Raw genomic sequence first — 84,449 nt, 5'->3', positions numbered from 1 at the left:
AACCGCCGCTAAAAACAACGCGGAGTCCACCGTGATTCACATCAATCAGATTAGCAAGCAGTACGGCGCGTTCAAGGTGCTCGACGATTGCACGACCCACGTTGCCCGGGGCGAAGTCGTCGTGGTATGCGGGCCTTCGGGTTCGGGCAAGAGCACCTTGATCAAATGCGTGAACGGGCTCGAACCATTTCAATCCGGTGAGATCGTGGTGGACGGCGTATCGGTCGGCGCACCTTCCACGCGTCTTTCGGCGTTACGCGCTCGAGTTGGCATGGTGTTCCAGCACTTCGAACTGTTTCCCCATATGAGCGTGCTTGACAACGTGACGCTCGCGCAAGTGAAGGTGATCGGCCGGCGGCGCGATGAAGCAGAGGCCAAGGCGTTGGCGTTGCTCGATCGAGTCGGTCTGCGCGAGCAGGCGGGCAAGTTCCCGGCGAAGTTGTCAGGCGGGCAGCAGCAGCGCGTGGCGATAGTGCGGGCGCTATCCATGGAGCCGGCCGCCATGCTGTTCGACGAACCGACGTCGGCACTCGACCCCGAGATGGTCAACGAAGTACTCGACGTGATGGTCGATCTCGCGCGTGAGGGCATGACCATGATGGTCGTCACGCACGAGATGGGTTTCGCCCGGAAGGTGGCGGACCGCATCGTTTTCATGGAGCGTGGCGCGATCCTGGAAGACGCGAGCGCCGAGCAGTTTTTTGCAGGCGCCAAATCAGAACGCGCGCAGCAGTTTTTATCGCGCATCCTTACGCATTGAACTTATCCCAGACACCATTCATGGAACACACTCGCATTCGTCCGTTCAACACGAAAATAACCTATCCGGAACAATCACTCGATAACGACCTCGCGCAAGCGGTCGTTGCGGGCAACATGATCTTCCTCCGAGGCCAGATTGGCCAGGATATTGATACGTACGAATCAGTCGGTATCGGCGACGCCGCGGCTCAGGCCGAGAAGGCCATGGCCAACGTAAAGATGCTGCTGGAAGAAGCGGGCAGCAAGCTGGAAGACATCTGCAAGGTGACAATCTATCTGACTGATGTGCGTTACCGCGAGGCTGTGTATCGCGTCGTAGGGCGCTGGTTGAAGGGCGTGCACGCCGTGTCGACCGGGCTCACCGTGACGGCACTGGCCCGGCCGGAGTGGTTGGTAGAAATCGATGTGATCGCGGTGAAGTCTTAACGCAACCTTGTTATTGCGGCGACGCCAACGCGACCGCACCGAAACCGTAGCGCGGCAAGATGGCTTGCGCTTGCGGACTCATCAGGTACAGGGCGAATCGATAAGCGGCATCGTGCGTCAGCTTGTTCTGCGGGCCGTCGAGCACGGTCATGCCATAGTCGGCGGAGATCGCCAGATTCGGCGGCAATTCGACTTGAGTAACGCTTGCATCAGGCGTCGTTTCATGCGAACTGCAGTAGCCGATGAACACATCCACCCGGCGCGTTTCCATGAAGTACTTGACCGGGTTTTTCCCGGCGGGCACGTCCGGCGTCACGCGGCCACCGACCAGTTGTTGCGCCTTGTCCTCTAGGATTTTGGTGGCGCCCGGATGCACTGTGTCCGCCTTGGCAAACAACATCCACGCATAGTCGCCGCCTGGATCGGCCTTGGGGGTAGACGTGCCGATCTTCACGGCAGGGTCGAGCAACTTGTCCAGCAGGTTGGCGCTTGTCAAGCCAACGTCCGGGCGCGCGGCAACACACACACGGTTCCTCGCGAACACAACGGTCGGCGCTGCCTTGCCCTCCGCCGTCAGTCGTTGCGGATGCGCCATGTTCGCGGAGATGAAGATGTCGGCTCGGGCGTTGCCTTCAATTTTCTCAAGCAGCAGACCAGCCGGCCCGGTGACGATATTGATCTTCTGTCCTGAGTCCGCCGTGTACTGTTTTGCAATAGACGATAACGCACCGCCCATGCTGCCGGCAGCGTATACGGTGACCGGTTCCTGAGCGGACGCCTGATTCGCAAAGCCAGCCAATAAAACGGCGGCGGAAATGGCGCCTAGCGCGCCACGAACGGGAGGATGAGTGAGTGTCATAGATTGATCTGCAGTGAGACGCGAATGGTCCGCGGCGCGCCAATCGTGCCGGTCCCGTTGTCTGTGCTGTTAAAACCATTTTGGCCGCTCGGCGTGATGTTGGCCCAGTAGCTTTTGTCCGTTATGTTGTCGACGGCTAAACGCCACACCACATGTTTGCCTGCAATCTTCGTTTGATAGCGGACACCGAGGTCTGCGATCGTATAGCCATCGACAAAGTCCGTGTTCGAGAAGTTGCCCGGCCGGCGGCTTGCGTGGTTGATATTCAGATTGAACGCCAGGCCCGGAACTATCGGGACGTTATAGTCGAACAAGGCATTGAAGACGACTCGCGACAACCCGAGGATCTGTTTGTCACTCGTAGCGGCCGAGCCGGTATCGAAGAGGCGGGGGTCGAGCAGCGACACGCCCGCGAACACGTTCAGGTCTCTCGTCAGAGCGCCGTTGGCGGTGAGCTCTAGGCCGCGGTTGACCTGCTCGCCTTGTTCAGCGAAGACGTTATCTGTTCCTACATACGCATACGGCCGCTTTATTCTGTACAGCGCAGCGCCAAGATTAATGCTGCTAAGGTCCACCTTGTAGCCGAGTTCCCATTCCTTGCTTCTATACGGCGCAAGACTATTGCCCGCATTTGCGGAGCCGGCCGGTGCGCTATCGCCCTGTTGCAGACTATCCGCATAAGTCAGGTAAGCGGTCATGTTCGACCAGGGCTTGAACAACAGGCTTGCAGTTGGACTTATGCCGTTAGCGTCGTATTGGCTCGTTGTCGTTCCCTGCTTGTTGTAGTTATGCACCGTGATCCAGCTCTGGCTTGCCGCTAGCAGCGTTGACCAATGCTCATTGAAACCGATCGTGTCTCCCAGCGTGATCGATTGCTGGACTGTATTGACCGACCGGTAGCGGTTCGAGAAATCCGGCAGTGGTGGCTTGGCGAATCCGAGCGGATCGTCAATGCTCGCACTTCCCAGCGTGATTGCGCCGGTCTGGAACGGGGTGTAGCGGTTCCAGAAAAAGCCGGTGTTCGACACCACCAGATCGTGCGACATGCCCGCCAGCCATGTGCGCCCGTTGAGCGCGAGCGTGTTGCTGACGATCGTATCGAGACTGTACGTGGTGGTGGCCGTGGTCGTTGTATAAGCGCCGGACTTGTTGGTGATCGTGTTGGTTGGTACCGTCGACGCCCGGTCATTCGTCTCGCGCAGCACGCCTGCTGTCAAATGCCAGTCCTGGTTGAAGTCATGCTTTAGCGTGGCGCTGAACATGTTGGTGACGTTGTCGTCACCCGCCCATGACTGACCGTACCCGGTCTTGGTCGGGTCGGGCGCGCTCGGGAACGGGACATTCTTGGCCAAAGCAAATGTCCCAGGAAAACCAGTATCCAGGTAGTGATAGGTGCTCGCATTCGTCTCGAGTGTCGTATCCGGCGTGAAGCGGACATCGAAGGCGAGACTGCCTAATTCGCGCCGCAAGCGACTGCCTTCCGCATATCCCTCACCGTTCTGGTTAAGCAGATTAAGCCGATAACCAAAGCGATCGTCATTACCAAAATGGCCGCCAAGATCCATATGCTCGGTCAAGGACTCGCGCGAGGCATAACCGAACGTGAACTCGCGCAGGGGTTCCGCAGTCGGGCGCTTAAGCACGTAGTTGAACGTACCTGCCGGGTTGGCGGGACCATAGAGCGCACCCGCCAGACCATTCAAGACTTCAATGCGGTCGAACTGTTCGATCGGATAGTCGGTCGTCGCTGCGACGTTGAGACCGTCCACGCGGGTGTTTTGCACCACGCCCGCTTGTAGTCCGCGCGTTTGGGGGCGAATATTTTCGCCCTGAACCGATGGAATGAAGCGAAACGCTTCCCGCACACTTTGAAGTTGCTGGTTCTCGGCGAGTGACGAGGGGACGACGCTAATGGAGTAAGGCGTATCCAGAAGATCCTTGTAGCCAAGCGGTCCAACCCTTATGCGGTCAACCTGGTAAGCCGGATAAGCCACCGGCTCAAGGCCACTGACGACAACGGGGGTAAGCTGGACTTCCTCTTCTTGCGCGTACGTGGCAAACGAAGCGCTCATTCCTGCTGATGCAAGCGTAAGCGCCCCAAACACAGTAATAGGGCGAGGCATAGTTGTTGTAGTGATGTAATTGCGGGTAACGATTTTCGATATGTTCGGCAATATATAACGAAACAATCAGGCGCGTATTGGCTAGTTGCGGATTCGGCTCGAATACCCGGTATGCCTAGCCGGATATTCGAGCCACCGATGAAGCGCTTAGCGCTTAGCGTTTCCGTGCTGGCGCGGCGCGAAATACCAACATCAAGCCTGCCAGTATCAACACCATTCCGGCCACGCCAAAAGGCGCCAGGCGATTGCCGAGCACGAGATAATCCATGACCGCAGTGACCACGGGCACAAGATAAAAGAGGCTCGTGACGTTGACCAGATTTCCGGCCTGCATCAGCCGGTAGAAGAGCAACTGCGCGACAACTGATATCACGATGCCTAGCCACAGCAACGGTATAAGAAAATCCACGCTGGGTACAAACATGATGGGCTCGAACGGTACGAACAACAGGGCGAGCAGGAGGCCGACAACGTTCTGCAGTGGCAGGACATCGGTCGGTTGCTGATTCAGGCGTTTTTGCAGGATGGCGCCTATCGTCATGCACGCTAGCGCGGCCGAGCCAAGAAGTACTCCCGCTAGCGGGAAGCGCTCGGCGTCGCCGGCTGCGAATACAACGAGTGATAAACCGCCCAACGCAAGCAACAGGCCGCCCAAGCGTGCGGCGGTCAAGCGACGCTCCACCAGCACAAGCGTGAGGATGGGTTGTGCGCCCAGCAACGTTGCAAGAATGCCGGGTGTCAATCCGCGATCCAGCGCAAGCAGATAGCAAATAGGATAACCACCGGTCAGCAGCGCCCCGGTGATCGCCACTTGCAGACGCGTTCCGGGCGGCGGTAACCAGCGGCCGCGCCATAGACCCAGCATTGCCAGAACGCTTGATGCGAGAACAAAACGCAGGACGAGGAAAGCGAAGGCCGGGGCGTGATCGAGTCCAAGTTTCGAAACGATTGCACCACTGCTCCACAGCAGGACAAAGAGTGCCGTCGAGCCGTACGCGGCGACGGCGGTTTTTACAAAAGCCATGAGTATTCACCTGTCGAGGGAATAAAGGCCTTAGGCGAGCGCGGTCAGGCCGGAAGCCTAAGACTCGAAGGGCGGGAGATCAGCCAGGAACGCCCGTGCGCGGCGGCGCTACTGCGCCAGCCGAGACGGTGTTCGGAGGAGAAGCGACAGGTGGAGATACAGAGAAACCGCAACCCTTAGAACCGTTAAATCGCGCATGACCAGCCTTCGAGTCGGGCTCGATAGCGACAAGGCAAATGTGCGCAAGGTTCGTCATGGAAAGCGGATTGATTAGAGTCGCGTGCTATGGAAGCAAGATTACCGCTTAGTCGGCAGTTGCGCAACGCTTAGGCGGGCTAGATAGAGTCGTTCATTATCTTGCTTAGCCGGTCCAAGGCGATCCGGCGGAAAAACACGCTTGGCCTTTAGCCTGCAGCGCACGACACGCCTGCCGGATCGCCTCGTCTTTCAACACTCCACGGCCAGCTTTCGTTTCATCAGTGCGTGATATTTGACTACATCTTCCAATGCGACGTCATACGCGCTTAGCTTTAGTCTGCATCAAACATGATTTGCTAAGACGTCCGGTCCGAGCGCCGGTTGAATTTCTGCTCGATCACATGGGTGCCCCACTGCGAACCTTCCGCTTCCTCGGTCGATTGGAAACCTGACGATTCGTAGAGATGCCGTGCCGCATCAAGACTCTTAAAGGTCCAGAGATACGTCTCATCGAATTCCCGGTCGACAAACTCCAGTGCCTTTGAGAGCAGGCGGCGTCCGACACCTGAGCCGCGCAACGACTCGTCGACGATAAACCAGCGCAAATGAGCAAGCCGGGCATTGGCGTGGTCTGCGTCTATGGCGATTGAAGCAAGCGACCTGCCGTTTTCTACATAGAGCCAAAGCGCCTTGCCCGGAGACGGCAAGGCCATGGCGAACTCCGCCAACTCAGTGGCGACTTTCTTTTCGAAGAAGACGCCGAAGCTCGCAACCTGAGAATAAAAGCGAGCATGCAGGCTTGCTATGTCTCCAATACATCCTGGTTGATAGCCCTCCATGATTTTTTCATCAATCGATGCACCCGCTCGCGGTGTCTTCTTGACGTTGTCCTGCGCCAAAGCATCCGTGTAAAGTGCCAGCGAGCGAACCAGTGTTTGCTGATCGGCAGGCACCAGCCGCCGCAGCGCATTGGAGACTTGATCGGTCGCAAAGCGGTCGATCTTTTGCCGCAATTTCTTGCCGGTTGCCGTGAGGAAGAGCCGTGAGGACCGACCGTCGTCGCTAGCGGTTTCCCGCGTTACCAGTCCCAATGATTCGAGCTTTGCCAACTGCCGGCTGGTGTTCGACTTATCGAGCCGCAGCGTGTCGGCCAGGTCGCGCGCCTGAAGCCCGGGCGCGAGGCCAATTTCAATCACGGCGTGAACGGCTGACGGCGCGAGGTCGCTGTCGGCCAGCGTATTGCGCATGAAACCCAGCTCGCGAACCAGCTTTCGCGAAAAGTCGCGAAGCTCGAGGATGGTGTGATCCCGCGATTTCTCAGACAACTCGACGTAGTCCATGGCTGCTCCAATAAGTTGCGCCTCGCAACCAATATACTTGCGAGGCGCAACTTATTCAAGTCAGACAGAACTTTGCTGAAGCAACTACGCTTCCCCCAGCGGCTCTGCAGCAATGGGCGGCGTAACCGATCTCTCTGACGCCGCTTTCACGCGGCCGACCCAAATTGCCGCGAATGACACGAGCGCTGCGGCCAGCAAGCCGTTGACGCCATAACCCCGGATAGCCCCATGCGCATCGAACGACAGGAACAGTCCACCGAGCCAGGCACCGCAACCGGCACCAAGCGCTTGCAGCGCGCTGTTCGTGCTGAGAAAAGCGCCGCGGTTGGACGGTTCGGGAACGGTCGTCAGTAACGCTTGCATCGGCACCACGCGGCCGGACACGATCACCATGAACACCGGGAACAGCAGTACCATCGCGATAAACGGCAGGTTTGGCAGGTGCGTGATAAACAGCACCGGCGCGAGAGACAGCACCACCAGCAGGCGGAACATCCGGCGGCTGCCGTAACGATCAGAGAGCTTGCCGACAAGCCGCGCTGTGAAGAACGTCGCGGCGCCGCCCGCCATGTAGAGCCATGACAACTGTGCCGGGGCAACGCCATGGTTAGCCACGAGCATGGGCGAGATGAACGGGATCACCAGCATCTGCGAGACCATCACGATGAACGTAAGCGCGAACGCGGTGGCGTTACGCGGGTTCGACACCAGCCGCCACAGCGTAGGCAGCACGCTGCCTAACGGAGGTTGCTTGCGGCTTAGATGTTCGGTAAGCGAAGGCACGATCTGCATTCCGGCCAGCCAGATCAGGACCGACAAACCCACCAGCAAGATGAACGGCGTGAACCAGCCGAAGTGCGCACCCAGCAAAACACCGGCCGGGACGCCCGCCACTGCGGCGAGCGAAAAGGCCGTCATGATCGTGCCGGTCGCGGCGCCGCGGCGAGCGGCGGGAATCACGTCGCTAACGATCGCCATGATGACCGATCCCAGCACGCCGCCGGTGATGCCCGCAAAAGCGCGTGCGATCAGCAGCATCGGAAAACTGGTGGCGCAGGCGCATGCAAGGTTCGACAGCGCGAACAGCGCATAGACCGCTAACATGAGGCGGCGTCGATCGAAGCGATCAATGTAAGTGGCGGCAAGCAGCCCCGAGAGACCGGAACACCACGAATAAGCTGAAACAGCGGTGGCGAACGCGGCCGGTGAAATTTGAAAGCTCTGCATGATTTGCGGGCCGAGCGGCATCATCACCATGAAGTCCATGATGATGGTGAATTGCGTGAGTGCAAGCAGCCAGAGAAGGCGCCGCTCGCGACTCGCGTCGAGACTATACATATAGCCATCCTTATTAAATTTTTTTGAGCGGCTAAAGCAGAGAAATCACCAATCAGTCATCGATGTTTTCGTGAACCGCTTCGGCGCCGCGTTTCCAGTAGCTTGCTGCGCGAATCCGGGTCTTGTCGACACCTCGCTCCGTGCACAAGTGCTGGCGCACAGCACGCATGATCGTGGCTTCGCCCGCGGCCCAAACGTAGCCTTCACCGGTCGGCAGATACATCTCGCGCAAGGCCAGCAACAGGGCCCCGCCGGGGAAGTCCGATTCGTTGCGGTAGCGCCATTCGGCATACAGGTCGCTTTGCGTCGTAAAGTCGATGCGCGCCGACGGATCTTCCACTTCAATCAGCGCAGCCACGCGGGTTCCCGGCGGCAGCTCTTCCAGTCTACGTGCAATGGCAGGGAGCGCGGTTTCGTCGCCAATCAGCAGATGCCAGTCGAAACCCGTGGGAATCGTAAAGGAACCGCGCGGGCCGCCAATTCCCAGATACTGCCCTACCTTCGCTTGCGCCGCCCATGTCGCCGCGGGTCCTGCTTCATGCAGCGCGAACTCGATATCGAGCTCGCATGTTTCGCGATCGTATCGACGCGGGGTGAAGTCACGTGCGATTGGCCGCGGCTGGTCGTCGGGGAACACCGGGCCATTCGGGCCGGCCGAGGGCATGACCGGCTTGTCGGCTCCGGGCGGCGGAAAGAAGACCTTGATATGGTCGTCGAAGGACGCGGATTCAAAGTCGCGGAGATCGTCACCGCTTAACGTGATGCGCACGAGGTGGGGCGTAAGCGGTTGAACGCGCTTGACTTGAGCCAGGCGGAATTTGAGTTGATGGCGGACGCGGCCGACCGCCAGATCAGGTCTGCTGTTTTGCATTGTGTGTACTCTTAAGTATTGGTTCAAGCCGGATCGCCGGCGGTTTTCCCTTCGATCTCGGCAGTCGCACGCGCCAGGATGGCGGCAATGCGGCGCTGCTCACTAGCGGGTGCGTCGGTTCGCATTAGCAACGCGTGCTTGAGGGCGCGGCGTGCCTGGATGAATTCCGGCAGCCATGCGTTGCTGTCGCCGTTAGCGTCGCCGTTTTCATCGCCTGCTTCGCCTGCAAACGCGCGGCGCACTGAATCCATCTTGCGGGCGAAATGGCTTAGCTTGGCCAGCATCAGGTCAACGCGCTCGCGGTTGGTCGTCAGGTAATTGCGGCCGGGTTCGGCTAACGCATAACGCTTGCGATTGCCTTCCACTTCAACCGTTGCATAGCCCAGTTCTTCCAGGTAAGTCAGTGCCGGATAGACCATGCCCGGACTCGGGCTGTAAAAACCGTTCGAGCGAACTTCCAGGGCTTTGATTAGCTCGTAACCATGGCGCGGTGCTTCAGCCAGCAGCGCGAGCAGGAGCAACTGGAGGTCGTCGGAGGTGAATTTGCGGCCGCGCGGCATGCCGTCGTCACCGCGGCCGCCGAATCCTCCTGGGCCGCCTGGGAAGCGGCCGTCGTCGTCATGGCGGTGGTGGTGGCGACCGATTGCATGCCACAGGGCATGCATGGAGAAACGGTCTGAAGATTCAAATCCAGCTTGGGGGCGAGCGAACTCGCGATTTCGGTGATGTCGCATCGTAGAACTCCGTGATTATCGTAAAACAGATCTTAAGATATATATCTTAAGATACGTTGTCAATATTTTTCGGAGAGATGCGCAGGGGCGTGGAGCGCGGATACGGCGCCGTGTCCTAGCGGGTATCCCGAGGCTCGCATGCGTCGCCACCGGCCTCGATCGGCTGCGCTGGAACCTGCAATGCTTAAGTATCCCGCGCTCATAACCATATCGGAATTGAATCATTCTCAAGGGGGCGCGGCATCGCTACTCTGGGCGCTGATTTCGCCCGTGAGGATTGATGCAGATGGATGGTTCCAATATTTTCGCTGGACGGCGGCGCGCATTGCGCCTGCTTGGTGCCGCGCCGGCTGTCGTTGCGCTAGGTGGTTTCGGGTCGGAGGCGAGGGCAGCGGACGTTGCCCTGAGTTCCGTCACGCTTGTGCTGGGCGATCAGGCGGGCGGCACACGCGCGCTGGCCGAGGCGGCCAAGGTGCTCGACGGCACGCCCTATGCCTTCAAGTGGGCTAATTTTCAGGGTGCTGCGCCGCTCTTTGAAGCGCAGCGCGCGGGTGCTGTCGACTTGGCGCCCGCCGGAGATTTGCCTGTGCTGGCGGCGGCTGTTGGCGATCCGACACTCAAGATTGTTGCGACACGCGTTGGCTCGGGCTCGCAGTTGGGCATCCTCGTTCCAGCGAATTCGAAGCTGCGCAGCGTGGCGGAGCTCAAGGGACGCACGGTGTTCGTTTCGTCGGCACGTGGCAGCATTTCGCAGTTCCAGCTTTATGGCGCGCTGGCAGAAGCCGGCCTTTCACGCGAGGACGTTTCAGTGCGGTTCGTATTGCCGGTCGATGCGTTCACCGCGTTTGAATCGGGAAGTATCGATGTATGGGCGACCTTCGATCCGTACTTCGGGACCGCAGTTCAACGGGGTGCGCGGGTGTTGCGGGATGGTACGGGGATCAATAGCGGTCTGGGATTTGTAACGGCGTCCGGCACCGCGGCGGCGGATCCACTGAAGCGCCTCGCTATAGCAGATGTGCTGCAGCGTTTGCAGCGCGCGGGTGATTGGGCGCTCGCCAATCCCGATGCGTACGCGCGTGTCTACGCGTCGCTCACTCGCCTTCCTTTCGATGCCGCCAGGACCATTACTGCGCGATCTGCGTTGAAGCAACGCTTTGTCGCCGAGAACGATATTGTCGCGTTACAGCGGGTTGCGGATATCGCTTTCCGCGATGCGATCCTGCCAAGAAGGATCGATGTGCGCGCTATCTCCGATACGCAGATCGCCAAGGCTTGAACGTGGTTGAGTGCTTAAGGCGATGCGTGGTGCAGCGCCTTAAGCACTCAGCGCCCGGTTCCGTTTCAAATCAATCAAGCAGATCGGGTTCGGCCTCCACCAGGCCTTCATACAAACTCTCGAACGAAAACAGCGCGCCTCCGGGGCGGCCGACCCGCTCGTGCGTGAGCGCTGCCACGTCGTGCGGAATGCGCTGAGGCGTACCGGCGGCTTCGGCGAGCAGTTGCGTATGGCACGCGTTATCCAGCGCGAGATACCACCATGCAGCCGCTTCTACCGTCGGACCCGCGGTCAGGATGCCGTGATTCTTCAGGATCACCGCTTTGCTCGAACCCAGCGACTCGGCAATGCGCGCGCCTTCCTTGGTGTCGAGCACCACGCCCTGGAAATCATCGAATAGTTCGTGATCCTCATAGAATGAGCAAGAATCCTGAGTGAGCGGATCAAGCTTGCGTCCCAGGGTCGACCACGCTTTTCCGTATAGAGAATGCGTATGCGCAGCCGCGACAATGTCCGGACGCGCCTCGTGAATCGCCGCGTGAATCGCAAACGCGGCTTGATTGACCGGACCCTTGCCGACCACGATCTCGCCGGCGCTGTTCACCAGCAGCAGGTCGGAAACCCGCATGCGTGCGAAATGACGCCCAAGCGGATTGACCCAGAAATGATCGGGCCATTCAGGATCGCGCGCAGTGATATGGCCGGCCAGGCCTTGATCGAAACCGTATCGGGCGAACAGGCGAAACGCGCCCGCTAGCCGCTCCAGGCGATGCCGGCGTTCGGCTGCGGGCGTTGCCGGAGCCGGGACTTCATCGAACCAGAATTTGCGGACGGGGGTGCCGTGCAGGGTGAGGACGGGCGGGTCGGTGAGGGTGCTCATTGTTTGGATGTCCTTTGGCGGTCAAGCGGCGTTCTGACTCGTCCGGATGAGCTCTGGCCGCTAGCGGCCAAGGCGGGTCCCGGCAAGTGTCCCTGGTGCGAACTGGCTGAATTCAATCTGAAGGTTCAATCGGTCGGCGCCAGTGAACAGTCTCAAAGGCTAGCACCCGGGCCCGCAAAGGTTAAATATCAAATGCAGATAACCATATCGATCGTATCCGGGTGGCACTCGCAAGCGATGCGCATTATTTCTAAGAGCTTACCGAATCGAAGGTAAATGTCCCTAGCGCCTTGCGCACCTCATCCAGCGTTTGCTGCGTGATAGCCTTGGCGCGCTCGGTGCCCTCCCTAAGCACACTAAAGACGTATCCCGGGTCTTGGGCGAATCGTTCCCGCCGTTCCCGTATGGGCGCAATCAGTGCCTGAAGCTTATCCTCCAGCCTGTGCTTGAGCGCCATGTCGCCAAGGCCTCCTGCGCGATACGCTGCTTTCAGACGCTCCACCTCGGCGCGGTCGTCGTCGAATACGTCCAGGTACGTAAAGACCATGTTGCCTTCTACGGTCCCCGGATCAGCTGCGCGCAGATGGTTCGGATCGGTGTACATGCGTTTCACCGCTTCGCGTATAGCGTCGGGCGAGGAAGAGAGCGCTATCGAGTTGTTCTGCGATTTGCTCATCTTGGCTTTGCCGTCGACACCGGGAAGGCGGCCCATTGTCGGAATCAATGCCTCGGCTTCCGGCAGAACATCGACGCCTGCTTGCCGGTTGATGCGGCGAACGATTTCATTTGTCTGTTCGATCAGAGGCGCCTGGTCCTCTCCTACCGGAACAACATGAGCCTTGAACCCGGTGATATCGGCGGCCTGCGCCACGGGATAGCATAAAAAGCCCGCCGGAATGTCGCGGCCAAAGCCGCGTGCCTGAATCTCTTCCTTGATCGTCGGGTTACGTTCGAGACGCGCAACCGTGACAAAGTTCAGGTAGAGGAGGGTCAATTCGGCAAGCGCCGGCAGAGCAGACTGGACGGCGATGGTGCTCTTGTCCGGATCGATACCGACAGCCAGATAGTCCAGCGCCACTTCCAGTACATTGCGACGCACTTTGTCCGGATCATGAGCGTTGTCGGTCATGGCTTGGGTATCGGCCACGAGGAGGTATTGCGTGTGTGTTTCCTGAAGCGCCAACCGGGTTTTCAGCGAGCCGACATAATGGCCCAGATGCAGCGGCCCGGTCGGGCGGTCACCGGTCAGTACGGTGAGGCGAGGTGCGGATGACGGGGTGTCGTGAATATCGTGCATGAACGGATTCTCTTGGAGGACCATCGCAGCACGAGCGAACCGGGAGATACAACCATGTCGGCCGGACTGCGGCGGTCATGGTCATTGAAAAACACGTGACAGTGCCGCTCCTTCAGGAGCGACACCAGGTATGAGCAGTAGCCGGGTTGATTGCAGACATGGCGTAAGAATGCCATAGAGCAGGGCTTGCTGCCAATGCCCGGCGCTTGAGTAAGCTACTCTGCGACCGCGCAGTTCGTCGCGTCTGCGCTTGTTTTGCCACTGCGATTGCTTTTCGATGCGCATGCCGCGCGGTGAGCCCGTCATCACTGCGTCAATGCCGAGGGCGGTGGCTGCTGCATAGGCGTCAGCCGAGTCGACTCCGAACGCGACGTTCTTCACGTCTCCGCTGGCGCGGCGCATTATAGAGAGACGTTGACACGGGTAGCATGAAAAACATGCTCGATATTTCACTTTCTGGACGACACCCACCATGCCCGAACAAACTGACACCGCGGCACCCTGCCCCTCCTCGGTCGTTACGCTGCGAAGCAAATACAACTTCGAGGCGACCGTTACCCGGATCAAGGCAGCGCTGGCCGAGCGCGGCGTGACACTCTTCGCCGATATCGACCAGAGCGACGCCGCTGCGAAGAGTGGCATAAGCTTAAGACCCACACGGCTCCTTCTGTTCGGCAATCCAAAAGCAGGTACGCCAGTCATGGAAGCCAATCCGCACGCAGCGCTTGAGCTACCGCTGAAGGCGGTTGTGTGGGAAGACCCCGCGAGCGGCGTATGGGTGGACTATCAGGACGTGACAAAGACGCTTGAACTAGACTATAAAGTCGTCCCGAACCTGATCGCTCCGCTGAAGCCAATGCCGATGTTGCTAAGCGCGGCCCTGGCTTAGCCACATGCAATGACGCGCGAACAAGCATTCGAAAAATGGATGTCGCCTACTTTCGCGGAGACAGGATTTTGTATGGCGCGGTACCATCGTAGCCCGAAATCCTAAACTCTCAAACTCTCAAGACTCGACCCATGACGATGTCACTCGCCCTCGACCCCCACTTCTGCGACCTGCTGACGGACAGCCATCGCCGGATAGTGGGTACGCCGTTGCTCGATGCGGAAGTCTTGCAGGACGATGCCGCGCGATGGTTATACGAAGACGCGCCATTTTGTGTTGTCGCGCACAACACGGACGCCGACCCGCGGTTTGTCTACGCAAACCGGGCAGCGCAGCGATGTTTCGAATACTCGTGGGACGAAATGACGGCGCTGCGTTCCCGGTTGTCGGCGGAACATCCTAACCGCGAGGAGCGTGACGGTTTGCTGGAATCGGTGCGAACCAAAGGATATGCAAGCGGATACCGTGGGCTTCGCATAGCCAAGTCGGGAAGACGCTTCTGGATCGAGAACGTGACGGTCTGGAACCTGGTCAATCGCGAGGGGACCTATTGCGGTCAGGCCGCGACTTATCGCCAGTGGAAGGACGTTTAATCGGCACCGCCATTAGCCCTGTATTTTCCGCTTGGCCGATCTTTGACCGTTAGCGCGCACATGAGATTCAAACCATGCGATCCCTTTGCCGATAACCGCAATGACGGCCGATCGTCTCCCGGGCACGCTGACAAGCCCGTTGACCGCTGAAAATCCGACCGCTTCGATTTCCACGAACGTGTCGTAGGGGAGCACATGGCATCCCCCTTCCTCGATGTCGACTGCGATGGGAGACGTCACATTCAAAAGCCAGTCCAAAGCAGGATCACGGTAGGTCAATCGAAGCGCGCCATCGATGGCGACAACCTGCGTTCCGGCGCGCTGATGTTGGGCATGAAATTTCCCCGGGTAGAAACATTGCCTGATTGCTTGCATGAGGGCACCTTTTTCGGTTGTCTGGATTGATGTCAAACCCTCTACCAAGAGGGCTTAAGTACAGCTCAAGCTTAGTGACGTGCCTCGCTTGGCGACAGATTCAGCGCGGTACAATCTGCTGCGCAACAGATTCGCAATGGCCCATCTGTTTCCGTCCAATCTCCCGGCGTCTGTATCTGGCGCGAACGACGGATTACCCGCAGCATCTGCACAATGACCATGTCCCTTGAAACACCGCCGCGCGACCTGCCCATGGCGGGCGAGCCGCTGTACGAGCGGCTCGCCGAGCACTACCGCCGCGTGATCGCCTCAGGGACGCTCGTCCCGGGCGATCGCATGCCGTCGGTCCGGGTGTTGATGCAGCGGCACCAGGTCAGCCTCTCGACGGCGCTGCAGGTCTTCCGGCGACTCGAGGACGCAGGCTGGCTGCAAGCCAAACCACGCTCCGGATACTTCGTTCGCCGGCGGACGGCGCCGGCCTTACCGAGTGTCGATGAACCGGACAACCCATCTGTTCCCATGGAGGCGCAGTTCGTCGGTCTGCACGAATCCATTTCGAAAGTGATCGCGCAAGCCCAACGGTTTCCCGAAGCGCTAAACCTGGCTGGAGCAACGGCCGCGGCGTCGCTGTACCCGACTGCACGGCTGCAAGCGCTGACAATAAAAATCCTGCGACACCAGCCGACGCTGCTGACAGAAGCCGGAGGAGAAACAGCTGGTGCCGTGCTTCGGCAAGCGATTGCAAAACGGGCTCTTTCGGCGGGGATGACGCTTTCGCCCGATGAAGTGATTGCCACGACCGGCGGGGTGGAAGCGGTGAACCTGGCGCTGCGTGCAGTCACTCAGGCAGGCGATACGGTAGCGATAGAATCCCCGGCGTTTTTCGGCTTGTTGCAGATTATCGAGAGCCTGGGTTTGCGCGCGCTCGAGATTTCCACCAGCCCGACAACCGGGATGTCACTCGAAGCACTGGAAATGGCACTGCTTGCCTACGGGAACATCAAGGCCGTGGTTGTCGTGCCGCATCTGCAGAATCCGCTGGGTAGCGTGATGCCCAACGAACGAAAGGCTGAACTCGTCCGGCTTTGCGCGCGGCATAAGGTTGCGGTGATCGAGGATGAGCCGTATAGGGAGTTGCTTGATGACGCTGGGCAGAACAAGCCTGTAAAGGCATGGGATCGCGACGGCGGCGTGATTCATTGCGCGTCGTTGAATAAGGTCCTGGCACCGGGATTGAGGCTAGGGTGGATGTCGTCGGGACGATGGCACGCGCGCGTCAAGATGCTCAAGTATGCACAGAGCCGGAACAACGAAAGCCTGTCTCAGCTCGTTGCCGCGGAATTCATCGGGTCAGGCGCGTACGACCGGCATCTGTTTCAGTTGCGCGAGCGTTTGCGGACGCAGCGGGACGCTACTGCCAATGCTATCGCGCGTTATTTCCCTTCCGGTACGCGGCTTAGCGTGCCGGTTGGCGGCGTAGTACTTTGGGTAGAGCTGCCGGCCGGTACGGATTCGGGCCGGCTTTTCGAAGAGGCGCTGACGCAGGGCATTCGCATTGCGCCCGGGACCATATTTTCCAATTCACAGCGCTTCGCTTCGTTCATTCGTTTGAGCTGTCCCCAACCATTCGATCAAACCGTCGACGACGCATTGCAGCGGCTTGGACGGCTCGCCAGCGAAATTGGTTAGCGGCAACAACGCTTGATAAAAATAGCGGCTGCCTCGTTACGCTCGATATCGCCAAGGTCTTTCTTCAAACTTTCATATTTCCAACCGCCAGCTTATGCGCCGTGCGTTGCGTGTTTTACCGGAGAGTTCGAAGAGGCAGACAACAGCCAGTTGCTTATTTCTGCTCTGGCTAGCGAATACTGTTGACTTGTCATTTAGCGGCTGCCTAAAATTCGGCCATCGTCATCAATCGGGCTAATGCCTTGGACACTTGTAGTCGTCGACCCTTGGATTGTTTAGCTGCCTGACCGGCAGGACTCCGTGCTTGAATTCCTAGCCGCCGTCTTGCCAGCAGGCAAATGGTGCGCGTCGCAGTACTTTTCCGTGCATTCCTATTAGTGCTAATCGGCCGCAGCAGTTCTCTGCGCCTGAACGGTGGCTTGCCGCGAGCTCATAGTCGCGGCCGCTTTTGCTCGTAGCTGTCTTCTGATGAAGAACCGGTGCGGCATGCATCAACACGTGCATACCGGGCGTGTATCAATTGCGTCCTCAGCATTAAAAGGAGCCGTTATGACGGACAGTGACAGTTATCCCTTAAGCCCTATGACTATCACCTTGCTTAAGGAAAGCGAGTAGACCTGCTTCGACGCGCGCCCGCGCGCTCGATCTCTGTGCTGCTGGCATTTTTCTTTAGCGAACAAGCCATCCGCCTGGAGAATCACCCTGTACTTTGGACTGCTTGTTTCGTCACGTCCGCTTGTTCAGCAATCGCGCCACCCGCACGGTGCCACCTCGCCCGACTTCAGCCGCACGCGTAGCGTGGGTGCTCGCGCGCGCTATGGCAAATCCAATGAAATAGCGGTTGTTATACCGCCATACGCCTGTGCGATTAAAAGCGAACGCGTCACTTAGCATGCTTGTTATTGACGGGCCGATCGTGAGCACCGGTGTGTGATCTCCACAGCATGATTTACGTGTGGAATCCTGCCGCCAGCATTTGTTCAACAGAGCAGTTTGCCTGCTGTCATCGGACTGTCACACGCAGACAATACGGTGAGCCGCGCCGGCAGTGCGCTGGCGCGGCCATTGAGAGTGCTTGATCGGTCATCCTCAAGCAATGCATGCGAACACTACAATTCAAAGAACCGTTTTATGATCTATGAGTACATTCTTCCCCTGCTAGCTGCTTTGTCTTGCGGTATCGCCATCGGTCTGGAAAGACAGATGCGGCAGCGAACGGCTGGGCTGCGCACCATCACGCTGGTGACCAGCGGCGCCTGCCTGTTTGTGATCCTTGGCACCCTGACGGGAAACGGAACGTCAACCGTGGCTCAAATGGCGGCGTATGTGGTGTCCGGCGTGGGGTTCCTGGGTGGCGGCGTCATCATGCGCGATCAGGGGGCAATCCAGGGGATCAACACGGCAGCCACGTTGTGGTGCTCCGCAGCCGTCGGCGTTCTTTGCGGAGCGTCACACTATGGACCCGCCATCGCGGGAACCTTGGTGATCCTCTTCACCAATACCGTGCTGCGTGAGATCGGGCGCGCAATCAATACCGCGCCGGTGGCTTCCGCCGACCTCGTGCGCAAATACGTGCTGACGGTCGTCTGCCGCGCGGAAGACGAAGTGAATATCCGGGCATTGATCACCAACTCGATGGTGTCCGCGCCGCTGTCGTTCCAGGGACTGAGCAGCACGGATCTCGACGACGATTCGCAGCGAGTCGAAGTGATCGCAACGCTCGAAACACATCCGAAATATCAATCAAAGGTTGAAGCCGTCGCGAGCCGGCTCAGCATGGACAAGGGCGTATCGAGCGTTAGCTGGGCCGCGCTCGATACCGTGCCCGTGCCTGACTGACGTTGGGAAACGGCCCATCTGCGTGACGCGTGCGCATGCGCGTGGGGCATGGCATGGGTTTTGAAAGGATGCATCGGTACTATGCGGGACAGCGATGCCTGCGCGCACTCATGCTTACATGGCATGCCGGTTCGACCTGCTACGGGCGGGATGAGCGGATGGTCGCATCACCAGGCGTCGCTTCACCTATTAAGGTCGCAGATGAGTACTTATGTGTTGTTGGCTTGCGGGTTCGGGATTGGATTCGCGATTGCCATCTGGGGAATTTTCGACGCACGGAAGCACTCCCGGCGCGAATCGCAAGAGCACGATGACCACGCCCATTGAGCGGGCGATAAATCCAGACCGTGACCACTGCTTGCTACCGCCGCGCAGGCGTTCACCCGGACGTTTGCGCGGAGGCAAGCCCTTGCCAACCGCCGCCAAGCGCCTTCAATAACAACACGCTTGCATCAAGCCTGCGTGCATCGATCTGGTCGGCAGTGCGCTGGTTGGTCAACGCGATGGTCTGTGCTGTCACCACGTCGAGATAACTCACTGCGCCCGCCTGGAACCGGTTGGTCGTCAGTTTCAATGCAAGCCCGACCGCCGATGTCGCGCGTTGCTGGCTTGCCGCTTCGCTCTGAAGCGACTGGAGTGCCGACAAGTTGTCCTCGACCTGTTGAAACGCCACGAGCACGGTCTGCCGGTAATCGGCGACCGAGGCGTCGTATTGTGCGTCGGCGCTCTTCAGAGAGGCATCGCGCCGGCCGCCGTCGAACAATGTGCCCACCAGTTGCGGACCAATGGACCAGAAGAGGCTGGGGGCCGTCAACCACGGTGCAAAAAAAGTGCTTTCAAGTCCGGCGCTCGCCGACAGCGCGAGATCGGGAAAGAACGCGGCATGCGCTTCGCCGATCTGCGCATTGGCCGCGAATACGCGTCGTTCGGCGGCAGCGATATCGGGACGGCGCTCCAGAAGTTGTGAAGGCAAGTTGGGAGGAATAGATGGCATAACGAATGATTGCGGATTGGCTGCAATGGAAAACGTCGATGCCGGTTCGCCGATCAACGTAGCAATCGCATGCTGAAGCTGCGCGCGCTGGACGTCGATATCCGTGTCTTGGGTCCGCGTACTTTCCAGTTGCGTCGAGGCCAGCGCAACCGCCGAGGCGTCGATCGCGCCATTTTTCAGTTGCTGGTTCAGGATGCGCAGTGCGTCGGCATAGGCGTTCACGGTGTCGTCGAGGAGTTTTTTTTGGGTATCGAGTGAACGCAGGTCGAAGTAATCTACCGCCAGGTCGCTGGTCATCGAGAGGCGCACCGCTGCAAGATCGCCCTCGCTTGCAGCCGCATTCGCTTGTGCGTTGACGGTCGCGTCTTTCACGCGGCCAAACAGATCGGGCTCCCACGAAGCGCTCAAGCCGGTGGAAGAGTCGGGTATGGTCTTGCCCGCGAGCGAATGGCCCTGCACGTTCTGCGATGTACGGAACCGGCTCTCGGAAGCGCCAGCAGTCACGGTCGGGAAGAAGCCGGCACGCTGATAGTCGACTAATGCGCGTGCCTGCTGCAATTGGGCGACTGCTTTCTTCACCGTCTGGTTAGACACATCGATACGGCTTTCGAGCGCGTTCAACTGCGGGTCGCCGAAGACCGTCCACCACGGGCCGCGCGGCTGGGTATCGGCGGGCATGGCGAGCGCCCAACCTGCGGCGCCGGCATAGTGCGCGGGAACGGAAACGTCCGGCTTCTGGTAGGCCGGCAAGGTGGAGCAAGCGCTGAGTGCGATGCCCAGGCAGAGGACTAACGTCGTGCGGGCGAGGGCGAAGGGTGACCTGTAGGGTGACGTATGCATGAGCACGATCCTCAGGAGGCCGATGAAACGATCTGCACCGGCTCGCCCGGGCTGATGGCGTCGCCCGGATTGTCGATGACGCGATCGGTGGCCGTGAGCCCGGTCGTGACTTCTACGTGGGTGCCGAAATCCCGTCCGACGGTCACGGTCTTGAGGGCGGTTTTACCCGCACTGTCGACAACCGCAATGGTCACGCCATTGGGTCTGAACAGGAGCGCGCTCACGGGCAAGTCGAGTGCGGGGCTGGCGTTCTGCAGCGCCAGATGTACCTGTGCATAGGCCCCGGGCATCAGCGCTCCGTCGCGGTTGTCGACATCCACTTCCACGTGCAGCGTGCGGCTGACCGGATCGATCGCACCGGCATTGCGCGCGACGTTCGCGGCGAAACGCCTGCCTGCGTATTGCTGCACACTCAGATAAACCTCGGTGCCTGGCGTGACGTAAGGCGCATCGTTTTGCGGCACATCGACGAACACTCGCAACGTATCCGTCTGCTCCACATGAAAGAGTTCACCGGGCATGGCGGACAGACCCGGCGAACCGCCCGCCGTGACCAGCGCGCCTACGTCCACGTTGCGCGCTGTCACCACGCCGTCGAAGGGCGCGCTTACCTTTTCGTACGACACAAGCTCGGACAGGCGTTGCACATTGGCTTGGGCGGACTGCAGCATGGCCCGTTTCGCCTGCATGTCGCTGACCTTGGTGTCGGTGTCCTGTTGCGAGACCGACTGTGTCTTCAGCATGTCCTGCCAGCGTTGCGCGCTGACATTGGCATAGTTGAAATTGGCTTGTGCCGTTGCTTCGTCGGCGCGAGCCTGGCGAAGCTGTGCATCGAGCTCCGGTGTCTGGATGAGGGCCAGCGTTTGCCCTGTCTTCACCCTGGCGCCAATGTCGGCGTACCAGTGCTCGAGATAGCCGCTTGTGCGGGCGTAGATCGATGCATCGGCGTAGGGCATCACCGAGCCGGGCAGCAGGAGCTCCTGGACGGCGGGGGCACTGCGCGGCTTGATGACCGAAACACTGAGCGCGTGTTGCGCAGCGGCTTGCGAGGTCAGCGCGGTGCTGGCGTGCAGTCTCGGAACAATGCCGATCACGAGCAACGCGGCAGCAATAGCGCCGAATGCCAGAGGCATCATGAAGCGTCGCCGGGTGGCAGACTCAGCAGCAGGCTTGGCTGGCGTCTCACCGGCCGACGCCCGTGGTTTGTGCATGTCGTTGTGATGGTTCATGGTCTATGCTCGTTTAAAGGCAGTCACTGAACGGCCGGGGTGGCTTGCGCCGCCGCTTTCTTCAAGCGACGCTTTTCGATCCACGCGTGGACCATGCCGAATACGACCGGGACAAAAAGAAGCGTGGAGACCGTGCCGATCGCCAGGCCGCCGATCACGGCACGCCCAAGCGGTGCATTCTGTTCACCGCCGTCACCCAGGCCGAGCGCCATCGGCAACATGCCGATCAGCATCGCGAGCGCGGTCATCAGCACAGGCCGGAAGCGGTTGAAGCCGGCTTCAAGGGCAGCGGTCAGCGGCGCGGCGCCGCCTTGCAACATCTCTCGCGCCGTGTTGATAACAAGAATGCTGTTAGCCGTTGCAATGCCGATGCACAGGATGGTGCCCGTGAGCGCGGGAACGCTGAGCGTGGTGTGGGTGGCGAAGAGCATCCACGCGATACCCGCCAGCGACGCAGGCAAGCCGCTGATGATGATCAGCGGGTCGATCCACGACTGGAAGTTCACGACCATCAGCAGGTAGACGAGTGCGATGGCGAATACGAGTCCCAGCCCAAGGCCGCTAAACGATTCGTTCATCGACTGCACCTGGCCGCGGATGACGATCGACGAGCCGGCGGGTAACCGCGCCTGCGCTTGGTCCACGAGCCGGGTCACGCCCGAGGCCACCCCGCCGAGATCGCGTCCTTGTGCTGAAGCGAAGATATCGAGCACGGGCTGCACGTTGTAGTGCGAGACCACGGCTTGCTGCGTGCCACGTGACATCGTGCCTAATGAACCCAACAGGCTTTGCGGCGACGAAGAGGTCGCGTCCTTCGTCAGCGGTACGTTCGCCAGCGTCTGCAGCGAATGAATGTCATATTGCGGCACTTCGGTCATCAACGGATAACTCACGCCGTTCTTCGGATCGAGCCAGAAGTTCGGTGTGGTCTGCGAGCTGCCCGACAGTGCGATCAACAGGTTCTGCGCGACATCGCGTTGCGTAAGGCCGGCTTGCATCGCCTTGGTCCGGTCTACGTTGACGTTGATCGCAGGTTCGTCGCCGGGTTGCTGAATACGGGCATCGACCAGACCACGCACCGTTCTCAGCTTCGCCAGCAAGTTGTTCGCTACTACGCGGTTCTGATCGAGCTTGTTGCCGACGATCTGAATGTCGATCGGCGCAGGGAGGCCGAAGTTAAGGATCTGGCTGACGATATCCGCCGGGAGGAACGCGAACGTGGTGCCGGGGAACGACGCGGTCAGTACGTTGCGCAATTTCGCGACGTAGTCGGCCGTCGGTGCGTGCCCTTTCTTCAACGTGATCATGATGTCCGCGTCTCCCGATCCGACCGGCGCCGACGAGTCATAGGTCAGGTTGATACCGCTCACCGGTACACCGATGTTGTCGAGCAACGCGGCCTCGTCCGACTTCGGAATGACTGTGCGAATCTTCGCTTCAACTTCGTCCGCGAGACGCGCGGTTTGCTCAATCCGGGTGCCGGTGGGGGCACGCATGTGCAGGCGGATCTCGCCGGTATCGACAGCGGGAAAAAAGTCGCGACCCATGAAGGGCACGAGCGCGAATGACCCTACGCAGAGCAGCATGAACACCAGCAGAAATCGGCGGCGATTTTCAATGGCGCGGCTGAGTGTCGCCTTATAGCCGTGCCGAAATTTTTCGAAGCGATGTTCGAACCCGGCCTGGAATCGCTTCAGGAAAGCGAACGGACCGCGTGCCGGCTTACCGTCTTTCGACGGCATCTTCATGAGATACATCGCGAGGGTTGGAATCAGCGTGCGCGAGAAAAAGTAGGACGCGCACATTGCGAACACAACCGCTTCAGCCAGCGGCACAAACAGATAACGGGCTACCCCTGAGAGCAGGAACATCGGCACGAACACAATGCAGATAGCGAGCGTTGAAACGAAGGTCGGGACCGCGATTTCGCCCGATCCGTTGAGAATGGCGTCGTGTAGAAGCGCCCCTCGTTCCAGATGGTGCGTGATATTTTCGATAGCAACGGTTGCATCGTCGACCAGGATCCCGACCGCCAGCGCCAGTCCTCCGAGTGTCATGATGTTGATGGTTTGGCCGAGCGCGGACAGCGCGATCAGCGAGGTCAGTACCGAAAGCGGAATGGTGACGGCAATGATCAGCGTTGCGCGCCAACTGCCGAGAAACAGCAGGATCATCAACGCGGTCAGGCATGCCGCGATTACCGCCTCCCGCACGACGCCGGTCACGGCCGACTTGACGAATACCGACTGATCGGAAAGTGCCGTGATGTGCAGCGACTGCGGCAGTCCCGCCGCGATCTTTGGCAACATGGACTTGATCTGCCCGATGATCGTCAGCGTCGAGGTGCTGCCGGTCTTTTCCACCGTAAGCAGTGCAGCACGCTTGCCGTCGCTGCGCACGATATTGGTCTGCGGCGCATACCCGTCACGCACCTGCGCGACGTCCCGTACATACACCACGCCGCCTTTGACGGTTTTGATCGGCAGGTTGTTGAGCGCCGCGACGCTGTCCGTGCTGCCGTTCATCTGCACGTTGTATTCAAGTGCGCCGATCTTGGCCGTGCCACCCGGCAGGATCAAATTTTGCGCATTGACGGCATTGACCACGTCGCTGGGCGACAAGCCTTTGGCCTGCAGCGCACGCGGATCGATATCGATCATGATCTGGCGGATCTTGCCGCCGAAGGGCAACGGGACGGCGGCACCCTGTACCGTGGCAAGCTGTGTGCGAATAAAGCTGTTGCCAAGGTCGTAGAGCGTTTGCTCAGGCAGCGTATTGCTTGACAACCCCAGTTGCAGGATAGGGACCGTCGACGCGTTGTACGTAATGATGTTTGGCGGCAACGTGCCCGGCGGCAGCACGCGCAGGATGGATTCGGAATTCGAGCCGGCTTCGGCGATGGCGCGGTTGATGTCGGCGCCGGGATGAAAAAATATCTTGATGACCGAGACGCCATTGAGCGACTGCGATTCAATATGTTCGATATCTTCAACATCCGAAGTCAGCGCGCGTTCATAGTTCGACGTGATCCGGTGCGCCATGTCTTCCGCGGAGAATCCGTTATACGACCAGACAATGCTTACCACCGGGATATTAATATTCGGGAAAATATCCGTAGGTGTACGCATGATGGCGATCGGTCCGATCAGGAAGAGCAGGATCGCGAGCACGATGAAGGTGTAAGGCCTGCGCAGGGCCAGTCTGACAATCCACATTGGACATTCCCGGAAGATAAGCTGCGCTGTGAGAGCGGAGACTTCGTAACGTGAGGCCAGTGTGACCAACCGGTCTTTACCCGGTGCTGACCGCAAGGTTACAAAGTTGTTATCTTCGAATACCGGGGTGCGCAACATGACGATCTTGTCATCTGGGCGTCAGCTTCGAGTCAGCGCATGCCGCGCAGAATGAACCTGCTTACCATCGCTTACCGGACGATGAAGCATGGACTTCATTCATTGAGAGTGAAGCCACTTTATAAAGAGGCTACTCATCATGAAAGCACTGATCTGCACAACACTTGCTCTGGTCCTGGCTGCTCCCGCTGTTACGTTCGCCCAAACCACGGATCAGCCCGTCACGCGTGCCCAGGTGCGCGCCGATCTCATCCAGGTCGAGAATGCGGGATGGCGCCCGAACTCGCAGGACGCTTTCTATCCGAATGATATTCAGGCCGCTGAAGCACGCGTCCATTCAGGAGACACCGCTACTGGTTACGGTGGCGCTACGGACAATGGAACGTCAATGTCGCAGTCGCCGACGAGCGGACCTACTGTGGTCCCGGTGTACAAAGGGCAGTGATCTGGATGGTGGGTAGGAGGATTTTTTTGGGGCTTTAGCGGGATAGCGCTTGGCCAGCCGCGGATTTAATCTGTAGGGACGCACGCGGGCGGCCGAGTTCAGCGACAGGGTCAGAATAAACGCGGGCTCTGCTAAGGGCGTGAAAAATCGCGACTTCCTGACAATTATCTTTATTTGAGGTCATGGCCGACGTTGGGCAGTACCGCGTGTATGGGATCGCCCAATGCGCCTTTGAGCTTATTACGATCGAGTTCGCCATCCGTTCACGTCGCCGATGGCCGACTCGATCGCCCCCTTGTAGCCGCGATCCGCAATCGGCACTTCAGGGCGATACCACTTCAGATTGCCGTTTGCTCCAGAGCCTGAGTCGCAGCAAGTCCATGCGTACGGCATCCAAATCTTTCCTTTCGCCAGATATTCACATCGTGGTGCATGAAGGGCATACAGCTTGTTCTTGTCGCTGGGCTCTCCGCAGCAGGATTCGCTTCGTACGGAAAATCAAGTCAAGCGAATCAGAGGACGCTTTGAATTGATCTCTAAAAGCAGCGGCTGACAAAAATCTCGCTCACTTCCGCGAGGTTTCGGAGCCTTCCGCATCTCCTCGGAAGTTGCAGGGTATTAAGCAGTGGTATGCCCTTTATCCTGCAATTTCAGCAACGAGATTTCGCCTCCCTTAAACACACGTCGATAAGCTTTGATGAGCGTTCAGAATGGGCTCATCAGATGTAGGCCATGGGCGACGGATTCATACAGGTCCGATTCTATTCACACAACTTAACACTTACCACGCAATTTGAGATGCGAGCATTGATTCCGCCTTCGTGACCTCTATCTCAGAACAATAGAAAATTTATGAGATCGCTTGAGTTCAACGATCAGACGAAGAATAGAAATATTTGCATTTATTTTCTAAAAAACGAGACCCGTAACTATCCGCTAGTGGAAGGCTGGCGGGGCTATTCGGACATCTTCCGCTCAAGTTAAACTTATCTTGACAACTTGTCCATTTGACAAATTTCACGGGACATGGGATTTCAATAATTCCAATGCCCCATCTTCCCTTGCAGTCTCGCGAACGCTCGCGACAATTTATGACGGTTTGATTGTCGGAGACTCTTTGACTTAATGTAGGACTGCAATGTTTAATACGGGTCTGTAAAGATTTTGGATCAGGTTTCGGAGCCTTCATAACTGAGCCTCCAGTCGATGCGGACCGATAGGTCTGTCCCGTGAAATAAGAGCGAAACCGCATGCCGACGAGCGCGCGTCCGCACTCATTTCTGTTCACCCTGATCCGGATTTTACGGAATGCTAATTGAATAGCTTTTCGCGTGAAATTTCCCGGGACGCGTGCCTATGCGTTCCGACGTATGTCGTCTGTGTTAACGGGGGTATTCATGGGGTCAATGGTTATGCCGTCCCAGGCCTATGCGATCAAGTTGGCGCCGCATCCTGCGCCGCTCTCGGTGCTAAAGTTCAGCGGGTACGCCGCAGTAAGCGAGTTGTATCGCTATGAAGTTGAGCTGACAAGTCCAATCTGCGACATCGCGATGGACCAGGTGTTGGGTCGACCCGTGAAGTTTACGACCGATCCCTTCGATCCAAACGCTGAGTACTTGCGCAAGATGTTTGGGGAGAACGCGGAGAAGTTCAGCGAGATGCCGGCAGCGCTGACTATCCATGGCATTGTCACGGAGTTCGATCAGTTCGAGACGTCAGCCGACCAGACGCGCTACAAGCTCGTGATCAAACCGCGCGTGGCGGACCTTGGGCGCGGCGCCAAGAGCCGGCTGTTCCAGAAGCAGTCGGCGCAGGAGATCATTACCGCCACGCTGCGACACCACGGGCTTCGCGAGGGCGTCGACTTCGCATTCAAACTGCGCGCGCAATACAAGCGTCATGCCTACGTGACGCAATACCACGAGACCACAATCGCGTTCATCCAGCGCATCATGGCTGAAGAGGGCATGTGGTTTCGCTTCGAGCATACGAATGAGCGCGAGGTCATGATCTTCGGTGACGACCTCGACGCTTACGCACGCAATCAACGCATCGTGCCATTTCGGCGCGACGCCGGGCTCGAAAGCGCTGGCGCCGAGGCCATCAAGTCGCTTGAAAGGCACACGCGGCGCGTGCCCGAGGCGGTACAACTGAATGACTACAACCATCGCGAGGCAGGCGTGTCGCTGCTCGTCGAGGTAAACACCGCGCGTGACGACAAAACGACGAACGCGGTCGACTCACAATGGGGTGAGCACTACGAAACGCCGGAGGAGGGCCAGCGTCTCGCACGGCTGCGCCATGAGGCACATCTGGCGCAACAGATTACCTATACGGGCACGGGCAACGCGTTCGCGCTGGAAGCGGGCGAGGTGCTGCGGCTTGATCGGAACCCTGAAGACGCGCCGCATGGATTTTTCATTGTGTCGGTGGAGTCGAGCGGTGGGCGCGATCACGCTTACTCCAATACGTTCTCGGCGATACCGTCAGACCGTGTCTGGCGCACGCCTGTGGACTCGAGTGCGCAGCCGGTCATTAGCGGCATCCTGCCGGCGCGGGTTACCTCGCCCGGCAATTACAGGCGCGCGTATTTGACGCCGGAAGGCTTGTATGTGATCAAGCTGCCTTTCGACCTTGACGAGTGGAGTCCGGGGGGCACGAGCCGGCCGGTTCGGCTGGCTAAGCCGTACAGCGGCAATAGCTACGGGCACCACTTCCCGTTGATCGACGGGGCGGAAGTCGCAATTATTTTCACAGGAGGAAATCCCAATCGGCCGGTCATTATCGGCGCTATGCACGACAGCCTGCATCCGGATCTGGTCAACAACCTGAACCATACCCGGAACCTCATTATCACGGCCGCTGGAAACACAATGCGGATGGAGGATAGGGAAGGTAACGAGCACGTGCATCTGATGACGCCGTTCCAGGCGAGTCAGCTGAATCTTGGGCATATGGTCGATGGTGAGCGCAAGCAAAGGGGGTTAGGCGGAGAGTTTCGTAGTGACGAGCACGTGGCAGTGCGCGGCGCAAAGGGCGTGCTTGTCACTGCGGAAGCGCAGCCTGCAGCAAACGGCAAGCAACTCGACATGACCAGCGCGAAGGCACACCTTGAGGACGCACTCGCGTTGATGCAGGCATTGACGCAGACCGCCCAGGCTGCACAAGCACACATGGCGGAAGTCGATGAGCAACGTCAGTTTCTCGAGCAGCGCCTGGACCGGCTTCAGCAGGCTGTGATCCTGCTATCTGCTCCTCAGGGCATTGCGTTGACCAGCGGTCAGCATCTGCAACTCGCGACTCACGACAATTTAGCGGTCAATGCGGGTGGATCAGCGGATATCGGGGTACGGAAGAAATTCACGGTGGCGGCTGGTGATGCGATATCGTTGTTCGCGCAGAAACTCGGCATGAAGCTCTTCGCGGCCAAGGGCAAGGTGGAGATCCAGGCTCAAAGCGATGAGATTGCGCTGGCTGCGCTAAAGGACGTCACGATTACCAGCACTGACGGCAGGCTCGTCCTGTCGGCGGCGAAGGAGGTTTGGATCGGCGCGGGCGGCTCGTATATCCGCATCAATAGCGACCGGATCGAGAATGGCACTCCAGGCGTCATTCTGGAAAAGTGTGCCAAATGGGACAAGCCCGGCCCGGTCTCGATGCAACCGATATTGCCGCTGCTTCCGAAGTCAATTTGTGTCCCCTGTCTGCTTGCTGAATTCTCCCAGGGCGCTTTGCTAGGCACGAAATGACAAATACAAAACTCGAGCTTGAGTCGGAAGCGCTGGCGTTGGCAATTCACGAATTCCAGGTCGCCACTCCGGGTCTGCAAACATGTGCCTTGATCTATGGCGTTGCGTACCCGCAGTTATACCGCGAGTTGAGACAGTGGCTTGGACACGATACAGCGGATCAACGGCTGTCACTGATATTCGACGCGCATTCCGAAGACCGGCGTGATCAATACGGCCCCTATCTGGTTCGTATTGCTCCAGGGGCATCGAAGCCAGCGAGCTTGCTGACCAAGCTTGCACGTTGCTGTGTGGACGACTTTCGCGGTGTCTCTTTTCTGTTTTCACAATTTCCGCTCGGTGATCTTGTCACAGGACTTCGCGAGCGGCTCGACGTGACGTGCGCTGACCGCAGCGAATGGCAGATGAAGTTCTTCGACACTCGATCGCTTGCCGTGCTCGATCGTACGCTTTCGGTAGAACAGCGCTGTGCTTACTTGTGCTTGGTAAATGAGTGGTGGTATATCGATCGGTACGGGAGTCTGCAGAGAATCGTTGGCGATAACGCAACAGCCGATTCGTATCGTGCGCCGCTCGATCTCGATGAGCAACAAGCTGTGGCGTTTATCGACGCTGGGCTGGCCGACTCTGTTCTCTATTCGCTCGGCATGACCGACGACGACCTGCTTGCAGCTTTTGACGCGCGTACCCGCTACCGGATCTGCGAAGAGTCGCTCGCAGGGGCTTCAGGAGACGAACGTAACAGTGCCTTGTTGTTGGCCGATCGCGTGAGAGAGGCGCTGCTCAGTGCGCAAGAAAGATCGGAGACGGAATGAAAGTGATGATGGTTATCAGGTGGGTTTTGGCTGCCATAGCCGGTTTGCTCACACTCGTGAGCCTGTCGGGTTGTGCGAAAGATCCCTACATGCTTGGGATCATGGGCTACAACTACACCGATCGGGCGATCGCCGATTTTGCAGTGAACGGTGCAGCGGGTAGCAATGTTGAACTCAGCACGCCAACTGCAGGCGGCGGAAAAACGTCATGCTGCGTTGTCCTTGGCGGAGACATAAAGACACCCCTCTGGATTGATATCGAGTACAAAATGAGTGCGCTTGAATCATTTCCCCCCAGAAAGATCATCGAGCCTTCGGGAAAATATATGAAAGCACGGGTCGAGGTCAAAGGTCCTATTCCTCCTGATCCAAGCTATCTGGGGATCCACTTTTACCCTGACCACCACATTGAGGCCACCATTTCGGGGGCCAACGGCCCGTTGCCGCCAAGACTGAAACTTGAGCGGCGTCTTCCCTTTGTCCGCTAGAGACACCTCCAACTATGCTAGACACACTCAGACTCCCCCTTCGGCGGGGCTGCGTCCGCTGACAGCAGTTGAACGTCAGCAATGTGCGGAGGTGATGGCATGTATTGATCCCCGCAAGATGTCTGAGATCTTGAATTGTTCTCAATCACTTTGGCTTTCATTGTTTCTTGACGGTACGGGAAATAACCAGCACGAGAATATAACCGACGTCCCAACACATCAATGTAACGACTCTTTCGGATCCACAGACGAACGGGTGCGTTGTTGCTAGCTGACCGCGAGAGAGCGGTGTTGCGTAATGCACGGAAAGAACCTGGGAAATACAAAAATGAAAAAAAATGTCAAACGATATTCGGTCGTAACGTTTATTTTACTAACCCTTATGGGCTTGTTCGGATGTAATAAGGATCCCTACATGCTGGGTATTAAGAGGTACAACTACACGGATAGGGCAATCGCAGATTTCTCGGCCAATGAGCAGTCCGGGGGAAACCTTTTTCTCAGTAGTGAGACGTCTGGGGGGGGAGGGGTGTCATGTTGCGTCACTATGACTAGACGCACCAAGACACCCTTCTGGATCGATGTGCGATACAGAAGGGACGCGCTTGAAACCTATCGCCCACGAAAAGAAATCGAACCCGCAGGAAATTACACAACAACGAGGATTCAAGTCACGGGACCGATTCCTCCAGATCCCAGCTATCTGGAAATTCACTTTTATCCTGATCAGCACATTGAGGCGGCCATTTCGGGGGCGGACGGCCCATCGCCGCCAAGGCTCAAACTGCAAACACGTTCTACCTTCGCGAGATAGAGGAATAAGCTATGTTGGATGACACCAAAATTCCCGGTGAGGCGGGACTTCGGCCGCTTACGAAAACGGAGCGTGAGCAGCGTGCCGTGGCGATGGCTTGCCTTGATCCCGATCAAAGGCCCGGCATCCCGGATTGCTCTCAGTCGATCTGGATTTCACTTTTTTTCGACGGCACCGGTAACAATCGGGTCGTCGATACACCTCGGTCCAAGCACAGCAATGTGGCAAGGTTGGCCTCTACACATGTAGTCGATGATGAGAGTGGCGGGCGGTATGCAATTTATATCAACGGTTTAGGGACATCCTTCGACGCGATTGGTGAAAAGACTGAAAGCACGTTGGGCGGCGCTTTCGGGGCCGGCGGCGAAAAGCGTCTGCAGTACGCTCGCGATCAGTTCGACAAACGAATCGTGAAGGCAAAGGCGCGCGCGACGAATCCGAAACAGCCGATTAGGCTGATCAATGTGTCACTGTTCGGTTTTTCTCGGGGCGCAGCGCTCGCTCGCGCCTTCGCGGTTCGCCTCGCGTCGGCATGTCGTCAGCAAGACGGCGCAGACGGTGGCTGGCGCTATCAGGGTTACCCAATTCGGCTTTACTTCATGGGGTTGTTCGATACCGTCGCATCGGCAGGGTTGCCGGCAAGCGCAAAGGTGTTCGACCAAAGCCCGGTTGTGTATGCTTCCCTTGGTACCGCCGCTCTTTGGTTTGGGGCCGTGTTGCAGCTTGTGCCGAAAGACGGTCACTACGCCTGGGCAGGAAACCTAAAAATCCCCACGATGGTTGAGCAGTGCATTCACTATGTAGCCGCCCATGAAGTGCGTGACTCGTTTCCTTTGGATTCAGTGCGCGACGGAAAGCACTACCCGAATAACACATCTGAGGTTGTGTATCCGGGCGTTCATTCGGATGTTGGAGGGGGATACGCACCGGGAGAACAAACTAGAGCACTTCTGGATAGCGAGAAGCTAAGTCAGATACCTCTATTGCATATGTATCGCGCTGCCCGAGTGGCGGGCGTCCCATTGCAAGGAATTTCCGGGCTACCGAAAAGTGTGCAGGCATCTTTTGATCTTTCCCCTAAGACAGTGAGTCTTTTCGACAGCTATCAAAGAAAAGCTCAAGCCGGTGGGCCGATAGAAAAGGCGACGTCCGATCATCTTCGCCAGCTCTACGTCGCCCGAGGTTATCTCGCCAATTTCACCGGCGGGGACGCCGCAAAAGCACGTGTCCGGCAGGCGAGGGATGTGTTGACGCAGGCGGGCAACGGTCAACAGGCGTCTGACCTATTGCGTGAAGTTTTGCGGGTCAACGAAAACGGGCTTTCTGTTAATAAGTCGATGGGGAGGGAAAATGACCGCAAGCTGAACGGCAAGACGCTAACTCTGCGCGAAGCGACGCTTTCCATGGCATATGAAGATGTCTCGCTGCTTACCGGTTCAGACAGCGAACGGCAAACCGCGCTCAACTTCTTTGACTACCTGGTTCACGATTCGATAGCAGGTTTCGGCAAGGATCTTTCGCAACTCGAGAACTGGCGAATGATGTACTTCGGCGACGTCGGTTGCGAGCCGGAAAAAAACAGGAATTTTGCGGAGAGGTCAACGCCGACAGAAAAAGATGAAGCGCTTGCCTAGAGGACGTCATCAACTATTGCTTTTCATAGTCATTATGGTTGCGCGCACTTGCAGTAACCCCGGCCCTTTGGGTCAGTTAGAAAAATGAGATTGCAATGATAGATTTGAGCAGGTTTAGCGACGCAACCCATCACGATGGCAACGTCATCGGCGCTTCGACCACGATGCGCTTCCGTAACCGTTTTGTCGCCCGAAAAAGCGACGAAGCAATTCGCCCGCAACATGACGTCAAATCCAACGTCATCATCGAAGAAGACGAAACAATCGCAAATAGTGACGCACACGTAGCGCGTCGCGGAGACCGCACGGTGTGCGACTGTCGTTTGATTGCCGGTTTGCTCTGACTCCATCTCGATGCCAGTAACGCTTCCTCCCGCAGAGTCGCCCGAGCCACGTCCGTCACCGCCGAGGCTTGTCCTGTGGCTGTGCTTGCTTGTGGTATCCATGGTCATTGGGGTCGTCAGCACGCTGCTCACGTGGCCCGAAAATGAGCCTACCGGAACCGCTTGGTTCTGGGTGCGGCTGCTCATATTTCCCTTTCTCGCATGCACTAGCGCATTTGGACTTCGGTCCTGCTACTACGAGCAGGAAAACCAGCGCATTGATGCAGACAACGAAATCCTGCGGATGGACAGGGCGACCGCTTTGGAATTTGCGAGTGATCCACTTTCAGTAGTCCGCTATGCCTATCTGACGGGGGCGGGGAGTCGCGACGTAGCATCCACATTGGATCGGGCGGCAGCAGCGCTGGAACTTCAAACATCTCCGGATGGCAGTGATGCCTTCCCACTCTCCTCGCTGTCGCTAGCCGGCGACGACGATGATCCCGGACGCTATCGCGCTTGTTTCAGGGAACTCATTGGCTCGGTCTCGGACAGTGTTAAGGCTATTCCGCATGACGTACCGATTGAGGTTTGTCTGCAACTGCCGGCCGATGTCGATCAACAAGCGCTGGTCAACGCATGGCAGGCGTGTTGGGGCGATGCGGGACTACGAGCAGTAAAAGCGGAGTTGGTCTCGACGGATAAGGGTTTGATGGCGTTGGACCAATGGCTCGACAACAAGGGTGGTCCTGCTCTGGAGAAATTCGTCCTGTTCGTCGCAGTGCAACTGCACGAGGTGTCTGTTCAGAGCAGCGCGGAAGCCGCGGTTGCTCTCTTGCTTGGCTGGGCACCGCTCGTCGAGCGGCGCCACATAGAGCCAGTCGCTCTTTTGCACCGCCCTGTCGAAGCTGACTCGGACGCGACAGATGGTCCAATTTCCACCGCGCTGCAGTGGGGGCGCACGACGGGCGACAAGATCAATGATTTGTGGCAGACCGGGCTTGAGAGGTTGGATAAGGCCGGGTTGATCAAGAGCCTGTCGGACCTCTCGATAGGGGTTTCGCAAACGGACGGCCTCGCCGGGATACACGATCTCGACACCACACTCGGGTATTCCGGTAATGCGGCAGGATGGTTGGCCGTCGCGCTGGGGATCGAGCACGCGACGCAAAATAATACAGCGCAACTGGTCGCATGGCGGGAAGGCGCGCTTCGGTTCGTGGTCGTGCAGCCGGTGGCGCGAGCAGACGGGATGGGCTCTGAGGCATAAAGGTGAGAAGGACTATCTCTAGTCAAACTAACTGGATCGCCAATGCCGCTATCTGAACACCCAAGAGAACGAAAGAAGTTGCTGCCGCTGGCAGAAACAGCAGCAGAAACAGCAGCAGAAACAGCAGCAGAAACAGCAGCAGAAACAGCAGCAGAAACAGCAGCAGAAACAGCAGCAGAAATAACAGTATTGAACACCGCATTGAGCGGAGAAGCGCCGGACGAACCAACGTCCGGCGCTTCTCCGCTGCACAATCTTGGCGCCAAGTCAGCTTACCAACCTGTCAAACGCGCTGTCCTTGCTCGCAGTCCTCGCCATTGGTCTCGGCTTGCAATGCGCGCACGCGCGCCGGCAAGAAGGGGTGAATCAGCAACTGATAAGCACCGCCGCCAATCACGCCGCCTATCAACGGAGCGACGACCGGAATCCACCAGTAGTTGTCCGGCGAAGGCAGCGCGGAAGAACCCCAGCCTGCAAAATACGCAAACAAACGCGGGCCAAGATCGCGAGCCGGATTCATTGCCCAGGCTTCCAGATAGCCCATCGACGACCCAAGGATTGCAACCAGGAATCCGATCATGAGCGCACCCGCATTTGCCTGGGGCGCCATCTCGTTGAACTGCTCGGTGATGGCGAAAATCCCGAACAAAAGGAACGCTGTCAGGATGACTTCATCGGAGAACGCGTGCATGGGAGTGATGGCCAGGCCCGGGTGCGTAAAGAACACCCCCGCTGCGCCGCCGTCCGCCCGCGACAGATGATGAATCAAGTTGTAATGGTCGATCACCGGCCCAAACAGCGCATAAACAATGACGGCGCCCAACATGCCGCCAATGAGCTGCGCTACCCAGTAGGGCAACACTTTCTTCCACGAGAAACCGCGGAACAGTGCAAGAGCCAGCGTTACCGCAGGGTTGGCATGGGTGCCCGAAATGGAGCCCGTCACATAGATGGCGAGCGTCACGGCCAAGCCCCACGACATGCAGACACCCCAGTAAGCATTCACATACGGGCTGGGGTCGTATAGCACGTACATGCACGCCACCGAATCACCGAACGCGATGACGATAAGAACCGCGATCGCCTCGGATATGAGTTCGCCGACAAATTGCCTGCCGGTCGGCTTTGCAATAGTTGCTGCCATGAAGAGGATTCCTAAAAGAAGAGCTGCGTTACAGTAAAGAAGGCCAGAGTGATGTCAGGGTGACGTCAGCGAGACTCACGTTGAACGCAGGTTCAACGTGAGTTCAACCTGAAACTCAGGTGGCGTCGGCCCACGCCTTGGCGGCATTTACCGCGCGTTGCCAGCCGTGCATCTGGCGCTTGACCTCATCGGCCGCAACATCCGGCGAGAAACGACGGTCCAGCTTCCATTGGCTCTGCAGTTCATCCACGTCTTTCCAGTAATCGACTGCCAGCCCGGCCAGATAAGCGGCGCCCAGCGCAGTGGTTTCGCTGATCTGCGGACGGACTACGTCCACGCCCAGCATGTCGGCCTGGAATTGCATCAGCAGGTTATTGGCGACCGCGCCGCCATCCACGCGCAATTCGCCAATGCGGATGCCAGAGTCGGCTTCCATGGCCTTCAGTACATCGATTGATTGAAACGCGATGCTTTCCAGCGCTGCCCGAGCAATGTGGCCGGAGGTCGTGCCACGTGTCACGCCGAACAGCGTGCCGCGTGCGCGTGCATTCCAGTGTGGTGCACCCAGGCCGGCAAAGGCGGGCACCATATAGACGCCGTCGCTATGCGGAACACTGCGCGCAAGCGCTTCGATTTCATTCGCACTCTTGATAATGCCAAGACCATCACGGATCCATTGCACGACAGCGCCACCAATAAAGATGCTGCCTTCCAGCGCATAGTTGACCCGGTCGCCGATCTGCCATGCAATGGTGGTGACCAGGTTGTTGCGCGATTCGATCGGCTTGTCGCCCGTGTTCATGACGAGGAAACAACCGGTGCCGTAGGTGTTTTTCACCATGCCGGACTTTGTGCACATCTGGCCGAAGAGGGCGGCGTGCTGGTCGCCTGCAATGCCGGCAAGCGGAATCTTCGATGCAAACACCGTGGTCTTGGTCGGGCCATACACCTCCGAAGACGCACGCACTTCGGGCAACATGCTGCGCGGGATATCGAGCGCGTCGAGCAGTTCGTCATCCCACTTGAGCGTGTGGATATTGAAGAGCATGGTGCGCGACGCATTGGTGACGTCGGTGATATGCAAGCCGTGTTTCGTGAAATTCCATACGAGCCAGCTATCGACCGTACCGAAGGCAAGACGTCCTTGCTTCGCTTTCTCGCGCGCGCCTTCCACGTTGTCGAGGATCCAGCGGATCTTGGTCGCGGAGAAGTAGGAATCAATGGGCAAGCCCGTCTTGGCACGGACCTTTTCTTCCAGCCCCTGTGCCTTCAACTGGTCGCAGAAGTCGGCGGTGCGGCGGTCTTGCCAGACAATGGCGTTGTAGATCGGCTGGCCGGTTTCGCGATCCCAGACAATGGTGGTCTCGCGCTGGTTGGTAATGCCGATAGCGGCTATGGATGCGCCGTTCAGACCTGCGCGGGTGACGGCTTCGGCGGCGACGCCAGCCTGGGTCGACCAGATTTCCTGCGGGTCGTGTTCGACCCAGCCCGGTTGCGGATAGATCTGGCCAAATTCCTTCTGCGCCACGGACACTACATTGCCCTGGCGATCAAACACCATTGCACGTGAACTCGTTGTGCCCTGGTCGAGCGCGAGGATGTATTGCTCCTGCATTGTCTTCTCCACTGGTTTTTAAATGGATCGCCGCTTCTTGCATGATGCCTTGCGACGTTGCTGACTTCTTGTTTTGACTGCGGCTCCGGTAAGACAGGCGCCTCTACAAAAATTACGTTTTGCTTTCGACGTTAAATCCGGCTAGCCGCTTCATGCGGTTCGGCTAAGGGCAGCCAACGAGCGGATGAAGCAGTGGTTTCGTCCGCAAACCACCGCGCTATTTCATTAAATACCGGACGTTTTGCTAAAGCAGTGGGGTCCTCCGGGCAACGATCCCACATAGTCCTCAAAGCGCCCGCTCGAGTCGCCGCTCGTCAATCCGATGCACGATGCAGACAAGTGGGAACGAACCCGATTTGTTCGCAAAAGAACACCGTTGGATCAAGCTAGCGATATCGGACACGATACTGATCGCGTCAATATCTCATTTGACGGCTAACTGACAAGCTATTACGTCCTGATTCATGTCATCGGTTCATGTTAATTAAGAAAATCTATCGAACTAATAATGTTCGAATTCGAATGCTAGTGAACAAATTCGAAAATGTAAAGGCTCATTATGAGGAGCGTCGGAGGTGCGGGGCGTGCATCGGAGTTAGTAGAAAACCTCGAAAGGGTGCCGGTAAAGATTCTTGAAAGTTCGCAAGAGAACGGACACGTCATGCAATAGCGCCCGCAATGGGGGGACTCTGCGAGCGAAGGTTTGACCTGTTGATGGCCCCGTTTCACGGAATACAAGCCGGAGTGCCGGCTAGCGCGTCCGCAACCGGATCACGATTGTTTGTACGGGGCTGAAGCGCATCGGGGCAATCCGGCAATAATTTACCGGTGCAGGTAGAGTGAAACTCCGCGACTAAAAAGTTCGCCGCGGCTGATGCAATGTCGATAAAAACAGAGGCCAACCATGCGGGTCGCCAGACAGGTCACTAAGTTTATTCGGGTTGTCGCCGTGGTCGCGCTCGCGCCCCTCGGGTCGTTGTCGACACCTGCACATGCAAGCGCGGTAGAAGAACAGCTCGATTGCAAATCGACGGGCCATGTGTTTATCAGCGCGCTGATGAACAGCGGCGAAATACAGTCCAAGCCCATGCACGTCGAAAAGAATTCAATTAACGCGTTCCGGCCCACTCACGGCGTGAAGCTGACGGCGTTCGATTTCCCGGTCTTCGTGGTGCTCGGCTATGAGAAGGACGATCCGCTCTTCAAACCGGGCAAGGGAGACCCCGTCGCGGAGTGGGCCTACGGCGTAGTGGTGACTGGCGCGTCGGACGACGTCAGGGACCGCCTGCATCAAATAGGCAGCGACGCTATCGTTCATGAGGTCACGCCCGTGATGACGGCGATTCTTTGCAAGGCCCAGTGAACGGCGAAAATGTAAGGTGAGACCCTAGGCGCCGCTCTTCATGCGTGTCTTGCACGAGTGCATTGAGCGGCTTCGGGACTACTAGCGCCACTCAATGCCGCACAATTTTTATTCTGCCGCCGCTGGGAGTCTTACGTTCTCGGCGCGCAGCGTGAGGCGGGCGATGGCAAACGCCACCAACGCGGAGAGTGCGATTGCGACCACCATCGGCTTTGGCGCGCCATCGGCGAACAAGCCGGACACGGCCATTACCGCAGCGCCCACGACAAACTGCAATGCGCCCATCAGCGCCGAAGCCGTACCCGCAATTGCCCCATGGCTCTCAAGCGACAACACCGCGGAAGTCGGCAATACAAGCCCCAGGAAGCCATATCCGATAAACAGGAAAACCATCATCAGCGCGAGGCTGTCCGCGCCCGCCAAAAACAGCGCCGCTACGATGCTCATCGAAATTGCGAAGCCGGTAACGGCCACGCGAATAACGCGCGGCAGGCCGTACTTGGCGGTGAGGCGCGCAGTCAACTGGCTGAAGCCGAAAAACGCCGCCGCATTCAGCGCGAAGCACAAGCTGAACATAGTGGGCGACAAGCCATAGTGATTGATGATCACGAACGAGGCGCTTGCCAGGTAGATAAAAAACGACGAGACACCGAACGCGCCGACAAACGTGAGACCCAGGAACATCGGATCACTAAGTAACTTTCGATATCCCGCGAATGCGCTCGCCCACGAGCTATCGGCGCGATGATGAATTTCCCGCGTTTCCTTCAACTGCGTAGCCGCAAGCACGAGGGCAAGTCCACCCGCTACGGTCAGCGCCCAGAAGACACCGCGCCAGCCGAACGCAGCAATAATGAAGCTGCCGGTCAGCGGCGCCAATAGCGGGGACACGCTCACAACAAGCATAAGCAGCGACATGAGCCGGGTGGCATCGTGACCGGTGTAAAGGTCCCGCACGATCGCCCGCGGAACGACCATGCCGGCACACGCGCCCAACGCCTGGAGCACGCGAAAGCCGATCAGCACGTGGATGCCCGGCGCAAAGGCGCAGCCCACGCTGCCGATGGTAAAAATCGCGAGGCCGACATAGATCGGCATCTTGCGGCCGAAGATATCGGAGAGCGGCCCGTACACAAGCTGGCAGACGCCGAGCGTGATGAAAAACACCATCAGGCTCATCTGCACCTCGGCCGGAGTAGCGTGCAGCGCCCCTCCAATGGAAGGCAGGGCGGGCAGGTACATGTCGATGGCAAACGGGCCCACGGCGGTAATCAGGCCCAGGACAATGGCAAGTTGGAGAAAGCGTCGTGTCATTATTTATCGGTAGGAAAGAGTGGCGGCATGGTACTCGAAGTCATGCCGGGTCACGTGCACGAATCACGTGCGCGAGTCAGGTTGGAACAGCGGCGTATTCCAGTTTCGGATACCAGTCCGACCCGCGGCCGCCGGGTGTCAGGTCGAGCAGGGTCCACAGCGGCATGGGGTCGGGTGCACCACGCGGGTCCTGACCGGGGTCGGACGTTTGGGGTCCCATCTCGTCACCCCAGGCGTGGCGCAAAGTACTGCCTGAGCGCGTGAAAACGTTGAACGCAGGGTTGTCGCCGGCATCCGGATCTTCGTTGGCGTAGTCGCGATTGAAGCTGTTGCCGCCCGACGAATACAAGCGCAGGTGGCGCCAGCCACGCTCCTTCTTGAACGCCACCAGCCGCTCGATCGGCCCTCGGGCGATCACTGCAAAGGCCACGCGTTGCAAGAGGTCGGGCATCGCTCCGTCAAAGGCACTAAGCAATGACGTGCACATTGGGCAAGGCCGTTCGCGCGTGGGACCGAACATCCAGTTGTAGGTAATCAGGGTGTCATGATCGCCGAAGATTTGCGAGAGCGTGGCCGGTCCATGCTCGCCGTCAAAGCGGTAATCCTGCGGTACCTCGCCGCCGGGCGGAAGCGCTCGGCGCTGAGCGGCGACACGCTCAATGTGGCGGCGCAACTCGATCTCCTCTGCCAGCATCGCGTTGCGTGCGGTGCGGTATTGCGCACTTTCGCCCGGGAAGCGACGGGTGGACTGAGCCAGCGCCGCGGCCGGCTGTAACGTCTGTGCAGATCCATTTGCTGAAGTCATGAGTGCTCTCCTCGCGATTGAGGGGGAGTGAACGGGAACGAGCAGAAATGGGGGCACAATGCGGTGCGTCACTAGGCGCATTCCGGATCGTGGCCCTCAATGCATGACGAACGACGCCTTGAGAAATCGACATCGCCTGCTTTAACTATTTCGGTGTTCACCCGGACGCACGCCTCGACGTGAGGCTTTTAGATCAAGGATGCGCAGGCAGCTACAGCGGCTTAAAGCAAACGAAGCTGCATCAGGGCACGGGTTTGGAGTTACGGCGTCAAGCGGACGCGAACTCTGCATCTCCCCTTCATGATGTGCACTATAGTGAAATCCACGCTGGCGTGCTCAGATGACGAGAAGACTATGCGGCAGCGTAGGGGACGACAGGAAAGGTCCTTAATATGCATGACCTCGCCTTCGGTCCCGTTCAATAAACATGGCGGTAAGCGCCATCGTCAAGAACAACAAGGAGCGAGATTCAATGATCCAGGCACATCCACTATCCTGCCCATGCTGCGGCGATCCATCTGCCCGCGCGCTTACCCGCCGCCGTTTCCTCGCCCTCGCGGCCGAGGGCGCCGCGGCACTCGCCTTGCTGCCGCATTCCGCCTACGCCGACACCGACACCGGTACGACCCGGACCATCGCCTACGACTCGATCCCTAATCCACTGCACTTGCCGCGCGATACCTATTTCGGCGAATGCTCGGGCGTCGCGCTGAACTCCAAAGGCCATATCTTCGTGCTGTCGCGAGGCAATACGAACGGCCCGGCCTACGGCGCCGCAGCAGCTCAGTTGCTTGAGTTCGCACCCGACGGCCGGTTCGTCCGCGAGATCGGCCGCAACCTCTATGCCTGGTCTTTCGCGCATATGGTCAAGGTGGATCGCGAGGACAACGTCTGGGTAACGGACAAGGGCTCGGACATGGTGATCAAGTTCGCGCCCGACGGCCGTGTAGCGATGGTCTTCGGCCGCAAGCAGGAGGCGGCCGATGAGGAGACCGGTCCGCTCAAGCATCCAAATCCACCGCTTCCCGCCGAGCCGGGCCGCTTCCGTCAGGTGACCGACGTGGCCTGGGACGCTGCCGGCAACAGCTATATCAGCGACGGGTATATCAACTCGCGCGTGGCCAAGGTCGACAAGGACGGTAACTGGATTAAGTCTTGGGGCGAGCGCGGTACGGGTCCCGGTCAGTTCCACACGCCGCATAGCATTGCCCTTGATGCCAACGGAAGTGTCTATGTAGCCGACCGAAGCAATCGGCGCATCCAGGTGTTCGATGGCGAAGGCAATTTCCAGCGCCAGTTCACTATCGACGTGCCCGTGCCTCCCGGTGCGAGGCCGGCGATTGGTTATGCGCCGGATGAGGCAGCCATAGCCGCTGGTACGTTTGCACCCGGCTCGCCGTGGGCCATCTGCATCTCGCCGGGGCCGAACCCGGTGTTGTACAGCTCTGACGCCTTCCCCGGGCGCATCTATAAGCTGTCGCTCGAGGGCGAGGTGCTGGGTGTACTCGGTGAATCAGGCAAGCAACTGAAGCAGTTCGGATGGATCCACCAGATGGCTTGTCCGTCGGAGAATGTGCTGTTCGTCGCCGAGCTCCTGAACTGGCGCGTACAAAAGCTGGTGTTGCACGCGTGATGCTTGCTTTGAAGCGGTGTTGATTGAGTCACCGGAGTGGCGGGCTGACGCTCGCCACTTTAGCTTGTGATCAAGCGTCGTTAGCGGTTGCAAACAACTGCACGCTCTTTAGCAAACCTACCCCGCTCTTGGCGATATTCACTATGCAAATCCTGGATAGTGCTAGAGAAGCGTTATGCGAAGCGGATCAAATGCTAAGCGCCGGAGACGCGCGCCTGCAGCTAGGGGTTGCCCCGCATAGTCGACGCCGGTATCTCCCCACTAGTATCGCCGCCGCAGAAGCGCCGTGTGTATAAACTGAGGAAGGGGATAAAAGACAAGGGACAAGTCAGCGCATGCCTGACGGTTTTGTCGCTTACCGAATTTTCATCAGCCTAAGCTCTTTTGTGCACTTAGCGATCACGCAGTCATCAATCTCGTGTCGTTCAGCACGCCCGGTGACGACGTAACAAAAACATAAGGAAGAGACATGAGCAGGAGTCCGTCGGTCGACGTTCAGACCTTCATTAATGAGCACCCGTTCGGCGGGTTTCAATGGCTGATTTTTGCAATGTGCTTTGTCATCGTCCTGCTGGACGGATTCGACACAGCCGCTATAGGGTTCATCGCCCCGTCCCTGATCACTGAGTGGAATATCAGCAGGCCTGCGCTTGCTCCGGTGCTGAGCGCCGCGTTGTTCGGGCTGGCGTTCGGTGCGCTGCTCGCCGGTCCGCTTTCCGATCGCCTGGGACGGCGCGTGCTCCTGATTGCATCGGTCGTGATCTTCGGTGTCGCCTGCCTGGCTTCCGCTTTCTCCGGCGACCTGACGCACTTGACCATACTGCGCTTTATCACGGGACTCGGACTGGGCGCGGCCATGCCAAATGCGGTGACGATCATGAGCGAGTTCTGTCCGGATCGCCGACGTGCCACCCTGATCAATCTGATGTTCTGCGGTTTCCCGCTAGGAGCCGCGTTCGGCGGTTTTCTCGCGGCGTGGATGATTCCCGCTTTCGGATGGCGCAGCGTTCTGCTTCTAGGCGGCGCGACTCCGCTGTTGCTGGCGGTCTTGCTGCTCATCGCGCTTCCTGAGTCGGTGCGTTACCGGGTTGCGCATGCGCATCCCGTCGACAAGATTCGCGCAACGCTTAGCCGCATTGGTCGCAGCGCCGCCGACGCCGCTTCGTTCGTGATGACGGAACAGGCTCAGGCTGTGCCTGGAAAACGCGGCATCCGGTTGGTGCTGTCGCGGGAGTACATCGTTGGCTCGGTGATGCTTTGGCTGACCTATTTCATGGGGCTCGTCATCTTTTATGCATCGATCAACTGGATGCCGATCCTGCTAAAAGAGGCGGGTCTGAGCGCGCACCGCGCTACGTTGATCTCCGCGCTGTTCCCGCTTGGCGGCGTTGGCGCTGTACTGTGCGGAGTCTTGATGGACCGGTTCAATCCGAACCGGATTATCGCCGCATGCTATGCGTTAACCGCCGTCAGCGTGTATTGCATCGGCCACTCCGCCGGAAATATCAGCTTGCTGATCGTCGTGGTGTTCGCCGCGGGCGTGTTGATGAACACGGCACAGTCGTCCATGCCCGCGCTAGCGGCCGCGTTTTATCCCACTCAAGGGCGCGGAACCGGCGTTGCATGGATGCTCGGTATCGGCCGGTTCGGTGGCATTGCGGGCTCGTTCCTGGTGGCCGAGCTGACCCGGCAGCACTTCACCTTCGATGGCATCTTTGCCGTGGTGGCGGTACCGGGTGTGGTGGCATGCATCGCATTACTGATCAAACAAGCTGTCCAACCGCGATCCGCAAACGTCAAGGCGCGTGACATAGGAACGGTTTCGCACTAGTCGCGCGCACGGCATATGAAAAAAACCCGCGCCCCTCTCGAAGGCGCGGGTTAAAGCTTACGGAGCGCCGTCCGCCGGGACGAGGGGGACCCGGCGAGGACGTGACCCAAGCATAGGCGTTTTCGTTTGAAACAGGTGTTTCCCCATATATCTGTTCCTTACTAACTTGTTCCAGGCGCCTTGCCCGGAAACGTGCTTAACGATTGGTATTAATCGGGAACAATTTTAAATAACATCGCGTGCTTCGCGGACCACGGCGGACCACGGCGGACCACGGCGGACCATGGCAGACCGGGCGATTAGCGGATCAATGGCTTCAGTTGCCGTGAGCAGATCCGCTTCGGCACACGCCGCGAAGCGACGCATCTAGCGGAGTTGCTTGAGGCACCAGCCTGCCAAGCGTGAACCGCTTCAGCCTCGCGATACGGCCGCGCCTTTGAGCTCAGAACTTGCGTTTGAAAACCGCGCCTGCTGCGCTTGCATCCTGAGTTCAAGCAAGCGATTGGTCGCGATCGATCCAGCCACCGCGCACAACATGGGCACGATGAAATCGTGATCCACACGCGTGAACTCGACCATGAGAACGAGCGCTGTTATCGGCATTTTCATCGATGAAGCGAGAAAGGCCGTAGCGCCGACAATCGCGAACGCGCCCATGGGCGTACCCGGCCACATCAACGTCCAGACCCCGCCGAGCACGATAGCCAACAGCGCGCCGTTAGACATGCCCGGAGTGAGCAGGCCGCCTTGGGCACCCGCGCGCAGGCTGCCGGCGGTTATGGCTACCTTGATGACCAGCAGCGTTGCTGCAAGGCCGATGGTCAGCTCACTGCTGAAGCCCAGTTGCGCAGGCGTCTTGCCGTTGCCGAGGATCTGCGGGAACGACACCGCAAGCAAGCCGATGATCAGGAAGTTGACGAGCGAGAAAAGCGGCAACGTCCATCCCTTCGGCGCGGCCGCGCGGGCTTTCGTTGTCAATTGGACGAACGCGAACGCGGCGACGCCAAATAGGGGACCAGTGACAATGGACCATGTCACCAGGTTCGCGCTCAAGCCGAAGTGCGGCACGACGTATTGCGATTCGTCGCCGAGGCCGAGCCAAGCGACCACGGCCGCGATGACCGAGGTGACCAGCGCAGGAATCACGACACGCAGCTCGAACGATCGGAGCAATACTTCGAGAACAAAGATCGCTCCGCCAAACGGAACGTTGTACACCGCGGCGAGCCCGGCGCCTGCTCCGCAAGCCACCATCAAACGGGTTTGCTCGACGGTGAGGCCGGCGTAGTGCGACAGCCACCCCGCTAGCAAGGAGCCTATCTCGCGGGGTGCAACCTCGCGACCGAGCGGCGACCCCAGCGCAACGGTGATGATCTGCAGCAGCGCATGCGCGGTCGTCGTGACGGGCGGCATGCGCGGGTCGTCGGATGCAACGGCCTTCTTTATGCTGACCAGCGGCCGCCCATAGCGATAGATGACGAACCAGCCGCAGCCTGCAATGAGGCCGCAGAGCACGAGCACGGCGACCCGCCGGCCAGCCGATGCAGCTTCTACACCCTCATAAAAACTCTCGTGCCCCACCAGATGCGTGATGCTGTATCCGTAAGCGACGTGCTGAATAAAATGCAGGAGGAGCGCTAATGCCATGCCACCCAAGCCGGCGCCGATCCCGGTAAGCACGGTGACCACCGCGAATCTGATCAGTGGGTTGCCGGGAGTTCCGGGACGAGGTGGTTGAGCGAGCATCGAAAAATGTTAGCAGTATGAAAGGGGATCGAGTGAGCATCCTTGCGCCCATCGGTTAAGCGTAATCAAAAAACTTCAATTAGCGTGAACCCGAATCTACCGCTTGAGGAATCAGGCGTCAAATTCATTTATTTTTTTCATTAATGTCGTTTGCGCATGATTCCCATAAGGCCTCTCGCGTGTCCCTGTTGATCACGATCAGCTTTGCGTCGGCCCCTTGAGCCGTTCAAGAAGTGAACTGATCAGATCGATCGGCATCGGGAAAACAATGGTCGAATTTTTATCGCCGGCTATGGTGGTCAGTGTTTGCAGATAGCGCAGCTGCATGGCTTGCGGCGCTTTTGCGAGCATTTGCGCGGCCTGCAGCAGTTTTTCCGATGCCTGCAGTTCGCCCTCCGCATGGATGATCTTCGCGCGCCGCTCGCGCTCGGCTTCAGCTTGCCGGGCAATGGCGCGCACCATGGTCTCGTTCAAGTCGACGTCCTTGATCTCGACATTCGACACCTTGATGCCCCATGCATCGGTCTGCGCATCAAGCACCTTTTGAATGTCCATGTTGAGGCGCTCGCGCTCTGCCAGCAGCTCGTCGAGTTCATGCTTGCCGAGGATCGCGCGCAAGGTCGTCTGCGACAACTGGCTGGTTGCATCGAAGAAACGGGCGACCTGGATCACAGCCTTCTCCGGATCGACCACACGAAAGTAGACCACCGCGTTCACCTTCACCGACACGTTGTCGCGGGTGATCACGTCTTGCGGCGGCACGTCGAAGACGACGGTGCGCAGATCCATTCTCACGACTTGCTGCACCGCCGGAATGATGAGGACAAGGCCCGGGCCCTTGACCTTCCAGAAGCGGCCGAGCATGAAGACGACACCGCGCTCGTATTCGCGAAAAATGCGGATTGACGAGAACACGATAAGGATGACCAGCGCCAGCAAGACGCCGCTGAAGCCAAACGTGAATCCGACCATCATTTTTCCCCTTGTTTTACTTCGTCCAGTCGCGTCACGCTAAGCATCAGGCCATGACGCCCGAGAACCCGCACTCGCTCCCCGCGTGCGAGCAGTGCAGGCGCTTCGTGGCAAGACACACGCCATCGTTCGCCGTGTACGCGAGCCCAGCCGCTGTCGCTTGGCGCCACGTCTTCCAGCATCTCGCCGATGATGCCGAGCATCGCTTCCGCGCCGCTTACCACCGGCCGTCGGCGAGCCCGCAACGCGACGCTCGACACAACGAACACGAACAGCGCAGTGGCAATGGTCAGGCCGACCACGAGTGCCACGGGAATGCCATAGCCGGGGGTATCGGTACGGAACAGCATGAGCGCGCCCATTGCAAACGCGACAATGCCACCGAAGCCGAGCGTGCCGAACGTGGGCAGGAAAATCTCCGCAACGAGAAAGGCTATGCCGAGCAGGATCAGGCCGAGTCCGGCAAAGTCGACGGGCAGTAATTGCAATGCGAACAGACCCAGCATCAGGCTGATTGCGCCTGCAACACCGGGCAACGCAAGGCCAGGATTCGCGAACTCGAAGAAGAGGCCGTACATGCCGATCGTAATGAGAATGAGCGCTACGCTTGGGTCGGTAATGGTCGCGAGAAAGCGGCTGCGCCAGTCGGGCTGGATCGTCATGACAACCGCGCCGGATGTCGCGAGGACATGATCGCCTGTGATCGTGTGCACATGCCGGCCGTCAAGCTTCGCGAGCAGGTCGGGTACGTCAGACGCGTTCAGGTCGATCACGTTCTGCGCGAGTGCTTCGCTTGCTGACAGGCTGACCGCTTCGCGTACCGCGCGTTCGGCCCATTGCACATTGCGGCCGCGCAGTTGCGCGAGGCCACGTATATAGGCCGCTGCGTCCTGGACTTGCTTGGTGGTCTCGGTAGATGCTGAGTTCATACCGGAGGATGCCGATGCACCCGCGTCTGTCTTTGCCTGTCCCGGCTCAGGCTCCGCGGACCCGCCAGCGCCGATACGAATCGGCGTGGCGGCGCCGAGGTTGGTGCCCGGCGCCATGGCGGCTATGTGGCTCGCATAGACGATGTACGTGCCCGCGCTGGCCGCCCGCGCGCCGCCCGGCGCAATGAACGCAGCAACGGGAACGGGCGAAGCGAGGAGGGCCTTGATGATTGAGCGCATCGACTGGTCGAGTCCGCCGGGGGTATCGATCTCGAGCACGGCCAATTGAGCACGTTCTTCAGCCGCACGGGCAAGCGCGCGAACGACGAAGTCGGCGCTAGCCGGACCAACAGCGCCGTTAAGCGGAATGACCACGACAACCGGGCTTGCGGCTGCGGCGCTGCAGAGGAGCAGCCCTGCGAATAGGGCTACCGCTTTGCGCAACAGTAAGCCCGCTGCGCCGGAAAGCGCGCGCACGGTATCCGGGTGAAACAAGCGAGACGGATAGCGTTCCATCACGATAAGAGCCGCGTCCGCACACAGGGTGACGCCGGCTCAACCAAGGTTGCCTGTTATTAAGCTTATGCCAAATTAAGCACATACCAAACGTGTCCACCCTAAGGATTTCCACGATAAAGCCGCACCGGCCGCTTAGCGGTAACAGATGCAACCAAAGGCTTCGCTTACTGCCGCTCGATTGTTTCTTGCTGCGTGCGGTGCCGGAATATTTTCACGGTGTCGATCGTTTAATCCCTATGCCGCGCCTCACTCGGCGCGAGCACGGTGAAATGTCAACAGACCCCGATGCGTCCGGGTCCTTGCAGGAGACGATGATGCGCCAGATAGTCCGGTTGGGAATAATGCTTGCCGCGCTGGGTTTTGCTGCGCCCGCGCTTGCACAAACGTACGACGATGCAGGCGGTGCAGATGTTGAATCCGGGGCCAATTGCCGCGCCGTAGCGGGACAAGCGGATGTTGATGGATCGACGCAGCAAGTCGTGGGACGGGCGTGTCTGCAAAGCGATGGAACCTGGCAGATCGTGGAGAGCCCTGACGGCAGCATGCTTGTGTACCCGGTCGCGTACTACCCGTATCCCGATCCATGGTATTGGGGGCCGCCGCTTTTCATTGGTGCGGGCGTGAGCTTTATTTTCGTCGATCGCTTTCATCACCATTCGCATTTCGACCATTTTCATCAGATGGGTCACATGCACGTTGGCGCGCCGATGGGTTCCGGTTTTCATGGCGCACCATCGCGGTTTGGAGGTGGCATGCACTCGTTCTGGGGAACGGGTCGGCGCTAAGTCGAGGCTCGGCTTAAGTTGGCTTGAGCAGCCGGATTATTGAAATTTTTAAATAACATATTCGCTGATAACGCGGCCTTCGAATGACCCCGTCGCCTCTTGCCGGGTTGCAGCCCGACCCGCTTCGACCCTGTTGATCCGCTCGCTCACTGCAGGGCGACCGTAGGCAATTTCGATTCATCCAGCACGGCGACTCCGCAGAACCAGTCGCCTCCGTGCGGGTCGTATTTCCAATGCATATTGGATTTAATCAGCGACCTGCAGTTATCCAGTGAAATCATGCCGGGCTCGGCAACAGTGCATCGACCGATGGCAATCGTGGGCTCCGGCAACGCACGCTCAGAGGCCGTGCGAACAGGCGAGGCCTTCGAGATGGATTGCAGGTCGTCGACCATTTGCTGAAGTTCTTCGATACGCCCCGAATACCAGGTCGTGAGGCACGTTTCATCCGTGCAATGCGTTTCTCGCCAAGTCCATTTGGCATCGCTGTCCGCGCGGAATGAACGTTTATCCGCAACTGCGCGGCGCGCTTTCCAATACAACTTTCCGAGTTCGTCGTCGAGCTTCGATAAATCCTCGTTGTGGCAAATCAGCTTTTCAGTCGCTGAGTGCCCAAGGTTGCAATCGAAGCTGGTGGCGTGGGCCACGAGCGGGCTGCCTAATAGAATCATGGAGATCAGAGTGGTCTTGAAGAGGGGCATCGTTATCGCTGGAAGAAGGGGTCTTTCACCCATACTCGGCTGGATTCGATGCTTGGAATGCAGAGAAAAGAACTGGGGTTCGGTCTGTGCTTACTAAATATTTCCCATTGATCAGTCTGTTATTCAAAGAGCACGTAAACAGCTGACCAGCGGATTTTTTTCAAGCGGCGTGAGGTACGCTAGTGATAGTAGGCGGGCAGGTAAGGACGGGCACGACCGATGCGGTTTGAATACTTTACTTAAGGCTTACGGTATCGCCCGACTGCTAGCTTTGCGTCGGAATTCGGGGTCATCCCATTCAATGCACAGTAAGTTGGTGTAAGGAGTCTGGAAAATATTGCGGTCTTTCTCCAATGATCACGGACCATTACGCGAGATCATTCGATGTCGAAAGAAAAGCTTGGCGAATTATCCGGCGTTTGGGACGAGCCCTGGCGCTAATGATCACATCAAGGGCTTGCTAGCGTGGAGCGAGTCACGCAGATTGTCTTTATCATCGAGGGTACGGCGCTCAAGGCCAATGCCCCGGATTGAGTTTGACGGCCTAAGCCGCATGCCCGGGTAGGCAAGGTACCGGATGAAAGAAATGCAGGATCTGATCAGTGCATTGGTGGAGCGCGTAAGTGTAGGCCGAAGCTGACGGTGTGGCTTCTCCCCTCGCTAGTTCCAAAACATGGCTCATCGGAGTTGGTTTATGTTGAAAACGGTCGTAGCCTCTTCATTGCGTCCTGGCATGTTCCTGCACAGTCTGGATCGGCGCTGGCTTGATCACCCATTCTGGAAGAGCTCGTTTTTGCTCACCGCTGTCGATATCGAAAAGATCGTCGCGAGTGGAATTACGTCCATTGTGATCGATACGGATCGAGGTCTGTCCGGCTCTGACGACAACCTAGGCGAACCTGTCGACCCGTTTGACGCAGGCAGCTCCGCCGCGCAGGCGGGAGACAGTCAACTTCTCGCCGGGGAAGCGACGGCACGCACGCGGCTGCCGCGACGACCCGTAGGTGAGGAAATCGAACACGCAAAGCGCCTGTTCGAATCGGCCTCCAATGAGATGAAGGGGGTGTTCCAGCAAGCCCGCATGGGACGTGCCGTATCGGGCGCCAGCATGATGCCTCTGGTGCAGAGCATTGCCGCGTCCGTTATGCGCAACCCGTACGCATTGACCAGCGTGGCGCGCCTGAAACACCACGACGGCTACACGTATATGCATTCCGTTGCCGTGTGTGCGCTGATGACCGCGCTGGCACGCGAACTCGAACTTGACGAGCAAGGTGTGCTGGAGGCTGGCGTGGCCGGTTTGCTGCATGACCTCGGCAAGGCGCTCATGCCGCTCGCCGTGCTGAACAAGCCCGGAAAGCTGAGTGTGGAAGAGTTCGAGGTCGCCAAGAAACACTCTTTCGATGGCTGGAACATGCTCCAGTCAGCCGATGTCAGCATCGGGGTGCTGGAGGTCGCGCTGCACCATCACGAGAAGGTCAACGGCCATGGGTATCCGCATGGGCTCAAGGACAAAGATATTCCCCTGCTTGCCCGGATGGGTGCGGTCTGCGACGTGTACGACGCCGTCACCTCCGAGCGGCCGTACAAATCGTCCTGGCATCCGACTCAGGCGCTTCGCAGCATGACGTCTTGGGACGGGCAGTTCGACAAGACCATTCTCGCGGCCTTCATCAGCACGGTGGGGATCTACCCGGTGGGCTCGCTGGTCCGCCTGGAATCTGGTTTTCTTGCTGTTGTGCTCGATCAGGGCAGCGGGTCTATGCTCGCGCCGACCGTCAAGACATTCTTCTCATGCAAGTCGAATCAACCGGTCTTCCCTCAGATAGTAGACCTGAAGAAATCAAAGGGCGCCGACCGGATCGTGGCGATTGAAGACCCCAAACAGTGGAACCTTCCACAACTAAACGACCTTTGGTTAAATCAGATCGCACCCTTTGCGTAGGCCGGGCGCGGTGAAAAGTCGTTTCTGTTCGATTGCGTTCCGCCGAAATTTCTTCCCATCAGGCGCTGAATCACGCACTACAGATTGACCGGGCGTGGCGCGAGACGAGCGCCAGCGGCCGTGCTGCACTCGCACTTCCCCTCCAGGTAATGCCCGGTAAGCAGATGGCATCTACCGCCCGTAATTGCCGAAATGCCTCTCTTCAAAGCGCTCTAATCTCTCTATGCGTTCATGGAGTCTTCTCTCGTTGACTTCTTCACACGCACGTCAGGTCCATGACGCGAAGCTGCGTGAGGGGCCTTGGGGTTCTGGCCGGTCCAAATAGCGGCAACGACTGTTGAGGGAGAAAAATCTTGCGGCGCTGCATTTTCATCGCGATGCTCTTTTGCATCCTCAATCTCCAAGCTTGCGCCAGTTCGATAGAAACATTTGCCCTTGGCGGAATCGTTGGTGCCGTGGCGGGCGTATCGGCCATCGTCTGTGCGGTCGGATGTAAATGACTCGCGCCACGAAGCGCATGAGTGTTGGTGACGTTCTTCGCCAGAACGCACCAACCGCGCGGCATAACGCCCTGCACGCGAATCAATCGCTAGGGAAGGTGACTGGCTTACTTCCTCCACCTGAACCGGTTGGCTCGCTGGAGGAACACGGCGGTAGGCCGGTCATGCAGCGAACAATGACAGCCGAACTTTCGCCGGGGTTGAGCGAAGCAATGATCGAGCGGCTTCTTAAGCGTAACGACGTTGTATTGCTCATGGAATGCGATCAAAGGGTGTGTCGAGTCCCTTATCGCGGCAAGCAACGTAGGGGCGACGTACTGCGCTTCCTAAGAATAGCGGGACCGCAGGTACGGGCGCTTGTCTATAGCCACCAAGCTGAAGAGGGCCCTGTCTGGATCGACGTCATGTCGGGCGAAGTCTCCGCCCGGTAACAGAGCGCCAGCATCGGCCTGCATTTCTCGAGTCTCGTTCCACTTGCGGGGCCGATGGAAAGTAGTGTCGATCAGCGCCGCTTTAATTGCGGTAAGGACACGTTGTTAATGATTCTGTATTTTATGAACCAACGAGACGCCATCAGGTATCTCGTGGAAGTCCGGCTTGACGCATTAGCCAAGCCAAGCTCGAACGTCATTGTTAAAACACATTTGCATGAAAGTCCCGGGATTGAGGGCGTCGAACGTGTTCTCCTCGACGTAAGGGCCGCCCGTACTTCGTATTTCGTGGAATGCGGTTCGACGGTGGGAGACCGGATTGTGTTTATTACCTGAATGCCATGCCCGCTGATCACGGCGAAGCCGTCAAGAGGAAACCTCTTGATGTATCGATCACGCCGCTTCGAATCGCCACTCCTCAAAGCTTCTAGACTCCCCGGTCTGGATGTCGACCCATAACATTTCTCCGTCGGAGGTGTGGCTGAAGACCAGTGCGCGAACCTCGCGCTGACTATCCAGAAATCCCAACACGGCACGCAGCGTGTGTTTGCCGCGATACCGAATTGCACGGCTTGCTACCCCTTGACCGCTAACAAGCATGATGGGGTTGATGCGCACTTTGCAAGCAATCTCGCCGATAGTCGAAAAATTCATTTCATCCTCCAAGTACGTTCAATACTTAGTGATAACGTCAGCGGTGCGAACAACCTTAGGTTACGAAAGACCCGGTAAGAGAATCGGCTAGACGACGCGACTTGCTTTAGAAGACAAGCCATTCATTCGCGGATCGTCTGGTCGAATTGTTTGCATTCAACGCTAGCAATAAAGTATAAAAATTACACTGGTTGCAAGCCCGTGTCTAAGCGGAGGGTGACGACTGCATTACCGGATCTTTCATTGTTGGACCGGTATCGCTTAGTCCGTAAGACCGCTGGAAAGCTAGTCAGCCTCGGCTTCTTACCCCGCCTTCCCAACACTACAGATTCCTGCTTGCCGGGTCGATATGACGTCTGGGCGAATGAACCCGTGCACTCGCCGCTCAATCATACGCAGCACTGCGAATCTGTTCCAGGAAACCGATTCGGCATCACGGAACAATTAACCGAGAGACACCATGGCACTCGATCCCAGCATGTCAATTTCATCTTCGGATTTTCCCAACAGCACGCCCAAACCATCGTCCAGCGTGCCCAGCAGCGCGCTTCCTGAGCGGCCGTCGGCGACATCGTCGGGAAGCGGAGATGCCTTGATGGAGGCGCTCAAGCTTACGTTGCAACGCATGGGGCTCGACCCAGGCGGGTTATCGTCGGTCAGCAACGGCTCCCCGGACGCTGATTCCTTTTCGGGCAGTGCCGGCACTACCGCCGACTCCCAAACACGCGGGGAGGCCAACAAAAGCGCAGGCAAGCAATTTCTGGTGGCGCTGTACCAGGCGCTTGTCTTGCAGCACGGCCTCAATGTGCCCGGTCAACAAGAGGGCGATGCTGCATCGACGGATCAGGTGACATCAGCCTATGTCGATCTCGGCTCCTCCATAGAAGAGCTTGCGAAGACTGTCCGTTCTACCTCCGTGGAATCCGACAGTCCAACCGATGGCTGGGACTGGCAACTCGACGACCCCGTTGGCTTCACGTCCGACAGTGATGATCGTGCGAACGACAGCACCACAATTGCCGGAGCCGTCAGCACGCTCGACAACGCATTGCAATCCTATGCAGCACCAGACGGCAATGCGGGGGCGGTGTCGTTAGCGGATGTTCTGGATGGTTTGAGCGAAGAGACCAAGGGCATTCGATGGAATCCGATCGGACTGGTTGTGGACGTGAAGGTCTAGGCTTCCCGGTACCGAGTGATCATCGACAGCGCAGGCCGGATGCGCGCATTTAGCACGGCTGAGACATTGCGGTAAGTGCTGGTAAGGAGTCGAGAAAAAGCGTTGATCTTTCGTTAATCAACACTAGCGGTTAAGCGTGATCATTCATTGTCGAAAGAGAGTTCTAGCGACCTGGCATGCGTTCAAGTCTGCCTTAGGGCTACCTTAACGCTGCCCCGATCCCTTCATCTTTATTGAAAGCGAGCCTGATCATGAATGTTAACAGCTATAGCCCTGCAGAACGTATTGCGCCGACACCTATGCGCCCGACCGGCGGGAGCGCAGGCAGCGCAACCGGCAACAGCGCTAAAACCGATGCGCCGTCGCTGCCGATCGAACAAACGACTCCCCCAACACTGCCGTCGAACGGCTTGGTGGGTACACGCATCAACACCAGCGTCTGAAAGGTTAGCGGCCTCATATATGTTCAATTTGCAGTTCTACAAACGCTATGCGCGATTGTTGGCATGCCTGATGGCGAGCGTGGTCATATTGCCGATGGACGGTTGCGCAGTGGCCGCATTGCCGTGCCGCCTGGTGGCTGCCACGCTCAAGGTTGTGCCGGGCGTCGGTCATGCGGCTGCCGCGCCATTTGATACATGCGCCGACGCAATCGATTGACAAAGACCGACTCACCGCTCGACATGACAAGCGGGCGGGCGAGCACGGCTTAGGGCTTAGCGGCAAGTGATCAATCCAGACACTGGCCATTGTTTCGTCGTGCCGCGCGTGGTCAAGAACCTTAATCTGGCGAACCATTAAAAACATGAACTCGTTAAAGTTTGTGATCCTGGCTGGCGGTATGGCGTCGTTAGCTGGATGCTCAGGCGGCTCGAATTCTATCGTCGATATGCCGACGTTCGCGCCGGTCGTAGTCTCAAGTCCGTTGAATATTGAAACCGGCGGGGCGATCTACCAGGGTGGCAATACACTGGCTTTGTACGAAACGCCTCACGCGCAACACGTGGGGGATGTATTGACAATTCGTCTCTCGGAGTCCTACTCGGCCAATAACAGCGGCGATGCGTCAGCTAATCGTGCGAGCGACATCAGCGCTGAAGCTGCCGATAAGTCTAGCGGCGCAGCGGCACGGCTGGCCAAACTGTTTAACATTGGGTCAGCAAGCACGACGTTCAAAGGGCAAGGGGCGGTGACGAACACGACCGGGATGACGGGGACGCTGGCGGTGTCGGTGATCGCCACGTTGCCGACCGGGAATCTGGTAGTTGCTGGGGACAAGATCATTGCAATGAATCAGAACCGCGATCGCCTGCGGTTATCGGGCATTGTGAATCCCAAAGACATCGAGGTGGGGAACTACGTATCGTCCAGCAAAGTGGCCAACGCGCGTATTGAGCAGGCAGGTGTCGGCATGCTCGCCGACGCAACAACAGTGGGCTGGCTGCAGCGAATGTTTCTTAGCGTGCTGACGTTCTAATTCCGAGCGCTTAGCGCTGGGTTTCTGCTAGCCAGTTAATACGGAGCGCATCGGGATCATCCGTGACCGGATTGAGCCGGTGGATTTCCTCAGATCATTTCGCAGGGAACGCCAGACCGTGAGCTACCTTTCCCCGGTTCGACACTTCAGCGCCCGCTCGGCGGGCGCACTCTTCACGGAGCGGGCGGATGTTTCGCCAGCGTGCCCAGATCTTCATCCAGACTCGTGTGAATAGTCATAATCGCCTGATCGACGTTGGTCGGGCGGAGTAGATTGCGCGCGAGTGCTTCGTAGACGTATTGACGGATAACCGGGACCTGCGTCTTGAGCAGGACATCGTGGTAGATATCCCTCATCTCGCTTTCGCGGCCGTTCAGGTCATATAGCCTTTGCAAATGCTGTAGATCATTAACTACCGCATTAATTACCACAAAGCTCGGTCCGAAACCTTCGCGGCCAACGCGGCCGCCATCCAGCTCGGACGGCGAAGTGCTTTGGGCAAACGCACTGCCGGCACTGGTCGCCAGGACGCTTGCGAGAAAGAGAGATTGGGTAAGTTGTTTCATGATTATCGAGTAGGACTTCCTAAGCGGAAGTCGAGTAAAAAATGACAACACACCTCACCGTCGACAGGTGACAAACGTGGCAATACGGCTCAATACGGCTCAATACGGCTGATCGTTCTCTCGGGTGCAAGAAAAAGAGTAGGTAGGCATGGGTGTGATCCAGTCACTTCCCGCATTGCTTCGTCAGTTCGCAAGCTTATGATTGCGCACTTTCGCTAGCGCTGAAACGCCGAGCAACATGCTCGATCACCAAGTCCTTTCTGAATCTTATAAATAATTTCGCTACATTTATCCAAGCAAGAAAAGTAAGCGCACACGTATTCGAAATGACAGGCAATTAAAGGAAATATTCCGTAAGCCTTAGGACAAAACCTTGTCTTTTCCACGCAATTTACTTGAGAGGAAAGGAGGATCATTTGATTCAGGGCAGGTCGTTAACCATACAATGCGACGCTACTCCTAACGTCTTCGTCAAACGATCAAGTGATCAATTCATCGACGATATTTTTTTAAGGCCTGTAGAATTCGCGGAGGGAGCATGTTGCTAATCGGTGGTGCGGTAGGTTTTATGTCCGGGGTTCTGCTTATGTTTTTCCTCCTTGGACTTCGGGTGCCTGAAGATCGGGTAGTCGATGTCGCCAGCACCCTGATGACGCGCAATCCGGCTAAGGCGCAGATACGGAGTACTGAGGCGTTCTTGCGAGTGCGCGGTTCCCGGGCTTGAATCCCTGGGTCAGCGCTAGAACGCTGGCCGATGCCGCAGTCGAGCAGTTTGCATAAGAAGAGGACTACGCTAATGGCGAAGAAAAGCATTGCTGAAGACGCTCAGGACGTGATGCGGGCGGCCATCCTGATCGAACTCGGTGCACGTATCCAAGTGCTGGAAAGTGAGGTCAACCTTTCTCGCGACCGCATGATTCGCCTTTATCAGGAGGTAAAGGGCGTGTCTCCGCCGAAGGGCATGTTGCCGTTCTCGGTCGACTGGTTCCTGACATGGGCACCGAATATTCACGCATCGCTCTTCTATAACATTTATAGATTCCTGAAGGATCTCGCGGGCTGTTCGCATTTCGATGCTTTGACAAAGGGCTATAAGCTTTATCTCGAGCATTGCGAGCGTCACGACAGCTACATCATGTTGAGCTTTACGCGGGCCTGGACGCTCGTGCGTTTCTTTGACGCCGGCATCCTGCAGTTGACCCGATGCTGCACCTGCACGGGAAAATTCGTCACGCGCAAGCAAGACGCGGAGCACGGCGCGGTGTGCGGAAGTTGCCAGCCGCCGTCGCGGGCGGGCAAGAGTGCCAAGGGGGTCTCGCGGGTCACGGAAGACGAAGCCGTGAGTGAATGCAGCCCTGTACAGATCACGGCTATGGCGGAGTCGAACTCGACTTTATCTGTTAGCGCTGACGTGGTGCCGGCCCAGCACGAAGCGTCCTGCGCGCAAGCTGCATGAGGCAGGGTACTTGAGCACGCTTTAAAGTCTGCTAGTCCCGCGACATTATCGCGGGACTAGCGATAATGTCGCGGCCTTCCTGGCCGCACTGGCACTTCTTGCTTCAATCAATCCGACGTTGCAACCACCATCCTGTCGATAAGCGCCGTAACCTTGGTCGCCGTGCTCGCGAAGCGGTCCAGCTTGGCGCCGCTCGTCGCGTAGCTGGCAGCGACCACGATCTTTCCGTGCTGAATCAACGTGAGGTTGATGGCAGAAAGGTACTGGGTGTACCCGTCGGTGAATGTCCTATGCCCCCAATCCGTGGCCGCGCTGTACACGAGTGTCGCCTCGCAACTGGGCGATGAGGTCCCTGGCGCATAGACGGTCGACTCCACCCCGCGTTTATGCAACGCGTATTGCAATGCCGGAACAAAGTCGCCAACGGGAACCATGGAATTCCACTCGATGCAAACCGCATGAAGGGATGCCTGATCGCCATTAACGACAGTAGGTGACGAGTGGTTGGACGCAATACTCAAACCGGCTTGTACGACCGACCCGGCTGCATCGACGGCGGATATCACGGTAAATGCGCAGCCGGATAACAAGCATGGGCTGAGCGCGGCGCAGATGAGCGAAGCATTGCGCAGAGATCTTTTAACCCGGCAGGCGAGGCGCCCCATTGGTTTGGCGATGTTCGTCATGCCCAGGCGAACGGCGGGTTCGATATTGGCCGAACCATATTCGGTCCTGTATTCGATCAAGCTAACCATGACGCCGCCACTCCTGTTTTGCGTTCTTCAGCGGGTCGCAAACAGGCGCAATTCGCCTGAACCTTGCCCGCCTGCAGTAAAGCTGATTCGACTAGACACCCTCTTGACAATGAAATGACCGCGATAACGACGAGTGATATTCCCGTTGACTTGCATGATTGATTTCCGAGGATGAGCTGGGCGCTGCCTGCGATCCGATTGTTGGAAAGCAATGGATCATGTGGCCGCAACTCGATGGTCGCGTACTTCAGAAAGCGGTGAAACGGCAAGCAACAGATGGCTCCCGTAAGGCCTTTCTCAACCTTTCCGTATCGGTCGAAACGTCATGCGGCTTGCGTGGAAGCGGTCCTTTCTAACGTACGTTAGCTCGCATCAACGCTACTGGTCTTCCATTGCTGCACGACCGATTTTACCCAGGCGTCGGGCGCTTTCAGCAGGTAAACGAGCGTGGCGTTACGCGTAGCCGGCAAGAAACGCAAAGTGATCGAGCTCACCGCGTTTTCCCATTCGTAGACCGGTAGCGCACTGCTTGCAGAGGTTGAGGTAGATGTATGAGCGCCAGCCCGTGGCGCGCCATAGCGGTCCGCAAGAGCGTGGCGCAGATCGGCCGCAGTGCCTTCGTCTATGACGAACGACATTTCATACAATCTGAAGGTGGTTTGTCCGCCGACCCGCGCGAAGCGCAGCATGTGGTCCTGCGCCGGCACGCCGTCGACCACCGCGCGCGATATCGCCCAGCCGTTGGCTTGTTGATGCGCCCAGCGACAAGCAACTGTCAGGCTTTCGCGCGTCTTCAGGCTCATGCCGAGGGAGCCGGCGATCACATCGGTCTCGCACACCGGTACGCTGTCGATCGGCGTTGCCCTCACGGTCGCGCCTGCCTGGAATTGATCGAGCGTTATGCCGAGAGGGATTCCGCGAAACTCGAAGGGCGTACCTTGAGTATGGCTTCTCTGATCAACGGTTTTGCTCTTGGATCCGCCCGCATCGCGCGTGACCGGGTCCGCGTGCACGGTGATGAACGGAGTAAGCGACAGCACTCCGGTAGCGAGCGCAAGTGCGCAGGCAAAGAGATGGGGTTTCATGGCTCAGTTGATCGCCAACGTACGCATGGCGAATGCCGTGCCTGCGGTTTCTGGATTGCCGTGATGGGTCATGATAAGCCTCGCTTAGCTCATTGATTCCGAGCATCTATTCGACACCGCGCATTGAAGCCCCAAGCTTGCGGGTGATCGATGCGCGGCAAAGCGTATTACGTGTCGAATCATCGCACCGGGTGTGGGCGTGCGATGTAAGAAGGAGTGCGCGGTTTCCCGCAGTGCTTACGAGCTGTTTCCGCTGCTTACCAATTTTTAGCTAGAGATCCTGCGGGCTTAGGCAATGGAAAAACGGGCGATGCAGAGTTAGAACATGGTGTTGTCGTTAGCCGCGTGCTCGGGCACCGGTTGGATCACATCCCAATGTTCGGCAATCGTGCCGTGATCGACGCGGAAGATATCGACAATGGCGTTGCCGCGATCCTGCGGGTTGCTAGTCGAATGAACATGCAGAAACACCAGATCACCATCGGCCGCGCTGTGCACGATCGTGGAGTGGGCCTCGGGGTTTGCCTTGAAGCGCTCGGTAAAGAAGCTGATAAATGGCGCTGATCCGCTTGGCACATGCGGATTGTGCTGAATGTAATTCGGCGCAAGCACGGTGCTGGCAATACTCAGATCGTGTTGATTGAATACCGTGTCGTAGAAGCGCACGACCAGTGCGCGATTGCTTTCTTCCTGGGCGACATTCCGCGTTGGCGTATTGGCCGGCATGGCGCTATCTTCCGCGCGGACGGCATGGCTCGCGACCATGGCAAGCAGTGCAGTAGCGGCGAGTGTACGGCGAAGAAAGGGCATTTTGGGCGGCGTGATGATCATATGAAAATCCGTTGAGTAGAAGATTGCCAGCATGGCATCAGTCGTGGTTTCCAGCCTTAGCGGTCATCTCAGCGCAAGCGCCAGTTCCACGAACTGCTGAACGCGTGAGTTCACATCGCCGTGACGATGAGCGATATAAAGCGTCGTCTTGGTATCGTCGTCGTCGAGTTCCCTGAACACAACACCCGGTATGGCAATGGCCTTCAGCGTGGCCGGCACCAGCGCGATCCCCAGGCCGGTTGCTGTCAGACCGATCAGCGTGGACGCCTGTTGCGCTTCCTGGACAACATAAGGTTCGAAGCCGCGCTTGGCGCATAACGCGACCGTTTGCTCGTGCACGGCTACGCCTGCTTGCCGCGGATAGGCGATAAACGGCTCGTCGCGCAGGTCTGCGATCTTGACGGACGCGGCCTTGGCAAGTGGATGCCCCGCATGCATCGCGAGCAGCAGCGGCTCTTCGAGCAAGGGTGTGAATACCAGATTCGACGGCGGCGTGGAAAGCGGCAGCCGCAGGAGTCCGACATCGAGTTCGCGAGCGTCGAGTTGTTCAATCTGCTGCGACGAAGATAACTCATGCAGGCCGATCTGCACGTTCGGCCGCTGTGTACGGTACGCGTGGATCAATCGCGGAAAGAGGGGCGATAACGATGACGCATTCGTAAAACCTAGCCGCAAACGGCCGACCTGTCCGCTAACTGTCTGCCAGACATTTTCCTTGGCGAGGTCGATGCGCGCGAGGATGTGCTTCGCGTCGTTCATCAGGGAAAACCCGGCCTCGGTCAATGCTACCGAGCGACTTGTCCGATGGAAGAGGCGCGCGCCAAGTTCGGTTTCGAGCGCCTGGATCGCGAGGCTCAAGGGGGCTTGCGTAATACCTAGCCGCTCCGCGCTGCGCCGGAAATGCAGTTCCTCGGCGAGCACGACGAAATACTCAAGGTGCCTGACGTGCATTGATTGTCTCTGTGAATCAATTAGATTTTCTGAAGAATAAATCAGAATGGATTCTGAGGCGATACTTGTTCCGAAGCCAAATAACAGACGGAGACAACATGAACGGTATCGAACTGACTGAGCGCCTGCGGGCAGGCCTTCCTGTCTACGCGCTCGGTATCCGTGCGTCGCGAACCACGGACGTGGTGCGCTGGGCCAAAGCGACCGGCTACGACACCATATGGATCGACATGGAACACAGCACGCTGCCCGTCGATACGGTCGCGCAGTTGTGCTCATGCGCGGTCGATCTCGGCTTGACGCCATGGGTGCGGGTCCCTGAGCGTGACTACGGGACGATCAATCGTGTGCTCGACGGCGGAGCGCTCGGCATCATCGTCGCTCGGGTGGAGACGGCTGCGCAAGCCAGAGAAGTGGTCACGGCAACGCGTTTCCCGCCGCTTGGCCAGCGCTCGCAACTCGCGACGCTGCCCTATGTGAATTTCGAAAAGCTGCACGCCCGCGAACTCAATCAAACGCTCAACGACGCCACCGCGATCAAGGTGCTGATCGAGAGCCGTGCGGGTGTGGAAGCGGCTGATGCGATTGCAGCGGTCGAGGGTGTCGACATACTGGCGGTCGGCTGCAACGACTTGAGCGCCGATCTGGGACACACGGGCGAGTCGACGCATCCGGAGGTAGTGGAAGCGTGCCGCAGCGTGATTGCCGCCGCGCGGCGTTGCGGTAAGGTCGCGATCGTTGGAGGCATGCCGGATAGCGAAGCATTGACGAGTCTCAGGGAAGAAGGGGCCGCGCCCTTCATTTTTGCCGGTATCGATACGGACCTGTTCCTGAATGCACTGCGGCAACGAATAGAGAGCAGCCGCGCGGCATTTCTCTAATGCTACCCGCGCCCTCGACGTCATCCACGTCCAACTAACCTGATCATTCACGACCTACTTTCATGGCCGACATTCCGCTGATATCCACCCCGATGCGTGCGTTCGACACGCTGTCACGCCCCGCCTTCGCGATGCCCGCTCATGCTTGCGACGCACACATGCACGCGTTCGGCCCGGAGGCGCTTTACCCCCATGTGGAGCATCCGCATTACACCTTGCCGGACGGCAAGCTCGACGCTTACTTGCAGTTGATGAACGTGCTTCAACTCGAACGGTTCGTGATCGTGCAACCGAGTTTCTACGGCACCGATAACCGCTGCCTGATCGACACGTTGGACGCAGCCGGTCCGATTGCACGAGGCGTTGTGATGATTGAAGAGGATACCGACGCAGTCACGCTTGATCGCTACCATCAGGCAGGCGTTCGTGCCGTGCGGCTCGACCTGTTTGCGCGCTCGGCGTTACCGACCGAAGAGATTCAGCAGTACATCACCCGCATGGCGCGGCTGTGCACGAGTCTCAACTGGCATGTGCAGTTCTACGCCCCGGGCTGGGTCGTGCGCAACCTCATTCCATTCCTGGCAGATGTGCAATCGGACTTCGTGATCGATCACATGGGGTACATGCTTGAAGAAGACGGTCTCACACCGGCGGATTTCGAGCGGCTGCTGAACCTGCTCAAAGACGGCAACTGCTGGCTCAAGCTTAGCGCGCCATACCGGATCGCCAAGCATCGTGGGTACGATGCCGTTGCGCCAATGGCGCAGAAGATAATTGACGCGGCGCCGCACAAGGTGATCTGGGGTTCTGACTGGCCACACATTCCCGATTCGACTCGCGACACGGGTGAGTTGCTCAATCTGCTTGGCGTATGGACGCAAGACGCAAAAGTTCACCAGATGATTCTCTCCGACAACCCCGCTCGGCTGTTCGATTACTGACCCGCATCACGGAGTTTTCAGGCGATGACTTATCAACCGCATCCCGCCTTTGCCGCGCTGTTCCGTGCGTTTACATCGGACCCGGCCAGCATCGGCAATCAGTTGACGCAACAGATGACACAGCGCGATGCGGACGCGCCGCTGCTGGTATCGACCGGCTCGGATATCGTGCTGTTTCCGGGCGGTGGACGGCCCGCGTCGATTGAGAGCTTTCGCAAATCGACACGCGGCTTCATTGAACTCACCGCTGTGTCGCACCTGCCGCTTGCCATTGCCTATCTCGCACGGATGCGCGAACTTGGCGCCCACGACAACACCTGGCAGCACGAGGCAGCGAAGTTGATGGTCCATGCGCGCACTACGCGCGAGGCCAATTCGCCGGCGCTATGGCGCGACGAGATCGCTGTCCAGAGTCTGACGGGCTTCGGTCCCAAGCTGGCGAATCTCGTCGACTATACGTGCACCACCACAATCGCTTTACTTGAGCGCGCAGCAGACGATCCCACGTTGATGAGCTTCAACTCTTTGCGTGACAACTATTTCGCACCGCTCGATTCCGATGCGGTTCCGGTGCCCATGAATGACGTGATGTTCGCGACCTTCGGTCTCGCGTTCCTCGATATTGTGTATCGGATCGGCAACTGGCTGCGTGCACAGGAACTCGACTGGGCTCGCCTGATGGTGCTGGTCAGTGGCAGGTCGGGCCGCCCGACGGCGGGTGCGACCTGGGCGACCAACAACATGTGCCATCTGATCTGGCGTGTTTCTGAAGGAGCGTTGCCGCCGGAGCGTGTGTTCGTTGCCCCGTTTGCACCATCATTCTCTGTGGCTGAATTACCCGACGCCGCAGGTCTGGTTGCGCTCGAAAACATGTATCGGACGTTGTGGCAGAACACGCGGGCAAGCATCGATGTGGCGCGTGAGTTGTTTCCGGATCATCCGGGGTATCGCTTTGAACCGGCAGCCGCCGAGTGCATGCCGCCGATCACGTCGGTGAATGACCGGGATGCCACTACCGCGCGTCTCAGACGCATCATGGAAGATCCGTCGCAACTGTTGTCGAACTGCGTAGCCGACTATATTGTCGATCAATTGCAGGCCAACGGAAACCATCCGGAGCGCGTCGAAATTCCAGGCTTTACGAACGTGACGTATCCGGGGCCGTCGACGCGGTAGTCCCGCAGCAGAAACCGAAGGTAAAAAGACATTGGCATCGCAGGGCGGTGATGCCGATTTGTATAGAAAGCCCGCAAAGGAGACGTCACACCATGAATCATCTTGAAGTAGCACCCTCCGGAGGCCGGTCTGTCCGCTCGGTCATCAGCATCACGCTCGTCTGCTTCGCGGTCTCCATGATCGATGGATTCGACACGCTGATGCTGTCATTCGTCGCGCCGCTGCTGGCGAAATCGTTGCAGATCGATCATGCATCGCTCGGGCGCGTATTCGGCGCGGGTTTTGTCGGCACGGTGCTGGGTTCGCTGATCATTGGTCCGCTTGCCGATCGCTTCGGCCGCAGGAAAATGCTGGTGCTTGCCTTGGTCGTGACCGGCGGCTTCACACTGGCCTGTGCGTTTGCGAGTTCGGCGGGTGCGCTGGCTGCATTGCGGTTTCTCGGCGGCCTCGGCATGGGCGGCGCGATTCCGCCTATCGCCGCGATCACGGCCGAGAGCGCTTCGTCGGAACGCCGCTCGTCGCTGGTCATCCTGATGTTCATCGGCTTCCCGCTCGGTGCAGTCGTAGGCGGCGCGATCACGGCCGCGTTGATGATGAAATTCGGCTGGCCGTTCGTGTTCCTCATGGGCGGATCGTGCGCCCTCGCGGCAATCATCCCGGTACTACTGATCATTCCAGCAGCGACGTCCGCCGAGGCAACGATCAAACCGGATCTGCAGGCAAGAGACGGTTTAGCGGACGGCCTCATGGCCCGATTCGTGGGCAACCTGTTCGCCGAAGGACGCGTCGCCGCGACATTCGCGCTTTGGTTCGGTGTGCTTGCCAGCATGATCCTGTCGGGCTTCCTGGTCAGCTTCATGCCAACCATCCTCAACCTGAACGGCGTGCCCCCCGACCGCGCTGCACTGGGCGCGGTCGTGATCAACGTGGGTGCGATCGTCGGGGCGTTGTTGATCTCGCTGATCGTAAGGCGGGGAGCGCCTTTTGTCGCGGTGGCCGTGGCGTTTGTTGCCGGCGCCGTGATGGTCTTCACGCTTGGCCGGGTGATCGGCGCCGGCAATGCGGCGTTCGGTTTGCTGTTCATGGTGGGCGCATGCATTGTCGGCGGCCAGTTGACCTTTCCGGCGATTGCAAGCTGCCTCTTTCCAACGGGCGTACGCGCAGCGGGCGTGGGCTGGACGCTGGCCATCGGACGTACCGGGTCGATCATCGGGCCCGTGGTCGGCGGCATCTTGCTGGCACAAAACATGTCCCTGGGTCATCTTTTCCTGGCCGCTGCGCTGCTGGCGTTGTTCGCGGCGCTTGGCATTACGCTCGCCAATCTATGGCGCCCGCGCGACGACGGCACGCTGCGCCGTAAGCCGTTTGCAAAGTTCACGATGACAGGACAGGAGGTTAGCAATGGGAAACATTGAGGTGCTCAAATCGCTTCTTACGCCGGTGCAAAGGCTGGCGACCAGCGGTGCGCGCGCAGTCGAGATATTCAACACTGAAGGGCGTCTCTTCGCGGTCATTCCTCAACTGGCGCGTGACATTCCCGGGCAGGCGCCCGGAATGAACGTGGGCGACAGCGACGTCGATGCGTTGATCTATACCTGGGAAGCGGGGCGTCTCGTCGAGCACGACGCACTTGCGGTAGCGGGCGGAGAGGATGCGGAGTACTTCGAGATCGATGGCCGGCGCTTTCTTGTGACAGTAGGCGTGCGCTCCGGCAGCGGCCCTTATATGCTCGACAGCGAGGCGATCCTGTACGAACGCGACAACAACCAGTGGACGCCGTTTCAACGCTTCCCGACGTTCGCCGGCAAGCAATGGCACTTTTTCTCTATCGGCAGCCGGCATTTCCTGGCGCTGGCTCAAGGTGTCACGGTCGAAGGTGTAACGCCGGACCATCCGCGTGAATCCCGTATTTTCGAATGGGATGGAAAACAATTCGGATTGCTACAGACACTCGATGGACGCTGGGGATACAACTGGGCGTTTGTCACGTTCGGAGGCCAGCACTATCTCGCCTACGCGGATCATGTCAGCGGCTCTTCCATTTATTGCTGGCAGGGCGAGGGTTTTGAGGTTGTTCAACGTTTCGACGAACCCGGTGGACGTGCGTTCAGTTTCTTCATAGAACAGGATACGTTGTGGATGGTGCACGCGAACCTGATGGGAGAGACGCGCTTGTTCGAGTTCGACACAGCTCGGATCCAGTTCGATCCGGTTCAGTCGCTGGGCGGCGCAGGCGGGCGCGAGTTGTGCCTTGTTGACGGCGCGCACGGCCGCTATCTCGTGCGAGTGTGTTTCATTACCGGCACCCCCCACGCCCCGAACACGCAGCAGCAATCGCAAATATTCCTGTGGAGACAGGGCCGCTTCGAACTGGTCGATGAATTCCACACTTCGGGCGGCACCGACGCAGCGGCCTTTATGGCGGAAGGTCAGCGCTATCTGCTCGTCAGCAACGCGCTGGCAGAGGACGTGCGCTTTCGTGTAGATAGCGTGCTTTATAGATTCGATGGCTGAACGAATACCTGACGCGCAATGCTGTCGGGCAACCGTGTAGACAAAACGCCCCAACGCCCCAACGCCCCCTCGCGCTAAGCGAAATCAATGATCCTCAGTCAAGCGCTCCCTTTTGGAGGGGCGGGGTGTTGCTTTGCCTAAAAAAACTAACACCATAAGGCGACGTGGCAGGAATGAATCAGGGCGCGTGCGCTTTGAATCGAAAATCAGGAGACGACGATGAAAAAGTACCAGAAAAAAGCCATTGGATGGACTATTGCTGCGACCCTGCCGCTGATGGTGGCGAGTTGCGGCGGCAGTGACAGCAGCACAGTTAGTGATCCGAATCTGGTTAAGATTGCTCAGGGTCAGGCAAAGGGCGTCACTGTCAACGGTGTGCACGAGTACCTTGGCTTACCGTATACAGCACCGCCCGTGGGCGCGCTCCGCTGGAAGGCGCCCGTTGCAGCGGCGGCCTACTCGGGCGTCTATGACGCGTCGCATGCCGGCTCGGAATGCGTGCAGGGCACGGCCGCCGCTACGGCAGGTAGCGAGGACTGCCTCTACATGAACATCTATGTGCCGGGACCAACCACGGTAACGACTCCTCTGCCCGTGCTGTTCTGGATTCACGGCGGCGGGTTTATCAACGGGTCTGGTATTGCCACCGACGGCTCAGCATTGGCTGTCAAAGCAAATGCGATCGTGGTGACGATTAACTACCGTCTCAATGCACTGGGTTTTCTCGCGCATCCGGTGCTTGCCGCCGAGGACCCGAACGGGGCCGCGGGCAACTACGGAGTCATGGACCAGACCGCTGCACTGACCTGGGTGCAGGAGAATATCGCTGCATTCGGTGGCGATCCGAAGAACGTCACCATCTTCGGCGATTCGGCGGGCGGACATTCCGTCTATGTGCAACTTGCATCGCCCGGGTCGGCGGGACTATTTGCGAAAGCTGTCGCACAAAGCGGCGATTTCAGCCAGGTTCAAGCGACGCTGACCCAAGCAGAAACCAGCAGTGCGGCACTCGCGAGTGGCTGGGGCTGCGGCGCCACACCCAGCGCGGATTGCCTGCGTCAGCTTCCCGCTTCGGCCACATTGCAAGGCAATCCGAATGCATGGTACGCAATTGTGGACGGCAAGGTGCTGCCTGCATCGACGTCTCAGGCGTTTGCCGCGGGGACATTCAATCGCGTGCCGCTGATATCCGGTTTTACACAGAACGAAGGCACGTTTTTCGTCGCGGCGGCTTTCGATGCCCAGGGCAATCCGGTCCAGGCGGCAAACTATACGAACACCATCACGGGATACCTGGGCGTCCCAAGTGCCAGCACGGCCGTGCTTTATCCGCTCAGTCAGTATTCGTCGCCGAGCCAGGCGCTGGCAGCGGCATTTGGCGACTACCGGTTCGTTTGCTCGGCCCTTCAGGATGGCGACAATCTAGCCAAGTACTCGCCGGCGGTGTACATGTACCGCTTTTCCGATCCGGCGCCGTACAACGTGGGCGGCCTGACTTCCATTCTCCCGCCGACCGCGTTGAACTACGGCACTTTCCATTCGTCCGATCTCGACTACTGGTGGCAATTGATTCCGACACCCACTGCCAATCAGGCAACGCTGTCGGATGCGATGACGGCGGCGTTGTCCGCGTTCGCTCACTCGGGCAATCCGACTACCGGCAGTACTGTTGCAAGCTGGCCGGCTTATACGTCCGCGACGCGCCGGATCCTCGATTTTGGATATCCGGTTTCGAACACGTATGACGCGTATACCGCCCACAATTGCGGCTACTGGTTTGCACAACCACCATCGCAACACGTGTGAAGCGGTCGTGACGCTTTGCGAGCTATCACCTTTATTTAGATTGAAGGTGTTAGCTCGCCAACAAATAACGAGCGCGGCAAGCCAAACCGACTGGCCCGTCCTAAGTACATCGTTACTCAATCATCTGATGAAACGAACTCCACGTCACGCATGACATCCCGCGACATAATTGTTGAATAGAGATTGCGCGGTCATTCATTCATACTCGGTTTCGTTGCAGGAACGCCAGAACGCGCAGATTCAGTCAGGCGCTTTCCTCTTGCATAAAATGCCGATGATCAGCTATCCATACTTGTTTATCTCATCGGACGATGTGTTTGAATAATCGAGACACAGCAGTGTCGATGACAGGATGAACATGCTGAATATTCTTAAGATGTTGGCCGGACGAAGTGCATTTCGCGTACTGTCCGCCTTGGCTTTTTGTGCCTTTCTGCTGACCGGCTGCGCTGGCGGCGTCACTAACGTGAGTGCTTTTCCAGCGGCGGCGCAGGTGCGGCCAGAAACCATTTATGTCTATGCGTTTGAAAGCACGCCGGACCAGGTGAAGCTCGACGGTGGTTTGCTTCAGAAGGTGAAGACGCAATTCGACGGTGCGTCGACCATGAAGAAGCAAGCCGGCGATGCGCTCGAAGTGCGTGAGCAGGTGGCCGATGAAATCGTCAAGCAACTGCAATCGATGGGCCTGCACGCGGTACGTGCAGATTCGCCTGCGCCTACGGACCGGAACGTCCTGATCGTGCAGGGTAGCTTCGAGACAATCGATGCCGGGAATCGCCGCCGCCGGATGCTGGTCGGTCTGGGTGCGGGGAAAAGCCAGGTTGGCACGTCTGTGCAGGTCGTGTATCAACCCGCGGGCGAAAGGCCGAGGTTGGTACAGAGTTTTGATGCCAAGGCGGACAGCGGCAAGGCGCCTGGCGTGGCGGAAACAGCGGGCATTGGTGCCGCTGCCGGACATGTTGCGACATCGGCTGTGGCAGGCGTGGGTCTGCATGCCGTGTCCGAGACGAAACATGCCGGGGTGTCGGCAGATGCGAAGCGGCTGGCCGATTCCGTCGCGAAGCAGGTTGCGCAGATCGGCGTGAGTGAGGGCTGGATGACGCCTGACCGGATCAAGGGCTAGCGAGCTGGGATCAAATCTGCGGGTTCAGAACGGTACTTCAGCCACGTGCCAAAGCACGCCGGAAGGATCGAAGATGAACCCGACTTTCATGCCCCAGCTTTGCAGCGCCGGTTCGCGAGGAGCATTTACGGAAAACTGCTCGACAAGCGCTCCGGGTTTCGTCTTTTGCCACCACGAATCCACATCCCGGACGAGAAGTTGAATCATGCAGTTCTCGGCAAATTCCTTGGCGTAGAAATTCTGGAGAATGAAGCTGAAACTGCCCAGCTTTAAGATCGCGATGCTTTCGTCCTCGTGGGTCAGCATGAAGCCCAACGCCTGATAGAAACGCTTCGAAGCGTCGAAGTCTTTCGCGGGTACGAAAGGTCGAATAGCGAGGATCTGATCCATGATGATTCGTCACTCCCCAAGATGATGTTGCTGCTGTTGTTAGCGAAATCGCGTTGAAATCTTATCAAGCTGCGGGGCGCCCGGGAACATGAACAAACCTGTGGCATCAAGCACGATTAAAGCGCTCATGTAGCCGTCGCGGTTAACTGCCGTAATTGCTCCAGCAGCATGACGGCAGGGCGCGGCAGAATGCCCTGGCGTCGCCGGAAGGCCGTTAGCGTGCGGCGCGCGATGAGTCCTGGGATGGGCAGGGTATCGAACACGCCGGCCGCGCTTTCGGTGTCGTACATGGGCGAGGCCATCCAGCTCAAAAAACCTGCACGCGTGACAAGACTCTTCAGAACGGTGATAGAGCGGGTCTCGACCGCGATCTCCGGCATGGGTAGCCCATGCTCGGCGAACACTCGCTGCATGTGCTCGAACGGGCCGGTGCCCCGAGGCGGGACGCACCACTGCTGATCAAGCGTATCGGCCAGGCATAGCGCCGGATTGGCACGCAACGGATGATCGAGCGCAGCAACCACGTAGCTCGTGTCCTCCCAGCAGCAATCGGATATGGCTGTAATCTCATCCGTATCGGGCACTGCCATGCTGAGCGCAAGGTCGATCTCCTGCTTGAGCAAGCTGTCGGCGAGCCGGTCCCACACGCCCTCAATAATCTGCACGCGCAAGTTCGGCCAACGAGCGAGCACGCCGCTGACCGCCAAGGGCAGCACGAGGGTTGCAATGCTCGCCACGGCACCTACCCGGATCGTGCCCTTCGCGAGGCCGCGAATTGCGTCGATCTCTTCGCGTGCATTGTCGGCTTCGTGCAGCAGCAGGGTTGCGTGCGGGAGCAGGGCCTCGCCGATCGCGGTCAGTTGCATGCCTTTTGAATGGCGTTCGAACAGAGGGGCGCCCAGCTCTTCCTCCAGTCGCTTGATCGTCCGGCTCAGGGCCGGCTGCGTCACATGGAGAACCTCTGCCGCGCGGCCGAGGCTGCTGCTGTCGACAATGGTCGTGAACGCATGAAGTTGCTGAAGACTAAAGGTCATGATTGCTCGGGAGCGGGGGGCAAAAAGGAAAGCAAATCAACGCGAGGTGCCTTAACAGTAAAGCTTAAGCCGAAACGTATGCTGGTGACACGGAGCGCGATGCAATTGCCGACATTCCGTACGGTCTTTCATTTTTGGCATAAATCGGCTGAAATCGCATCGATCTGACATTGTGCTGGATGTTCGTCGGAAAATCGAAAGGTACGTATCGTGATGCATCGGGAGGATCGACGGTGCAGATTGATCACGCACGGCCCCCTGAGATGGTTTGATCTCCTCGTCAAAGTCGCGGTCGAATACGGTTCATCGACGTCAGCCGGATACGTGTGTGCGTTGATCTGCAAGCACCGAGCGCTGTTTTGCTTACTGGTGACGTGGCGCATGGCCACCGTATTAAAGCGAGTTATCGCCGCAACCATATATCGTGAATGCCTTCCCCGCTATGGATTGGAAATATTGACGATGATACGTTTCGAACCCTCACCGCGGCGTTGTTTGGACCGGCATGCAAAAGCTGCGGAAACGGCGGTGTAAGCACGCAAAAAAAATCAAAGCGTGCACCGGGACATGAGCCGGCCCATCCGCTTCTATCATCGCCAAGTTGTCTTTGCTCACCATGCCAATTGCAATTCGAGTCGATACCGAAGCTACGATGCAGATCCGCAGCTTCGCGCGAAGCATGGGTCAAATCGTGCTGCAGAGAAACGCCGCAACAGGGGGGATCCTCGTCCTTGCTTTGTTGTGCTTCAGCCCGCGTCTTGCGTGCGCATTGTTAATAGGCACGCTGACGGGTAATGTGCTCGCACACATCTTCGATGACGATGGTTCGCCGGCAACGCGCAACGACTTGCACGGCTTCAACGGCGGGCTCGCGGCACTCGCTGCGTTTACTTTCGTTCATGACGATTCACGCGCGACCGCCGTCGCCATCCTCGCGGCGGTGTTAGCCACCGGCTTGTCGGACGTGCTCACACGCGTGCTCAGCCGTTGGAATCTGGCGGCCTATTCGAGTCCCGCAGTGCTGGTGACATGGGCTTGGCTCCCCCTATTTGCCGATCCGTCCCTCACAACTTCCGCAGTGAGAGGTACTGCCGCGGCAAGCGCGGACAGCGGTATCACTTTGCTTTTTAGCGTGGCTCCTGCATTCCTTCGGCCTTGCCTCGAAGGTAGTGTCGCGGGCCTGGCGCCAATAGCCTTTGCCGCAGGGCCTGCTGCGGGGGCCTTGATACTCGTCGGCCTCCTGGTGGCGAGACCGTCGCGCGCTGCGTGGGCGCTGGGTGGTAGCGCGCTTGGACTCGCGCTATACACGGTTTTCGGCACATCGGCGGGTATGCTGGAGAGCGGTGCATGCGGTTTTAATCCGGCACTAGCGGCGCTTGCGACTTGCCGGTTCGGTGTCAAAGCGGCGATTTCAGCCATTGTTTTGACCTTGCTGATCGAGCTCGCGGCGTCAGCCATTGGCATACCGGCATTGACTGCGCCTTTCGTAGCGGCTTCGTGGTTTGTGCAGTTGCTGGCGCAGCATTTCAATGCACGCCAGCAACGGCGACTCCTAGAAATACTCTAAATGGATGTTGCCGGGGTATATCCATTGCCGCGAGTGAGCGACGACAATGTCCATAAAGGCCGACGGTCCGCAGCAGTAGGCGTGGGTATTTGATGGAATCGCTTCGACGGCATAGCCGATCGCACGTTCGGTTGCCTCGGGCGTGAGCCCATAGTGATAGTGGACGTTTCCGCTGTGTTCCATCTCGCTCAAACGATCCTGAAACGCAGCAAACTCCGTTGATCGCGCGAAATAGTGCAGATCGAATGGGCGCTCATTAAATGCCAGCTCTTGAGCCATCGCGAGCAACGGGGTGATTCCAATACCGGCCCCGAACAGCAGCGCTTTCTGCGAAGAGTCGGACAATTGAAAATTGTTGCGAGGCTGTCCTATGAAAAGTTTGTCTCCTTCAAGAACGTCTCGATGAATCGAGGCTGACCCTCCTCGAGACTGGCTATCTTCCTTGATGCCCAACACGTAGGAATCCCTGTCCGTCGGACCATTGCAGAGCGAATACTGACGAACGACGCTTTGAGCATATTGGGGCTGAGGGATGTGCACGTCAATGTACGCGCCCGCCGTGAATGCGGGAAGCTGGGTGTGAGTATCAGCGACTAACTCCAGGCCTACAATGTCTGGTGCTACCGTCCATTTCCTCCGAACAACAACACAAAGCGTATCCATTTCGTCATCCTAATCAGTAGATACTTAAATACCCGTTAGCGATCGCGGTGTTCCTCAAAGGTAGCGGTTTGTGATGGTCAGGGATACGTATTAGCGACGAATTTCAGGTATACGAAATGCCGTCTTGACCTTGGCGGAGGTGCATTACCGGGATATTGTTCGGCGAACCTCTCCTTCAACCTTTTTCAACCGGTCTACTGGGCGGCAAGCTTTGCGCTTTGTCGCCTCATACCCTCGAAGATCTTCTCTGACACGTCCTTGGGAAACTCGGCTGGCAACAGCGCCTCAAGCTCCGCGATGACACCCCCGGTCATGTCGATCAGGGTAGTGATCATTTCCTCGACGTCAGCCGGGGCAAGCGTCACTTGTTGTCCCTGCGCAATCCAGTGGCGACGCCGGATATCATTGATCAGGTAGTGCGTGTTTTTACCGCGCACCGCCATTGCCAGTCTCACCCGACGCGCAGAAAACAGGTTTTTCCCGTTTCCAATTATCGGGTGCGCGGAGAGAACATCATAGATCGGCGTGGCCTCATAGCGGTTGGACTTCAGGTGTGCGATGCTGAAATTCTTTGCGTGCCCATCAGTGGCCGCGAGCAACCAGAAGACGATCTGCGTCATAAAGAAATTGCGCTGATCGATAGTCGACCGTTCTGAACCGGCGAGCACTTCCATGACCTCCTGAATTCCAGGTCCACCATCTGACTCATATTTGGCCGCAGCGGGCGTCCCGGTTGCCTGGCACATATCCTCCTGGGGAAGCCGGAGGATCCACGAACCGTTGCTCGCGTACCTGCGATCGAATCGCTCAACCACGAGTACTTTCTGGTCCTCGAAAGTTGCAATGTTGCAGCCTGCGATGGGCAAACCATACGCTGCGATGATTTGCGAGCACAGCCACTCGTTTTCTACCGACGTGCGCATGTCGGCGCGCATGTTTCCGACCAGCCCAAGCGCTAGCTTCATGATATGCGTGGTCGGCGTACTGCCTTCCGGGATGACCCACTGGTCGTCGTGCCACAGGAGCGCGGTCTTCTCCTGCGCGCCGGCGATGGACAGGCGCAGGTCGTCGATGGGCTCATGCTGGCCCAGCACAGGCGGGGCCGTTATTTCCCGCAATAGCTGCGCGATTTCGGCCTCGTTGAGGGGACGGCCGTTGATCTGCTCAAGGTCTACCGGGATCTCGTCCGGCGGCAGCATCTGGATGGCACCTACGCAGTCTCGCCCCAGCTTGGTCAGCAACTCGAAAGGCGACGTACCGCCAGTTTTGTAGCGGCCCGCGATACGTTCGCGGATAGTCTTGCTGTCTGGCAACAGGTTATCGAAATAGTCCGAGACTACCTTACCCCGATAGGGCTGGTTGCCGGCCGTAAAAGGCAGCGAGAGCGAAAGGGGACGTCCCTGTTCGTCGGCTAGCCATTCTTCGAGATAGGTGAGCTTCTCTCCGTCCCGGGTGGTCTCCCAAGTACCGACTGGCAACCCATTCATCCAGAGGGTCAGACTTTTTGCATGTGCGCGGCGGCCCATTGTTACCAGTCCTCTCGCTTCTTGACGGCAGCGCCCATTGGCACCGCTCGCTTCCGTGTGACCGGCTTTGGCGATCCTTGCGCGCTACCACGTGCCGGCGTGACGACGGCAGCTTTCCGAGTGGCCGCCGTCTTCGATGCCGCGGTAGTCGCGCGCTTTTTCGTCAGGCTTGGTTTCACTGGGACCGGCGACTCCACGGTTCGCATAGGCTTTGGTATGCGGACGTCGAGATTCGCCGAGCCCGACGTCAGGGTCAGTACGATATCAACCTTGAGCACCTTCAAAACGTGGAATAACCGATCCATGCTCGCGGATTCGGGCTTTGCCTCGAGTTGGGCGTAGGTCTGCTGGGTAACCCCCAAATGGTCCGCTATCTGGGCCTGGGTGAGCCCGGCAGCCTTGCGGAAACCGACAAGGAGCGGTCGCAACTGGAGGGGGGTCTTGACGGGATAGTCCACGGGCGAGCTCCGGTGATCTGGACAGAGGTTAGGCTGTAAATGACAAAAACAGTATATATACTGTTTTAGACGAATACAAATAAATAACTGTAAATGCCGGATACAGTAAATACCTTGTTATCCCGGTTTTCGCTGCACCGTTGAGTTTGGGGCGCCATGGGAACGATGCTACAAAGTCATGCGAAAAAGTAATGTCTTTCTCTTAAAAAGGCAATATTCATGATGTGTTGGAGCCTGGATAATCATGTCACGGAGATAGCGCTTACTCGCTCAGTCACTCGCTGGATTTTCAGGAGGCATTTGCATGACAGGCAGCACCCCGCAGCAAGCTATTTCAGACCGTGATCAACCCGTGCGCATCACGGTCCGCGACGCCGTGATCGATTTCATGCGACGCGTGGGAATGACATCGGTATTCGCGAATCCGGGGTCGACCGAGTTGCCGATGTTTCGCGATTTCCCCGCCGATTTCCGCTACATACTCGGGCTTCAGGAAGCCGTCGTGGTCGGCATGGCCGACGGTTATGCGCAGGCGACGGGCAACGCCTCGCTGGTAAACCTGCATTCGGCAGCCGGTGTCGGCAACGCGATGGGCAACATCTTCACCGCTTTTCGTAACCGCACGCCGATCGTCGTGACCGCCGGACAACAGGCCCGTTCAATCCTTCCATTCGACCCGTTCCTGGCGTCGACGCACGCGACCGAGTTGCCCAAGCCTTACGTGAAATGGAGCATTGAACCGGCGCGCGCTGCTGACGTGCCGCTGGCGATTGCGCGTGCTTATCACATTGCGATGCAGGAGCCGCGTGGGCCCGTGTTCGTCTCTATTCCTGCTGACGATTGGGATCAACCGGCGGACTATGTACCGGTAAGCGACGTCAGCACGGTGACGCGGCCGGACCCGGTCATGCTGGCGCGCATGGGTGACGCGCTCGATCAATGCGCACGGCCTGCGTTTGTAGTCGGTGGCGGCGTAGACCGCGCGGGCGCGGTGGACGAAGTGGTGCGCCTCGCAGAACGTCATCAGGCACGCGTTTTTGTGGCTCCCATGTCGGGGCGCTGCAGCTTTCCCGAGGATCATCGGTTGTTCGCCGGTTTCCTTCCCGCCATGCGCGAGAAGATCGTCGAGATACTGGGCGGGCATGATCTCATCTGTGTGCTCGGTGCTCCCGCTTTTACTTACCACGTCGAAGGCAGTGGTCCGCACGTCCCCCAGGGTGCGCAGCTATTCCAGCTTATCGATGACCCCGGCGTGGCCGCATGGACGCCAACCGGCACGGCAACGGTCGGAAACATCCGGTTAGGCGTCACGGACTTGCTGGCGCGGCCCGCGCCCATAGCGCGTCCGCTACCGGCGGCTCGCCGCGCGCCTCCACGTGCCGAGGCTTCATCGCTGATGTCGGTGGCATTCGTGCTGCAAACGCTTGCCGAAATACGCAACCCGGCTGACGTGGTGGTTGAAGAAGCGCCGAGTGCACGGCCGGTCATGCAGGACTATCTGCCGTTCACTCGCAGCGGCACGTTCCTGACCATGGAGAGCGGGGGCCTTGGATACGGCATGCCCGCAGCAGTGGGCGTCGCGCTCGCCAAGCCGGGCACCCGGGTAATCGCGCTGATTGGCGATGGTTCCAGCATGTACTCAATTCAGGCTATATGGAGCGCGGTACAGCTTAATCTGCCTATTACATTCGTCATCCTTAACAATTCACGATACGCGGCGTTGCAGGATTTTGCGCCGGTGTTTGGTTTCGCACCGAGCGACCCAGTACAGGGAACCGACCTTCCGGGTCTGGATTTCGTGACCCTTGCTGCCGGCATGGGATGTCGGGGCGTTGCGGTCAGGGAGGCCGCCCGCTTGAAGGACGTATTGAACGAAGCTTTGCACACCGCCGGGCCAATGCTGGTAGAGACCATCGTGGCTTAGCGCGGGTGGCGCATTGACCACCGCTCACATAAAAACCATCAGGAGACAGACGATGAAAACCATTGCCATGTTGATCAACGGTGAGGCAGTACAGGCAGCCAACGGCGCGACCTTCGAGCGCAGGAATCCACTGGACGGCGAGGTCGCCACGCGTGCACCGGCCGCGTCGGTGGCTGACGCGCTCGCCGCAGTCGATGCCGCAGCCGGCGCGTTTCCCGCGTGGTCTGCTACAGGCCCGGGCGAGCGACGCGCACTGTTGATGCGTGCCGCGCAGGTCCTCGAAGAAAAACACGCCGCCTTTGTGTCCGCCATGGCGGCGGAAACCGGGGCATCGGCTATCTGGGCCGGGTTCAACGTGCATCTGGCTGCCGCCGGACTCATGGAGGCAGCGGCGCTCACCACGCAGATCGCCGGCGAAGTCATTCCATCCGATGTATCTGGCAGCCTGGCAATGGGCGTACGGCAACCGGCCGGCGTCGTGCTCGGGATCGCGCCGTGGAACGCGCCGGTAATCCTCGCGGTGCGTTCTGTCGCGCTGCCGCTCGCGTGCGGCAACACGGTCGTCCTCAAAGGGTCCGAGATATGTCCGGCAACGCACGGCCTGATCATCGATGCGTTGCAGGAGGCAGGATTGCCCGCGGGCGTAGTGAACTTCGTGACGAACGCACCAGCGGATGCCGGCCCGATCGTTGAAGCGATGATTGCCCATCCCAAGGTGCGGCGGGTGAACTTCACGGGTTCGACCCGCGTCGGCAAGGTCATTGCTGCAAGCTGCGCGAAGTACCTCAAACCAGCGGTCCTGGAGCTGGGCGGCAAGGCGCCGCTGCTCGTGCTGGACGATGCCGATCTTGACGCCGCAGTCGATGCAGCCGTGTTCGGTGCGTTCGCCAACTCGGGGCAAATTTGCATGTCGACGGAACGCATCGTGGTGGATCGCAAGGTGGCCGACGCGTTCGTCAAGCGGTTCGCCGCTCGAGCGGTCGAACTGCCGCTGGGCGATCCGCGCAACGGACCGGTCGTGCTCGGCTCGGTTGTCGACATGAGTACCGTCGCACGATGCAATGCGTTGATCGACGATGCACTCGCGAAGGGCGCAACGCTGGTTTGCGGTGGCAAGGCCGACAGCACGCTGATGCCAGCCACGTTGCTGGATCACGTTAACGCGGACATGCGGATCTACCACGAGGAATCGTTTGGACCGGTCAAAGGGATCGTGCGCGTGGACGGAGACGAAGAGGCCATTGCCTGCGCCAACGACAACGAATTTGGTTTGTCTTCAGCGGTATTCAGCCGGGACATTGCGCGCGCGATGAATGTTGCCAGACGTATTGAATCGGGCATCTGCCACATCAACGGCCCGACAGTACACGACGAGGCGCAGATGCCTTTTGGCGGTGTCAAGGGCAGCGGATTCGGTCACTTTGGCGGCAAGGCGGGCATAGCGGAATTCACGGATCTACGCTGGATCACCGTACAGACCACGCCGCGTCATTATCCGTTTTGATGGGAAGACGTTTAGCGCGTCGGTCCCATCGATCAAGAAAATTAAGCTTTCCTAATAAAAGACATCGCGCAGCAAGCGGAAAGCGGAACCGTGCAAGTAGCGGCTCACGAAGGTCATGCAGGAAGGTCATGACTTTTACGCTAATTGGCAATAGCAAACGATCGAACCTCGCTCACATAATTCGCTCAAGAAAATAAATATGTGTGGGGTGTACCCGCACAAAAACAGGAGACAGTCCTATGCCCAGCTACGTACCTCCCGCTGTGTTCACCGGGTCCGCGCAGACGGAACATGATCAGACGATGGCACTGCCGGACACAAGCAAGACCGTGGACATCGGGAGCGTGCTCGACGACGGCCCATTCACCACGTTCCAGAAGCTCATTGTCCTGCTGGCAGCGCTGTCGATCATCGTCGATGGTTTCGACAGTCAGTTGATCGGCTTCGCCATCCCCGTGCTGATTAAAGAGTGGGGCATAGCCCGCAACGCATTTGCCCCGGTGGTTGCGGCAGGACTGATCGGGATGGGAATAGGGAGCGCTTGTGCCGGTTTGTTCGCGGATCGTTTCGGCCGGCGCTGGGCTGTGATCGGCAGTGTGCTGGTATTTGGCGTCGCGACCTGCGCGATCAGCCTTGCCCCGAATCTTGCGGTAATTGCCGGACTGCGGTTTATCGCCGGGCTGGGAATAGGCGGAGCGTTGCCTACTTCCACCACCTTGACGGCGGAATATACGCCCGCGCGCTTGCGCACCGTAGCGGTCACGGTCACGATCCTTTGCGTGCCTCTGGGTGGCATGGTGGCTGGACTGTTCGCCAGCGTGATCCTGCCGGCTTATGGCTGGCGTGCGTTGTTCCTGACGGGCGGCGTGCTGCCTCTGGTGCTGGCGGTTCTCTTGCTGTTTGCGTTGCCTGAGTCTCCGCGCTTCCTGTCGCGTCGACCGCACCGTTGGGCCGAATTGGTGGCGCTGCTGGGCCGCATGTCGCGCCCTGTCGCTAAAGATGCAAGCTTCACCGACATTCGCGAGCGTGATTCAGAGAAGCACGTTGGTTTCACCGCGCTTTTCAAGGACGGCCGCGCGTTGGACACCGTGGCGATCTGGTGTGCGTTCTTCATGTGTTTGCTGGCTGTCTACGCCGCGTTTAGCTGGTTGCCGACCATGCTGACCAACGAGGGTTTGTCGGTTCAGTTTGCCGGCTACGGACTGACGGCCTACAACCTGGGCGGTGCGATCGGGGCGTTGGCATGTGCCGTCACCATCGCGCGATTCGGTTCGCGCTGGCCGCTGATCATTTGTTGTTTAGGCGCGGCTGCCAGCGCGTGGTTGCTGCTAACAGTCGATGTCTCCCGGCATGTGAGCGTGCTGATGTTCGGACTCTTTACACACGGCCTGTTCGTCAATGCAGTGCAGTCCACCATGTATGCGCTTTGCGCCTATGTCTACCCAACGGGAGTGCGTGCGACCGGAACTGCGTCGGCTCTGGCATTCGGGCGGATAGGCGCCATTGTCAGTGCGTTCGCCGGTGCCGCGGTCATTACCGCAGGCGGCGCGTCGTCGTACCTGCTGATGTTGGGGGCGGCAATGACAGTCGTGATGATCGCGCTTGCGCTTGTACGTCGACATATACCGAGTGCGATCCGCTAGAACGCTGGACGTATTGGCATCGAACCTTCTGATGCGGGGTTGAGCGATCGTTTTCCCCGCACGCTTCTGACTTGACCAAGTCGCCCAAGCGGGATTCAAGTTTCCCAGAATATTAAGAAATTAGTATGCCTATCTAATCATGAGAGTGAAGTTAAAAAACGAGGCGATTCAAACCAGGAGGGTCGGGTGCGCAACACGCTCGACCGTTGTCGGCACAAGAAATTTTCAACCTGCATTCAAAGCGCAGGTCAGGGGACTCGGAGACAATGAAATACAAAACCGCACTATTGGGCGCGTTGCTCGGCATCAGCGCGGCGCCGTCGTTTGCGCAAAGCAATGTGACGCTTTACGGGATTATCGACACGGGCGTCGAGTATGTAACGCATGCCGATGCATCGGGCAACAGCGTGGTACGGATGCCAGGCGTGACGGGTGAGCTTCCATCGCGATGGGGCATACGCGGCAACGAGGATCTGGGTGGTGGCTGGTCAACCATCTTCACGTTGGAAAGCGGTTTCAACACCAAAGCCGGGACCCTGAACCAGGGTGGCCGCCTTTTCGGTCGGCAAGCGTACGTTGGTTTGAAGGGGCCGTATGGCAGTCTGACGTTCGGTCGCCAGTACACCATGACGTACTGGGCCATCCTCGACTCTGATCTGCTTGGCCCGGACATCTATGGCGGCACGGGTTCTTTCGATCAATATCTGCCCAGCGCGCGCAGCGATAACACGGTTGCCTACAAGGGAACCTTCGGCGGCCTGACCGCGGGTGCAACCTATTCCTTCGGCCGTGATTCGGCCGGTACCGGGAATTCACCGGGGCAGGGCACATGTGTTGGCTCGGTTCCGGGCAGCCCGCAAACCTGCCGCGAGTGGTCGGCCATGCTGCGTTATGACTGGAGTGGTTTCGGCGCTGCTGCAGCCTACGACGAACAGCGCGGTGGCCCGGGGGCCTCGGCGAACCTGTTCGACGGCACGCCTACGTTCGCGTTGACCAACCCGGGCGACAAGGATATCCGCATGCAGCTGAACGGCTACAGAGCGATCGGGAAATTGAAGATCGGGGGCGGCTGGCTTGGGCGCAGGGTGGAGACCGTTTCGTCCACCACGCCCAACGTGAGGTCGGATCAGTTCTATTTGACGGCTGCGTATCCGGTTACGCCTGCGTTTCTCGTGGACGGTGGCATCTACCGGATCGTCAACCGGCAGGACGACACTCGCGGGACGATCGAAGTGCTGCGCACGACCTATTTCTTGTCGAAGAGTACCGCTGTGTATTTGCAGGGAGCGTATCTCGCGAACAGCGCGAAAGCCGCCTACACGGTGAGTCAGGGTGGTGGTGGCACGACGCCTGCCGCGGGCGCCGGGCAACTCGGTGTCATGGCCGGATTGCGGCACAGTTTCTAGTTGCCCGAAGTCTTGCTACTCGCTGCCCGGTCGACGTCTGAGCGGGTAAGCGTGATTAATGACAAAGACATCGCGTCCCGGGGTTGGTTTAATCACCGGCCCCTCTTTAAATAACGGCTAATCGCAGTGCTCGGACGCAACACGCGCGAAAAACGAGAACGGTTTATTTTCCCGAAAATCCACCTTTCCGCATTAATTTTCCATTTTTTTAACGTGCACCATAACGTCGCCAAGCGCGCTGGGGCTCGCGGCGAACCCAATGAAAGATGACAATAGTTGCAAGAAGACCAGTCATTCCCGCTTTAACCGGCATTCGCTTCCTGGCAGCGTTGAGCGTTGCGCTTTATCACCTTTCGCCCGATGTCGCCGCGTCGTTAGGGATTTCGCCATTTTATTTCTATGAGAACTCCGGCGATCCCGTCGAGTTATTCTTTATTCTCTCCGGGTTTATCCTCACCTACACCCATCCGGAAATGAGCGGGGCTGAGGCGCCTGCTGTACGACAGTTTTATTTTTCTCGATTCGCAAAAATCTACCCGATTTATCTTCTGGGCTGGATCGTATTTGCGCCGCTGGTCTATTCGAACCTTGCTGCTTTGCACGGACATTCGGCCGGCCTATATGCGCGGCTCGCGTTTTACGGCGTGATTTCTCTAGCGCTGTTGCAAGCCTGGACGCCGGCCACCGCGAATGCCTGGAATACCCCCGGATGGTCGCTTTCTGCGGAAGCGGTCTTCTACGCGTCGTTTCCCTTCCTGTTTGCTTTCCTTAAAAATCGCAGCGTTGGCGTGCTGTTGAGTTTGATCGGGGCGTGCTGGTTAGTGTCCGTTATCCCTACATTGACGCTTTCGTTCCTGCCATCGTCATTGGGGCAGGCGTATTGGCTGCGAGAACTGGTCAACTTTATGCCGGTGCTTCGGATAGGCGAGTTTATTGCCGGTATATGCATGGCGCGTCTTTATTTAAGCCAAGGCTCGGTCAAGTCTTTTGCCTTCGATGTGGCCGCTTTCGCGGCTTTGGCTGCGGCGGTTGCGGTCATCGTTCTGGCAAATCATGTGTTGGCCAAGGCGTTGTTATTCCCGGCCTTTATCCTGCTCCTCTATTGCCTCGCACGCGCTAAAGGGGCGCTTAGCGGCTGGCTTGGGAGTAAGCCCATGGTCCTGCTTGGCGAGGCGAGTTTCGCGTTCTACATCCTGCATGTGCCGCTTTTCAGGTATGCAAAGATGCTGTTCCCGAGTGTAGCCACCGCTCCCGCGCCGTTCCTGGGATTTTTGCTCGCGCTAACGGCTGTGTCGATCTTCAGTTTCCTTTGGATTGAAAAGCCGTTGTGCGCGTACCTTCGCAAAGCCTATAAGACCTCGCGCACACCGCGTGCGATCCGGCAACCTGAACACGCGCACTAGATCCCGGATCGCCTTGGCCCGTCCACTAGCACTGCGTGGCTTAGAGCTTGTTGCGAATTGGTTTTCGTTCGCACTCGGAGTTGGGCGGTGGTCGGGGTCTATGCTAGGTTCCAGGGTTAGCGGTCGGGGTCAATGCCGGGGTGGTGCTTTCGGTGTCAGTGGTCTGCATGAGTCGGATTTTCTCTTTATCACTGTTAGCCACTGTGCGTGGCGGCACGTCATTTCCTGGTCCTTAGCGACAAAGAAACGAAGCAAAGAAAACGCTTTTAACCGCTCTACCCTAAGTGTCCACAGCGTGCAGTTTTCATTCATAGGTGCCCCAAAAGCACTGTGCTCGCCAGAGCGAAGGATGTGTGAAACCCTCCTTCTCCGAACTCAGGTTCTGACACGCTTCGCCACCAGTGATTGAACCTGCCCAAGGTTCACCCCGCGCTATCCGCGAACAACCAACCACCAAATCATTAAGCATGACGAATCACACCGCTACCCACCAAGAAATCAAGAAATCAAACGGCCGGAATGCGTGAGGACGTCGTGGACGAAAACAATCGCATAGGCCACGCAATCACGACATCAAGACATCAAGACATGAAGCAGCAATACGCGTGATGCCGTGACCCTGACCTACGGCAATAACCGAAGTAACCGATCGAAGCACTCAACCAATACATCGAGAAATGGGGCAAAAAAAGCGCGTAGGATCATGCTGACCATTGGGGCGCCGGTGCTTGCCCGAGAGCACTGGTGGCGAAGCGTGTCTATGTCGGGATTCGCGAGAAGGAGGGTTTCACACATCCGTCGCTCTTGCGAGCACCGTGCTTTTGGGGCACCC

At 58.3% G+C, this 84,449-nt stretch carries 72 protein-coding genes; 38 read left to right on the top strand and 34 right to left on the bottom strand.

Features of this window, described 5'->3' with window-relative positions; all coding sequences use genetic code 11:
• The first annotated feature begins 31 nt into the window (after window positions 1–31).
• Both GSQ93_RS29330 and GSQ93_RS29325 read left to right on the top strand, forming a co-directional pair.
• Window positions 32–760 (top strand): amino acid ABC transporter ATP-binding protein, encoded by a 729-nt coding sequence (locus GSQ93_RS29330; protein ID WP_158939189.1) that lies wholly within the window; start codon window positions 32–34, stop codon window positions 758–760.
• Between the two features lie 20 nt (window positions 761–780).
• Window positions 781–1,188, top strand: coding sequence for a RidA family protein (locus GSQ93_RS29325; protein WP_158939188.1), 408 nt, complete (start codon window positions 781–783; stop codon window positions 1,186–1,188).
• A 10-nt stretch (window positions 1,189–1,198) separates the two neighbouring features.
• Here GSQ93_RS29325 and modA read toward each other — a convergent pair whose 3' ends face one another.
• The 7 genes from modA to GSQ93_RS29290 all read right to left on the bottom strand — a co-directional run bounded on the left by modA (window position 1,199) and on the right by GSQ93_RS29290 (window position 9,675).
• Window positions 1,199–2,047, bottom strand: coding sequence for a molybdate ABC transporter substrate-binding protein (modA, locus tag GSQ93_RS29320; RefSeq protein ID WP_158939186.1), 849 nt, complete (start codon window positions 2,045–2,047; stop codon window positions 1,199–1,201).
• Window positions 2,044–4,119: a TonB-dependent siderophore receptor gene (locus GSQ93_RS29315; RefSeq protein ID WP_216857697.1), complete on the bottom strand. Its 2,076-nt coding sequence runs from the start codon at window positions 4,117–4,119 to the stop codon at window positions 2,044–2,046. The genes modA and GSQ93_RS29315 overlap by 4 nt, the downstream gene beginning before the upstream one ends.
• Before the next feature lie 205 nt (window positions 4,120–4,324).
• Window positions 4,325–5,194, bottom strand: a complete 870-nt coding sequence (locus GSQ93_RS29310; protein ID WP_158939182.1) for a DMT family transporter — start codon at window positions 5,192–5,194, stop codon at window positions 4,325–4,327.
• 554 nt (window positions 5,195–5,748) lie between these two features.
• Window positions 5,749–6,732 (bottom strand): helix-turn-helix domain-containing GNAT family N-acetyltransferase, encoded by a 984-nt coding sequence (locus GSQ93_RS29305; protein WP_158939180.1) that lies wholly within the window; start codon window positions 6,730–6,732, stop codon window positions 5,749–5,751.
• An 84-nt stretch (window positions 6,733–6,816) separates the two neighbouring features.
• Window positions 6,817–8,070, bottom strand: a complete 1,254-nt coding sequence (locus tag GSQ93_RS29300; RefSeq protein ID WP_158939178.1) for an MFS transporter — start codon at window positions 8,068–8,070, stop codon at window positions 6,817–6,819.
• A gap of 52 nt (window positions 8,071–8,122) precedes the next feature.
• Window positions 8,123–8,941 carry a siderophore-interacting protein gene (locus GSQ93_RS29295; RefSeq protein WP_158939176.1) on the bottom strand — a complete coding sequence of 273 codons (819 nt, stop codon included), beginning with the start codon at window positions 8,939–8,941 and terminating at the stop codon, window positions 8,123–8,125.
• Window positions 8,942–8,964: 23 nt separating this feature from the next.
• A complete protein-coding gene (locus tag GSQ93_RS29290) occupies window positions 8,965–9,675 on the bottom strand; it encodes a PadR family transcriptional regulator (RefSeq protein ID WP_158939175.1) in 711 nt (236 codons plus the stop codon).
• 286 nt (window positions 9,676–9,961) lie between these two features.
• On the opposite strand from GSQ93_RS29290, the gene GSQ93_RS29285 reads away from it, so the two are divergent.
• The gene (locus GSQ93_RS29285; RefSeq protein WP_158939173.1) at window positions 9,962–10,954 is read left to right on the top strand and encodes an ABC transporter substrate-binding protein; all 993 of its coding nucleotides are present in this window, start codon (window positions 9,962–9,964) and stop codon (window positions 10,952–10,954) included.
• 70 nt (window positions 10,955–11,024) lie between these two features.
• Here the strand turns inward: GSQ93_RS29285 and GSQ93_RS29280 are convergent, their stop codons facing one another.
• From GSQ93_RS29280 to GSQ93_RS37840, 3 genes are all read right to left on the bottom strand, one after another.
• On the bottom strand, window positions 11,025–11,834 hold the full coding sequence (locus GSQ93_RS29280; protein ID WP_158939171.1) for a class II aldolase/adducin family protein: 810 nt from the start codon (window positions 11,832–11,834) through the stop codon (window positions 11,025–11,027).
• A gap of 250 nt (window positions 11,835–12,084) precedes the next feature.
• Window positions 12,085–13,131: a tryptophan--tRNA ligase gene (gene trpS / locus GSQ93_RS29275; protein WP_158939169.1), complete on the bottom strand. Its 1,047-nt coding sequence runs from the start codon at window positions 13,129–13,131 to the stop codon at window positions 12,085–12,087.
• 81 nt (window positions 13,132–13,212) lie between these two features.
• A complete protein-coding gene (locus tag GSQ93_RS37840) occupies window positions 13,213–13,512 on the bottom strand; it encodes a hypothetical protein (RefSeq protein WP_216857696.1) in 300 nt (99 codons plus the stop codon).
• Window positions 13,513–13,603: 91 nt separating this feature from the next.
• On the opposite strand from GSQ93_RS37840, the gene GSQ93_RS29270 reads away from it, so the two are divergent.
• On the top strand, window positions 13,604–14,020 hold the full coding sequence (locus tag GSQ93_RS29270; protein WP_158939167.1) for a DUF302 domain-containing protein: 417 nt from the start codon (window positions 13,604–13,606) through the stop codon (window positions 14,018–14,020).
• Between the two features lie 131 nt (window positions 14,021–14,151).
• Window positions 14,152–14,613 (top strand): MEKHLA domain-containing protein, encoded by a 462-nt coding sequence (locus GSQ93_RS29265; RefSeq protein WP_158939166.1) that lies wholly within the window; start codon window positions 14,152–14,154, stop codon window positions 14,611–14,613.
• A gap of 12 nt (window positions 14,614–14,625) precedes the next feature.
• On the opposite strand, the gene GSQ93_RS29260 is transcribed toward GSQ93_RS29265, so the two are convergent.
• Window positions 14,626–14,988, bottom strand: a complete 363-nt coding sequence (locus GSQ93_RS29260) for a hypothetical protein (RefSeq protein ID WP_158939164.1) — start codon at window positions 14,986–14,988, stop codon at window positions 14,626–14,628.
• Window positions 14,989–15,201: 213 nt separating this feature from the next.
• Between GSQ93_RS29260 and GSQ93_RS29255 the strand changes: the two genes are divergently transcribed.
• Together GSQ93_RS29255 and GSQ93_RS29250 are read left to right on the top strand one after the other, a co-directional pair.
• On the top strand, window positions 15,202–16,677 hold the full coding sequence (locus GSQ93_RS29255) for a PLP-dependent aminotransferase family protein (protein ID WP_158939162.1): 1,476 nt from the start codon (window positions 15,202–15,204) through the stop codon (window positions 16,675–16,677).
• A gap of 1,131 nt (window positions 16,678–17,808) precedes the next feature.
• Window positions 17,809–18,516 carry an MgtC/SapB family protein gene (locus tag GSQ93_RS29250; protein ID WP_158939160.1) on the top strand — a complete coding sequence of 236 codons (708 nt, stop codon included), beginning with the start codon at window positions 17,809–17,811 and terminating at the stop codon, window positions 18,514–18,516.
• Window positions 18,517–18,895: 379 nt separating this feature from the next.
• Here GSQ93_RS29250 and GSQ93_RS29245 read toward each other — a convergent pair whose 3' ends face one another.
• The 3 genes from GSQ93_RS29245 to GSQ93_RS29235 are packed head-to-tail and all read right to left on the bottom strand — an operon-like array spanning window position 18,896 to window position 24,794.
• On the bottom strand, window positions 18,896–20,350 hold the full coding sequence (locus GSQ93_RS29245; RefSeq protein WP_158939158.1) for an efflux transporter outer membrane subunit: 1,455 nt from the start codon (window positions 20,348–20,350) through the stop codon (window positions 18,896–18,898).
• Between the two features lie 11 nt (window positions 20,351–20,361).
• Window positions 20,362–21,561 carry an efflux RND transporter periplasmic adaptor subunit gene (locus GSQ93_RS29240; protein WP_254074157.1) on the bottom strand — a complete coding sequence of 400 codons (1,200 nt, stop codon included), beginning with the start codon at window positions 21,559–21,561 and terminating at the stop codon, window positions 20,362–20,364.
• A gap of 41 nt (window positions 21,562–21,602) precedes the next feature.
• Window positions 21,603–24,794, bottom strand: a complete 3,192-nt coding sequence (locus GSQ93_RS29235) for an efflux RND transporter permease subunit (RefSeq protein ID WP_158939154.1) — start codon at window positions 24,792–24,794, stop codon at window positions 21,603–21,605.
• A gap of 259 nt (window positions 24,795–25,053) precedes the next feature.
• On the opposite strand from GSQ93_RS29235, the gene GSQ93_RS29230 reads away from it, so the two are divergent.
• The 8 genes from GSQ93_RS29230 to GSQ93_RS29195 all read left to right on the top strand — a co-directional run bounded on the left by GSQ93_RS29230 (window position 25,054) and on the right by GSQ93_RS29195 (window position 34,470).
• Complete coding sequence (locus GSQ93_RS29230) at window positions 25,054–25,377, top strand: DUF4148 domain-containing protein (protein ID WP_367889795.1); 324 nt, start codon at window positions 25,054–25,056, stop codon at window positions 25,375–25,377.
• A 1,397-nt stretch (window positions 25,378–26,774) separates the two neighbouring features.
• On the top strand, window positions 26,775–29,126 hold the full coding sequence (locus tag GSQ93_RS29225; RefSeq protein WP_254074120.1) for a type VI secretion system Vgr family protein: 2,352 nt from the start codon (window positions 26,775–26,777) through the stop codon (window positions 29,124–29,126).
• Window positions 29,123–29,941 carry a DUF4123 domain-containing protein gene (locus GSQ93_RS29220; protein ID WP_158939151.1) on the top strand — a complete coding sequence of 273 codons (819 nt, stop codon included), beginning with the start codon at window positions 29,123–29,125 and terminating at the stop codon, window positions 29,939–29,941. The genes GSQ93_RS29225 and GSQ93_RS29220 overlap by 4 nt, the downstream gene beginning before the upstream one ends.
• Complete coding sequence (locus GSQ93_RS29215) at window positions 29,938–30,429, top strand: DUF3304 domain-containing protein (protein ID WP_158939150.1); 492 nt, start codon at window positions 29,938–29,940, stop codon at window positions 30,427–30,429. The genes GSQ93_RS29220 and GSQ93_RS29215 overlap by 4 nt, the downstream gene beginning before the upstream one ends.
• 298 nt (window positions 30,430–30,727) lie before the next feature.
• Window positions 30,728–31,243 (top strand): DUF3304 domain-containing protein, encoded by a 516-nt coding sequence (locus tag GSQ93_RS38790; protein ID WP_367889787.1) that lies wholly within the window; start codon window positions 30,728–30,730, stop codon window positions 31,241–31,243.
• A gap of 11 nt (window positions 31,244–31,254) precedes the next feature.
• Window positions 31,255–32,877 (top strand): DUF2235 domain-containing protein, encoded by a 1,623-nt coding sequence (locus GSQ93_RS29205; protein ID WP_158939147.1) that lies wholly within the window; start codon window positions 31,255–31,257, stop codon window positions 32,875–32,877.
• A gap of 95 nt (window positions 32,878–32,972) precedes the next feature.
• Window positions 32,973–33,221 (top strand): PAAR domain-containing protein, encoded by a 249-nt coding sequence (locus tag GSQ93_RS29200; RefSeq protein WP_158939146.1) that lies wholly within the window; start codon window positions 32,973–32,975, stop codon window positions 33,219–33,221.
• Between the two features lie 100 nt (window positions 33,222–33,321).
• On the top strand, window positions 33,322–34,470 hold the full coding sequence (locus GSQ93_RS29195; RefSeq protein WP_254074119.1) for a hypothetical protein: 1,149 nt from the start codon (window positions 33,322–33,324) through the stop codon (window positions 34,468–34,470).
• A gap of 22 nt (window positions 34,471–34,492) precedes the next feature.
• Here the strand turns inward: GSQ93_RS29195 and GSQ93_RS29190 are convergent, their stop codons facing one another.
• From GSQ93_RS29190 to glpK, 3 genes are all read right to left on the bottom strand, one after another.
• Window positions 34,493–34,699, bottom strand: coding sequence for a hypothetical protein (locus GSQ93_RS29190; protein WP_158939142.1), 207 nt, complete (start codon window positions 34,697–34,699; stop codon window positions 34,493–34,495).
• A gap of 54 nt (window positions 34,700–34,753) precedes the next feature.
• Window positions 34,754–35,614 (bottom strand): MIP/aquaporin family protein, encoded by an 861-nt coding sequence (locus GSQ93_RS29185; protein WP_158939140.1) that lies wholly within the window; start codon window positions 35,612–35,614, stop codon window positions 34,754–34,756.
• A 115-nt stretch (window positions 35,615–35,729) separates the two neighbouring features.
• Window positions 35,730–37,229 carry a glycerol kinase GlpK gene (gene glpK, locus GSQ93_RS29180; RefSeq protein ID WP_158939138.1) on the bottom strand — a complete coding sequence of 500 codons (1,500 nt, stop codon included), beginning with the start codon at window positions 37,227–37,229 and terminating at the stop codon, window positions 35,730–35,732.
• A 904-nt stretch (window positions 37,230–38,133) separates the two neighbouring features.
• Here glpK and GSQ93_RS29175 point away from each other — a divergent pair.
• Window positions 38,134–38,592, top strand: coding sequence for a hypothetical protein (locus GSQ93_RS29175; RefSeq protein ID WP_254074118.1), 459 nt, complete (start codon window positions 38,134–38,136; stop codon window positions 38,590–38,592).
• Window positions 38,593–38,700: 108 nt separating this feature from the next.
• Here GSQ93_RS29175 and GSQ93_RS29170 read toward each other — a convergent pair whose 3' ends face one another.
• Together GSQ93_RS29170 and GSQ93_RS29165 are read right to left on the bottom strand one after the other, a co-directional pair.
• Window positions 38,701–39,906 carry a multidrug effflux MFS transporter gene (locus tag GSQ93_RS29170; RefSeq protein WP_158939136.1) on the bottom strand — a complete coding sequence of 402 codons (1,206 nt, stop codon included), beginning with the start codon at window positions 39,904–39,906 and terminating at the stop codon, window positions 38,701–38,703.
• 76 nt (window positions 39,907–39,982) lie between these two features.
• Window positions 39,983–40,711 carry a DUF899 family protein gene (locus GSQ93_RS29165; protein WP_158939134.1) on the bottom strand — a complete coding sequence of 243 codons (729 nt, stop codon included), beginning with the start codon at window positions 40,709–40,711 and terminating at the stop codon, window positions 39,983–39,985.
• A 472-nt stretch (window positions 40,712–41,183) separates the two neighbouring features.
• Here GSQ93_RS29165 and GSQ93_RS29160 point away from each other — a divergent pair, with 472 nt between their 5' ends.
• Window positions 41,184–42,344: a peptidyl-alpha-hydroxyglycine alpha-amidating lyase family protein gene (locus tag GSQ93_RS29160; RefSeq protein ID WP_158939133.1), complete on the top strand. Its 1,161-nt coding sequence runs from the start codon at window positions 41,184–41,186 to the stop codon at window positions 42,342–42,344.
• Between the two features lie 469 nt (window positions 42,345–42,813).
• Window positions 42,814–44,175, top strand: a complete 1,362-nt coding sequence (locus GSQ93_RS29155) for an MFS transporter (protein WP_158939131.1) — start codon at window positions 42,814–42,816, stop codon at window positions 44,173–44,175.
• A gap of 411 nt (window positions 44,176–44,586) precedes the next feature.
• Here GSQ93_RS29155 and GSQ93_RS29150 read toward each other — a convergent pair whose 3' ends face one another.
• The 3 genes from GSQ93_RS29150 to GSQ93_RS29140 form a co-directional block, all read right to left on the bottom strand.
• The gene (locus GSQ93_RS29150) at window positions 44,587–45,921 is read right to left on the bottom strand and encodes a chloride channel protein (protein WP_158939130.1); all 1,335 of its coding nucleotides are present in this window, start codon (window positions 45,919–45,921) and stop codon (window positions 44,587–44,589) included.
• 198 nt (window positions 45,922–46,119) lie between these two features.
• Complete coding sequence (locus GSQ93_RS29145) at window positions 46,120–46,893, bottom strand: slipin family protein (RefSeq protein WP_158939839.1); 774 nt, start codon at window positions 46,891–46,893, stop codon at window positions 46,120–46,122.
• Window positions 46,893–48,338, bottom strand: coding sequence for a nodulation protein NfeD (locus GSQ93_RS29140; protein ID WP_158939128.1), 1,446 nt, complete (start codon window positions 48,336–48,338; stop codon window positions 46,893–46,895). The genes GSQ93_RS29145 and GSQ93_RS29140 overlap by 1 nt, the downstream gene beginning before the upstream one ends.
• 317 nt (window positions 48,339–48,655) lie before the next feature.
• Between GSQ93_RS29140 and GSQ93_RS29135 the strand changes: the two genes are divergently transcribed.
• Window positions 48,656–49,126, top strand: a complete 471-nt coding sequence (locus GSQ93_RS29135; protein WP_158939838.1) for a hypothetical protein — start codon at window positions 48,656–48,658, stop codon at window positions 49,124–49,126.
• Between the two features lie 146 nt (window positions 49,127–49,272).
• On the opposite strand, the gene GSQ93_RS29130 is transcribed toward GSQ93_RS29135, so the two are convergent.
• Window positions 49,273–49,827 carry a lysozyme inhibitor LprI family protein gene (locus GSQ93_RS29130; protein WP_158939126.1) on the bottom strand — a complete coding sequence of 185 codons (555 nt, stop codon included), beginning with the start codon at window positions 49,825–49,827 and terminating at the stop codon, window positions 49,273–49,275.
• A 694-nt stretch (window positions 49,828–50,521) separates the two neighbouring features.
• On the opposite strand from GSQ93_RS29130, the gene GSQ93_RS29125 reads away from it, so the two are divergent.
• Window positions 50,522–51,772 carry an HD-GYP domain-containing protein gene (locus GSQ93_RS29125; RefSeq protein WP_158939124.1) on the top strand — a complete coding sequence of 417 codons (1,251 nt, stop codon included), beginning with the start codon at window positions 50,522–50,524 and terminating at the stop codon, window positions 51,770–51,772.
• A gap of 1,324 nt (window positions 51,773–53,096) precedes the next feature.
• On the opposite strand, the gene GSQ93_RS29120 is transcribed toward GSQ93_RS29125, so the two are convergent.
• Entirely contained in the window at window positions 53,097–53,357 is a 261-nt protein-coding gene (locus tag GSQ93_RS29120) for a hypothetical protein (protein WP_158939122.1), read from the bottom strand.
• A gap of 460 nt (window positions 53,358–53,817) precedes the next feature.
• Here GSQ93_RS29120 and GSQ93_RS29115 point away from each other — a divergent pair, with 460 nt between their 5' ends.
• From GSQ93_RS29115 to GSQ93_RS29100, 4 genes are all read left to right on the top strand, one after another.
• Window positions 53,818–54,537 carry a hypothetical protein gene (locus GSQ93_RS29115; protein WP_216857695.1) on the top strand — a complete coding sequence of 240 codons (720 nt, stop codon included), beginning with the start codon at window positions 53,818–53,820 and terminating at the stop codon, window positions 54,535–54,537.
• A gap of 251 nt (window positions 54,538–54,788) precedes the next feature.
• Window positions 54,789–54,980, top strand: coding sequence for a hypothetical protein (locus GSQ93_RS29110; protein WP_158939119.1), 192 nt, complete (start codon window positions 54,789–54,791; stop codon window positions 54,978–54,980).
• 70 nt (window positions 54,981–55,050) lie between these two features.
• A complete protein-coding gene (locus GSQ93_RS29105; RefSeq protein WP_367889794.1) occupies window positions 55,051–55,197 on the top strand; it encodes a DUF6726 family protein in 147 nt (48 codons plus the stop codon).
• A gap of 145 nt (window positions 55,198–55,342) precedes the next feature.
• Entirely contained in the window at window positions 55,343–56,014 is a 672-nt protein-coding gene (locus GSQ93_RS29100) for a flagellar basal body L-ring protein FlgH (protein ID WP_158939117.1), read from the top strand.
• Between the two features lie 173 nt (window positions 56,015–56,187).
• Here GSQ93_RS29100 and GSQ93_RS29095 read toward each other — a convergent pair whose 3' ends face one another.
• Complete coding sequence (locus GSQ93_RS29095; protein WP_158939116.1) at window positions 56,188–56,580, bottom strand: hypothetical protein; 393 nt, start codon at window positions 56,578–56,580, stop codon at window positions 56,188–56,190.
• Between the two features lie 796 nt (window positions 56,581–57,376).
• Here GSQ93_RS29095 and flhC point away from each other — a divergent pair.
• Window positions 57,377–58,036, top strand: coding sequence for a flagellar transcriptional regulator FlhC (gene flhC, locus GSQ93_RS29090; protein WP_158939115.1), 660 nt, complete (start codon window positions 57,377–57,379; stop codon window positions 58,034–58,036).
• A gap of 107 nt (window positions 58,037–58,143) precedes the next feature.
• Here the strand turns inward: flhC and GSQ93_RS29085 are convergent, their stop codons facing one another.
• From GSQ93_RS29085 to GSQ93_RS29070, 4 genes are all read right to left on the bottom strand, one after another.
• Window positions 58,144–58,791, bottom strand: coding sequence for a hypothetical protein (locus GSQ93_RS29085; protein ID WP_254074117.1), 648 nt, complete (start codon window positions 58,789–58,791; stop codon window positions 58,144–58,146).
• Window positions 58,792–59,153: 362 nt separating this feature from the next.
• Window positions 59,154–59,876, bottom strand: coding sequence for a hypothetical protein (locus tag GSQ93_RS29080; protein ID WP_158939114.1), 723 nt, complete (start codon window positions 59,874–59,876; stop codon window positions 59,154–59,156).
• A gap of 318 nt (window positions 59,877–60,194) precedes the next feature.
• Window positions 60,195–60,740: a nuclear transport factor 2 family protein gene (locus GSQ93_RS29075; RefSeq protein ID WP_254074116.1), complete on the bottom strand. Its 546-nt coding sequence runs from the start codon at window positions 60,738–60,740 to the stop codon at window positions 60,195–60,197.
• Between the two features lie 30 nt (window positions 60,741–60,770).
• Window positions 60,771–61,658 (bottom strand): LysR substrate-binding domain-containing protein, encoded by an 888-nt coding sequence (locus GSQ93_RS29070; RefSeq protein WP_158939113.1) that lies wholly within the window; start codon window positions 61,656–61,658, stop codon window positions 60,771–60,773.
• 98 nt (window positions 61,659–61,756) lie between these two features.
• On the opposite strand from GSQ93_RS29070, the gene GSQ93_RS29065 reads away from it, so the two are divergent.
• The 7 genes from GSQ93_RS29065 (at window position 61,757) to GSQ93_RS29035 (ending at window position 70,099) form a co-directional block, all read left to right on the top strand.
• Window positions 61,757–62,539 (top strand): HpcH/HpaI aldolase/citrate lyase family protein, encoded by a 783-nt coding sequence (locus GSQ93_RS29065; RefSeq protein WP_158939112.1) that lies wholly within the window; start codon window positions 61,757–61,759, stop codon window positions 62,537–62,539.
• Between the two features lie 62 nt (window positions 62,540–62,601).
• Entirely contained in the window at window positions 62,602–63,480 is an 879-nt protein-coding gene (locus tag GSQ93_RS29060; protein WP_174254692.1) for an amidohydrolase family protein, read from the top strand.
• 24 nt (window positions 63,481–63,504) lie between these two features.
• Window positions 63,505–64,656: a DUF5624 domain-containing protein gene (locus GSQ93_RS29055; protein ID WP_158939111.1), complete on the top strand. Its 1,152-nt coding sequence runs from the start codon at window positions 63,505–63,507 to the stop codon at window positions 64,654–64,656.
• A 92-nt stretch (window positions 64,657–64,748) separates the two neighbouring features.
• A complete protein-coding gene (locus tag GSQ93_RS29050) occupies window positions 64,749–66,071 on the top strand; it encodes an MFS transporter (protein WP_158939110.1) in 1,323 nt (440 codons plus the stop codon).
• A complete protein-coding gene (locus GSQ93_RS29045) occupies window positions 66,058–67,170 on the top strand; it encodes a hypothetical protein (protein ID WP_158939109.1) in 1,113 nt (370 codons plus the stop codon). The genes GSQ93_RS29050 and GSQ93_RS29045 overlap by 14 nt, the downstream gene beginning before the upstream one ends.
• 219 nt (window positions 67,171–67,389) lie before the next feature.
• Entirely contained in the window at window positions 67,390–68,976 is a 1,587-nt protein-coding gene (locus tag GSQ93_RS29040) for a carboxylesterase/lipase family protein (protein ID WP_158939108.1), read from the top strand.
• A gap of 376 nt (window positions 68,977–69,352) precedes the next feature.
• On the top strand, window positions 69,353–70,099 hold the full coding sequence (locus GSQ93_RS29035) for a DUF4410 domain-containing protein (protein ID WP_254074155.1): 747 nt from the start codon (window positions 69,353–69,355) through the stop codon (window positions 70,097–70,099).
• Window positions 70,100–70,123: 24 nt separating this feature from the next.
• On the opposite strand, the gene GSQ93_RS29030 is transcribed toward GSQ93_RS29035, so the two are convergent.
• Both GSQ93_RS29030 and GSQ93_RS29025 read right to left on the bottom strand, forming a co-directional pair.
• Complete coding sequence (locus GSQ93_RS29030; RefSeq protein WP_158939106.1) at window positions 70,124–70,489, bottom strand: VOC family protein; 366 nt, start codon at window positions 70,487–70,489, stop codon at window positions 70,124–70,126.
• Between the two features lie 125 nt (window positions 70,490–70,614).
• The gene (locus GSQ93_RS29025) at window positions 70,615–71,523 is read right to left on the bottom strand and encodes a LysR family transcriptional regulator (protein WP_158939105.1); all 909 of its coding nucleotides are present in this window, start codon (window positions 71,521–71,523) and stop codon (window positions 70,615–70,617) included.
• A gap of 652 nt (window positions 71,524–72,175) precedes the next feature.
• Here GSQ93_RS29025 and GSQ93_RS29020 point away from each other — a divergent pair.
• Window positions 72,176–73,090, top strand: coding sequence for an urea transporter (locus GSQ93_RS29020; RefSeq protein WP_254074115.1), 915 nt, complete (start codon window positions 72,176–72,178; stop codon window positions 73,088–73,090).
• On the opposite strand, the gene GSQ93_RS29015 is transcribed toward GSQ93_RS29020, so the two are convergent.
• From GSQ93_RS29015 to GSQ93_RS29005, 3 genes are all read right to left on the bottom strand, one after another.
• Window positions 73,076–73,753: a ferredoxin reductase gene (locus GSQ93_RS29015; protein ID WP_158939103.1), complete on the bottom strand. Its 678-nt coding sequence runs from the start codon at window positions 73,751–73,753 to the stop codon at window positions 73,076–73,078. The genes GSQ93_RS29020 and GSQ93_RS29015 overlap by 15 nt on opposite strands.
• Window positions 73,754–73,947: 194 nt before the next feature.
• A complete protein-coding gene (locus GSQ93_RS29010; protein ID WP_158939102.1) occupies window positions 73,948–75,279 on the bottom strand; it encodes a type II toxin-antitoxin system HipA family toxin in 1,332 nt (443 codons plus the stop codon).
• Between the two features lie 2 nt (window positions 75,280–75,281).
• On the bottom strand, window positions 75,282–75,737 hold the full coding sequence (locus GSQ93_RS29005) for a helix-turn-helix transcriptional regulator (RefSeq protein WP_158939101.1): 456 nt from the start codon (window positions 75,735–75,737) through the stop codon (window positions 75,282–75,284).
• A gap of 304 nt (window positions 75,738–76,041) precedes the next feature.
• Between GSQ93_RS29005 and mdlC the strand changes: the two genes are divergently transcribed.
• The 5 genes from mdlC to GSQ93_RS28980 all read left to right on the top strand — a co-directional run bounded on the left by mdlC (window position 76,042) and on the right by GSQ93_RS28980 (window position 83,617).
• Window positions 76,042–77,661, top strand: a complete 1,620-nt coding sequence (mdlC, locus tag GSQ93_RS29000) for a benzoylformate decarboxylase (protein ID WP_158939100.1) — start codon at window positions 76,042–76,044, stop codon at window positions 77,659–77,661.
• A 52-nt stretch (window positions 77,662–77,713) separates the two neighbouring features.
• The gene (locus tag GSQ93_RS28995; protein ID WP_158939099.1) at window positions 77,714–79,165 is read left to right on the top strand and encodes an aldehyde dehydrogenase; all 1,452 of its coding nucleotides are present in this window, start codon (window positions 77,714–77,716) and stop codon (window positions 79,163–79,165) included.
• A gap of 302 nt (window positions 79,166–79,467) precedes the next feature.
• Window positions 79,468–80,808, top strand: a complete 1,341-nt coding sequence (locus tag GSQ93_RS28990; protein WP_158939834.1) for an MFS transporter — start codon at window positions 79,468–79,470, stop codon at window positions 80,806–80,808.
• Window positions 80,809–81,074: 266 nt separating this feature from the next.
• On the top strand, window positions 81,075–82,214 hold the full coding sequence (locus GSQ93_RS28985) for a porin (protein WP_158939098.1): 1,140 nt from the start codon (window positions 81,075–81,077) through the stop codon (window positions 82,212–82,214).
• A gap of 266 nt (window positions 82,215–82,480) precedes the next feature.
• Complete coding sequence (locus GSQ93_RS28980) at window positions 82,481–83,617, top strand: acyltransferase (protein ID WP_301952095.1); 1,137 nt, start codon at window positions 82,481–82,483, stop codon at window positions 83,615–83,617.
• Window positions 83,618–84,449 lie beyond the last annotated feature (832 nt).

Origin of the sequence: Burkholderia sp. S171, from assembly GCF_009766085.1 — a bacterium.
GTDB lineage: Bacteria > Pseudomonadota > Gammaproteobacteria > Burkholderiales > Burkholderiaceae > Caballeronia.
This window is presented reverse-complemented; position numbering and strand designations above follow the sequence as displayed.

Bases quoted from the DNA above. Each gene is read 5' to 3' on its own strand.
- GSQ93_RS38790 (WP_367889787.1), top strand. From the start codon at position 30,728: ATGCACGGAAAGAACCTGGGAAATACAAAAATGAAAAAAAATGTCAAA.
- GSQ93_RS29270 (WP_158939167.1), top strand. From the start codon at position 13,604: ATGCCCGAACAAACTGACACCGCGGCACCCTGCCCCTCCTCGGTCGTT.
- GSQ93_RS29050 (WP_158939110.1), top strand. From the start codon at position 64,749: ATGAATCATCTTGAAGTAGCACCCTCCGGAGGCCGGTCTGTCCGCTCG.
- GSQ93_RS29120 (WP_158939122.1), bottom strand. From the start codon at position 53,357: ATGAATTTTTCGACTATCGGCGAGATTGCTTGCAAAGTGCGCATCAAC.
- GSQ93_RS29325 (WP_158939188.1), top strand. From the start codon at position 781: ATGGAACACACTCGCATTCGTCCGTTCAACACGAAAATAACCTATCCG.
- GSQ93_RS29015 (WP_158939103.1), bottom strand. From the start codon at position 73,753: ATGGATACGCTTTGTGTTGTTGTTCGGAGGAAATGGACGGTAGCACCA.
- glpK (WP_158939138.1), bottom strand. From the start codon at position 37,229: ATGCAGGAGCAATACATCCTCGCGCTCGACCAGGGCACAACGAGTTCA.
- trpS (WP_158939169.1), bottom strand. From the start codon at position 13,131: ATGCACGATATTCACGACACCCCGTCATCCGCACCTCGCCTCACCGTA.
- GSQ93_RS29010 (WP_158939102.1), bottom strand. From the start codon at position 75,279: ATGGGCCGCCGCGCACATGCAAAAAGTCTGACCCTCTGGATGAATGGG.
- GSQ93_RS29255 (WP_158939162.1), top strand. From the start codon at position 15,202: ATGACCATGTCCCTTGAAACACCGCCGCGCGACCTGCCCATGGCGGGC.
- GSQ93_RS29030 (WP_158939106.1), bottom strand. From the start codon at position 70,489: ATGGATCAGATCCTCGCTATTCGACCTTTCGTACCCGCGAAAGACTTC.
- GSQ93_RS29225 (WP_254074120.1), top strand. From the start codon at position 26,775: ATGGGGTCAATGGTTATGCCGTCCCAGGCCTATGCGATCAAGTTGGCG.
- GSQ93_RS29245 (WP_158939158.1), bottom strand. From the start codon at position 20,350: ATGCATACGTCACCCTACAGGTCACCCTTCGCCCTCGCCCGCACGACG.
- GSQ93_RS29100 (WP_158939117.1), top strand. From the start codon at position 55,343: ATGAACTCGTTAAAGTTTGTGATCCTGGCTGGCGGTATGGCGTCGTTA.
- GSQ93_RS29065 (WP_158939112.1), top strand. From the start codon at position 61,757: ATGAACGGTATCGAACTGACTGAGCGCCTGCGGGCAGGCCTTCCTGTC.
- GSQ93_RS29200 (WP_158939146.1), top strand. From the start codon at position 32,973: ATGATAGATTTGAGCAGGTTTAGCGACGCAACCCATCACGATGGCAAC.
- GSQ93_RS29170 (WP_158939136.1), bottom strand. From the start codon at position 39,906: ATGACACGACGCTTTCTCCAACTTGCCATTGTCCTGGGCCTGATTACC.
- GSQ93_RS29250 (WP_158939160.1), top strand. From the start codon at position 17,809: ATGATCTATGAGTACATTCTTCCCCTGCTAGCTGCTTTGTCTTGCGGT.
- GSQ93_RS29280 (WP_158939171.1), bottom strand. From the start codon at position 11,834: ATGAGCACCCTCACCGACCCGCCCGTCCTCACCCTGCACGGCACCCCC.
- GSQ93_RS29040 (WP_158939108.1), top strand. From the start codon at position 67,390: ATGAAAAAGTACCAGAAAAAAGCCATTGGATGGACTATTGCTGCGACC.
- GSQ93_RS29155 (WP_158939131.1), top strand. From the start codon at position 42,814: ATGAGCAGGAGTCCGTCGGTCGACGTTCAGACCTTCATTAATGAGCAC.
- GSQ93_RS29130 (WP_158939126.1), bottom strand. From the start codon at position 49,827: ATGCCCCTCTTCAAGACCACTCTGATCTCCATGATTCTATTAGGCAGC.
- GSQ93_RS29220 (WP_158939151.1), top strand. From the start codon at position 29,123: ATGACAAATACAAAACTCGAGCTTGAGTCGGAAGCGCTGGCGTTGGCA.
- GSQ93_RS29175 (WP_254074118.1), top strand. From the start codon at position 38,134: ATGCGGGTCGCCAGACAGGTCACTAAGTTTATTCGGGTTGTCGCCGTG.
- GSQ93_RS29085 (WP_254074117.1), bottom strand. From the start codon at position 58,791: ATGGTTAGCTTGATCGAATACAGGACCGAATATGGTTCGGCCAATATC.
- modA (WP_158939186.1), bottom strand. From the start codon at position 2,047: ATGACACTCACTCATCCTCCCGTTCGTGGCGCGCTAGGCGCCATTTCC.
- flhC (WP_158939115.1), top strand. From the start codon at position 57,377: ATGGCGAAGAAAAGCATTGCTGAAGACGCTCAGGACGTGATGCGGGCG.
- GSQ93_RS29185 (WP_158939140.1), bottom strand. From the start codon at position 35,614: ATGGCAGCAACTATTGCAAAGCCGACCGGCAGGCAATTTGTCGGCGAA.
- GSQ93_RS29115 (WP_216857695.1), top strand. From the start codon at position 53,818: ATGGCACTCGATCCCAGCATGTCAATTTCATCTTCGGATTTTCCCAAC.
- GSQ93_RS29215 (WP_158939150.1), top strand. From the start codon at position 29,938: ATGAAAGTGATGATGGTTATCAGGTGGGTTTTGGCTGCCATAGCCGGT.
- GSQ93_RS29150 (WP_158939130.1), bottom strand. From the start codon at position 45,921: ATGCTCGCTCAACCACCTCGTCCCGGAACTCCCGGCAACCCACTGATC.
- GSQ93_RS29205 (WP_158939147.1), top strand. From the start codon at position 31,255: ATGTTGGATGACACCAAAATTCCCGGTGAGGCGGGACTTCGGCCGCTT.
- GSQ93_RS29095 (WP_158939116.1), bottom strand. From the start codon at position 56,580: ATGAAACAACTTACCCAATCTCTCTTTCTCGCAAGCGTCCTGGCGACC.
- GSQ93_RS29300 (WP_158939178.1), bottom strand. From the start codon at position 8,070: ATGTATAGTCTCGACGCGAGTCGCGAGCGGCGCCTTCTCTGGCTGCTT.
- GSQ93_RS29020 (WP_254074115.1), top strand. From the start codon at position 72,176: ATGCAGATCCGCAGCTTCGCGCGAAGCATGGGTCAAATCGTGCTGCAG.
- GSQ93_RS29165 (WP_158939134.1), bottom strand. From the start codon at position 40,711: ATGACTTCAGCAAATGGATCTGCACAGACGTTACAGCCGGCCGCGGCG.
- GSQ93_RS28985 (WP_158939098.1), top strand. From the start codon at position 81,075: ATGAAATACAAAACCGCACTATTGGGCGCGTTGCTCGGCATCAGCGCG.
- GSQ93_RS29310 (WP_158939182.1), bottom strand. From the start codon at position 5,194: ATGGCTTTTGTAAAAACCGCCGTCGCCGCGTACGGCTCGACGGCACTC.
- GSQ93_RS29075 (WP_254074116.1), bottom strand. From the start codon at position 60,740: ATGCTGGCAATCTTCTACTCAACGGATTTTCATATGATCATCACGCCG.
- GSQ93_RS28980 (WP_301952095.1), top strand. From the start codon at position 82,481: ATGACAATAGTTGCAAGAAGACCAGTCATTCCCGCTTTAACCGGCATT.
- GSQ93_RS29080 (WP_158939114.1), bottom strand. From the start codon at position 59,876: ATGAAACCCCATCTCTTTGCCTGCGCACTTGCGCTCGCTACCGGAGTG.
- GSQ93_RS29135 (WP_158939838.1), top strand. From the start codon at position 48,656: ATGCGCCAGATAGTCCGGTTGGGAATAATGCTTGCCGCGCTGGGTTTT.
- GSQ93_RS29025 (WP_158939105.1), bottom strand. From the start codon at position 71,523: ATGACCTTTAGTCTTCAGCAACTTCATGCGTTCACGACCATTGTCGAC.
- GSQ93_RS29110 (WP_158939119.1), top strand. From the start codon at position 54,789: ATGAATGTTAACAGCTATAGCCCTGCAGAACGTATTGCGCCGACACCT.
- GSQ93_RS29285 (WP_158939173.1), top strand. From the start codon at position 9,962: ATGGATGGTTCCAATATTTTCGCTGGACGGCGGCGCGCATTGCGCCTG.
- mdlC (WP_158939100.1), top strand. From the start codon at position 76,042: ATGACAGGCAGCACCCCGCAGCAAGCTATTTCAGACCGTGATCAACCC.
- GSQ93_RS29055 (WP_158939111.1), top strand. From the start codon at position 63,505: ATGACTTATCAACCGCATCCCGCCTTTGCCGCGCTGTTCCGTGCGTTT.
- GSQ93_RS29105 (WP_367889794.1), top strand. From the start codon at position 55,051: ATGGCGAGCGTGGTCATATTGCCGATGGACGGTTGCGCAGTGGCCGCA.
- GSQ93_RS29315 (WP_216857697.1), bottom strand. From the start codon at position 4,119: ATGAGCGCTTCGTTTGCCACGTACGCGCAAGAAGAGGAAGTCCAGCTT.
- GSQ93_RS28995 (WP_158939099.1), top strand. From the start codon at position 77,714: ATGAAAACCATTGCCATGTTGATCAACGGTGAGGCAGTACAGGCAGCC.
- GSQ93_RS28990 (WP_158939834.1), top strand. From the start codon at position 79,468: ATGGCACTGCCGGACACAAGCAAGACCGTGGACATCGGGAGCGTGCTC.
- GSQ93_RS29035 (WP_254074155.1), top strand. From the start codon at position 69,353: ATGTTGGCCGGACGAAGTGCATTTCGCGTACTGTCCGCCTTGGCTTTT.
- GSQ93_RS29195 (WP_254074119.1), top strand. From the start codon at position 33,322: ATGGTCATTGGGGTCGTCAGCACGCTGCTCACGTGGCCCGAAAATGAG.
- GSQ93_RS29140 (WP_158939128.1), bottom strand. From the start codon at position 48,338: ATGGAACGCTATCCGTCTCGCTTGTTTCACCCGGATACCGTGCGCGCG.
- GSQ93_RS29290 (WP_158939175.1), bottom strand. From the start codon at position 9,675: ATGCGACATCACCGAAATCGCGAGTTCGCTCGCCCCCAAGCTGGATTT.
- GSQ93_RS29060 (WP_174254692.1), top strand. From the start codon at position 62,602: ATGGCCGACATTCCGCTGATATCCACCCCGATGCGTGCGTTCGACACG.
- GSQ93_RS29145 (WP_158939839.1), bottom strand. From the start codon at position 46,893: ATGGTCGGATTCACGTTTGGCTTCAGCGGCGTCTTGCTGGCGCTGGTC.
- GSQ93_RS29260 (WP_158939164.1), bottom strand. From the start codon at position 14,988: ATGCAAGCAATCAGGCAATGTTTCTACCCGGGGAAATTTCATGCCCAA.
- GSQ93_RS29305 (WP_158939180.1), bottom strand. From the start codon at position 6,732: ATGGACTACGTCGAGTTGTCTGAGAAATCGCGGGATCACACCATCCTC.
- GSQ93_RS29295 (WP_158939176.1), bottom strand. From the start codon at position 8,941: ATGCAAAACAGCAGACCTGATCTGGCGGTCGGCCGCGTCCGCCATCAA.
- GSQ93_RS29265 (WP_158939166.1), top strand. From the start codon at position 14,152: ATGACGATGTCACTCGCCCTCGACCCCCACTTCTGCGACCTGCTGACG.
- GSQ93_RS29125 (WP_158939124.1), top strand. From the start codon at position 50,522: ATGTTGAAAACGGTCGTAGCCTCTTCATTGCGTCCTGGCATGTTCCTG.
- GSQ93_RS29070 (WP_158939113.1), bottom strand. From the start codon at position 61,658: ATGCACGTCAGGCACCTTGAGTATTTCGTCGTGCTCGCCGAGGAACTG.
- GSQ93_RS29160 (WP_158939133.1), top strand. From the start codon at position 41,184: ATGATCCAGGCACATCCACTATCCTGCCCATGCTGCGGCGATCCATCT.
- GSQ93_RS29045 (WP_158939109.1), top strand. From the start codon at position 66,058: ATGGGAAACATTGAGGTGCTCAAATCGCTTCTTACGCCGGTGCAAAGG.
- GSQ93_RS29240 (WP_254074157.1), bottom strand. From the start codon at position 21,561: ATGCACAAACCACGGGCGTCGGCCGGTGAGACGCCAGCCAAGCCTGCT.
- GSQ93_RS29235 (WP_158939154.1), bottom strand. From the start codon at position 24,794: ATGTGGATTGTCAGACTGGCCCTGCGCAGGCCTTACACCTTCATCGTG.